The organism is Paenibacillus sp. Y568 (assembly GCF_059445545.1).
Window position 1 is genome coordinate 57672 of record NZ_JCAIUM010000007.1, and the last position, 115343, is coordinate 173014.

At 40.9% G+C, this 115343-nt stretch carries 106 protein-coding genes, 1 tRNA gene, 8 pseudogenes and 1 riboswitch (2 of these 116 cut by a window edge); of the genes and pseudogenes, 89 read left to right on the forward strand and 26 right to left on the reverse strand.

Features of this window, described 5'->3' with window-relative positions:
- The 15 genes from AC1D7X_RS11545 to AC1D7X_RS11615 form a co-directional block, all read left to right on the forward strand.
- Positions 1–182, forward strand: partial view of an FxsA family protein gene (locus AC1D7X_RS11545; RefSeq protein ID WP_495455397.1) — the final stretch only. The gene continues 211 nt to the left of window position 1, outside the view; only the last 182 of its 393 coding nucleotides appear in the window; its start codon lies beyond the left edge, outside the window; it ends in the stop codon at positions 180–182.
- Positions 183–447: 265 nt separating this feature from the next.
- A complete protein-coding gene (locus AC1D7X_RS11550; protein WP_495455398.1) occupies positions 448–1557 on the forward strand; it encodes a citrate/2-methylcitrate synthase in 1110 nt (369 codons plus the stop codon).
- A gap of 275 nt (positions 1558–1832) precedes the next feature.
- Positions 1833–3128, forward strand: coding sequence for an NADP-dependent isocitrate dehydrogenase (gene icd / locus AC1D7X_RS11555; RefSeq protein ID WP_495455399.1), 1296 nt, complete (start codon positions 1833–1835; stop codon positions 3126–3128).
- A gap of 23 nt (positions 3129–3151) precedes the next feature.
- Positions 3152–4093 (forward strand): malate dehydrogenase, encoded by a 942-nt coding sequence (gene mdh / locus AC1D7X_RS11560; RefSeq protein WP_495455400.1) that lies wholly within the window; start codon positions 3152–3154, stop codon positions 4091–4093.
- A gap of 171 nt (positions 4094–4264) precedes the next feature.
- Complete coding sequence (locus AC1D7X_RS11565) at positions 4265–4690, forward strand: hypothetical protein (protein ID WP_495455401.1); 426 nt, start codon at positions 4265–4267, stop codon at positions 4688–4690.
- Between the two features lie 274 nt (positions 4691–4964).
- On the forward strand, positions 4965–5831 hold the full coding sequence (locus tag AC1D7X_RS11570) for an SDR family oxidoreductase (RefSeq protein WP_495455402.1): 867 nt from the start codon (positions 4965–4967) through the stop codon (positions 5829–5831).
- A 165-nt stretch (positions 5832–5996) separates the two neighbouring features.
- The gene (gene pnpS, locus AC1D7X_RS11575; RefSeq protein WP_495455403.1) at positions 5997–7793 is read left to right on the forward strand and encodes a two-component system histidine kinase PnpS; all 1797 of its coding nucleotides are present in this window, start codon (positions 5997–5999) and stop codon (positions 7791–7793) included.
- Positions 7794–7920: 127 nt separating this feature from the next.
- A complete protein-coding gene (locus tag AC1D7X_RS11580) occupies positions 7921–8655 on the forward strand; it encodes a response regulator transcription factor (RefSeq protein ID WP_495455404.1) in 735 nt (244 codons plus the stop codon).
- A 200-nt stretch (positions 8656–8855) separates the two neighbouring features.
- Positions 8856–9611, forward strand: coding sequence for a phosphate ABC transporter ATP-binding protein PstB (pstB, locus tag AC1D7X_RS11585; RefSeq protein ID WP_495455405.1), 756 nt, complete (start codon positions 8856–8858; stop codon positions 9609–9611).
- 68 nt (positions 9612–9679) lie between these two features.
- On the forward strand, positions 9680–10339 hold the full coding sequence (gene phoU / locus AC1D7X_RS11590) for a phosphate signaling complex protein PhoU (protein WP_495455406.1): 660 nt from the start codon (positions 9680–9682) through the stop codon (positions 10337–10339).
- A 128-nt stretch (positions 10340–10467) separates the two neighbouring features.
- Positions 10468–13128 carry a DNA polymerase I gene (gene polA, locus AC1D7X_RS11595; RefSeq protein ID WP_495455407.1) on the forward strand — a complete coding sequence of 887 codons (2661 nt, stop codon included), beginning with the start codon at positions 10468–10470 and terminating at the stop codon, positions 13126–13128.
- A gap of 50 nt (positions 13129–13178) precedes the next feature.
- Entirely contained in the window at positions 13179–14021 is an 843-nt protein-coding gene (gene mutM, locus AC1D7X_RS11600; protein WP_495455408.1) for a DNA-formamidopyrimidine glycosylase, read from the forward strand.
- A gap of 115 nt (positions 14022–14136) precedes the next feature.
- Entirely contained in the window at positions 14137–14820 is a 684-nt protein-coding gene (gene ytaF, locus AC1D7X_RS11605) for a sporulation membrane protein YtaF (protein WP_495475260.1), read from the forward strand.
- Between the two features lie 9 nt (positions 14821–14829).
- The gene (coaE, locus tag AC1D7X_RS11610; protein WP_495475261.1) at positions 14830–15426 is read left to right on the forward strand and encodes a dephospho-CoA kinase; all 597 of its coding nucleotides are present in this window, start codon (positions 14830–14832) and stop codon (positions 15424–15426) included.
- Complete coding sequence (locus AC1D7X_RS11615) at positions 15423–15986, forward strand: lytic transglycosylase domain-containing protein (RefSeq protein WP_495455411.1); 564 nt, start codon at positions 15423–15425, stop codon at positions 15984–15986. Before coaE ends, AC1D7X_RS11615 begins: the two co-directional genes overlap by 4 nt.
- A 64-nt stretch (positions 15987–16050) precedes the next feature.
- Here the strand turns inward: AC1D7X_RS11615 and AC1D7X_RS11620 are convergent, their stop codons facing one another.
- Positions 16051–16269 carry an alpha/beta-type small acid-soluble spore protein gene (locus tag AC1D7X_RS11620; protein WP_495475262.1) on the reverse strand — a complete coding sequence of 73 codons (219 nt, stop codon included), beginning with the start codon at positions 16267–16269 and terminating at the stop codon, positions 16051–16053.
- 135 nt (positions 16270–16404) lie between these two features.
- On the opposite strand from AC1D7X_RS11620, the gene nrdR reads away from it, so the two are divergent.
- Both nrdR and AC1D7X_RS11630 read left to right on the forward strand, forming a co-directional pair.
- On the forward strand, positions 16405–16872 hold the full coding sequence (gene nrdR, locus AC1D7X_RS11625) for a transcriptional regulator NrdR (protein WP_495455413.1): 468 nt from the start codon (positions 16405–16407) through the stop codon (positions 16870–16872).
- A 133-nt stretch (positions 16873–17005) separates the two neighbouring features.
- Positions 17006–17081: transfer RNA gene (locus tag AC1D7X_RS11630), tRNA-Ala, on the forward strand.
- Between the two features lie 274 nt (positions 17082–17355).
- On the opposite strand, the pseudogene AC1D7X_RS11635 reads toward AC1D7X_RS11630, so the two are convergent.
- The 6 genes and pseudogenes from AC1D7X_RS11635 to AC1D7X_RS11660 all read right to left on the reverse strand — a co-directional run bounded on the left by AC1D7X_RS11635 (position 17356) and on the right by AC1D7X_RS11660 (position 22658).
- Positions 17356–17573, reverse strand: a pseudogene (locus AC1D7X_RS11635) (hypothetical protein).
- Between the two features lie 44 nt (positions 17574–17617).
- Entirely contained in the window at positions 17618–18163 is a 546-nt protein-coding gene (locus AC1D7X_RS11640; protein WP_495475263.1) for a dihydrofolate reductase family protein, read from the reverse strand.
- A gap of 793 nt (positions 18164–18956) precedes the next feature.
- Positions 18957–19373 carry a VOC family protein gene (locus AC1D7X_RS11645; protein ID WP_495475264.1) on the reverse strand — a complete coding sequence of 139 codons (417 nt, stop codon included), beginning with the start codon at positions 19371–19373 and terminating at the stop codon, positions 18957–18959.
- A gap of 173 nt (positions 19374–19546) precedes the next feature.
- Complete coding sequence (locus tag AC1D7X_RS11650; RefSeq protein ID WP_495475265.1) at positions 19547–20149, reverse strand: TetR/AcrR family transcriptional regulator; 603 nt, start codon at positions 20147–20149, stop codon at positions 19547–19549.
- A gap of 573 nt (positions 20150–20722) precedes the next feature.
- Complete coding sequence (locus tag AC1D7X_RS11655; protein ID WP_495475266.1) at positions 20723–21193, reverse strand: MarR family winged helix-turn-helix transcriptional regulator; 471 nt, start codon at positions 21191–21193, stop codon at positions 20723–20725.
- A gap of 577 nt (positions 21194–21770) precedes the next feature.
- Positions 21771–22658, reverse strand: coding sequence for an alpha/beta fold hydrolase (locus tag AC1D7X_RS11660; RefSeq protein ID WP_495475267.1), 888 nt, complete (start codon positions 22656–22658; stop codon positions 21771–21773).
- Positions 22659–22972: 314 nt separating this feature from the next.
- Here AC1D7X_RS11660 and AC1D7X_RS11665 point away from each other — a divergent pair, with 314 nt between their 5' ends.
- The 3 genes from AC1D7X_RS11665 (at position 22973) to AC1D7X_RS11675 (ending at position 24468) form a co-directional block, all read left to right on the forward strand.
- Positions 22973–23335, forward strand: coding sequence for an ArsR/SmtB family transcription factor (locus AC1D7X_RS11665; RefSeq protein WP_495475268.1), 363 nt, complete (start codon positions 22973–22975; stop codon positions 23333–23335).
- Positions 23301–23825 (forward strand): SRPBCC family protein, encoded by a 525-nt coding sequence (locus AC1D7X_RS11670; protein ID WP_495475269.1) that lies wholly within the window; start codon positions 23301–23303, stop codon positions 23823–23825. The genes AC1D7X_RS11665 and AC1D7X_RS11670 overlap by 35 nt, the downstream gene beginning before the upstream one ends.
- A 67-nt stretch (positions 23826–23892) precedes the next feature.
- Positions 23893–24468, forward strand: coding sequence for a dihydrofolate reductase family protein (locus AC1D7X_RS11675; protein ID WP_495475270.1), 576 nt, complete (start codon positions 23893–23895; stop codon positions 24466–24468).
- A 171-nt stretch (positions 24469–24639) separates the two neighbouring features.
- Here AC1D7X_RS11675 and AC1D7X_RS11680 read toward each other — a convergent pair.
- Positions 24640–25865, reverse strand: a pseudogene (locus AC1D7X_RS11680) (MFS transporter).
- A 168-nt stretch (positions 25866–26033) separates the two neighbouring features.
- Between AC1D7X_RS11680 and AC1D7X_RS11685 the strand changes: the two are divergent.
- The gene (locus AC1D7X_RS11685) at positions 26034–26612 is read left to right on the forward strand and encodes a TetR/AcrR family transcriptional regulator (protein ID WP_495475271.1); all 579 of its coding nucleotides are present in this window, start codon (positions 26034–26036) and stop codon (positions 26610–26612) included.
- A 323-nt stretch (positions 26613–26935) separates the two neighbouring features.
- Positions 26936–27145 (forward strand): hypothetical protein, encoded by a 210-nt coding sequence (locus AC1D7X_RS11690; RefSeq protein WP_495475272.1) that lies wholly within the window; start codon positions 26936–26938, stop codon positions 27143–27145.
- A gap of 49 nt (positions 27146–27194) precedes the next feature.
- On the opposite strand, the gene AC1D7X_RS11695 is transcribed toward AC1D7X_RS11690, so the two are convergent.
- On the reverse strand, positions 27195–27842 hold the full coding sequence (locus AC1D7X_RS11695) for a transcriptional regulator (RefSeq protein ID WP_495475273.1): 648 nt from the start codon (positions 27840–27842) through the stop codon (positions 27195–27197).
- Between the two features lie 542 nt (positions 27843–28384).
- On the opposite strand from AC1D7X_RS11695, the gene AC1D7X_RS11700 reads away from it, so the two are divergent.
- From AC1D7X_RS11700 to AC1D7X_RS11715, 4 genes are all read left to right on the forward strand, one after another.
- The gene (locus AC1D7X_RS11700; protein ID WP_495475274.1) at positions 28385–29008 is read left to right on the forward strand and encodes a hypothetical protein; all 624 of its coding nucleotides are present in this window, start codon (positions 28385–28387) and stop codon (positions 29006–29008) included.
- 156 nt (positions 29009–29164) lie between these two features.
- Positions 29165–31849, forward strand: a complete 2685-nt coding sequence (locus AC1D7X_RS11705; RefSeq protein WP_495475275.1) for a winged helix-turn-helix domain-containing protein — start codon at positions 29165–29167, stop codon at positions 31847–31849.
- 102 nt (positions 31850–31951) lie between these two features.
- Positions 31952–32881, forward strand: a complete 930-nt coding sequence (locus AC1D7X_RS11710; RefSeq protein WP_495475276.1) for an NAD(P)-dependent alcohol dehydrogenase — start codon at positions 31952–31954, stop codon at positions 32879–32881.
- 297 nt (positions 32882–33178) lie between these two features.
- Positions 33179–33880 carry a hypothetical protein gene (locus tag AC1D7X_RS11715; RefSeq protein WP_495455423.1) on the forward strand — a complete coding sequence of 234 codons (702 nt, stop codon included), beginning with the start codon at positions 33179–33181 and terminating at the stop codon, positions 33878–33880.
- A 303-nt stretch (positions 33881–34183) separates the two neighbouring features.
- On the opposite strand, the pseudogene AC1D7X_RS11720 reads toward AC1D7X_RS11715, so the two are convergent.
- Positions 34184–35093: pseudogene (locus tag AC1D7X_RS11720) on the reverse strand (AraC family transcriptional regulator).
- A 204-nt stretch (positions 35094–35297) separates the two neighbouring features.
- On the opposite strand from AC1D7X_RS11720, the gene AC1D7X_RS11725 reads away from it, so the two are divergent.
- Together AC1D7X_RS11725 and AC1D7X_RS11730 are read left to right on the forward strand one after the other, a co-directional pair.
- Positions 35298–35555 (forward strand): Atu4866 domain-containing protein, encoded by a 258-nt coding sequence (locus AC1D7X_RS11725; RefSeq protein ID WP_495455679.1) that lies wholly within the window; start codon positions 35298–35300, stop codon positions 35553–35555.
- 78 nt (positions 35556–35633) lie between these two features.
- Positions 35634–35897, forward strand: a pseudogene (locus AC1D7X_RS11730) (SDR family oxidoreductase); the annotation flags it as partial.
- A 96-nt stretch (positions 35898–35993) separates the two neighbouring features.
- Here the strand turns inward: AC1D7X_RS11730 and AC1D7X_RS11735 are convergent.
- From AC1D7X_RS11735 to AC1D7X_RS11750, 4 genes and pseudogenes are all read right to left on the reverse strand, one after another.
- The gene (locus AC1D7X_RS11735) at positions 35994–36710 is read right to left on the reverse strand and encodes a galactose-binding domain-containing protein (RefSeq protein WP_495455680.1); all 717 of its coding nucleotides are present in this window, start codon (positions 36708–36710) and stop codon (positions 35994–35996) included.
- Positions 36687–37964, reverse strand: a pseudogene (locus AC1D7X_RS11740) (family 8 glycosyl hydrolase); the annotation flags it as partial. The pseudogene AC1D7X_RS11740 and the gene AC1D7X_RS11735, both read right to left, overlap by 24 nt.
- Positions 37965–38386: 422 nt before the next feature.
- Entirely contained in the window at positions 38387–38605 is a 219-nt protein-coding gene (locus tag AC1D7X_RS11745) for a hypothetical protein (protein WP_495455426.1), read from the reverse strand.
- Entirely contained in the window at positions 38557–38898 is a 342-nt protein-coding gene (locus AC1D7X_RS11750) for a sigma-70 family RNA polymerase sigma factor (RefSeq protein ID WP_495455427.1), read from the reverse strand. The genes AC1D7X_RS11745 and AC1D7X_RS11750 overlap by 49 nt, the downstream gene beginning before the upstream one ends.
- 181 nt (positions 38899–39079) lie before the next feature.
- On the opposite strand from AC1D7X_RS11750, the gene AC1D7X_RS11755 reads away from it, so the two are divergent.
- Together AC1D7X_RS11755 and AC1D7X_RS11760 are read left to right on the forward strand one after the other, a co-directional pair.
- Positions 39080–39265: a hypothetical protein gene (locus tag AC1D7X_RS11755; RefSeq protein WP_495475277.1), complete on the forward strand. Its 186-nt coding sequence runs from the start codon at positions 39080–39082 to the stop codon at positions 39263–39265.
- Between the two features lie 135 nt (positions 39266–39400).
- Complete coding sequence (locus tag AC1D7X_RS11760; protein WP_495455429.1) at positions 39401–41104, forward strand: DUF4127 family protein; 1704 nt, start codon at positions 39401–39403, stop codon at positions 41102–41104.
- Positions 41105–41846: 742 nt separating this feature from the next.
- Here the strand turns inward: AC1D7X_RS11760 and AC1D7X_RS11765 are convergent.
- Entirely contained in the window at positions 41847–42770 is a 924-nt protein-coding gene (locus AC1D7X_RS11765) for a proline dehydrogenase family protein (protein ID WP_495475278.1), read from the reverse strand.
- Positions 42771–42984: 214 nt separating this feature from the next.
- Here AC1D7X_RS11765 and pruA point away from each other — a divergent pair, with 214 nt between their 5' ends.
- The 12 genes from pruA to AC1D7X_RS11825 all read left to right on the forward strand — a co-directional run bounded on the left by pruA (position 42985) and on the right by AC1D7X_RS11825 (position 59985).
- Entirely contained in the window at positions 42985–44532 is a 1548-nt protein-coding gene (pruA, locus tag AC1D7X_RS11770) for an L-glutamate gamma-semialdehyde dehydrogenase (RefSeq protein WP_495475279.1), read from the forward strand.
- Positions 44533–44832: 300 nt separating this feature from the next.
- Positions 44833–46536: a helix-turn-helix domain-containing protein gene (locus AC1D7X_RS11775; RefSeq protein WP_495475280.1), complete on the forward strand. Its 1704-nt coding sequence runs from the start codon at positions 44833–44835 to the stop codon at positions 46534–46536.
- A gap of 83 nt (positions 46537–46619) precedes the next feature.
- Positions 46620–47615, forward strand: a complete 996-nt coding sequence (locus AC1D7X_RS11780) for an ABC transporter substrate-binding protein (protein WP_495475281.1) — start codon at positions 46620–46622, stop codon at positions 47613–47615.
- Positions 47612–48628, forward strand: a complete 1017-nt coding sequence (locus AC1D7X_RS11785; RefSeq protein WP_495455434.1) for a FecCD family ABC transporter permease — start codon at positions 47612–47614, stop codon at positions 48626–48628. Before AC1D7X_RS11780 ends, AC1D7X_RS11785 begins: the two co-directional genes overlap by 4 nt.
- A complete protein-coding gene (locus AC1D7X_RS11790) occupies positions 48621–49649 on the forward strand; it encodes a FecCD family ABC transporter permease (protein ID WP_495455435.1) in 1029 nt (342 codons plus the stop codon). Before AC1D7X_RS11785 ends, AC1D7X_RS11790 begins: the two co-directional genes overlap by 8 nt.
- A gap of 54 nt (positions 49650–49703) precedes the next feature.
- Entirely contained in the window at positions 49704–50462 is a 759-nt protein-coding gene (locus tag AC1D7X_RS11795; RefSeq protein WP_495475282.1) for an alpha/beta hydrolase, read from the forward strand.
- Positions 50452–51270 (forward strand): alpha/beta hydrolase, encoded by an 819-nt coding sequence (locus tag AC1D7X_RS11800; protein ID WP_495455437.1) that lies wholly within the window; start codon positions 50452–50454, stop codon positions 51268–51270. The genes AC1D7X_RS11795 and AC1D7X_RS11800 overlap by 11 nt, the downstream gene beginning before the upstream one ends.
- A 117-nt stretch (positions 51271–51387) precedes the next feature.
- Positions 51388–51586: riboswitch (cobalamin riboswitch) on the forward strand.
- 157 nt (positions 51587–51743) lie between these two features.
- Positions 51744–55604 carry an S-layer homology domain-containing protein gene (locus AC1D7X_RS11805; RefSeq protein WP_495475283.1) on the forward strand — a complete coding sequence of 1287 codons (3861 nt, stop codon included), beginning with the start codon at positions 51744–51746 and terminating at the stop codon, positions 55602–55604.
- Positions 55605–55677: 73 nt separating this feature from the next.
- Complete coding sequence (locus AC1D7X_RS11810; protein WP_495475284.1) at positions 55678–56736, forward strand: DUF4430 domain-containing protein; 1059 nt, start codon at positions 55678–55680, stop codon at positions 56734–56736.
- A complete protein-coding gene (locus AC1D7X_RS11815) occupies positions 56736–57632 on the forward strand; it encodes an energy-coupling factor transporter transmembrane component T (RefSeq protein WP_495475285.1) in 897 nt (298 codons plus the stop codon). The genes AC1D7X_RS11810 and AC1D7X_RS11815 overlap by 1 nt, the downstream gene beginning before the upstream one ends.
- Positions 57605–59275 (forward strand): ABC transporter ATP-binding protein, encoded by a 1671-nt coding sequence (locus AC1D7X_RS11820; RefSeq protein ID WP_495475286.1) that lies wholly within the window; start codon positions 57605–57607, stop codon positions 59273–59275. Before AC1D7X_RS11815 ends, AC1D7X_RS11820 begins: the two co-directional genes overlap by 28 nt.
- A complete protein-coding gene (locus AC1D7X_RS11825) occupies positions 59257–59985 on the forward strand; it encodes an ECF transporter S component (protein ID WP_495475287.1) in 729 nt (242 codons plus the stop codon). Before AC1D7X_RS11820 ends, AC1D7X_RS11825 begins: the two co-directional genes overlap by 19 nt.
- Positions 59986–60096: 111 nt before the next feature.
- Here the strand turns inward: AC1D7X_RS11825 and AC1D7X_RS11830 are convergent, their stop codons facing one another.
- The 5 genes and pseudogenes from AC1D7X_RS11830 to AC1D7X_RS11850 all read right to left on the reverse strand — a co-directional run.
- Positions 60097–60939, reverse strand: a complete 843-nt coding sequence (locus AC1D7X_RS11830; RefSeq protein WP_495455443.1) for a sugar phosphate isomerase/epimerase family protein — start codon at positions 60937–60939, stop codon at positions 60097–60099.
- On the reverse strand, positions 60936–61622 hold the full coding sequence (locus tag AC1D7X_RS11835; protein WP_495475288.1) for a rhamnogalacturonan acetylesterase: 687 nt from the start codon (positions 61620–61622) through the stop codon (positions 60936–60938). The genes AC1D7X_RS11830 and AC1D7X_RS11835 overlap by 4 nt, the downstream gene beginning before the upstream one ends.
- Positions 61623–62101: 479 nt before the next feature.
- Positions 62102–62377: pseudogene (locus AC1D7X_RS11840) on the reverse strand (AraC family transcriptional regulator); the annotation flags it as partial.
- Positions 62358–62480 carry a hypothetical protein gene (locus AC1D7X_RS11845; protein ID WP_495455702.1) on the reverse strand — a complete coding sequence of 41 codons (123 nt, stop codon included), beginning with the start codon at positions 62478–62480 and terminating at the stop codon, positions 62358–62360. The gene AC1D7X_RS11845 and the pseudogene AC1D7X_RS11840, both read right to left, overlap by 20 nt.
- A 166-nt stretch (positions 62481–62646) precedes the next feature.
- Positions 62647–62733 (reverse strand): annotated as a pseudogene (locus AC1D7X_RS11850) (glycoside hydrolase family 88 protein); the annotation flags it as partial.
- Here AC1D7X_RS11850 and AC1D7X_RS11855 point away from each other — a divergent pair.
- The 25 genes and pseudogenes from AC1D7X_RS11855 (at position 62693) to AC1D7X_RS11975 (ending at position 91232) form a co-directional block, all read left to right on the forward strand.
- The gene (locus AC1D7X_RS11855; RefSeq protein WP_495455445.1) at positions 62693–63151 is read left to right on the forward strand and encodes a glycoside hydrolase family 88 protein; all 459 of its coding nucleotides are present in this window, start codon (positions 62693–62695) and stop codon (positions 63149–63151) included. The pseudogene AC1D7X_RS11850 and the gene AC1D7X_RS11855 overlap by 41 nt on opposite strands.
- Positions 63152–63177: 26 nt before the next feature.
- The gene (locus tag AC1D7X_RS11860) at positions 63178–64539 is read left to right on the forward strand and encodes a glycoside hydrolase family 28 protein (RefSeq protein ID WP_495475289.1); all 1362 of its coding nucleotides are present in this window, start codon (positions 63178–63180) and stop codon (positions 64537–64539) included.
- Between the two features lie 8 nt (positions 64540–64547).
- Positions 64548–65444 (forward strand): dienelactone hydrolase family protein, encoded by an 897-nt coding sequence (locus AC1D7X_RS11865; RefSeq protein ID WP_495455447.1) that lies wholly within the window; start codon positions 64548–64550, stop codon positions 65442–65444.
- Between the two features lie 181 nt (positions 65445–65625).
- Positions 65626–67185, forward strand: a pseudogene (locus AC1D7X_RS11870) (glycoside hydrolase family 43 protein).
- A 275-nt stretch (positions 67186–67460) separates the two neighbouring features.
- Complete coding sequence (locus AC1D7X_RS11875) at positions 67461–68990, forward strand: prenyltransferase (RefSeq protein WP_495455449.1); 1530 nt, start codon at positions 67461–67463, stop codon at positions 68988–68990.
- Between the two features lie 389 nt (positions 68991–69379).
- Positions 69380–71119 (forward strand): methyl-accepting chemotaxis protein, encoded by a 1740-nt coding sequence (locus AC1D7X_RS11880; RefSeq protein ID WP_495475290.1) that lies wholly within the window; start codon positions 69380–69382, stop codon positions 71117–71119.
- Between the two features lie 167 nt (positions 71120–71286).
- Positions 71287–72069, forward strand: coding sequence for a tyrosine-protein phosphatase (locus tag AC1D7X_RS11885; RefSeq protein ID WP_495455451.1), 783 nt, complete (start codon positions 71287–71289; stop codon positions 72067–72069).
- A gap of 722 nt (positions 72070–72791) precedes the next feature.
- Positions 72792–73088: a hypothetical protein gene (locus AC1D7X_RS11890; RefSeq protein WP_495455452.1), complete on the forward strand. Its 297-nt coding sequence runs from the start codon at positions 72792–72794 to the stop codon at positions 73086–73088.
- Between the two features lie 264 nt (positions 73089–73352).
- Positions 73353–74108: a YveK family protein gene (locus AC1D7X_RS11895; RefSeq protein ID WP_495455453.1), complete on the forward strand. Its 756-nt coding sequence runs from the start codon at positions 73353–73355 to the stop codon at positions 74106–74108.
- Positions 74089–74778: a CpsD/CapB family tyrosine-protein kinase gene (locus AC1D7X_RS11900; RefSeq protein WP_495455454.1), complete on the forward strand. Its 690-nt coding sequence runs from the start codon at positions 74089–74091 to the stop codon at positions 74776–74778. Before AC1D7X_RS11895 ends, AC1D7X_RS11900 begins: the two co-directional genes overlap by 20 nt.
- Before the next feature lie 284 nt (positions 74779–75062).
- Positions 75063–75965 (forward strand): UTP--glucose-1-phosphate uridylyltransferase GalU, encoded by a 903-nt coding sequence (galU, locus tag AC1D7X_RS11905; RefSeq protein ID WP_495455455.1) that lies wholly within the window; start codon positions 75063–75065, stop codon positions 75963–75965.
- Between the two features lie 40 nt (positions 75966–76005).
- On the forward strand, positions 76006–76656 hold the full coding sequence (locus tag AC1D7X_RS11910) for a sugar transferase (protein ID WP_495455681.1): 651 nt from the start codon (positions 76006–76008) through the stop codon (positions 76654–76656).
- 21 nt (positions 76657–76677) lie between these two features.
- Positions 76678–77793: a glycosyltransferase gene (locus AC1D7X_RS11915; protein ID WP_495455456.1), complete on the forward strand. Its 1116-nt coding sequence runs from the start codon at positions 76678–76680 to the stop codon at positions 77791–77793.
- Positions 77794–77811: 18 nt separating this feature from the next.
- Positions 77812–79206: an O-antigen ligase family protein gene (locus tag AC1D7X_RS11920; RefSeq protein ID WP_495455457.1), complete on the forward strand. Its 1395-nt coding sequence runs from the start codon at positions 77812–77814 to the stop codon at positions 79204–79206.
- Positions 79203–80372, forward strand: a complete 1170-nt coding sequence (locus tag AC1D7X_RS11925) for a glycosyltransferase family 4 protein (protein WP_495475291.1) — start codon at positions 79203–79205, stop codon at positions 80370–80372. The genes AC1D7X_RS11920 and AC1D7X_RS11925 overlap by 4 nt, the downstream gene beginning before the upstream one ends.
- On the forward strand, positions 80373–81494 hold the full coding sequence (locus AC1D7X_RS11930; RefSeq protein ID WP_495455459.1) for a glycosyltransferase family 4 protein: 1122 nt from the start codon (positions 80373–80375) through the stop codon (positions 81492–81494).
- 4 nt (positions 81495–81498) lie between these two features.
- The gene (locus AC1D7X_RS11935; RefSeq protein WP_495455460.1) at positions 81499–82071 is read left to right on the forward strand and encodes a DapH/DapD/GlmU-related protein; all 573 of its coding nucleotides are present in this window, start codon (positions 81499–81501) and stop codon (positions 82069–82071) included.
- Positions 82072–82120: 49 nt separating this feature from the next.
- Entirely contained in the window at positions 82121–82663 is a 543-nt protein-coding gene (locus tag AC1D7X_RS11940; RefSeq protein ID WP_495455461.1) for an acyltransferase, read from the forward strand.
- Positions 82664–82690: 27 nt separating this feature from the next.
- The gene (locus AC1D7X_RS11945; RefSeq protein WP_495475292.1) at positions 82691–83722 is read left to right on the forward strand and encodes a glycosyltransferase family 4 protein; all 1032 of its coding nucleotides are present in this window, start codon (positions 82691–82693) and stop codon (positions 83720–83722) included.
- 3 nt (positions 83723–83725) lie between these two features.
- The gene (locus tag AC1D7X_RS11950; protein WP_495455463.1) at positions 83726–84631 is read left to right on the forward strand and encodes a glycosyltransferase; all 906 of its coding nucleotides are present in this window, start codon (positions 83726–83728) and stop codon (positions 84629–84631) included.
- 9 nt (positions 84632–84640) lie between these two features.
- Positions 84641–85981 carry a lipopolysaccharide biosynthesis protein gene (locus AC1D7X_RS11955; RefSeq protein WP_495455464.1) on the forward strand — a complete coding sequence of 447 codons (1341 nt, stop codon included), beginning with the start codon at positions 84641–84643 and terminating at the stop codon, positions 85979–85981.
- Between the two features lie 14 nt (positions 85982–85995).
- Positions 85996–87003: a polysaccharide pyruvyl transferase family protein gene (locus AC1D7X_RS11960; RefSeq protein ID WP_495455465.1), complete on the forward strand. Its 1008-nt coding sequence runs from the start codon at positions 85996–85998 to the stop codon at positions 87001–87003.
- A 454-nt stretch (positions 87004–87457) separates the two neighbouring features.
- Positions 87458–88828, forward strand: a complete 1371-nt coding sequence (locus AC1D7X_RS11965; protein ID WP_495455466.1) for a sugar phosphate nucleotidyltransferase — start codon at positions 87458–87460, stop codon at positions 88826–88828.
- 31 nt (positions 88829–88859) lie between these two features.
- Complete coding sequence (locus AC1D7X_RS11970) at positions 88860–90200, forward strand: UDP-glucose dehydrogenase family protein (protein ID WP_495475293.1); 1341 nt, start codon at positions 88860–88862, stop codon at positions 90198–90200.
- 393 nt (positions 90201–90593) lie between these two features.
- Positions 90594–91232, forward strand: coding sequence for a hypothetical protein (locus AC1D7X_RS11975; protein ID WP_495475294.1), 639 nt, complete (start codon positions 90594–90596; stop codon positions 91230–91232).
- Between the two features lie 12 nt (positions 91233–91244).
- Here AC1D7X_RS11975 and AC1D7X_RS11980 read toward each other — a convergent pair whose 3' ends face one another.
- Complete coding sequence (locus AC1D7X_RS11980) at positions 91245–91601, reverse strand: helix-turn-helix domain-containing protein (RefSeq protein WP_495455469.1); 357 nt, start codon at positions 91599–91601, stop codon at positions 91245–91247.
- A gap of 277 nt (positions 91602–91878) precedes the next feature.
- On the opposite strand from AC1D7X_RS11980, the gene AC1D7X_RS11985 reads away from it, so the two are divergent.
- On the forward strand, positions 91879–92787 hold the full coding sequence (locus AC1D7X_RS11985) for a VanW family protein (RefSeq protein ID WP_495455470.1): 909 nt from the start codon (positions 91879–91881) through the stop codon (positions 92785–92787).
- A gap of 1 nt (position 92788) precedes the next feature.
- Here AC1D7X_RS11985 and AC1D7X_RS11990 read toward each other — a convergent pair whose 3' ends face one another.
- Together AC1D7X_RS11990 and AC1D7X_RS11995 are read right to left on the reverse strand one after the other, a co-directional pair.
- Positions 92789–93625, reverse strand: a complete 837-nt coding sequence (locus AC1D7X_RS11990) for a patatin-like phospholipase family protein (RefSeq protein WP_495455471.1) — start codon at positions 93623–93625, stop codon at positions 92789–92791.
- Between the two features lie 166 nt (positions 93626–93791).
- The gene (locus tag AC1D7X_RS11995) at positions 93792–94706 is read right to left on the reverse strand and encodes a LysR family transcriptional regulator (protein WP_495455472.1); all 915 of its coding nucleotides are present in this window, start codon (positions 94704–94706) and stop codon (positions 93792–93794) included.
- Between the two features lie 211 nt (positions 94707–94917).
- Here AC1D7X_RS11995 and AC1D7X_RS12000 point away from each other — a divergent pair, with 211 nt between their 5' ends.
- The 10 genes from AC1D7X_RS12000 (at position 94918) to AC1D7X_RS12045 (ending at position 104997) form a co-directional block, all read left to right on the forward strand.
- Entirely contained in the window at positions 94918–95844 is a 927-nt protein-coding gene (locus AC1D7X_RS12000) for a phosphate ABC transporter substrate-binding protein PstS family protein (protein WP_495475295.1), read from the forward strand.
- Positions 95845–95936: 92 nt separating this feature from the next.
- Positions 95937–96842 carry a phosphate ABC transporter permease subunit PstC gene (pstC, locus tag AC1D7X_RS12005; RefSeq protein WP_495455474.1) on the forward strand — a complete coding sequence of 302 codons (906 nt, stop codon included), beginning with the start codon at positions 95937–95939 and terminating at the stop codon, positions 96840–96842.
- On the forward strand, positions 96839–97726 hold the full coding sequence (gene pstA, locus AC1D7X_RS12010) for a phosphate ABC transporter permease PstA (protein WP_495455475.1): 888 nt from the start codon (positions 96839–96841) through the stop codon (positions 97724–97726). Before pstC ends, pstA begins: the two co-directional genes overlap by 4 nt.
- Positions 97727–97745: 19 nt before the next feature.
- Positions 97746–98501, forward strand: a complete 756-nt coding sequence (gene pstB, locus AC1D7X_RS12015; protein WP_495455476.1) for a phosphate ABC transporter ATP-binding protein PstB — start codon at positions 97746–97748, stop codon at positions 98499–98501.
- Between the two features lie 681 nt (positions 98502–99182).
- The gene (locus tag AC1D7X_RS12020) at positions 99183–100277 is read left to right on the forward strand and encodes a GntR family transcriptional regulator (protein ID WP_495455477.1); all 1095 of its coding nucleotides are present in this window, start codon (positions 99183–99185) and stop codon (positions 100275–100277) included.
- A 291-nt stretch (positions 100278–100568) separates the two neighbouring features.
- Positions 100569–101273, forward strand: coding sequence for an L-ribulose-5-phosphate 4-epimerase (gene araD / locus AC1D7X_RS12025; RefSeq protein WP_495455478.1), 705 nt, complete (start codon positions 100569–100571; stop codon positions 101271–101273).
- A 2-nt stretch (positions 101274–101275) separates the two neighbouring features.
- Entirely contained in the window at positions 101276–102949 is a 1674-nt protein-coding gene (locus AC1D7X_RS12030) for a ribulokinase (protein WP_495455479.1), read from the forward strand.
- Positions 102950–103282: 333 nt separating this feature from the next.
- Positions 103283–103915, forward strand: coding sequence for a 3-hexulose-6-phosphate synthase (gene hxlA / locus AC1D7X_RS12035; RefSeq protein ID WP_495455480.1), 633 nt, complete (start codon positions 103283–103285; stop codon positions 103913–103915).
- Between the two features lie 7 nt (positions 103916–103922).
- Entirely contained in the window at positions 103923–104477 is a 555-nt protein-coding gene (gene hxlB / locus AC1D7X_RS12040) for a 6-phospho-3-hexuloisomerase (protein WP_495455481.1), read from the forward strand.
- A 127-nt stretch (positions 104478–104604) separates the two neighbouring features.
- A complete protein-coding gene (locus AC1D7X_RS12045; protein WP_495455482.1) occupies positions 104605–104997 on the forward strand; it encodes a winged helix-turn-helix transcriptional regulator in 393 nt (130 codons plus the stop codon).
- Positions 104998–105122: 125 nt separating this feature from the next.
- Here the strand turns inward: AC1D7X_RS12045 and AC1D7X_RS12050 are convergent, their stop codons facing one another.
- Positions 105123–105725, reverse strand: a complete 603-nt coding sequence (locus AC1D7X_RS12050; RefSeq protein WP_495455483.1) for a helix-turn-helix domain-containing protein — start codon at positions 105723–105725, stop codon at positions 105123–105125.
- 192 nt (positions 105726–105917) lie between these two features.
- Between AC1D7X_RS12050 and AC1D7X_RS12055 the strand changes: the two genes are divergently transcribed.
- The 11 genes from AC1D7X_RS12055 to AC1D7X_RS12105 all read left to right on the forward strand — a co-directional run bounded on the left by AC1D7X_RS12055 (position 105918) and on the right by AC1D7X_RS12105 (position 112628).
- Positions 105918–106337: a phage holin family protein gene (locus AC1D7X_RS12055; protein WP_495455484.1), complete on the forward strand. Its 420-nt coding sequence runs from the start codon at positions 105918–105920 to the stop codon at positions 106335–106337.
- A gap of 86 nt (positions 106338–106423) precedes the next feature.
- Complete coding sequence (locus AC1D7X_RS12060; RefSeq protein ID WP_495455485.1) at positions 106424–106711, forward strand: Dabb family protein; 288 nt, start codon at positions 106424–106426, stop codon at positions 106709–106711.
- A 44-nt stretch (positions 106712–106755) separates the two neighbouring features.
- Positions 106756–107190: a DUF86 domain-containing protein gene (locus tag AC1D7X_RS12065; RefSeq protein WP_495455486.1), complete on the forward strand. Its 435-nt coding sequence runs from the start codon at positions 106756–106758 to the stop codon at positions 107188–107190.
- 17 nt (positions 107191–107207) lie between these two features.
- Positions 107208–108131 (forward strand): DUF4261 domain-containing protein, encoded by a 924-nt coding sequence (locus tag AC1D7X_RS12070; RefSeq protein WP_495455487.1) that lies wholly within the window; start codon positions 107208–107210, stop codon positions 108129–108131.
- Positions 108132–108300: 169 nt separating this feature from the next.
- Positions 108301–108663 carry a YtxH domain-containing protein gene (locus tag AC1D7X_RS12075; RefSeq protein WP_495455488.1) on the forward strand — a complete coding sequence of 121 codons (363 nt, stop codon included), beginning with the start codon at positions 108301–108303 and terminating at the stop codon, positions 108661–108663.
- A gap of 193 nt (positions 108664–108856) precedes the next feature.
- Positions 108857–109669 carry a glutamate racemase gene (racE, locus tag AC1D7X_RS12080; RefSeq protein WP_495455489.1) on the forward strand — a complete coding sequence of 271 codons (813 nt, stop codon included), beginning with the start codon at positions 108857–108859 and terminating at the stop codon, positions 109667–109669.
- A gap of 319 nt (positions 109670–109988) precedes the next feature.
- On the forward strand, positions 109989–111188 hold the full coding sequence (locus AC1D7X_RS12085) for a M14 family zinc carboxypeptidase (RefSeq protein ID WP_495475296.1): 1200 nt from the start codon (positions 109989–109991) through the stop codon (positions 111186–111188).
- Positions 111189–111316: 128 nt separating this feature from the next.
- Positions 111317–111559 (forward strand): hypothetical protein, encoded by a 243-nt coding sequence (locus AC1D7X_RS12090; protein WP_495455491.1) that lies wholly within the window; start codon positions 111317–111319, stop codon positions 111557–111559.
- A 128-nt stretch (positions 111560–111687) separates the two neighbouring features.
- On the forward strand, positions 111688–111990 hold the full coding sequence (locus AC1D7X_RS12095) for an iron-sulfur cluster assembly accessory protein (protein ID WP_495455492.1): 303 nt from the start codon (positions 111688–111690) through the stop codon (positions 111988–111990).
- 32 nt (positions 111991–112022) lie between these two features.
- Positions 112023–112244, forward strand: a complete 222-nt coding sequence (locus tag AC1D7X_RS12100) for a YuzB family protein (RefSeq protein ID WP_495455493.1) — start codon at positions 112023–112025, stop codon at positions 112242–112244.
- Positions 112245–112352: 108 nt separating this feature from the next.
- Entirely contained in the window at positions 112353–112628 is a 276-nt protein-coding gene (locus AC1D7X_RS12105; protein WP_495475297.1) for a hypothetical protein, read from the forward strand.
- Between the two features lie 72 nt (positions 112629–112700).
- Here the strand turns inward: AC1D7X_RS12105 and AC1D7X_RS12110 are convergent, their stop codons facing one another.
- Together AC1D7X_RS12110 and AC1D7X_RS12115 are read right to left on the reverse strand one after the other, a co-directional pair.
- Complete coding sequence (locus AC1D7X_RS12110) at positions 112701–114674, reverse strand: LTA synthase family protein (RefSeq protein WP_495475298.1); 1974 nt, start codon at positions 114672–114674, stop codon at positions 112701–112703.
- Positions 114675–114841: 167 nt separating this feature from the next.
- Positions 114842–115343 carry the end of a THUMP domain-containing class I SAM-dependent RNA methyltransferase gene (locus AC1D7X_RS12115; protein WP_495455496.1) on the reverse strand. It continues 656 nt past the right edge of the window, so 502 of the gene's 1158 nt are visible here — the last part of the coding sequence; its start codon lies off the right edge, out of view; the stop codon is at positions 114842–114844.

Sequence of the window (115343 nt, forward strand, 5' to 3'; positions counted from 1 at the left end):
CCCTAGTAGATGGTATCAGTATTTTTGTCGGGGGATTATTACTAGTCTTGCCAGGATTTTTTACAGATGCCATTGGATTCACGATGATCTTTCCATTGAGCCGACCTATTTATCGTCTGTTTATTCTGAAATGGTTGAAGAAAAAAATGAAAAACGGCAATATGACCGTGTATAGACGATGATTGACACCGATGAGGCGAATTCTGTGAGGTTCGCCTTTTATATTTGATGAATTGAAAAGGCTTCCAAAAATTTCTTTATGGAACCGATAAAACAATTTGATGCGTTAAATGGCGTTCAAATTGTTCACATATCAGACAAAATCCATTATGATATTAGAAGGTTTAATCTGGATGTTATATTTTGAATATTTAAAAATGTAAATGTTTTCATTCTTGCTGATAGCCCTCTTAAAAATACGTTATCAAAAAAAAGGAGAGATGTACGATGACAGCAACCAAAGGATTAGAAGGTGTCGTAGCTGCGACTTCATCCATTAGTTCAATCGTGGATGGTGTACTTACATATCGCGGATATGATATCAATGAATTGGCACAACATGCTAATTTTGAAGAAGTTGCCTATTTGTTGTGGTTCGGTAAGTTACCTACAGCTCAAGAATTACATGACCTGAAGCAAGATTTCGATACTTATGCACCGATCCCCAATGAATTGGTTGAACAGATGAAGTTGTATCCTAAAGATACGAATACGATGGCTGCGCTTCGTACTGCCATATCTGGCCTTGCTTTGTATGATGAAGCCGCGGATGATATGAGTCGCACCGCGAATGAGAAGAAAGCAGTTAAATTACAGGCACAATTACCTACGATCGTAGCTGCACTTTCGCGTATTCGTAATGGGCAAGAACCGATCCCTCCACAAAAAGGACTATCGATTGCAGAAAACTTTCTATTTATGCTAAGAGGCGAACAACCGGATGAGACTTCTATAAAAGCTCTAGATCAAGCTCTTGTACTTCATGCTGATCACGAGTTAAACGCATCCACGTTTGCAGGTCGAGTAACGGTAGCGACGCTTTCTGATATATATTCGGGAGTTACTTCTGCGATTGGAGCTCTAAAAGGACCTTTACATGGTGGAGCAAATGAAGCTGTAATGAAAATGTTAGAGGAAATTGGCTCGATAGATCAAGTTGAGGGTTATATCCAAGATAAGTTGAATAAACGTGAAATTATTATGGGATTCGGTCACCGGGTTTACAAGAATGGAGATCCACGGGCGAAATATCTACAGACGATGTCACGTGAACTTAGTGAAAACAGTAAGTCTGAGCTCTATGAAATGTCTGTTAAGATAGAAGAAATGGTTACTGGGCAAAAGGGTCTAAAACCTAACGTTGATTTCTATTCCGCTTCTGTATATACACAGCTTGGTATAGAACGTGAATTGTTTACACCGATCTTTGCTATTAGTCGTGTATCCGGATGGACAGCACATATTCTTGAACAATTGGTAGACAATCGAATCATTCGTCCACGTGCAGAATACGTCGGATTGCATGATCAGAAATATACATCTATTGCAATGCGCTAAACTTCATTTTTGGAAGTAGTCCATTGAGAAATTGAGAGTTCTACTTCCAAAGTGATTTTTTACGGTATACTCAAGAGTGTAACACTAAAAAAGGATTATGCTTACGAAGCGATGCTACAAAAAAAACTAAGTGTATGCTTTCGGAGTGATTTTTTTACGAAGTAAACTCAAGAATGTACCGCTAAAAAAAACATTATGCTTACGAAGCAAGTTTTTTTACGATGATTACTCTCAGATGCGATGCTACAAAAAAACTTTTAGGAGGACTAAAATACATGTTCAAATTAGAAAAGTACGAATTACCAACCGAAGGTGACAAGATCGAGATTCAAGATGGCGTACTAAACGTTCCCAATTTCCCAATCATTCCGTTCATTGAAGGGGATGGAACTGGACGAGATATCTGGAAGGCTTCCAAACGCGTACTTGATGCAGCGGTAGATAAAGCTTACGGTGGATCTAAGAAAATTGCTTGGTATGAAGTATTTGCAGGGGAAAAAGCTTTTAATGAATATGGTGAGTGGTTACCGAACGATACGCTAGAAGCGATCCGTGAATATATCGTAGCTATTAAAGGGCCTTTGACTACACCAATTGGTGGAGGAATTCGTTCTTTGAACGTGGCATTACGTCAAGAATTAGATCTATATGTATGTTTACGTCCCGTTCGTTATTTCAAAGGTGTACCTTCTCCAGTGAAACGTCCTGAATTAGTAGATATGGTCATTTTCCGTGAGAACACAGAAGATATCTACGCAGGAATTGAGTATCAAGAGGGTTCTGAGGCAGTTAAGAAATTGATCACATTCCTTAAAGAGGAAATGGGCGTTAACAAGATTCGCTTCCCAGAAACTTCAGGAATCGGTATCAAACCCGTATCCGAAGAAGGATCTAAGCGACTTGTTCGCGCTGCGGTGGAATATGCAATCGAGCATGGTCGTAAGAGTGTAACTTTAGTACACAAAGGTAACATCATGAAATTTACAGAAGGTGCATTTAAGAACTGGGGATATGAAGTCGCTGAACAAGAGTTCGGAGATAAAGTATTCACATGGGCTCAATACGATGTTATTAAAGAAAAAGAGGGAGAAGACGCAGCGAACGCAGCACAGAAGGAAGCCGAAGCAGCTGGCAAGATTATTATTAAAGATGCTATAGCGGATATCGCGTTGCAACAGGTTCTAACTCGTCCAACAGACTTCGACGTTATTGCTACACTTAACCTTAACGGAGACTATTTATCTGATGCTCTAGCAGCACAGATTGGTGGGATTGGTATAGCTCCAGGAGCTAATATTAACTATGTGACAGGACACGCTATTTTTGAAGCTACACATGGTACAGCTCCGAAATATGCAGATAAAGATCTTGTGAATCCAGGTTCTGTTATTCTATCTGGTGTTATGTTACTAGAGCATTTGGGATGGAAAGAAGCAGCGGACCTTATTTATAAAGGTATGGAAACATCGATTAACGAAAAAATTGTAACTTACGATTTCGCTCGTCAAATGGATGGAGCTACAGAAGTTAAATGTTCAGAGTTCGCAGATCAAGTCATTAAAAATATGTAATCAGTAAGGAGGATCATTCGATTATGGGCTTAAAGCGAAATAAAATATCGGTTGTTGGAGCCGGTTTTACTGGTGCCACAACTGCATTTATGTTAGCACAAAAGGAGCTTGGGGATGTCGTATTGATTGATATTCCTCAGTTAGAGAATCCAACTAAAGGTAAGGCACTTGATATGATGGAAGCTAGTCCTGTCCAAGGATTTGATAGCCAAATTATCGGTACGTCTAACTATGAAGATGCTGCTGACTCCGATGTTGTAATTATTACAGCAGGTATTGCCCGCAAGCCTGGAATGAGCCGTGATGACCTTGTGAATACAAATGCAGGGATTGTGAAGTCGGTATGTGAGAACGTTAAGAAGTATGCTCCAAACTCTATCGTCATTATTCTAAGTAATCCTGTGGATGCTATGACATATGTGGCGTATAACACGCTTGGATTTCCAAAGAACCGTGTCATTGGACAATCGGGCGTCCTGGATACAGCTCGCTACTGTACTTTTATTGCACAAGAGTTAAATGTATCCGTTGAAGATGTTCGTGGGTTTGTATTAGGTGGACATGGTGATGATATGGTTCCTCTAGTTCGTTATTCAAGCGTTGGGGGAATACCTATTGATACCTTGATCAGCGCTGAACGCATTCAAGAGATTGTCCAACGCACACGGGTTGGTGGCGGTGAAATTGTAAACCTACTGGGTAACGGTAGCGCTTATTACGCTCCAGCAGCATCTTTAGTACAAATGACCGAAGCAATTCTAAAAGATAAGAAGCGAATTATTCCAGTTATTGCTCTACTTGAAGGTGAGTATGGATACGATAACCTATTTTTGGGCGTTCCTACGATTCTTGGTGGCGATGGGATAGAGAAGATATTTGAACTAGAGTTGACTGCTGATGAGAAATCAGCGCTAGATAAGTCAGCTGTTTCCGTTCGAAATGTCACATCCGTGGTAAGTGTCTAGGATAGAATATTTCATACTGATGTATAAGGAATTGTAAAAGTGTCAAAATTATGAAGAGAGAAGCCTCTTTGTCTGTCAAAAGCAAAGGGGCTTCTTTCTTTTCATTTATAGCTGAGGTATAATTAGTGTGATATTTATCACAAAAAAATAGTTTTTAGGAGGATATTTTCAATGTGGATGATTATGAGTTTTGTACATATTTTAGGAGCATTATCCGTGGGGTTCTACCTGTTATTGCCGTTTATCGTTAGTAAAATGTCATCGTTATCCTTGCCTGCACAAGAAGGAAGCGCTGCATCTATTCGTAGTTTCAATGTGTTTGCTCAAATCGGTTTGTTAGTTCAGTTTCTAACAGGCGGATATCTTATGACTAAGGGAGACTATTCAGCAGTATGGATGACAGTAGTTGTTGTACTATTAGTCGCTTTATTCGCAATTAGTGGAATGATGAGCAAACCTTTGAAGCTTGCAATTGCCAACATCAAGGAAAAGAAAGATATTTCAGCACATCTTGGAAAGTTACGTACAATGAGTGCACTATTGGCGGTTTGTTTGCTAGTAATGGTATTCTTCATGGTATATACGGACATCATTTAGTGCTTTATAAGAGAGTAAGACTGAAGTAGATTCAATGGATGTACATTGGAGATTTACTTGGTCATAACGAAATGATTATAAAAGACAGCAGTTACGAGGATTCCTTGTGCTGCTGTCTTTTTCGTTCTTTATCTAGCATTGAATACGAAAATGAAGTTAATATATATTTACTGATTATTACGTTAGATATTGTGGTAATAAATTGGCAAAAAAGAATAGTTAATAACGATTTATGCCATCCTAATAAGATAGTTTAGAAGGGAGAATGAATCATATGTCAAACCAACAACCTAACAAAACCTTACCACCACAACATCAGGATCAACAGCCAGGTGTCGAAAGTAAGATGAATCCGCTACCTGTATTTGAGTCACCAACGTACAAGGCTGCAGGGAAATTACAAGACAAAGTTGCAATCATCACCGGCGGAGATAGTGGGATTGGAAGAGCGACAGCTGTTGCTTTTGCTAAAGAAGGAGCAGATTTGGCTATTTTCTATTTGAATGAACATGATGATGCAAAGGAAACCCAACGACAAATAGAACAAGAAGGGCGTAAATGCCTATTAGTTCCCGGAGATATTGGAGATGAAGAATTCTGCAAAACGTCGGTGAAGCAAACGATTGATCAGTTCGGGAAAGTGGACATTCTTGTGAATAACGCGGCTGAACAGCATCCCCAACAGAAAATTGAAGATATTACGAGTGAACAATTGGAGCGTACGTTCCGAACGAATATATTCAGTATGTTTTATATGACCAAAGCAGTTATGCCGCATCTGAAGAGTGGTAGTAAAATCATTAATACGGCTTCCATTACGGCATACAAAGGTAATGCTACCCTCATTGATTACTCTTCGACAAAAGGAGCCATTGTAAGTTTTACACGTTCACTGTCAATGAATGTCATCGAAAAGGGAATCCGAGTGAATGCAGTAGCGCCAGGGCCAATCTGGACGCCACTTATACCATCCACTTTTGATGCAAAGAAAGTAAGTGAGTTCGGGGGGACACAACCAATGAAGCGTCCCGGTCAGCCGGAAGAACTGTCCCCAGCCTATGTCTACCTTGCATCGGATGATTCATCATATGTTAGTGGACAAGTTATCCATGTTAATGGCGGAGAAATTGTGAACGGTTAATAACGAACAGTAAGACCCGTACCTGATATTTAAATTGAGGTATGGGTCTTTTATTCTTTTGTAATTCTACATAGATAGATTAGATGGATTACTTCTGTTATACTCGTGGTGGTTATTCGACTAGCTAAATACATAATATATTAAACTCATGGGAGAATTAGAAATATGAAGTCATATCGTACTAGATTAACCCTTATTTTAATGATCATGATTGGATTGACGATGGTCGGCGCTGGACTGACTATGGCTAAAGTATTTAAGAATTCTCACATTATTGTGCTTGAGGAGAATATGACCCGGGAAATAAAACTATTAAGTAAAACTCTTGATTTTCCCTTAACGGAGAATAAGGAAGTTAATCAGTATTATACAAAAGAAGCCCAAGAAATCGGAAAGTTAATTGACTCTCGTGTCACTTTTATTGAGCGCGACGGGACTGTCATTGGAGATTCAGAGAGAGATCCACTGCTGATGGATAACCACATCAATCGAGAAGAGATTGCAGCGGCGGCAAAAGAGGGCGTTGGACATGTTATAAGATACAGTAGTTCCCTTGGACGAAATATGCTATATGTTGCTACACCGGTCAAAGTGGGCAATACATTTGATGGATATATCCGGTTATCCGTTAGTCTTGAATCTATTGATAAAGGGCTTCAGCATGCTTGGACACTTATGGCAGTGTGGCTACTCATTCTATTTGTTGTTGCAGCACTGATCAGTATCCGAATGGCTACGAGTTTAACTTTACCCTTAGAGAAGATAATAAAGGTAGCTAGGAGAATTTCGCAAATTGATTATGACGCTCGAGTACAATTAGAGCGTCATGATGAAGTCGGGCAGTTGGGATATGCCATTAATGCAATGGCAGATAGTTTGCAGAATCAAGTGAAGAGAATTCGGGATAATGAGGATTTAATACAGAGTGTATTGGACAATATGACCAGTGGCATACTGATGATTGATGTGAATGATAATATAGCCGTCATTAATCCAGCTGCTGAAGAGATGCTAAAAATGAAGAGTGATCATGTCTTAGGTAGATCATTTACAGAAATGAAGCAACATTACGAATTGTCGAAGGTCTTTAAAGAAGGGATATCTCTCCGGATTCCAATCCACGAGGAACGCAGTTTATATTATCCTGAGGAAAGAATGATGCGGATTGATGGTGTTCCCATGTTAGATGAAGAGGGTTCCTACAAGGGAATATTGTTCTTACTTCAGGATATATCAGCGATTCGTAGGTTGGAGAATATGAGAAGTGAATTTGTTGCAAATGTATCTCATGAGTTAAAGACACCCATTGCTGCAGTTAAAGGATTTGCAGAAACACTACTTGGCGGGGGTGTGACTGATAAGAAGACTGTGCGGTCATTTCTACAAATCATATATGATGAGAGCGAACGCTTGAATAGACTCATTAGTGACATTCTGGATTTGTCTAAGATTGAATCTAAACGTATCCCAATGGATTATTCTCCTGTTCATTTATCCTCGTTCTTTGCGTCGGTAATAGAAACGATGAATACGATGGCAGATAAAAAGGGAATTAGCTTGGAAAGAGATATTCCTGACGAATTATTTATTGAAGCAGATGAAGATAAACTACGGCAGATTTTTATTAATCTTCTCTCCAATGCAATTAATTACACGCAGGAAGGAGGGCGAGTCAAGCTGACTGTTTGTCACATAGAGCAGGATAACGATGAAGATCGTGTTCAATTTACAGTAATGGACACTGGGTTAGGTATTCCCAAAAAAGATTTGCCACGAATATTTGAACGTTTCTATCGCGTGGACAAGGCTCGTTCACGGGGTTCAGGTGGAACAGGTCTGGGACTATCCATTGTTAAGCATTTAGTTGATATGCATAAGGGGCGTTTATCCGTGGAGAGTGAGCTTAATATTGGGAGTTCCTTTATCGTGGAATTACCTTTTTTACAAGATGATGATCGATAGCTCTCTTCTTACGAAATAAATGGATTAGATTGTTTCGAGTTTACACTCCCTTAACATTATGGTGGTATGATGAATCATGTTGAACTAGCATCTCTATTTCGAGATGATAAAAGAATGGAGGTTCCATATGTCGCAACGATTGTTGGTTATTGAAGATGAGCCGACATTGGCCAGACTATTATCTTATAATTTGTCGCAAGAAGGCTATGATGTAACGATGGAGGATCACGGGACTTCAGGTTATGAAAGAGCTGTTCGGGAATCCTTTGATTTAATTCTATTAGATCTGATGTTACCAGGTATGAATGGAATTGATATTTTGAATAAATTACGTACACAAGGTATTGTGACACCTATTATTATTTTGACAGCAAGAACAGGGGAAGAAGAAGTCGTTCAAGGGCTTAAATCAGGAGCGGATGACTATATTACGAAGCCTTTTGGTGTCTCAGAACTCCTTGCAAGAGTGAGTGCTGTCATGAGACGTGTGTCTGGCAAATCAGAAGAAGTGAGGATTACAACACAGACTTCAGCGTCTATGCTCTCATTAGGTCAATTGGAAATATTCCCTGATAAATATGAAGTCACATTAGGTGGCCAGAGCATTAACTTACGTCCTAAAGAATTCGAAGTCTTACTGTACCTAGCCCGTAAACCTGGGGTAGTTCTTACAAGGGATGACTTAATGAATGAGGTATGGGGATTTGACTATATCGGGGGACAGAGAACAGTGGACGTACATGTCAGCTCACTCCGCAAAAAGCTCGAGCTTGATCCCGATTCTGTACATATCGATTCTATTCGAGGTGTGGGATATAAATTAGTGGTTAATAAAAAAAGAAATGCTCATCAATCCATGTAATTAGATGAGTATTTCCTTTAGCTATTTGACGATTCGTCAAGCTAAGCGACAGGTCTTGGTTTGACAAATCGTCACATATTTACAGGAGTGATTCGTATATAGATTTTACATAGCGTTTACAATCTTAGGATACTGCATTTACATAACGATAGTAATATTAGTAAGAACACCACGTAAAGATAAGGAGACCTGATCATTAAATGGAAGATATTATCCATATTAAGAAACTGAATCTATTTTATGGAAATTACCATGCGCTCAAGGATGTAGACCTCACGATACCTGAAAAAACAATTACATCTTTTATAGGTCCGTCAGGCTGTGGTAAATCTACACTATTACGTACATTGAATCGAATGAATGATATGATCCCTGGAACAAAGATTGTTGGTTCAATCCAAATTAATGGCAAAGAAATATATGAAGAAGATGTGCATGTTGAAGTACTTCGTAAACAGGTTGGTATGGTGTTTCAGCAACCGAACCCTTTTCCCAAATCAATATATGATAACGTTGCTTATGGTCCTCGCTTACATGGAATAAATCATAAAGCAGAATTAGATAAACTTGTAGAACAGAGTCTGCGTCAGGCTTCGCTCTGGGAAGAAGTAAAGGATTACTTGAAACGGTCTGCACTTAGTCTATCAGGTGGACAACAACAACGTTTGTGTATTGCACGCGCACTAGCAGTACAACCTGATATTCTGTTAATGGATGAAGCAACTTCTGCACTGGATCCAATCTCTACGCTCAAAATTGAAGAGTTGGTACAGGAATTAAAAGATACCTACACGATTGTAATGGTTACACATAATATGCACCAAGCTGCACGTGTATCGGGAAGAACTGTATTCTTCCTTAATGGAGAAGTCGTTGAAGCTGATGAAACAGATCAATTATTTACCAACCCACAGGATTCACGTACAGAAGATTATATATCAGGCAGATTCGGATAAATCGGATAAACACCGATATATTGGATTGATACTAAAATAAGACCATTGATAGGAGGATGACAGAACATATGATTCGAAGAATCGGGTTAGATCAAGACTTGGATGAGTTGCGGTCACTATTGCTACGTATGGGAGAGCATGTTATCGAAGCATTAGAAGGTGCGATAACGGCACTGCATACGTTGGATACGGTTAAAGCTCAACAGATCGTGAAAGATGATATACTGCTCAATGCAATGGAAGATCAGATTATGGATATAGGATCACGGCTCATTGTGACACAACAGCCTGTTGCCAAGGATTTAAGACGGATCATTGTTGCATTCAAAATCTCTAGTGATTTGGAGAGAATGGGCGATCTCGCTCTTGATGTGGCCAAAGTCACCATGCGTCTTCAAGGACAACAGTTGATTAAGCCACTTGTTGACATTCCTAATATGGCAGCAATCGTTAAGGTCATGATCACGGAGGCTATCACAGCATATCTTGATGAGAATACGGATCTTGCCTACAAAATGGCACAGGATGACGATGAAGTCGATCATTTATACGGACAAATGATTACTGAGCTATATTCCTATCTATCATCAAATCCTGAGTCATCCTCGCAAGTCATGTTACTTACATTAGTTGGACGTTATATTGAGCGTATTGCAGACCATGCGACAAATATTGGAGAAAGTGTTGTCTACCTTGTTACAGGCAAACGTCCCGATCTGAATCAATAATTGGAATGGTTTATATTTAAGCACCGACCATGGTTGGTGCTTTTTTTGTATATTCGAGTACATTTTTCTCATTTGAAGGGGTCATATGTTATCATGAAAAGAGAATGCTGTAAAAAGGAAGGTGTTTTATGGATAAGTTAATTCTAATTGATGGCAATAGTATTATTTACCGAGCGTTTTTTGCAATGCCACCACTTACTAATACAAAAGGTCTTCACACAAATGCAGTTTATGGATTTACGACAATGCTTCTGAGATTGATTGAGGATCATAAACCAACGCATATGATGGTTGCTTTTGATGCGGGTAAGATCACATTCAGACATGAAGGTTATCAGGAATATAAGGGCGGGCGAGAAAAGACACCTCGTGAGCTATCTGAACAATTTCCTTTGCTAAAGGAGTTATTACAAGGATTGGGAATTGCCCAATATGAGCTAAGTGGATATGAAGCTGATGATATTATTGGAACGATTGCTAAAGAAGCAGATCAAGCAGGGCGTCAAGTGTTGGTCGTATCAGGAGATAAGGATATGTTCCAATTGGCTTCCGAGCATGTTCAGATTGGATTGACACGTAAAGGTGTAACCGAGATCGAAGTGTATGCACCTGAGCAGATTCAAGAAAGATACGGCTTAGAACCTCACCAGATTATTGATCTAAAAGGACTAATGGGCGATACTTCTGATAATATTCCTGGCATTCCAGGAGTAGGTGAGAAGACAGCTCTTAAACTTTTGCATCAATATGGCTCTGTAGAAGAGGTATTAGCGAATACGCATGAGTTAAAAGGCAAGATGAAAGAAAAGATTGAGACGCATGCAGACGATGCGATCATGAGTAAGAAATTAGCGACGATCTATCGTGAAGTTCAATTAGATAAATCATTGGATGAAATGATATTCCATGGTCTAGTTCAGGAAACAGCAGGACCCGCGCTAGCTAAACTCGAGTTCAAATCACTTCTTGAACGGTTATCTTTCTCAGGTGAAGGGGGATTAGTGGCTGGCCAAGAAGCTAAACCTGAGCTAAATGTCGATGTGACGGTGATTGATAAGGACAATATGGACGAGTTTATTGGACATTTGACGGATGTCAAAGTCTTACATGTAGAGACTTATGGCGAGAACCCACATCGAGCAGAGATTATTGGGGTAGTGTTCTCATCGGAAGAACGGCATGACTATATCCCTTTTGAACTGCTGAACACAGAACAAGCAGCACCCATTCGGAGTTGGTTACAAGATCCTACTATTCCGAAGCGTGGATACGACTTACACCGGATGGATCTCGCATTGCATTGGCATGGGGTTCCTTTTGCTGGAGTTTCTTTTGATGTGCAGCTTGCAGCATACCTGCTCGATCCAACAGAATCTAGTCAAACGGTAAGTGCCTTAGCTTCTAAATATGGTTTAGATTCAATCGTGATAGAAGAAGATGTCTTTGGCAAAGGTGCGAAATACAAGGTGCCTGAAGTAGATATACTCAGTAACCACTTGGCAAGGAAAGCAGCTACCGTTCTTAGCATTATTCCGATACAAGAAGCGGAATTAGAAGAGAAGAAAATGAAATCGCTGTTCCATGACCTTGAGATGCCTCTTTCCCGGATATTGGCGGATATGGAGAAGCAGGGGATTGAAGTGCACACGAGCGACTTACAAGAGCTTGGTAAGGAATTCGAAGAACAAATTCATCGTCTTGAAGAAGAAATTTACCGTATTGCAGATACGAAATTCAATCTGAATTCTCCTAAACAGTTAGGGGAAATTCTATTTGTGAAGCTAGGACTACCTGTAGTTAAAAAGACAAAAACAGGATTTTCTACAGATGCTGAAGTTCTTGAGAAATTGGCTCCATATCATGATATTGTCCAGCTTATTCTGCAATATCGTACAATTGCGAAAATTCAATCGACGTATGTTGAAGGTCTACTGAAGGAAATATCACCGAAGACGGGCAAGGTTCATACGTATTATCGTCAGACGATTGCTGCGACAGGTCGCTTGAGTAGTCAATTCCCGAATCTTCAGAATATCCCTATTCGACTTGAAGAGGGACGCAAGATCCGTAAAGTATTCGTTCCTTCAGAGCCGGGTTGGACGATCTTAGCAGCCGATTATTCTCAAGTCGAGTTACGTGTTCTGGCGCACATCTCCAAAGATCAGGGATTGATAGATGCGTTCACACACGATATGGATATTCATACGAAGACAGCCATGGATGTATTCGGTGTAAGTGCTGATGATGTTGATTCGAATATGCGTCGTGCAGCTAAAGCTGTAAACTTCGGTATTGTGTATGGAATCAGCGATTATGGACTATCTCAGAACCTCAACATTACACGGAAAGAAGCTGCGAAATTTATAGAGCAATACTTCGACGTGTTCAAAGGTGTACAACAATATATGGTGGATATCGTCAAAGAAGCGAAAGAGAACGGATATGTCACGACTCTTTTGGAGAGAAGACGATACCTTCCTGAGATTAACGCTAGTAACTTCAATCTTCGATCATTCGCTGAACGGACTGCTATGAATACTCCGATTCAAGGTACGGCTGCAGATATCATTAAGTTGGCGATGATCCATATGGATCAAGCACTTTCAGATAAGAAGTTGAAGAGTAGAATGTTGCTTCAGGTTCATGATGAATTGGTATTTGAGGTCCCAGAAGATGAACTTGAGATTATGAAGGTACTAGTACCGGAAATTATGGGAAAAGCGCTACCACTTATTGTCCCATTGAAAGCCGAAGTTAGTTATGGTAGCAATTGGTACGAAGCGAAATAGTACCCCAAGGTCATGGAATTCCGTTATAATGGGATAGAGGTGAGTACATCATGCCGGAACTACCGGAAGTAGAAACCATAAGAAGAACCTTAAACGTATTGGTAAAAGATAAAACCATTGATCATGTAAGTGTCCATTTGGCGCGAATTATACAGCGCCCTGATGATATAGAGGAATTTGCATTTTTGCTTAAAGGGCATACCATTCTAGGTGTAGAACGTAGAGGTAAATTTCTACGTATTCTATTAGATGGGCTTGTCATCGTATCTCATTTGCGTATGGAAGGCAGATATGGGCTTTATTCGAGTGAAGAACCGATGGAGAAACACACGCATGTCGTGTTTCATTTCACGGATGGTACGGAATTACGTTATAAGGATGTGCGTCAATTTGGTACGATGCATCTTTTTGCTACAGGTGAGGAAATGGTGTCACTACCGTTGTCCAAGCTAGGTTTAGAACCATTAGATGAGGCTTTTACGCTCGAACAATTCAAGAAGACTCTAATGGGTAAGAAAACAAAGATTAAGCCTGTCTTACTAAATCAGGCATATGTCGTGGGAATCGGGAATATTTATGTGGATGAATCATTATTTAAAGCAGGAATTCACCCCGAGACCCCAGTAGATTCATTGCAAGATGAACAACTTGAACGGTTACACAAGTCCATTGTGAGTATTTTGTTAGAATCCATTGAAGCAGGTGGGTCATCTATCAAGTCTTATGTAAATGGACAAGGTGAAATGGGAATGTTCCAACAACAGCTTCTTGTGTATGGCCGTCAGAACAAGCCTTGTTTAAACTGCGGTACGATGGTTGAGAAAACAGTTGTGGGCGGAAGAGGAACTCATTACTGTCCAAGATGCCAACCCATGAATAACGTAAACGAATAAAGAATGTGCACCCCTTGATTTTCCCTCCATATAATAAGGAGAACGTATCGACTGTAAGCGGATCGTTTCTGATTAGACTCTTGATCATTTCCGCTGTCAGATAGGAGGGAACAGGGTGCTCAGTCACATTCTTGCACTGACGTTGCTGGCTTTTGCTGTGAGTTTGGATAGTTTTGGAGTAGGGATTACATATGGGTTAAGGCAAGTGAAAATCCCTTTGCTATCCATTGCGATTATTTCAGCACTTTCGGGTGTTGTCATTGGGATTTCAATGCAGGTGGGGGTGCTGCTTGCGCATTTTGTATCTCCTGTTATTGCTTCAGTAGTTGGTGCTATTATTCTGATCGTTATGGGAATGTGGTCATTGATTCAAATGCTTGTTCAGAAAGAAAAGGATCAAGTACTGGAACCTGTTAAAGCAAAAAAAATAGAAAAGTCACCCCATCCTCTGATGGAACGACAAGTATTCTCTTTAGAGATTCGTAAGTTTGGTCTTGTTATTCAAATATTGCGTACCCCTTCGTCGGCGGATGTGGATAAATCGGGAAGCATCTCTGGGTATGAGGCTATGTGGTTAGGTATTGCATTATCTTTAGATGCATTTGGTGCTGGTCTAGGGGCCGCTCTGTTGGGGTTCTCACCATTATCAACTTCATTAGTAATCGCTTTATTTAGCGGAAGTTTTCTGGTTATGGGTATGAATGCAGGATTTCGTTTTGCTACAAAATCATGGACGCGACATATGACGGCACTACCCGCGTTAATGTTAATAATAATGGGAATAATGAAGCTGTTATGAGGTGAAATCATGAATATAGGATTAACCGGGGGTATCGCAACAGGTAAGAGTACAGTATCCTCCCTTCTAGTCAAGAAGGGAGCTTTGCTTGTTGATGCGGATGCTATTGCTCGGGATGTTATGCTCCCAGGCAACCCTGTTCTTGCTGCCGTTACTACGTCTTTTGGACAAGGTATATTGCATGAGGACGGTACGTTAGACCGTAAGAAGCTTGGCAGTATTGTTTTTGGCGATAAAAAAGCCCTTGAAACTTTAAATAGTATCAGTCACCCAGAAATTCGCAAAGAGATTAGAAAACAAATGTTGGAGCTTGAGACAACTTATCCTGAACGTCTTGTGGTGGCAGATATTCCACTATTGTATGAGTCAGGACTTGAATCCATATTCGAACAAGTATGGGTAGTCTATGCACCACGTCATATACAGAAGGAACGTCTGATGAGTAGAGATTTATTATCGAATGGACAAGCAGAGGCGAGGCTTCAGTCACAGATGGATATCGAGGTAAAGAGATCTTTAGCAGATCAAGTTATTGATAACAGTCAGACATTGGCTGTAACCGAACAACAGTTGGATAAATATTGGCTGCAGTTGAGGTCGTTATGACATTTTTTCGTAAGAAAAGAGTGCTCTTACTTCTGTTTTTAACATTCGTAGTGGTGTTATTTTTCAATAGTAATTGGATGTCATGGTTTTATCCTATTCATTACAAAGAAGAGATTCAATCACAAGCAGAGGAATACGATGTCGATCCTTTTCTTATTGCCTCAATTATCCGAGTAGAGACTAATTTCAAGCCGGGTAAGGAATCGAAAAAAGGTGCGCTGGGGATTATGCAATTAATGCCGGATACCGCTAAATGGGCAATGGAGAAGGCGAAAATACCTGAAGTGACGATGTATCATATCAAGCATGAGACAAATGAGAATATTGGTATTGGAACGTGGTATGTATCTTGGTTATTAGAACAGTTCGATGGGAATAACATCGCTGCGATAGCTGCTTATAATGCTGGACCTGGCAAAGTGAAGAGTTGGATCGACAAAGAGGTCTGGGACGGGCAATATGACACGGTAAAAAGTATTCCTTTCGGCGAAACTAGACATTATGTTCAGCGCGTTGTGTATTATTACAATCAGTACACAGATATTTACGATGAATTCTAAGGTCATGAATAAAAAGAGTGCTGGTCCAGCTCTCGCCGGTCCAACACTCCATTATTCAATCAATTTAGCTGAACTGACCAGCTAATTGCTGTTCTGCAAGAGTAACCAATCGTTTAGTGATATATCCCCCGATTGAACCGTTCTCGTAAGAAGTCATGTTACCTTGGTATCCATCTTGAGGAATGCTGATTCCAAGTTCCTGAGCGATTTCATATTTCATTTGTTCTAGGGCACCTGTTGCTTTAGTTACAACTAAGTTATTTGAACTGTTGTTGTTTGCCATTGTCGTTCACCTCCTGTCTGTTGGTAAAAGTATTATGTGTCATAATAGCAATCTTCATAACTAAATTTATATGGAAATTTTTATGGAGATAATTTTACTCAAGAAATCTCATGTGAAAAGGGAAGTGCTAACATAATGAAATGCCCATATTGTAGCTATGCGGGAACTAAGGTACTGGATTCACGCCCAGCTAATGAGAATAAATCGATACGCCGCAGGCGTGAATGTGAACAATGTAGCCGGAGATTCACAACGTTTGAAATGGTAGAGGAAGCACCTTTGATTGTGATTAAGAAGAATGGTAATCGTGAAGAATTCAGTCGTGATAAGGTCATGCGTGGATTGATTAGAGCATGCGAGAAACGTCCTGTGTCTGTGGAACAATTCGATATGATCGTCTCAGAGGTTGAAAAAGCTCTAAGGGATACGGCTATAACAGAAGTAGACAGTCAGCAGATTGGTGAGATAGTGATGGAAGAATTATATCGGGTTGACGAAGTAGCGTACGTAAGGTTTGCTTCGGTATATCGCCAGTTCAAGGACATTAATATGTTTATGAAGGAATTGAAGAATCTCCTCTCCAAGAGTACATCTAGGGAATAGGAAATAACCATTGACACGACATTCATTATTTGATAAATTAGTGAATGTTGTTAGTCATACGGGGCCTTAGCTCAGCTGGGAGTCCACGTATGGTTGGTTACACTACCATAGGAAATTGTAAATGTTATATCGTGGGGGCTTAGCTCAGCTGGGAGAGCGCTTGCATGGCATGCAAGAGGTCAGCGGTTCGATCCCGCTAGTCTCCACCAACACCTTAAACACAAACGGCAGAGATGTCATTTATTTCGTTATTTGTGTTTCCGTATTCAACACATATGGAGAGTCTAATATTGATGGTCCTGAAAGAATAGATGAGATGTGACAGTATGCCCCCCATATTTTTTTTGAGAGGGTTTTTGCTCTTGCTGTAACAAGAAAATAAAGTAATAGACTGACCCATAAAATAGAAACAGCGGCAGCCTTGGACTGAGAAAAAAAGTCCTAGACTGCCGCTGTTTTATTGAGCTGACGATCTGCATTAGTTCATTCGGTTAAATATAAAGCTACGCGAGCTGGAGCTTTTGCAAAATAGTCATCCAGACGGTCGAACGGCTCCTCCCAGATGAAGCGGTAGCTCTCCAGCCAATTGTCCAACTCCCGGAAAAGATTCGGCAGTAGCCTGTAAATCCACCTACGGTGAGTGGACGTTTTCGCAAAAGCTCAACAATCTGCTTGCGGTTAGGCTTAGCCAAGGCACCCATGACGTTAGCATTTATGGTTCATCATCCGCTCTTATAGCAATGGATTAGTTACTTTTCTCCGGTTGGTAGGAAAGGATGGATACACCTGTAGATGTTGTTTTAACTTCAACAAGCTTTAAAGCTTTTGTATAGCTCCCGTCTTTGAAAAGACGCTTTCCGCTCCCATGTACAACTGGTTGGATCATGAAATGATATTCATCGATGAGATCGTGCTCCATTAAGGTGTGGATAAGATCAGCACTGCCATAGATCAAGATATCCTGACCGGGCATTTGCTTTAACTTAGCTACTTCTTCCACAATATCACCTTTGATCATCGTTGCATTCCATGGACCTTCTTCTAATGTTGTACTTGCAACATACTTTGGATAACCGTTCATTCGGTCTGCAAAACCAACATCATCCGTCATCGTTGGCCAAGCTGCTGCCATCCCTTCGTAAGTCACTCGTCCCAACAATAAAGTGTCGCTAGAAAATAACAAATCGGTTTGAAAATTCCCCACCTCTTCGTTAAAATAAGGCGCTGTCCAAGCCGGATTATCCATGATGCCATCCAAAGTTACATACATCGATACTTTTACTTTTCTCATTTTCAAAACTCCTTTTTTTTAACTTATAATAACAATACACTTTAAAGAGAATATTCCAGTCAAGGAATATTTATTGTGCTCCATCAAGGAGCGAGTCTAGTGACCGCTGCCATAAATCAAATATTGGTTATCTGTTTCCTGCTTAAGCTTAGCCACTTCTTCTATCATGTTGTTCTTTATGAAACTCGCGTTCCATTGGGGTTCTCCCAATGTGGTGGTAGGTACATATTTAGGAAGGAATTGTTAGGTGCGGTTTCTGCGGTTGGTTTTCTGATGGGCCTCATTCTGGGAGGCTTGTTAACCTCGGTGCTTAACTGGTGTTGGGTATTTTTCATTAATGTCCCTATTGGGTTGACGGTGATCATCTTGTTATCAAAGCTCCTACCGGAAAGCAAACCGGTGCGAATCCCTGTGGATGTTCCCGGAGCTGTTCTCGTGACTTTGGGTTTAAGTTGTATGGTCTATACCTTCTCATTGACAGAACCTTACGGAATATTCTCGTTCCAACAATTACGCTTTTCCTTGTTGCAGTCGGCTTGCTTATTGCCTTCATTCAGGTTCAACGTATGGTTTCGCAACCATTGATTCCGTTAAGCATATTTCGTAATCCTGCTCTAATCGGAGCCGGATTGATCACGAGCCAGAGCGAGTCGGATCGCTCGTGGAGAGTTAAGGCGCGAACCACGGGTTCAGTCAGTGAACAGTGAGAAATTTTAAATCAAGGGGTGTCCCATAAGTCATGCATATGACTTATGGGACACCCCTTGATTTGCACATTTTAATAATAAATGAATTACGCTTGATGGTTTCCTGGATCTTCCATATGGAAGACTTCCCATATGTGACCATTAATATCCTGGAAGCTCCAACTGTACATATGACCAAAATCCTGAGGGTCATTCGACGGAGTTCCACCGGCAGCAAAGGCCTTATTCACGATTTCATCCACCTGTGCGCGGCTGTCAACCGCTAGGGCGACGAGCATTTCTGTGTATTTTGTTGCATCGACAAGTTCCTTCTTGGTGAACGATTGAAAAAATGGCTCCACGAGCATCATAGCATAGGTATTGTCGTTGATAACCATGCTAGTGGCATTTTCGTCTGTGAACTGCATGTTGAACTCGAATCCAATTTGTCTGAAGAAATCCATCGTTTTTTTCAAATCTTTAACGGGCAGATTAATAAATGTTTTGCTAGGTTGGAATGCCATTCTGAATCACCTCATCGATTATTATAACTTTACATGAATAAAGTAAAGTCATTAGATTTAGAATAAAATTTAATTTACCACTTGTCAAGTAGTATTTTATTATAGTACATTAAAGATCGAAAAAAGACCGAGTGTCGGGAATACTCGGTCTTTAGTCTAGATGGCTTTCATATTCAGTCGGCTGATTTATGAAATATTTTTTTACTGATCTGTGTAAGAAAAGCCATCCATTGTTCTTGAAATTGTTTGTCGGTAGGAGACATCCCGGTTATCATTTTTGTTGCATCAGCGAAGACCAGCGGATATGTGGTTAAACTGGTAATTGCTAAAGTCAGCAAGGCAGGGTCTAAGTCTTCGGGAACAAGTGCAACTTTTTGTTTTGCCTTTAAATCTTCGACGTAGGATTGCAGAACTTGCTTTCTAATCGTTTCTCTTTGAGGATTTTTGGGTTGGTCTTCAAGCGCTTCCCATGCCGTAAACTTTTGAAAATCCATTCGATACTCGATATTTACTCTTAAACGGTGTGCGGCTAGGAGAACAGGGTCTGTTGGAGTTTGTAAAGTAATTGGCTGCTGTTGTGTATATAAGTTATCCATTACTGCTTCAAAGATATCATCTTTTCCTTTAAAGTAATGATACAACAACTGCTTTTTGACATTTGCTCTTGTAGCGATTGATTCTATTCGAGTAGCTGAAAACCCTTTTGAGAAAAACTCTTCTCTTGCAGCATCAAGTATTTTTTTACGCGTACGTTCCGCGTTTCGAATCTCACCCAATTTTTCATCTCCATTATGTTGTTCTGTAATCAAACTATATAAGTTAATTTAATATGAGTCAAGTTAGAGACTTAGCACGCTACGAGAGTTTAGGTATGTATGATTTCTTCGAAGCGACTGAAGAGGATCTTGAATGTGAGCTATATCTTATTAATAATAATCGTCCTTTACTATGTCTCGGCTGAAATACTGCATATGAAGATTTCATGGATGGAGTGTCGCACTTGTTGACAATCCGTCTACAAGTTGTATCCTGCTAGACGCTAGTAAATATTTATATGGGGTGTGTAATACCCCAGCTGGGAGAGCGCATCGCTGGCAGCGATGAGGTCAGGGGTTCGATCCTCCTAGGCTCCATAAAATAAACAAAACGCAACCTCACAAGGGTTGCGTTTTTTTCGTGTTAATGACTATCTTCCGCCGATTCAGACAGCTGAAGGAGCTAAGGTCTTGATCAATGAGTTCCAGTATGCTCTTCATATAACCGATGTATTAAAATTAAACTTCTTCCTATAAACACTTTCTGAGTCTTTTTTAGTTCAAATGTGATGACAACGTTATCGCATCTTGAGTTCACTCGTATTCATCCGCGGTCCAGCCGGGGGCATCGATGCGAATAGCCCTGTCCCCGATAAGCGTCTTCAACTGTGCCTCCAAGGTTGCGAGTTCCGATAGGCCAATCTGCTGTTCCCATTTCTTGCGCAAATCATCGAAGATTGCTTCACCTTGTCGCAAGACTTCAAAGCCTAGCGGGGTGACTTGCAGCCGTTTGCGCCGAGCATCATGAGGGTCTGCTTCGCGCGATACATAATCGCGGTCGAGGAGAACTGCGATCGTCTTGGATGCAGCTTGCTTCGAGACAGACATGCGACGCCCCAAATCTGAGGCACTATCGGAGCCTGCGGAGATTGCGCGCATCGCGAAGTCGTGTATTGGACGGAAATCATCGTACCCGCGATCTGCCAAGGCGATCATGGCAGCGTCTACGAGCGTGCGGTAGCCGCCTAAGAGAAGGAGCGCGAGATCGGCACCAGATCGAGACATATTATTCCTTCCTTCGTTAGTCATTTTCTATATATTTTAATCCAAAGCGTAAGCATTTTCCAGCATTTATAATTGAGTAACGTAGTTGACCCAGTAGGAGAATGCAAACAATGATGAGCGGAACTAAGGTATCTTTGCGTAGGGACAGGAAATTATTGTTAATGATTATCGCCATACGAATGTGTTGTTGTTGGGGCAACTGAAAAGAGAGGAAGAGGAGGGCGACGAAGTTCTGAACCTCGTAGATGCTAATGAACAAAGAATCTAATAAACAAGAATGAATACTAACTATATATACATGAAACCGGTAGAAAGAAAAGGAGTGGAGGTTCGCCATAGAAAATATTGCCGATTATCTGTTTGCATACTAAGGCATTCATCTGATCCTTTATGATGATGTGCATATCCGGGAGCGGAATAAGTCATTGCGTACAATCAATACAGAGGCTGAATTGATTGTACGCTGGCTTACAAACCTGACAGTTCCTTAATTAATTGCTTTCATTAACTCCAACCGTCCCTAAGAGTACGATCAGAGGGAGATTGCGCAGCCCGTAGATTGCCAAATCATCTCACCTCAAACAGTGTCGATGCTCTTCAAGAAGTCGAGGATTACGGTCGATAGAACTTCAGGTGCCTCAAGAGCGACGTAGTGGCCGACGCCTTCGAGTTGTACAGATTTGATACTGCCGACTGCAATTTGGCTCACGGTCCTTGTGGTAAACGGACCGCCGCTAGCACCGATAGCCATAACTGGCATGTTCAAAGGGTTTGTTTCGGCGAGTGCACGGATACTGTCTCCTTCAGTGAGCATTGACTGGTATAGACCGATCGCTCCACGCCAACCGTTGGGGCGGGAGTAAGTGCGGACGAGCTCGTTAATATCAGTGTCAGTGATTGCGCCCTGAACGGCGGTCATAGTCGGAAATGCCCAATCTCGCAGGAACTGCCGTTCACGACCGTGGAGCAGCAACTCAGGGATTCCAGACGCTGCTAGGACACCAATATGCCAGGAGCCCCCGCGAGTGATATCACCAAGGCTTTCGAGCCCAAATCCGGGAAGGCCCATCTCGATCGCAGTGAAACTGCGAATATCATCGGGATGCGTGGACGCGAGTCTGAAGACCGTGGCTCCACTGATGTCTTGCCCCGTGAGGTGCACCGGCCCTACGCTGAGTTGCTCGATGAGAAGGTGCAGGTCTTCGGCAGATGTCGTGCTGTCATAGGTACCCTCGACGTTGCTTGAATCACCAAAACCACGCAAGTCGACGGCAAATACCTGATGATTCAGGGCAAGTAAAGGAATGAGTTTGTGGAATGCCCACCAGGTCTCGGGGAACCCATGGACCAATAGAATTGGGGAACCAACTGTACCTGCGGACACATAGTGAATTGTAGTCCCATTGACCTGTGTTGTGTGATGCACGATACCAGGAATCGACGCGCTCGACTTCGTAATGCTCATATTTTCTCCTCCTCCATTTAAATAACCAATTCGTTTTGAAATAGACAACTTGGTTGACTTTATAATAGACAACTAAGTTGTCTATGTCAAGAGGGATGTATGTCTTAAGCGGCGATCCGGATCTAGGGTAGCGTTTTTGTGTGTGGTGAACCCTCAAAATGACAACCAACATACGAAGTGGCAATAAAAAATACGCATCGATCAATTATTTACTAAATCATTTACTTTATAAACGAAATGATTTAACATAAAGTTAGATTCAAATAATCACGAGTCATAGACCCATACTGGGTCGAGAAATGAGGTTAGAAGTAATGCCGGTTGATATTTTTTCAGCGCTTGCTGACCCTACCCGAAGGAAAATCATTGAATTACTTGCCGAGAATGAAGAATGTCCCGCATCTTTTATTCACGAGCAGTTCTCGGTCAGTCCTCAAGCGATCTCTCAGCATCTGAAAATTCTTCTGGGAGCTAATCTAGTTAGCGTGGAGAAAAAAGCGCAGCAACGTATCTATCGGTTGAATCCCATGGTCATGTTTGAGCTTGATGAATGGTCCAATCGCGTTAAGCAAAAGTGGAACAGACGCTTGGATGCTTTGGATGCTGTTCTGAAAAATGAGATGGAGAACATGATCAATAACCATGATAAGGAGGTTGACGATGAACCGAAATCTTAATAAGCAAGCTGTCGTAATCACACGTGTTTTCGATTTTTCGGTGGAATTGGTGTGGAAGGCTTGGACGAATCCATCACTAGTAATGCAATGGTGGGGGCCTGCTGAGTACACGTCTCCACGTTGTGAAATCGATTTTCGAGAAGGGGGAAAGTTTCTCTTTTGCATGCAAGCACCTGAATCACATGGCGGTCAGGAGTCGTACTCTGCAGGTGTCTACAAGGTAATCAAGCCACTGGAACGGCTTGAGTTCAACCAGTACTTAAGTGACTCAAATGGCAATTACATCGATCCAGCAGAGGTAGGACTCCCTTCGGATTTTCCCGCCATTGTTGAATTTGTAATTGATTTCTCCTCAAAAGGCAAGCAGACGGAACTCAAGATAACGGAATATGGCTGGACGCCGGGCGAGATGTTGGAGAATGCAATCATGGGGACGAACCAGTCACTCGACAAGCTTGGCGAACGAATCGGACCGTTGAATAGGTCTTAACTGACAAGTCACGTATATGTGTTGTATATGAGATTGAGAATTCCATTAAAAGTGAGGGTGCGATAAAATGGGAAAGATAATAGCGTCAGTAAGTTGCTCATTGGATGGTATTTTTACAGGACCGCAGGGTGATGAAGATAATATGGTTAGCTGGGCAATGCCCGGTATCATCGATGCGATGTCGGATAATCTAGTTATGTTTCAGCAGGCAGAAGCACTCTTGATGGGCAGAATTACATATGAAGGATTTTCCACCTACTGGCCTTTCCAAGAGGGAGATTGGGCTGATGCCATGAATAAGACTAGTAAATATGTGGTAACTCGCAATCAGGACTGCGATATAAAGTGGGGTGATTACAAAGATACGATCACGCTTTTATCCGGCGATGTGGAGGCAAAATTGGAAGGGCTAAAAAAAGAGCTTAATGGCGATATAATTATTCCTGCGAGTGCCAGTCTGGTACAAAGCTTGCTGAATACAGCCTTAATTGATGAATTTAGTATGATCGTACACCCTGTTATTGTCGGAAGCGGCAATAGCTATCTAAAGAACATAACAAGCAGGAAAGATTTAAAGCTCCTGCGAACACAACACTACGAGACAAGCGGATCAATACGGTTATGTTACGAAGTGATGAAGTAAGCTATATTCATTCATAAGTGACAATCGTGGTTTCTCACAAACTAGGGACCTCGAAAAGATAAGCTTTGAGGTCAGGGGTGAGGGTCCCCCTAAGCTCCACCATAATAAAAAAATCAACCACGCCCATAGGACGTGGTTTTGTGTTGTTTAGCCTAATCTCATGGAATGAATTTATTGTCCTAGCGTTCTCGAATCCGTATCTGTCTTAATTGTTCTTTTCTCGGTGAAGAAATAAACCAAAGCTAAAAGCGGCAAGATGGTTCCAATGAGAGATGTTAGCTTCCAATCCCCCTGGGTATAAGACCAAGTGCCCAAGGCCGATCCGACGGCTCCACCTAAAAAGAATATAGCCATAAACAGTCCCTTTAGACGTCCTCTAGCTTCATTTCCCATCGAATAAATCGCACGTTGACTAATGACAAGATTACCCGAAACGGACATATCAAGTGTGAATGCAGATACAAAGAGAAGAATCAGAGCAAGGGTTGAATTGCTGTGGAACAGATGGATGAGCAAAAATGATAATGCGGCAACAATCATGGCTAGCCCCGTTAACACTTTGCTCCAGCCCTTATCTGCTAATCTTCCGGCAATCGGAGCGGCAATTGCGCCACCTACACCAACTAATGCAAACCAGGCAATACCTCTCTGGGACATTCCGAAATGATCAGCCAAATGTAAAGGAACAACAGTCCAAAATAGGCTGAAGGCTCCAAATAAACACGCTTGATATAGTGCGCGACGTCGTAATACAGGTGTGTGTCTTAATATAGTGCCTAAAGAAATAATTAGTTCTCGGTAGTTTACTATAGGAGAAGGCTTGCCTTCGGAAGAACATACGATAGCAGTACAGTTAATAGAGAGATAACAATGGCAGATAAAATAAATATGGCTCTCCAGCCCCAAAGACTAGTTATAAAGCTTGCCAATGGCCGCGCAAGCATGATTCCTAATAAGAGGCCGCTCATCACATTACCGACCACGCGACCACGCTGATCTTCAGACGCTAAATAGGAGACGAAAGGCACTAGAATTTGAGCTACTACAGATCCAACTCCAATAAATAAAGATGCAAGTAAAAATAACGACGTATTAGGCGCGAATGCGGCAGTTAGTAGTGCGCCAACTGCAACGATAAGCATGAAAATCGTGAGACGTCGATTCTCAATGATATCGCTTAGAGGCACAATGAACAACAGCCCGACAACATAACCGATTTGAGTAACTGTGACAATTAATCCTGCTGTTGTAGAAGTAAGGCCAATAGCATTGCGGATAGGTCCAACTATAGTCTGAGCGTAATAAAGATTAGCGACGATGAGTCCGCACGCGGCTGCTAACAGCACCATCATCCAACTTGAAATACGTTTTTCTTGATTTTCTTGTTCTTTTCTCATCTTAATCAATCCTTCTATAAATACTGAACGTCTAGTTTTGTAATTGACTCAATAATATACTGAACGTATCGTTTTGTAAATAGGCTTTTGTGAATATATTATTTTATGTATACTGAACGTATAGAATATAAATTGTCAGGCACAGAAATATAAGAAAGGGGGATTCATATGCAAGCGAAAAGAGGGCGTCCACGGAATATTGAAACGCAAAAAACGATCCTTTCTGCTTCCTATGATTTATTGTTGGAAATTGGGTTTGGAGCAGTTACGGTAGAAAAAATCGCTAATCTTGCCAAGGTCAGTAAAGCTACGATATATAAATGGTGGCCAAATAAGGCTGCAGTGGTGATGGATGGATTCCTATCTGCTGCATCTGCAAGAATTCCTGTGCCGGATACAGGTTCGGCATTCCAGAATGTTCTAGAACATGCCACGAATATGGCCCGGTTTATGAACACACGAGAGGGTTCCATTTTTCTTGAGATTATTGGGGAAGGGCAGGGTGATTCTGCATTAGCAGAGGCCTATCGGACCCGATATATACAGCCGAGGCGATTGGAGGTGCAGGGTATTATGGATCAGGGGGTTAGTCGTGGTGAGCTGAAGAAGAACCTGGATATCGGATTATGCACAGACCTCATATATGGGCCGATTTTCTACCGCTTGCTAGTTACGGGGGATATGGTTGACGATGACTATGTAAAGCAGTTGGTAACCCAGGTCTTCGAAGGTATCCGTTCGACTTGAAACCCTGTTACGAAGCATGTGCTTGACTGCCGCCATGTTATGCTACTTTCGCGCTCTGGGAGTTACATACAGTGACTATTGTAACCGGAAATGGAGGATGAGCGCATCACCCGCAGCGATGAGGATAGAGGATCTCATGGGTGAACTGGAACTGTAGGGGTATAACTTATCGAGGTTGAATCCCCTAATAGCACAGTTGCTAATTTAGTTCTTATAACACATACACTATTAGGTTTATTGGGTATCGAGAGGACTGACGTTCCGCTATTTGTTCGATTTTGTTCATTTGAGTGTTTATGCGGACAGGAGATCCGTTATTATTCATGAATCGAATGAATTCAGGGCTATTAATGATAAATAACGGATTCTCAGTCCACATTGATCACGAAACACAGTTGATTTCCACAAATAGTGGATTCTCTGTCCGCTATATTTTTCGTCCTGACTCAAGTACGAAGCTACTGACATTCTATCAACTGAAAAGATTACTACCACTCCGTCAACAAAATGGTCATTTCAAATTCTCTATCTAACTATGCATGGCTGAATACGTCACTATGCCGCCCAGGCTTAGATTGATGATTACAATTGTAGTTTGTAGGTTCGAGCTCGGTGTTGACCGCTTGCGATGTCTAGTATGTGCAAATCGACCAGTTTATGCAATATGCGCCTAGTCTGTCGGTCGCTTACTCTAAGGTGCCCAGCGAGTTCCAAAGGGGTTATTGGGCGTAAAATTCGGCGTGTAAACCGAACGGTTTCAGCTTCTAACCAAGATAAGTTTGAAGGAACGTCGAATGCGATGAACTTCCCAATAAATGAGAGAACCAGTTGTTGACACTGCTTTGGCTCATCTACAATAGAAGGATAGGCTATCGGAAGAAATATCCACCCATCTAGTGCTAACAAGCAATGTCTTCGGCATAAATCCTTGAATCGCCTTACGTCAAGATCTCTGGCATGAGGTCCATAACCCTGAATCTCAATACCTCCCTTTGCACCTGCTGGCATATAGGCTAGGTCAAGATATCGATAACCATTACTGAAGTCACGAACCTCCCATTCGGGAAGTAAATGGCTTAAATTACCGACAGCCGGAAACCATACAGATCTTAGAAACTCTACAGTTCCATGACCTAGTCCCTTATTAAGCAGTTCTCTTCTTCTAGGGTTTTCCTCATTATCTAGATTCTCTTGCAACCACTCCTCATATTGCTGCGTAAAACGTGTCACTGTGCTAGTCCTCCTTATAATAAATAATGTGAACCCAATTCTGTATTGCCCCCATAAATAAACAAAATCCGCTTCCATACAAAAGCCCCCCATTACTCATTAGGGTGTTCTTTGTATAGAAGCGGCGCGTTCTTCGCGACCTTTACGTTGTTATTATATCGTTTGCTTTTTAAATCAACAATAAGTCATTCATTTGCGTGAAAAGGAACTGGAAACGAGAGAAGGAGTGTTACTTTGGACTAGACAGGTCTACAAGATAACGCTTACGAATATCTATGTTTATTTCGGTTATACCTAAAGTTACATCGTGATATCACGTGCATTTGACAAGGGTAGCTCGTTCTACAGCCATTATCTTTAAGGGCGGATTGGTTAGTCTGTAGTCTAGCATAGTTACTGTCCGAAGTGGCAAGATTGAAGACAGTTTTAAGATTTTTGCTAAGATGTTAGTAGAAAAGAAGACTTGTTTATTCAATTGTCTATTTCTATCATTTCCGTTCAAGCTACTGAATGGTATGATAGAAAGTGAGGTGAATATGAATATGAGTAATGAGACAACAAATGAGGAAGTAAACAATAATCAAGAACCTGTATTGGATGAGAAAAGGATTGAGCTTCTAAAGGCTGTTCACACTGACGGCACCTTATCTTTGAAAAAGCATTTTCAGGAAGTCCAAGGGCAAGTGTTAAATCTAGATGCTTATGGTCCGGTGTTTGTGTATCATGTGCAAGATCAATCGAATGATGTGTATTCCTGTGGGTTCTTCCTACGTGAATTGGTTGCAAAGTTCCAGTCAGGTGATGATCCGGCTATTTGGATGGCTTCTTTCTTCTATGAATTGATGAAGACAAAGGGAGGTAAAACTCTTCCAACACCGGCATCAAGCGAAGAGGAAGCAAAATCTATCATAGACAATGTATTAGTTCCCAAATGTATAGAAGAAGTACGTGAGGAATTCGCTCCGGAGGAAGTACATGCAGGTCTTACCTGGAACGAGGAGATCGGTCCGGTCTTCGAAGTTGGATTCCCTTCAATAGTAGAAGGAAATAACGTGTGCGCTTTCCCATTACATCTATTGTTCACACATTTACAATTGAACCGGGACCCATCAGAGTTGCTTGTCCAAGGTTTATACAAAATTCGTAAAGAACATGGTATGGAATAAAAGATGTATCAATAGTTGAAAAAAGCTATGAAGTTACGCGCGTGCTGATAATCGATCAGCACGCGTTGTTTATTTTGATCCTAAAAAAGGGATCGGTCGTTATGATCTCGACTCTCTTTGTTGACGATAAAGGACTGTGATCATTATAATTCATATATGAATATTCCAATTATATCCACTAAGTTATATATCCCCCCGCCTCGGTCAAAGATTGTTATTCGCCGAAGACTATTCGATCGTCTAAACAATGGGCTACACCGCAGACTGACCATCATCTCTGCTTCCGCTGGTTTTGGTAAAACGACATTAGTGAGCGAATGGCTTGCCGGTTGTGATCGACCTGTCGCTTGGCTATCGATCGATGAAGGTGATAACGACCCAGCGTGTTTTCTAACATACCTCTACACATCTTTACAGAGAATTGCTACAGATATGGGTGAAGGTGTATTGGGTTTGCTCCAATCCCCTCAGCCACTACCCATCGAATCGATTCTTACAACCCTACTCAATGAGATCGACGCTATGCCATACCCATTTATACTTGTCCTTGATGATTACCACGTCATTAAGACTAGCCTAATTGACCAAGCTATTACCTTACTCATTGAGCGAATGCCGCCACAGATGCATCTGGTCATCATAACCCGTGAAGATCCAAACTTACCTATAGCCCGGTTACGAGTCCGGGACCAATTGACGGAGATACGCGCCACAGAGTTACGGTTTACAGCTTCTGAAGCAGCAGAATTTCTGGGCCAGGTCATGGGATTAAACCTTGCATCGGAAGAAATTGGCTTGCTTGAATCCCGTACAGAAGGCTGGATTGCTGGTCTGCAACTAGCGGCACTTTCCATGCAGGGACATGAAGACCCTGCAAGCTTCATCCAATCTTTCAGCGGAAGCCATCATTTTGTTCTAGACTATTTAGTTGAAGAAGTGCTACAACAGCAACCCGCATACATACAGACTTTTTTATTGCGTACATCTATTCTCGATCGGTTATGCGGTCCTTTATGTGATGCAGTTCTTAGCAATGGAGTCGGGGAACACTTCACCCCCTCATCTTCAGGGCAAGAAACCTTGGAATATCTTGAACACGTTAATTTGTTCATCGTTCCTATGGACAATGAGAGGAAATGGTACCGCTATCATCATCTCTTTACTGACTTGTTGCGGAAACGTCTGCCCCAGAGCATCACCTCGAATATAGGAGATGGTGAGAGGGAAATGGCTGAATTACATATTCTTGCGAGCAAATGGTATGAAGAGAATGGATTGGAGATTGAAGCCTTTCATCATGCTGCTATCGCTAATGATACTGAGCGTGCTGCACGGCTGATGGAGGGAGGGGAGATGCCCTTGTTATTTCGTGGAGTGATCTCGCCTGTCATGAATTGGTTGAATTTATTGCCAAATGGGGAACTAGACGCAATGCCGTCATTGTGGATCATGTATGCATCTGCCTTACTAATGGTGGGTCAAATGACAGGCGTTGAACACAAGTTACGATCCGCTGAAAAAGCCCTACAAAATACCAAGCAAGACGATAAGACGCAAGATCTAATCGGGCATATTGCTTCGATACGCGCTACACTCGCCGTCAGTAAACACGATACGGGAACGATTATGACAGAGTCGCGTCGTGCGCTGGAAAATTTACATCCAGACAACCTACCTGTCCGGACAGCTACAACATGGACGCTGGGATATGCCTATCAGCTCCAGGGGAATCGCACCTTGGCCAGTAAGGCATATACCGAAGCATTATCGATCAGTCAGATGATGGGGCATATGACAATCACCATGATGGCTACACTCGGCCTAGGAAACATACAGGAAGCTGATAACCAGCTTGATGTGGCGGCAGAATCTTATCGTCGTGTTCTACATCTGGCTGGTAATCCATCGCTGCCGATTGCTTGTGAAGCGCACCTAGGCTTAGCTCGTATATTGTATGAATGGAACGAGTTGGATGCAGCTATGCAGCACGGTCAACAGACCGTACAATTGGCGAAGCATTTTGAACATACAGATCGAGTCGTTGCGGGTGAGGTGATTCTCGCCAGACTACAGCTTGCGCGCGGAGAGATAAGCGGCGCAATCGCGATATTAGCTAAGGCTGATCAATCCGCTCGACAGGAGAGTTTCGTGAATCAGATGCCCCATATTGCTGCCGCACATGTACTTGCATTACTTCATTTGGGAAATCTAGAGGATGCCGCTCATCTAGTGCAGAAGTATGATCTGCAGATCAGCCAGGCACGGGTATATCTAGCACAGGATAACACGTCCTCAGCCCTGTCGGTCCTCGAGCCATTACGAAGACAGGCGGAAGCAAAGGAATTAAAGGATGAACGGCTTAAGATAATGGTTATACAGGCTATTGCTCTGCATGCACAGGGCGAGAAGCTAAAGGCTTCGCAAACAATAGTAGACGCTCTGACGATGGCCGAACCTGGCGGGTTTATTCGGATCTTTGTCGATGAAGGTATTTTGATGTATAGATTGTTATCCGAAGTCGTTAATCATGAAAAAATGCCAAAGATCTATCTAGGTAAGTTGCTGGCTGCATTTGAAGCTGAAGAACTGAAAATGAAAAGTGAACTCAATAAAGGTCATCAACTAGTTCAATCTAACAAGTCCCTAATCGAGCCACTAAGTGGGCGCGAGTTAGAAGTTTTGCATCTCATTGCCCAAGGACTATCGAATCGTGAGATTAGCGAGCAACTTTTCATTACATTGACAACAGTTAAAGGGCATAACCGAAATATTTATGACAAACTACAAGTCGCAAGGCGCACTGAAGCTGTTGCAATTGCAAGAACGTTGGGATTATTGTAAGCCTTCCCTTCATAAACACATCAAAAACCATACTTTAGTATCTATATGGACATACGGTAAGGAAGCTATACTATTTGCATATTGAGGTCTAGGAGGAAGCCCATGAAAGCAATGGTATGCACAAAATATGGATCACCCGATGTTCTTGAGCTTAAAGAAGTGGAAAAATGTGCGCCAAAGGGCAATGAGGTACTCGTAAAGGTTCATGCGACAACCGTGCAAGCAGGAGACATTAGAGTTCGAACGTTCAGAAGTCCGCTCTCGCTCTGGATTCCTATGCGATTAGTTCTTGGTCTTACAAGACCTAGGAAATCTATTCTTGGCGTGGAGCTAGCTGGAGAGATAGAAGCTATAGGCAATGATGTAACTCGTTATAAGAAAGGTGACAAAGTGTTTGCGTTAACCGGGATGAATTTCGGTGCACATGCTGAGTATACCTGCTTGCCTGAAGACGGTATGATGGCAATCATGCCGACAAATGTGACCTATGAGGATGCAGCTTCGGTTCTATACGGAGGGACTTCTGCTTTGTATTTTTTGAAAAAGGCGAATATCCAGAATGGCCATAAAATTCTTATCTACGGTGCTTCTGGAACTGTAGGCACTTCTGCGATACAGCTTGCCAAGTATTTTGGGGCGGAAGTAACCGCAGTATGTAGCTCCACAAACCTTGAGTTGGTAAAATCTCTGGGAGCAGATAAGGTCTTGGATTATACGAAAGAGGATTTCACCAATAGAAGTGAACGTTATGATATCATTTTTGATGCCGTGGGGAAAATCTCGAAAACAAATTATAAGAGAGCACTTACTCCGAACGGGTCGTACGTGACCGTTGACGGGCAGGGGATGGCTAAAATACGCATTGAAGATATCCAGTTCCTCAAAGAGATGATGGAGACGGGGAAGTTGAAATCGGTTATTGATAGATACTATCCGCTGGAACAAATCCCTGAGGCTAATCAATATGTAGAAAAAGGTAGGAAAAAGGGAAGCGTAGTGATCAGGGTGATCGAACATGCTAAACCAATCTAATATAGTACTGCATTGATTGGCTCCTCTTGATAAAGGGCGAACTTCGTGGATTCAGACTGCTTACTCATTATGAGTAAATGGTTTTTAATATGCCAATATATAGATAGAAACCGTAACTCCATGTGAAGAACATATTTTAAGTGTGGTAATCCTTAGAGAGAAAGCCATAGGGAATCGCAATGTATTATGTAATTTGATACAGACAATAGAAATAGAATAGTGCCATAATTATGAAATCAGACACCTGGGAATTATAGTCATATATGGATTGTAAAAAAGAAGGGGTGAAAGTGATCCATGCGTGAACAAGAGGACATATCTGCTTTACAATTTTTTTTGTTAGGTTTACTTGTATTTTTAGTATTGGGTATGGATATGTTAGTCATGGTTTTGGATCAGTGGTTGTGGGGAAATTTATTGAAGATAGACGACTTTTTTGCCAGCCCATGGTATGTAATTATTACACATTGGAGTATTGTTATCTTATTATGGGCTGTTGGAGCCGGACTTTTTTTTGCATGGTTAAGGAAGAAAGGGGAACTAAAAAGCGTGATATCTGTACGATGGAGCTCTAAAGGGGTCCCTTTACTGATCATGGCTGTTGTAATGAGCTTTTTATTCGCAGTGATTGAGTCAGTGTTGATGGATGGGAACTTACCACAGATATACAATGAATACCAAAGTTTCGCACGTAATTATGGCTCAATGGGATTATTCGTTGGTTTGACTCAAAATATATATTATATCGTAGAATCCGTTCTGGTTGTGCTCTTAGTTGCCTTGATGCAACGTGCCGGAGAAATGTGGTTTAAAAAGCCTAATCTTCCTTACGGAGGTGTGGGTTTGATGGTGACTTGGGGACTTAGTCACTTGATGCATGGTCTGGCAGATGGTTTATATATAACTGCTTTTGCTTTGGTGTTCGGTTGGTTGTTTGTGAAGGCGGGTAAGCATTGGTGGCCAAGTCTGCTGTTTGTTTGGCTCATGTTTATTTTTTGAAGCTATCGCTAGGATTGCTCTCCCGATCTTCATAACGTAACAAGCCGCGTAACACTAGGATTCTAATGTGTTCCGCGGCTTTTTTATGCTGTTAATACATCGGTAATGGATTATACCTCTTTATATGTTCGTTCTAATACCTTGAACATGGGGGTGCTGGTGTTTCATATAACTAATGCTAAACCAATCTAATCGCATAATCAGAGAAATTAACCGCTTGCCCATAGGTAAGCGGTTTTTTTATTGTGCAGAGATTTTGATTGAAACCGCCTAGGTGTAAGAATAGAATCTCGAACAAAATAATTAAACGGGAATTGTACTTAATGAGTCGCGAAGACGTTTGATATCACTTATAGGAGGAAGACCGAACATACGAGCATATTCACGATTAAATTGAGTGGGACTTTCATAACCAACCTGGAATCCAGCATCGGCGGCTTCCGATGTCTCAGCAAGTAGTAGACGGCGCGCTTCCTGTAATCTGATCTGTTTCTGATATTGCAAAGGGCTCATTGCGGTGATGTCTTTGAAATGTTGATGTAAGGAGGAAGGACTCATGTTGGCTGTCATTGCTAATTGATCAATACGCAGTGGTTTGGCAAAATCATTCTTGATAAGATCAATGACTTTTGCGATACGTTGAGCGTGGCTACCCATTATAGCGAACTGTTTAAGGGAATCGCCTTGTTCATCTTGTAATATCCGATAATATATTTCCCGAATCACTAGAGGTGCAAGGATGGGAATATCCTGCGGCGTATCTAAAAGGCGAACCAACCGCAAAACGGCATCCAGAAGAGAGGAGCTCGTTTTACTTACAAACAAGCCGCGACCAGAGTCACCTTGTTTACTCGGTATTTGATTGAAATCTTTAATGATGTCTAAAATTTGATTCGGATCAAAGTCCAACCTGAGGCACAAGTAAGGTGACTTGCCCAGAAAGGGGTAAGTGTACGGAGACAACTAAATAATGAGCTGGGTCATAATGATAGCACTCCTGTGCAAGCATAACCAGCTTGGTTCCTTTTACGACCATACACAATGCTGGTTGATGGATTAAATGTACGGTCTCTGATCTGGAAGATCGAATGAAATGTAGAGAAGGGATGGCTGTAGCATGAGTGCCATCTGTGTGAGTGAAATGTTCTATGTGCTGTGCTAATTCCTCTTGCTTCAGGACCATATGATCTTCGAGTATAACTTCACTAGTCATAAGAGCATCTCCATTTTCCACCTTTTAATAGCTACATATTATTTCTTTTTGGAGGATTAGGCAATAATCATCTGTTAACAGGCTACCTCCTAAAGTTCAAATTATTTCATAATGAATATGAGCTCAACCATAGGAGGCAAGAAGAAAAGAGATAGTAGCATCGGCGAAATAAGTAAAAAAATTAATGGCGAGGGAGATGAGCACGTGAAGAATAGTCACAATGTAGCAATACATGCTTATGTCGGCATGTGGGTTACGCAAGATGGATACATTCGTCATGAACTTCTGTCAAATGGGCGTTACGATGAAGCGCGTGGGAACAAGGAAAGTGCCTATCAAGGGAGTTATACGGTTGAAGGGGATCATATTGCGTATTTGGATGACACCGGATTCACGGCTGATGGTGACTTTCGTGAGGGAATTCTTTATCACGCAGGAATGATTCTATATCGTGAACAATAAAAGAGGCTGGCTATCGATAATGGAAGAAAATATGATATTCAAAGGAGCAAATGATAATGTCTAACGTTAAAGGGAAAGAAGTATGCGGTTCGAGCAATCACAGAAGGTCTGCGCCAAGAAGTTGGAGGTGACATTCGCGTAACGATGGTATCTCCAGGTGTTACGGAATCGGAACTTGCTGAAAGTATCTCGGATGACGAAGCAAGAGAGGTTATGAAGGAGTATCGACGAATTTCTATTCCAGTGACGGCTATCGCCCGCGCAATATTATATGCCATCGATCAGCCATCTGATGTGGATGTAAGTGAGATGATTGTACGTCCAACTGCAAGTTTAGCTTAATACAGGGTATGCCGAATATGAGTGAATCAAATGACTGGATTTCAATATAACAAGACCTGACGGATCAATTCCGTCAGGTTTTGTTAACTTTACTGATTAAGAACCATACACCTCGAAATCATAAAGTGAATATCCGTAAGTAGTGCCTCTTGTTATGCCAAGTACTCTTACATATCTTCCGGTCTTAGCTGTAAATGTGATGTCATCGATTGCACCATTGCCGGTTGTTGTTGTGTAGGCATCTGTCCATGTGGTGCTATCAGTGGATACTTGGATTTTGTAACCTTTAGCGTAAGCATCTTCCCAATTTAGTTTCACGCGGTTGACGCTTGTGGTTGTACCCAGATCCACATAAATCCACTCATTATTATTTCCTTCTATACTTGCCCATCTTGTCGATGGATTACCGTCCGTTGCTTTGGAAGCTTCAAATCCTGAGGCTTCTATTGAACTCGCTGTAGTCGTCTTGTTCAGTGCAAGGTTGGTTGATGAAGAATTTGCACTTGTTGTAGCTGTCACTGTGTTACTGTTTGCCGAGAGGTTACCCGCAGCATCAATGGCTTTAACCGTGTAACTATAAGCCGTAGAAGCAGTAAGACCAGTGTCATTAAAATTGGTAGCCGTCGATGTACCGACTTGAGTACCTCCTCGGAACACTTGGTATCCAACGACTCCAACATTATCTGTTGAAGCTGACCAGCTTAGGTTAATCTGATTGCTGGATACAACGGTGGTACTTAGGTTAGTAGGAGCTGTAGGTGATTGTGTGTCTGTCGCACCGCTGAACGATGGTTTCCACCAGTTACCTGAAATGTAAAGCATGTTAAGCATGTTGTAAGAATCGCTGAAGTAGGATTCTTTCTTGTTCTTCATCCAATCCCAACCTGAATTTACCCATGCTTGGTGGGCACTATTAGTCGTAGCTGCGGATATGAACGGTGATACGAATACGGCTGTAGCATAGGAGGCATTTCCACTTACTGTACCATTTAATTTATATCCATCTTTGATACTACTTGGATTTCCATTTGTTTTACCTTTAATCCATACCGCCATCTTGTCAGCAATATCACGACCTCTGGTATCACCGTAAAAGGCATAGTCCATTACCATTCTTAATGGAACGCGACTTGCATTGTAATTGTATTCATTAGTTTCTGGGAACTCATCCAAATAATTTGTTGGAGCCGGTTTAGGAGGATTGTTAACAACAAAGTCAGAGATGAGACCTGTAGTAGCTGAGTAAGTTGTTGAGAATTGACTATACACAGAATATAAATTATTGATGACATCCAACCATGTTTGATCTCCTGTAACTTCATGGAAAGCTCTCAAATGCGAGAGCATCCAATCAGAAGGGCGAGTGTTCAGTGCACTTTTCTCATCCCAATCTCCAAGATTCAATCTATTGTTGGTGGTCACGTTGCTAGCCTTGATCCCATTAGTGATCATTTTTTTGGCTTCTGCTAAATAATTAATAGTACCCGTTGATCCCCATTGACGGTCAGCAAGAATCAAAGAGTAAGCGATGTCCAAATCTCCGTCCGTCGCTGAGCCGAAATGCCCTTGGGCACTGCTACTATCTGCTACAACCCAGCCCATTAGATTAGCATTTCCCGAGCTTTTGAAGGCTCTAGCAGTTTTGAACAGACCATCATAAATGGTTCTTGCGTTGGAATCGTGACCTGCCATTAGAGCAGTAATAACCATTCCATAACCTTGGCCTTCTGAAGTGCCGAGTGGTGTGTAACCTTCAGCGTCACCGGTAATATCGCCTCTTACATAATAACCGCCAGGTAATGAAGATAAATTATTCTTCAAGTACTTTGACTTCCAATAGTCATAATAACTTGATACTGCGCTATTCATAGCTGCTTGGGTTACATGGTTAGGCTTAATGATGCCTGGATAGCTAACTTGCTGAGGGAACGGTTTCAATTCTCCGGCAGCATAGGCTTTGGTTTGTAATGGAGCAGGTGTACCGAGTATGGTCACAACCATAGTTAGACATAGTGAAGCGAGTCCAATACATCTCAATAGCCTTTTGTTTGATTTCAGTGTGTACATAAATTGCCTCCTTTAAATTTATATTGCTACAACTTGTTCTCGACTGTATAACGGCCTCCTTCCTGCGTAGTGACAATAAGTTAAAGCGCTTTAACTTTTGAGAATGAAGCAGCGAAGTATGAGCACTTTAATGTTAGGGTTATGTAAAAGGTAACCTAGAAGATACTAGAGGTTTATGAATTGTCACCAGTACATCTAAATTACATATAGCCCTTATTTCTTATTTCTTAGTGATGAAGATGAATATGAGTTCTCTTCGATAAAGAATTTAACACATAAAATTTGTAATTGTCTACAACATATTCAAATTTTATGTATCATGAAGATGGATAGTTTATTGGATTACATATATAGGGAGAAACGAAGATGTATCTTACAACCACATTGGGATAAAAAGTCTTCGTTTCTCCTACAGAAATAGATTAATGATCACTGTTCTTAATGAATTCAATAAACTCAACAATGATTTGAGATACCGCATCTTCTTGCGGCATATGAATGAATTTGCTTAGACGGAGAATATCCCCTTTAAACAGTTCAATGAGCTGCAGGATAGAATCGGGATCATTTTGTTTGGCCAACTGAAGTAAGTCTAGGAATTCACTGTCTGGGATAATTTCTGTATCATTTTTCGTTTCCATTTGTTCACCGCCTGTTGACTCATTTGTAGTTGACGAGCGACTTCCGATTCTGTCTGATCTTGTATGTACAGTTTATAGAGTATGATCTTTCCAAAGGGAGGCAAAGGTTCGATTAGTTGCTGAACTAACACTTTGTTATCAGAGGATGTTGTAAAGTTGTTGGGTGTAGCAGCTTCTATTCCATAGAAGGAACATTCTTGTTTTCTAATGATTTTGGCACGATATTGCAATCTCCATCCAATCCGATAGACTTCTGTCTTGTACCTTTCAAAAATGCTCTGTTGTGTATCCAAAATAACATCTCCCTTCTATTTGTGTTTTCTATTTATCTATAGGGAAAATAGAGACGTAGTTTCACAACCAAAATAAGAACGTGTGTTCTTGTTTATTATAGCACCTTTTTAAGAGATTTGGTTGTGATTTTAAAATTAAGATTGCCTATCAAGTATAAAGATAAGAAGGGAGTTGAGGATTATGGAGATCACGGACATGATTTCATTAGTAACGAATGTTGGATTTCCGGTGACATTATGTTTTATTCTGATTCGCTATATTTTGCAGACCATAGGTGAAAAATTGGATAAGTTAGACATTTCATTAAACCAACTTACGGAGACAATTCAATCTGTTGAACATAATGAGAGAGGGGATGATGAATAAGTCACTCTTAAATGAATAACCCATGTGGTTGTTTTATTGAATCATAAATTACCTTTATAATTGAGGACACAGATACGAAGAAAGTGATTTAACAAGTGAACCCTGTGTCTATCATGAATATATGGAGATGTTAATATGAAAAAGATTCTATATGTCCCACTAGATGATCGCCCGGTAAATCTGGATGATGTTATTGTACAGGGAAGATCAGCTGGCATTGAAGTCATTACACCCAATATTCACGATATTCAGAACCGCTTGGACACGCAAAAGACAATCTCGGAATCCACGCTTCTAGGCACAAGTTCTCCTAGATTTGGTCAAACATTGAACATTCGAAAATTTATTCTTAATAACGCATCGAATGTAGATGGATTTATTATCTCAACGGATATGCTTGCTTACGGGGGGCTCATTGGAAGCAGAAGGCTTCGGGCAAGTGGTGGAAGGGCTTTTCCACATTATGATGATGTTACGACAAAGTTATTAGACGTGATTCGTGAAATCAAACAATGTTATCCTAGTAAGCCTATTTATGTGATGGATACCATTATGCGATTAGCAACGTCAGCTTATGTTGAGGGGCAAAATTATGATGCTTATACAGAGTCACGTGCTTTCAACCAACAAGCGCGAAAAAGTTATTCCGATTTTAACGATATCTTGAACGGTTACAATGTAAAACCAGATGACACCAATGTTGAAGATGCGGTCTATTTCGATAAGGAGCAATATTATAACGCACGAAGACACAAATTTAAAACGAACTATTATATTCTGGATCAACTTGCCCGGTTAGGTTATATTGACTTCCTTGCAATTGGTGTCGATGATTCCTCTACCCAAGGTGTACAGGCCAACGAGATTAGCTTTATTGAAGGACGTATTAATGAATGGCTTGGCGGTACGGAGGGTCAGAACCCTGATCGTGCTATAATTCTTCCTGATGCAGATGGGTTGGGTCATTCGCTTATAGCTCGTATGGCGAAGCATTTCTATCCTAGTGAAGTCAAACCAAAGTATATGGTGCAATATTATGGTCCCCATGGATCAACGATCATTAACTCATACGAGTACATGACGGTACATGAGAATATTCAGCGTCACATTGATATTATTGGGGGGCAATTTGTCACAAGTGGTCCCTATGACTTAGAAATCATTGCGATTACGGATGCTAATCAAGTCTCAAGTGCCGTATCACGTATTCAGTCAAATAGTAACGATCGTATCCCTACAGTTGTTATAGATTTTGTAGCAAATGGTGCTGCGAATGGAACGGTAACTGAGGCTTTACTAGAGAGTCCTTATACTGGAGGCATTCTAGGGTACAGTGCTTGGAATACGGCGGGGAATAAAATTGGGATTGCGCTCGGAATGGGGCAAGCACGACACACATATTTAGTTACGGAAAAACATGCTAAATCCCTTCAGAATGCAGTGAACGCACACGGATCACTATTGTTCAAACGTTTCTTGAAAGACTACTATTATAAAGCTATTGCGATTGCCGAAATTCGGACGTATGCGAGAGCACACACATTATATACGAATGTTCTGTATCCCGATCAGAACATGATTCTCTTCAACTCGGCGAGTGACTACAACGTTATGACGACTCTCTTGCGAGATCGAATGCAGACACACACCAACACGCTTGCTGGGAAGAATGCCTTCCGAATTGGCTCTTCAACGGCAGCAACCAATGTACGTCAAATTAGCGGCTCAACATGGATATATGCGATGTATCATAACGTATCACTTCCGAACATAAATCCTAATTACCTTTGGGGACGCGTATTTGAAATTACCTTAAGTCCCAGCGTTACGATGAAATGAGGCTCATGGTTCGGCACTAGAACATAAACCAGCTGTAACTACTGAATGTTCGTAACGATAGAACATTGTGTGAACGGAAATTGTAGATTGAGGTTAATCGCGAAGGAGTAGTTAGGGGGGCGGTGAGCAATGAGTGATAAGCGATGGAAGGTGAGCGATGATAGGTAGTTGCCGACGATAGGTGATCGGTGCTCGATGGGGGATCGATACTTGGGCTTTTGTAACTCCATGGAGGGAATCGGTGATAGAGAACTGATGATCCATGGCGGGAATCGTTACTTGGGGCCGGTAACTCTGTCGAGAGAATTGATGATAAGAGATCAGTAACTATTGATGGCAGGTGAATAGTAACCAGTGTCTAATGGTTATATAGCGATACAAGGTGCTCTACCAACTATTTAACGGGAGGTTCTCCCGTTAAATGAACTCAACTGCCATAAGTTACTCTCCCGATAATCGCAGGAAATTTTCCTGTTAAATCAACTAACTATCGGAAAGAATCATATAAAGAAGTGGCAATGAGCGGTCATAACCGCCTCATTGTCCCTTTTTGCATAGTATAAGTTTCATTTGAATCCATTTCATAATCGTCGATGCATCTAAATCGATTCTTGATGCCCAATCCCCTTATATTTCCACATAAAAAGGCTCCACCTAAAAGGGACGCCATTGCCGTTGCTCTTAATCATTTGATCCTGTCCGGTTACTCTTTGATCATCTGCTCCTAAACAGCCGCTCTCCTTCAGCTGTTCATGTTCTTCAAAACCATCATCAAGTTCGCAGGTTTCTCAGCCAAACGGCGTGTATAGTAGGGGTACCACATCGTGCCATAAGGTACATAACAACGAACGCGGTAGCCTTCACTCGCCAATTGTTCTTGGTATTGTGTGCGTAAGCCATATAACATTTGGAACTCGAAGTTGTCTTTTGAAATAGTATGTTTCTTCACATATTCCTTTACCCAATCTATGACTGTATCGTCGTGAGAAGCTATCGCTGTATAAATACCCTGGTCGAGGTGCATGCGGATCATTTTCTTGAGATTGTCAATGACCTCATTTTTGTTTTGGATAGCGATCGTACTAGGTTCCTTGTAAGCACCTTTAACTACGCGCAGGCGAACATTCTGAGTGATTAAATCCTTGACGTCCTGCTCAGTTCGGAATAAATATGCTTGTATGACAGTACCTACATTCGTCAAACCTTCCTTATGAAGACGCAACACGATATCAATCGTCGCTTGTGTAAAAGAGGAGTCTTCCATATCGATCCGAACAAAGTTGTTATTCTCATGTGCTTTACTAACGACTGCACGTATATTCTCATAGCATGTTTCAGGGTTAAGAGAGAGTCCCATTTGCGTAGGTTTTAGTGAAATATTAGAATTCACACCCGCGTGATTAATTCCTTCAATAAGTCTTAGGTACTCATCTCTATATCCCTCAGCTTCGCTCAGATGTTTGATTCCTTCGCCGAGCGCATCCAATGTAGCCATAATTCCTTTATCATTCAACGCTTGGATCTCTTTTAAAGCTCCTTGCAAGTGATCACTTGCAATAAATTTCATCGCTAATTTTTTACCATACTTAATAGATAGTTTCTCAAAGACTGAATTGCCGGCAATGGTTAGTACAACTTTTCGATAAAGCTCTGAGCCGATATCCATGACTAGTGCCCCTTCCAAGTTCTTATGGTTGTTCTATTATTTGAGCATGAATAATACCCATTGATGGTGAGCGCTTTATTCATCTTTATGATAGGGGAATAGTGGATAGGACTGTTTCGTACAATTGACCTTTAGGGGGCGAATGGTGCTTAGCTATCATTTGGTCCAGGCATGAACTCGTGGATATTCGAATAATAAGAGGGAGGCATAACAGATGAGAGTAGAATTCAAGAATGAGATATTTACAAACTTCAAGGATGAGCAGAACAATAAAGAATACGATGCAGCACTTAAAAAGGTGGAGAAGGAACTCGGGAAATCCTATCCTCTAGTCATCGGTGGACAAAAGATCAAGACGGAGCGTGAAGTTGCTTCAGTGAATCCAGCATTACACTCGCAGGTCATCGGTACCGTCTCACAAGGTGATCGTGATTTGGCTGAACAAGCGATTCAAACAGCGGCAAGCACATTCGAAACATGGAAACAGGTCGATCCGAATGAAAGAGCCCGTTATTTGTATAGAGCGGCTGCGATGTTGCGACGTCGCAAGCATGAATTCTCTGCATGGATGACGTTTGAAGCGGGCAAAACGCGTGCAGAAGCAGATGCAGACACAGCAGAGGCGATCGACTTCATGGAATTCTACGCCCGTGAGATGCAGCGCCTTAACCAACCGCAACCGTTAACAATCATGGAAGAAGAAGAAAATGAGCTGTATTATGTTCCGCTTGGCGTAGGTATCGTCATTCCGCCATGGAACTTTCCGCTTGCGATTATGGTTGGTATGACAACAGCCTCGATTGTGGCTGGTAATACAGTTGTGTTGAAACCAGCTAGTACGACCCCTGTTATCGCAGCGAAATTCATTGCATTGCTAGAAGAAGCAGGATTGCCAGCTGGTGTCGTGAACTTCCTCCCAAGTCCTGGTGAAGAAGTGGGTGACTATCTAGTGGATCACCATTTGACGCGTTTCATAAGTTTCACCGGATCACGAGACGTAGGCTTACGTATTAACGAACGTGCTGCTCGAACTAATCCAGGTCAAAAGTGGATTAAACGCGTCATCGCGGAAATGGGAGGAAAGGATACCATCGTTGTAGATGATGATGCCGATTTAGAATTAGCAGCGGACGCTATTACGGCGTCGGCATTTGGCTTCTCGGGACAGAAATGCTCCGCGTGTTCCCGAGCCATTATTCATGAGGATGTTTATGATGCGGTATTAAATAAAGTCATTGAGCGTACAGAGAAGCTAATCATGGGCAACCCAGCAGATCTTGCGACTAACATTGGTCCGGTTGTTGACGAGAAGGCATATCGCAAAATTCAGGCATATATCGAAATCGGTAAACAAGAAGGCCGCCTAGTTATAGGCGGCAACACAGGAGACTCCAAAGGCTACTTTATTGAGCCCACCATTTTTGCTGACGTCGATTCGACGGCTCGTGTGTCACAGGAAGAGATCTTTGGACCCGTTGTAGCATTTACTAAGGCTACATCATTTGAAGAAGCTTTAGCCTTCGCGAACAATACCGAATATGGTTTAACAGGTGCTGTAATAACGAATAATCGTGCTAATTTAGAGAAGGCACGTCGTGAATTTTTCGTAGGTAATCTTTATTTTAACCGCAAGTGCACAGGGGCATTGGTGGGAACACATCCATTTGGCGGGTTCAATATGTCGGGAACCGATTCAAAAGCCGGGGGACGAGACTACCTGTTATTGTTCACACAAGCCAAAATGGTGTCTGAGCGATATTAAATAAGAACGTTCATGAGGTGAGGTTCACTTGATACTCTATTCCTTGTGCTTCCACTGAAACGTGTGCCGTCTTTAAAAAAGGACAGCATTGCCGTTTCTACTTGATTAGCATAGCGTAATCCATACGAAGCATTCCATGGCCTGAAGCCATGAATGCTTTTTTCTTTGCCTTCTTGCTGGAATCAAAGAACATTAAAGCTGAAAGATTACTAGACTTGGCTTCTATTGCGAATAATTATCATTATCAATATAATGAAGGAATCTATGTTTTATTATATTGATAATTGGTGGTGAATCCGATTGGATGATGTCATAACTAACAAATACTTGGATTCTTGCACGCTGGATGGCTATATGTACAGATTACGTTCGGTTGATTATTCGCAAGGTTTCAGTAGCGAACAACTGAAGCAACAACTGGTATTATCTTATTCACTTATCGTTGTTACGAGTGGCGTATTGCAACTGATTCTGGATCACCAGCATGCGGAGTTGGATCGGCATTCTATATATATCAGTATGCCTGATAGTACTTATGGGGCTGTCGTCTCTAGTGAGGGGGTAGAGATGTATATATTTTATTTTGACGTGTTCGAGCATTGCGATGACGATGATGAAGGGGATATCCGCTCTTTAAATCCGATTAAGAACGCACAGTTGATTGGACCTAAGGGCAAGATTATGGTGAATCCGCTGAATGGGCTTGCGAATATGTGTGAGGAACTCTATCGGAAATGGAGCCGTAAAGAGAAGCGGGAGCTATTTCGCTGTCAAATTGATTTTCAAGAAATCTTATTCTATATCCATACATATCGGTTACGAGAGGCAACAACTTCGTCTTCAGCATTAGAAGCGGCAAAGGAGTACATTGAGGTTCATTATACGGAATCGTTATTGATTGAGCAATTGGCGCAGGTGAGTAAGCTAAGTCCTAAGTATTTTGTGGATTTGTTCAAAAAGAAGTATGGCAAAAGTGCGAAGGAATATGTATCAGAGCTACGATTACAGGAAGCGAAGCGGTTAATGGCGCAACCTAACGCCAAGTTACGTGAAATTGCGCACAGGGTTGGCTATGCAGATGAATTCTACTTCAGCCGTAAATTTAAGAAGGATATTGGTGTATCACCAACCATCTATATGAATGCTCGTCGTCGTAGGTTAGTCGCCTACCAATCGGGTGTTATTGGCTACATGGTTGCACTTAATATCATGCCTTATGCAGCACCCCTTCATCCGAAATGGACGGAACACTATTATCGAGACTATCGTGGTGAGATCCCGATTCATCTGAGCGCCTATCGTTATAATCAGGACTGGAATTGGAATATAGATCAGCTACAATCGCTCTCGGCAGATATCATTATTGCGATGGATGATCTTGAGGAGTTAGAACGTAATGCACTTCAGAATATAGCTACGAAAATTTGTCTTATTCCAACGACGATGAATTGGCGTGAACAATTGCGCGTACTTGCTGAAGAGTTTGGTGAATCTTGGCAAGCGGAGAAGTGGATTAAAAAGTATGAGCATCAAATTCAGGAAGCGAAGATACGGTTGCAACAGTCTACTCATCAAGATACATTCTTATGTCTTCGTATGATCAATCATCAGCTCTGTGTGTATTGTAATCAAGGAATGGCTAGTCTCCTATACCAGGACTTGGGATTAACTCCGGCTTTCCATTGCGATACGTTGACCTACGACAAGCCGATCACGCTTGAAGAGATTGAGCGCTTGAATCCGGACCATATTTTAATGCTGGTTCGACAAGATCGAAAGACTTTGGAGCATTGGATACAGTTGCAGAATGATCCACACTGGCAAGTGATTACGGCTGTACATCGCAAGCGAGTTCATCTTATTTCATCTGATCCATGGCGTGAATATTCTGCACATGCGCAACTAAGGATGCTGGAGCAGATTGTTCAACTTTTAGAAGTAGATAATCCATCACATTTCAGGATTTTGTCCATGGATGAGTCCAAGTCCTCCATCTATACTTAGACAGTGATAATCATTATCAATTACTGGTGAATGTCTAGTAGTTCATTGTAACCTAATTTAATGAGAAGGGATTTAATAGAGAGATGAAAAAGTTACTTAACGTTATAAGTTTGTTGGCAGTATGTATGGTTATGCTTACGGCATGCGGAGGAAATAACACAACGAACGAGTCGTCAGCGGTAGCGACTGAGGGTGCAGTTAGTAGTGAGCAGGCAACTTCGACCAACGGGGAATCAAGCGAACGAACAATTGAATATTTAGGAGAAACCTATACACTTCCAACTAATGTTGAGCGGATCGTCATTACGGGTTCGTTGGAAGCACATGAAGATGCACTTGTCCTCGATGTGCATCCTGTCGGAGCCGTAACATATTCGGGCAAGTTTCCTGAACGGTTTGCGGCAATTACCGATCAAGCAGAATCAATCGGTGAGAAGATGGAGCCTAATTTTGAGACCATTCTGAAGCTTAAACCGGATGTCATTCTAGGAACGACGAAATTCCCGGATGACATTGTTGAACAATTGAAGAAAATTGCACCTACGATTCGGGTATCGAACATTGCAACAGACTGGGAGGATAATCTACTCCTAATGGGAGACTTGTCAGGGAAGCGTAAGCAGGCTGAACAAGAAATCGCTAAATATAAAAAGGATGTTGAGTCGGCTAAATCGACGTTGTCGAACAAGTTGAGTGATAAGCAAGTCGTAGCACTTCGTGTTCGTGCGGGTCAAATATTCATGTATTCACCGACTATATTTGTAAATCCGATCTTGTATGGAGATCTTGGTCTGAGTGTGCCAGAAATGGTAGCAGCTTCTAAGTCTCAGGAGGCGGTATCTGTTGAACAACTGGCCATGATGAATCCAGACTACGTATTGATTCAATTCTCTACAGATGAGAATCCGGATGCATTGAATACGCTAGACGATGTTCTTGATAACCCTATTATCCAAAAGATAACTGCGGTTAAAGAAGAACATGTATACGTAAACTTGATTGATCCACTTTCTGAGGGTGGTCCTGCCTGGAGCCGGAAGCAATTCTTAAATGCAATGTTGGATAAGCTTGTTGAATGATACGTCCGGACACAAGAATCAGATCTGCTACGTTTATAGGATTAGGGATTGTTCTCATTATCTTTACGATGATTGCATCGATACTTTATGGAACGAAATCTATTGATACTGAGACGGTAACCAATGCGATCTTCCATTATGATGCTGAAAATATCGATCATCTGATTATCCGTACTTCCAGAATTCCACGTGTAGTTGGAGCATTGCTCATAGGTGCATTTTTAGCTGTATCCGGTGCATTGATGCAAGGGATGACAAGGAATTACCTTGCATCCCCTGAAATTATGGGGGTATCAGATGGTTCTGCATTCGTGATTACGCTATGCATGATCTTCGTGCCAGGTAGTTCCTCTATATCTATGATTCTGTATTCCTTGATAGGCTCAGCATTTGGAGCCTTTCTTGTGTTTGGTATGGCCCGACTGTTACCGGGTGGCATGTCTCCCATTACACTGGCGGTGTTGGGTACAATTATTGGTACTTTTTTAAGCGCAGTCTCACAAGCGTTGTCTACCTATTTTCAAGTGTCTCAGAATATTAGTTTCTGGTACAATGCACGTCTACATCAGATGGATCCAACAATCATCAAGCTGGCTATTCCATTTGCAATTGTGGGTCTTGCGATCGCATTTGTAGTGGCTCGTTGGATCACAGCGTTGTCTTTTGGTGATGAGATGGCGACCGGACTAGGTGTAAATATTTTTATGATCAAAGCATTAACGATGGTGAGTGTTATCCTATTGACGGGTATCTCTGTAGCGATCGCAGGAAAGATAGCTTTTATCGGGTTAATTATTCCGCATATTACACGTTTTATCATCGGACAAAATTATCGGCGGATTATCCCATATAGTGCTTTAATCGGTGCGCTATTTCTTGCATGGTGTGATCTCATCAGTCGTTTCGTGAATTATCCGTTCGAAACGCCAGTGGGTGTTGTAACAGCACTATTCGGTGTGCCCTATTTCCTCTACTTAATTAAGACAAAAGGAGGAGGGAAGCAACGTGAATAAAACCTCACAGGTAAGACGTTTCTGGAGCGTTATTCTTGTAACTTGTATTTTGATCGTCTGTGGCATATATGTGAGTCTCACGAATGGAGCCTTCGATCTATCTGCTACAGATGTTATTCGTACTCTGCTACGAATCGATTCAACGCGGGAACATGATCTTGTCATTTTTGATTTTCGACTTCCACGTATACTTATTGGTGCGTTGGTAGGCTTCGGCTTGGGGATATCGGGTGCCGTGCTTCAGGGAATAACCAAAAATCCGCTCGCTGATCCAGGTATTCTAGGCATTCATGCAGCGGCTGGAACTTCGGTTGTACTGGGCATGTTCTTGTTCCATGGTACGATTAAGGGTCCTAGCTGGTTGACGGTAATGACCATGCCGATGTTCGGTTGGATCGGGGGAATCGCGGCTGTTATCCTGTTGTATATGTTTGCTAAGCATAACGGTGAATTAGATCCACAGCGATTAATTTTGGTCGGCATTGCACTTGGTTCGGGTTTTGGTTCACTTACAATGTATATTTCATTAAAAATGAGTCCACAGGATTTCGAAATGGCTACCGTATGGCTATCGGGTAGTATTTATAGTGCGAATTGGAAGCATGTTGTTACGACACTACCCTGGATTCTGATTTTGGTACCGGTAATATGGAAAAAAGCGCATATTCTTGATCTCATGCAATTAGGTGAAATGAGTGTGAAGGGATTAGGCGTTCACGCGCAAAGGGAAAGACAAATTCTGTTGTTGTGCTGTGTTGGATTAATTAGTGCGTGTGTTGCTGTCTCTGGAAGTATTAGTTTTGTTGGTTTAATTGCCCCACATATTGCTAGGCGCTTGGTTGGAATTCATTACAAATATATCGTACCCGCATGTGGTGTAATTGGAATGTTGATGGTCATCGTCGGAGATTTCATTGGAAAGACCATATTTGCACCTGCACAACTTCCGGTAGGTATTGTTGTTTCTATTATTGGCGTTCCTTATTTTCTATTTCAGCTCTATCGGGGAAGAAGAAAATAACCTTTCGATCACGTCAAATCTCACACAGATCTTTAGATAGGGAGGGTGTCAATCATGAATGGAAGACACAGAACGGAGCTTTCAGCAGGATATGAGCTTATCATTTATCTACCTCTATCCTATGGTAAAGGTAAGAAGCATTATCCCGTTGTCTATGTACAGGATGAGGGGGAAGTTGTACTCAGAGGATTCAATTATATTGACCATTTAGTAATGACCAAGCAACTACCCGAAATAATCTTTGTAGGGATAAAGCCGCATAATCGCAGTATGGATTATACACCATGGGAAGCGCCATCACTTGTACCGGGCTTGCAAGATTTCGGTGGGGGAGCACAGGAATATTTAAAGGTTCTTGTCCATGAAATTATACCGTATATAGATGCTAATTATCGAACGATGTCAGGACCTGAGCATACAGGGATTGCAGGTTGTTCCTTGGGCGGTCTTGTCTCCATGTATGCTTACTACCAATACCCTCAAGTGTTTGGAAAAATTGCACTCATCTCGGCTTCCTTCTGGTATGAAAATGTTCTGTCATTTATGGATAAGGAGACCATTTCAGCGACAAATCATCGCATATATATGTATGTCGGGGAGCTGGAAGGGATCTACAAGACGAATATACAACGCGGCATGGTCATGCATACGAAGGAAGCACATGCCCTATTGCTCGATAAGGGTTTTCCACCAGATCAACTGACATTTGAAACCGATCCGAGAGGTACTCATGACGATTTCTTCTTCACACCTTATTTTATTAGAGGAATGATGAGGTTATTTAGTGAAGGAGAGATCATAGATGAACGATAATCCTATACGCTCAACCTTCACGATCCCAGGAGCAGAGCAATGGAATCTGACCAGTGATGCAGGTGAACATTACCGAGTGATGATCTGGGTACCACCAACGATAGCTCCGGAGAATGGATTTCCCGTTATTTATATGTTAGATGGTAATGCAGCCTTTGGTACGATGACCGAGACAGTTCGCCTGCTCAGTATGGGACCTTATCGGATAGAGCCATCTATAGTGGTTGGCATCGGTTATGATACGGATCAACCACTCGATACACCACGAAGATTTAATGATTATACCATCTATGCGAGTGATGATGAATTACCTCCGCGTAAGGACGATTCACCTTGGCCAGTAACGGGAGGTGCAGAACGTTTCTTATTGTTCATAGAACAAGAACTTAAACCTTTCATTGAACAAATATATGCAATTAATCGAGATCAACAAACGTTGTTTGGACATTCGCTCGGTGGATTTTTTGTCTTGTATACATTGTTTATGAAGGGCGAAGCTTTTCAAAATTATGTTGCGGGTAGTCCGTCGATCTGGTGGAAGAATGGATATATCGTCCCTTATGTGGATAATCTGAGCGAGAGTGCACAGCTTACTCCTTTGAAATCGTCACTCTATATCGGTGTAGGGAGCCAAGAGAAACCTCATATGATTCAGGATGCAAGGCTCATGTATGAACGCTTGAGTCAGGCAGACATTCCTGGCTTCCACGTTGAGCATCGCTGCTTCGAAGATGAAGGGCACCTTTCAATTATGGCTCCTCTGATTGGTAGGGCGATACGTTTTGCAGAAAATAGGAATCATCGATAATATATAGCATCTAAGAAGAGAGCTGATTCCTGTACTTACCAGAAGTCAGCTCTGTTTTAATTTAAGAATGAAAATATTAACATGACAAAAGAGCCTATATTAGATATGATGTTCAAGAATTGAATATTAGAAACAGGTGCCAATTATGCAGTTCGTCGAACTGAACATGAATTGGTTAAAAGGGAAGTGGGTGTAAATCCCACGCGGTCCCGCCGCTGTAATAGAGGAGTCCTTACAAGAAACCACTGGGAAACTGGGAAGGGTGTAAGGGTGTTGATACTTAAGCCAGAATACCTGCCTGTTTTTGTTACACCATTAACTCTACGATGGATAGAAGGTGTTTATTAGTGCATGCTAATTTTAGCTGTTTACTATATATAAACCTCTTAACTTTTCTAGTTGAGAGGTTTTTTTGTTGTGTTAGTTCTACAGAAGGTTGCTAATTTGAGTGAAATGAAAGGGAGATGATACAAATGAGAAATAATAAATTCATAGCTTGGTTACTAATCGTATGTATATTTATATCTACGGTTGCAACCAGTATGACCGTGTCTTATGCGGATACGGGGGGTGCAGAATCTAGTAATTCATTAACAAATGGAGATTATTTCAGCGATCAAACAGCTGTAACAAGTGATGTATACACAGATTTCATACCCAAGATGAATAGGTTAAGTGTACAAAGCACTTTAAACGCTACTCTATCAGCAAAAGAACAGTTAGATAACAATCTAGCTTATATTCTTAAAACTGTAACTAACCCTACCCTTGGAACAGGCGGCGGAGAATGGTCTATCCTTTCTTTAGCAAGAGCTAATTATACCGTTCCTGATGACTATTACGAGAACTACTACAACAATGTTGTTAAAGTATTGCAGAATGCGAATGGCGTACTACATAAAGTGAAATATACAGAGCATTCAAGGGTAATATTGGGATTAACCTCTATTGGTAAAGGTGTTATCGATGTGGGTGGTTACAATCAACTTGAAAAGCTAGCTGATTACAGCACAGTTATTAAACAAGGTATTAATGGACCCATTTTTGCTCTTATAGCACTAGACAGTAATCATTATGATATACCGATCGTTGCAGGTGTAAAAACACAGACTACGCGAGATATGCTGATCGATTATATTTTGGCAAAAGAGATTAGTGGTGGAGGATGGGCATTAAGCGGTAAAGTTCCAGATCCTGATGTCACCGGAATGGCAATACAAGGACTTACGCCATATTATGAGACGCGTCAAGATGTAAAAGAGGCAGTGGATCGAGCGATTGTATGGTTATCCCAAGCGCAAAAAGATGAGGGTGGCTATGCAAGTTGGGGAAGTATTAATAGCGAAAGTATTGCACAGGTTGTTGTAGCTTTAACGGGTCTAGGTATCGATCCACATACGGATTCAAGGTTTATTAAAAATGGCTATTCTACTATAGATGCCTTGCTATCATTTGCTGTTCCTGAAGGCGGGTTTATGCACGTTAAACCGGGAGCATCAGGTAATGGTGGGGCTGTAGCGGGTAAAGTAGACGGTATGGCTACGGACCAAGGTACTTTTGCTCTAGTGGCCTATGATCGATTTGTGAATGGTCAACAAGGTCTCTATGATATGACAGATGTACAAGGGAAACAACCGGAATTGCCACCGGCAACACCAGAGGTGCCACCGGCAACACCAGAAGTGCCACCAGTGACACCAGAAGTGCCGCCAGTGACACCAGAAGTGCCGCCTGTAACACCAGAGGTACCGCCAGTAACACCAACTCCTGAACTGAAATCTTATGTAACTCTATCTGTAGATAAGCTTACGATAAACAAGGGCGATGTTGTTGCAGCTATAAGAGTTGAATTACAACCGGGTGACACGGCTTGGACCGTATTAAAAAGAGTGCTTGATAAACGTAATATAGGTTACAATTTTTCTTGGACTGAAAAATATGGAAGTATCTATATGGAATCCATTGCGGGTGATGGAGAATTTGACCATGGTAGCGGCAGTGGCTGGATGTATAATGTCAACGGCTGGTATCCCAACTATGGAGCGAGTCAATATATTTTGAATGATGGGGATTATGTACAGTGGCGTTATACGACTGATCTAGGTACAGATTTAGGTGAAGACCTTAGCCAATGGGATCAGACTTCCGAAGGTCAACTATCGGTAGGTCAAGGAATCGTTATTCAATCTGATGACAAAACACCAGTTATCAATGTGCCTAAGGATATCTCCATGGACTATACGCTGAACATATTAAAGGAACTTAAAAATACCACGAATATCACGATTAACATTCCAAATGTTCAATCGAAAGTGTTGCTTAATGTAGCAGATGTCAAAGACGATATTCCAATGATTACGGTAGTAAAAGGGGATACATCGGTTGTTATCGAGAAAGGAACTCAACTGAAAACGGGAGATCCTAAGATTGAACTTATGACATCAGCTGACACGAACACTACAACCATACCAAATCTTATTAAAGGAACACTGAAAGAAAATGAAAAGTTAGAAAAATTGAATCAAGTCTTCGTGATGGGAAATGGTTCTAATCAAGCGCTATTTGATAAACCTGTTACCTTTATCTTCAAAGGTGGCAAAGAGCAACTTCCAGGGTTCATAGAAGGCAATACATTTACACCAATTACGATGTATAACACGGAAGAGAACGGGATCCAAGCGACAAAAGGGAATGTGAAGCAAACTTATTCCTTTATTAAGGGCAACGATCTCTATTTAAAAACAAATGTGATGACAACCTTTGTGTCGTATACCGTTAGCAAATTTAATGTGGTGAATCCTGTTGATGTGGTAAACCCAATAGATTTGAAAAAAATATATACAGATGCCAATGTCATCTCCTTATGGGCGTATGAAGCTATTGGTGTGGCAACGCAGAACGGGTTTATTCAAGGGAATAATGGGAAGTTTAATCCGAAATCTAACATTACAAGAGCAGAGTTTACCAAAATAATAGCGACAGTTCTCGGACTTGATCTAACAGTAGACAAAAGTATTAGCTTCAAGGATGTTGCTACAGATGATTGGTTCTATCCTTATGTTAATGCGGCTTATAAAGCAGGATTCATTACAGGCTTTAATCATGAATTTAATCCCACCGATAAGATTACCCGGGAGCAAATGGCAGCAACAATTGTAAGAGCGCTGGGAATTAACCCTACGAAGTTAACAACGCAACTCAAAGATTTCAATAGTGTATCCGCTTGGGCTAGAACAGATGTGGAGACTATTAATGCACTAGAATTAATGGTGGGTAGTGATAGTCAATTCAGACCCAAAGATTTCGTAACAAGAGAGATGGCAGCGGTAGTTGCTACTAGGGCTTATGACTATAAGAATGGAAATAAGGGATCGGATGTAGTCGTAGGTAAGGTAGAACATCAAAAAGTTAAGGAAACGATTCAAGACACAGCAGCTTTTTTGCAAAAGGCAGTTACTGATCCTGTTATAGCTAGTGTTGGTGGGGATTGGACGGTATTCGGATTAGCACGTTCGGGTGTGTCAGTTCCGGATGCCTATTACGCGAAATACTATGCCAATGTGGTAAAAATACTAAATGAAAAATCAGGAAAACTGCACAATGTAAAATATACGGAGTATGACAGAGTAATTCTAGCGTTAACTTCTGTCGGTAGAGATATTGACGATGTAGCGGGATATAACTTAAGAAAACCTCTCGCAGATTTCGACACCTTAATTAAACAGGGGATTAATGGACCTATCTTTGCGCTTATTGCCCTGGATAGTAATCATTATGAAATACCAACGGTTACAGGTGTTAAGATGCAGACAACAAGAGACATGCTCATTGATTTTATATTGAAAAGAGAGATTAATGGAGGTGGATGGGCATTAGGTGATAGCCCTGATGTATCCGATGCGGATATCACTGCCATGGCCATTCAAGGGCTTACGCCGTATTATGCAACACGTTCAGATGTAAAAGCTGCTGTGGATCGCGGCGTTGCCTGGTTGTCCAAAGCTCAGACGACGGATGGGGGTTACACCAGCTGGGGCTCTGTGAACTCTGAGAGTATTGCTCAGGTCATTGTAGCTTTAACTAGTCTTGGTATAGATCCTGACAGTGACTCCAGATTTATAAAGAATGGAAAGTCTCCAATTGACGCGTTACTAAGCTTTGCTGCACCAAGTGGTGGGTTCTACCATATTCATTCAGGTGACAAAGGTAATGGAGGTGCGAATCCAGGTGAAGTCGATCTTATGGCTACAGATCAGGCATTGTATGCCCTTGTAGCTTATGAACGGTTTATGAATGGACAGACACGTCTGTATGACATGACGGACGTTAAATAGTAAATAATCTGAATAACGAAGCAAGGGTAGAAGCGTGTGCCCTTGCTTCGTTATTTTAAGGTGGGACATAGATATGTTAAAAAACAAGAAAAGATGGTTAGCGGCAATATTAATCATAGGTATACTAACTATTGCATTCTTTTGGGGTGGAGACTATCAGAAGAGTACGAATAAGCTCGCTGACGATTACTCAGAGATTGGGGTTATAAGTGACATAGATTCCTCTCACAATATAGCGTCTCAGCAAGACGAAGATACTGATAGCGTTGCGGAGGGAACCTCAGAATTGGATAAGAAGGCAACCGAGCTGAAATCTGAAGATGCGAATAAGTCAGAAGATCATGCAGCGGAAAAAGAACAAGAAACGGATAAAAAAGAAAAAGATACGGAAGTTGAAAAAGCAGTAGAAATAGGAACGGGGACGAAATCAGACACCGTGGTAGAGACAGATAGACCAGTAATAGTGATTGATAAACCCGTAGTTAAAGTGGGAGAAGAAGCAGGGAAAGCAGGATCTAAGCAGCTTGTAACGGCTCCAGCTACAAAATCAGATGATAAGGAACCAACGAAATCATCAACAAGCAAATCCCCAACTAGTAAATCAGAAACTAATAAAGAGAGTAAAAAGGATAAATATCTGACAGATCCTGTGCCGGAAGGCAAACCAGAACCTGTGGAGTGGCAGGATGTAACGATAAACAAGAAGGAAGAACTAACGGTTACGCTGTCAGTTTCAGCAACAACGATTTTAAATAATATGGATAAATTAAATAAGGATAAGCTTGAAGTGTTGCCAGCTGGTGGCGTCATATATAAGCAGCAAAAGGTAACCTTTTATGAAGGAGAATCCGTATTTGATGTATTACTAAGAGAGATGAAGAAGAATAAAATTCATATGGAATTTACCATGACCCCGATCTACAACAGTAACTATATCGAGGGCATTAACAATCTATATGAATTTGATTGTGGAGAACTTAGTGGATGGATGTACAAGGTTAATGGGTGGTTTCCGAACTATGGTGCAAGTCGATATGTACTTCATGATGGGGACGTCATTGACTGGGTATATACGTGTGATTTAGGCCGAGATGTAGGTGGATATATGGCCGTAACGGGGGAAGGCAAGTAATGAAAATGAAGGATTCCTTCGCTACCTTCCATCCGATTGTTAATTTTGTTTATTTTGTCGTGATATTGCTATTTAGTATGTTCTTCATGCATCCTATCTTTCAAATAATCGCCCTTATGAGTGCCATTGTGTATTCCATTATGTTAAAAGGGAAAAGTGCTATTACATTTAATGTACTCTATATGCTTCCTTTATTATTGATCATGGCTGTGATGAATCCTATGTTTAATCATGCGGGTGTTACGATTCTATTTTATCTAGACAATGGAAATCCCATTACGCTAGAATCGATTCTGTTTGGTGTGGCAGCAGCTTGTATGTTTGTGATCGTGATCGTTTGGTTCTCCTGCTATAACGTAGTGATGACTTCAGATAAGTTTATTTATATTTTCGGAAAAATGTTGCCATCGCTATCGTTGATCTTCTCTATGGTGCTTCGTTTCGTTCCTAGGTATATGACACAAATTAAGGTGATATCGAATGCTCAGAAGTGTATAGGAAGAGATGTTACACAGGGAAATATGCTGACAAGGGCTCGAAATGGAATTACCATATTATCGATCATGACGACTTGGGCATTAGAAAATGCGATAGAAACGGCTGATTCGATGAAGTCTAGAGGATACGGATTGCCACACCGCACGAGCTTTTCGATCTTTCGGTTCGATCGGCGGGATCAACTTGCGATGACGAGTATGTTGGGATTAACTGTTGTGATTCTAATAGGGGCAGTAATGGGTGAGAACACGATCCGATTCTTTCCATCAGTTAAAGCACAAGCCATTTCGTCGTTCAGTGTGGTTGTGTATATCGCTTATTGGGTTCTATGCATGATACCTATAATCATCAATGTGCTGGAGGGAATGAAATGGAAATCTATACAATCCAAGATATAAGTTTTACTTTTCCAGAACAAGAGAAGGAGGCTCTTTCTCATATTAATCTGTCTATAGAAAGTGGAGCGTTTATTACGATATGTGGGAAGTCAGGTTGCGGAAAGAGCACATTATTAAGGCAATTGAAAACGATACTTACACCACATGGCAAACGTGACGGATCTATTTTCTTCAAAGGACAACCGATAGAAGAAATGGATCATCGAACACAGGCATCTGAGATCGGGTTTGTACTTCAGAACCCTGACAATCAGATTGTGACGGATAAAGTATGGCATGAGCTTGCCTTTGGGCTAGAAAGCTTAGGATATGACAGCAGTACGATTCGTTTACGTGTAGCTGAAATGGCAAGTTTCTTTGGCATCCAGACTTGGTTTCATAAGAATGTGGCAGAGCTTTCTGGAGGTCAGAAACAGCTCTTAAACTTGGCTTCCATTATGGCGATGCACCCTTCGGTATTAATTCTCGATGAGCCTACCTCACAATTAGATCCGATTGCGGCGGCTGACTTTTTGGAAACGATAAAGAAAATAAATCGAGATCTTGGGACTACGGTTATTATGACAGAACATCGTCTGGAAGATATTCTTCCGATCTCAGATCGTCTCATTGTTATGGACGCAGGAGTGATCATTGCTGATGATTCACCTCATAAGGTTGGCGAAATGTTAAGTGGGTTGAATCACCCGATGTTCCGTTCGATGCCTTCGCCGATGCAGATTTATGCAGGAGTGGACAATGACTTGGCCTGTCCGATTACGGTGAAGGATGGACGCCAATGGGTAAATGCTTTACTTCGTGATAAAACAGCGGTGACAATCGATGATACGAAAGGTATTTCGGAGATATCTAATAGAAGCGCCATTACATTCAAAGATGTGTGGTTTAAATACGAGAAGAACGGATCGGATATTATCAAGGATTTATCTTTTGAAGTACAAGAGGGTCAATTTTATTGTATCGTTGGTGGTAATGGGACCGGTAAAACATCAACACTATCGCTCATTAGTGGAATCCTTCAGCCACATCGTGGGAAAGTTCTCTTAGGGGGAAAGAATCCTGCCAAGATGAATGCGAAAGAGCTATTCTCTCAGAATCTTGGTATATTGCCTCAAAGTCCACAGACGTTATTTGTGAAGAAAACCGTTGAACTGGACTTATATGAAATGTTATCCGATAAGGCTCTAACGAAGGAAGAAAAGGTATCTAAAGTAGATACCATAATTAAGTTTGCAGAGCTTGAACCTTTACTAGCCATGCATCCTTATGACTTGAGTGGAGGAGAGCAGCAGCGAGTGGGATTGGCTAAGGTGCTCTTATTAGAGCCGAGGGTCTTATTGCTCGATGAACCAACGAAAGGACTGGATGGTTTTTTTAAAGAAAAGCTTGCTGTATTTCTGAAGAACTTACAAGCCAAGGGTGTTACGATTGTGATGGTGTCGCACGATATTGAATTTTGTGCCAAGTATGCAGATGTGTGTGCAATGTTCTTTGATGGCCAGATTATTACATCGAAACCAACCCATGAATTCTTCTCAGGAAATAGCTTTTATACAACAGCCGCTAATCGTATGGTTCGCCATATATGGCCTGAGGCCGTAACTATAGAGGATGTGATTGAACGATGTCAGACAAGCCATTAAAGATCAATCGGTTGAGTCGTAGAACCCTATTAGCAGTGTTGCTTATTCTCATGGTCATTCCAGCTACGATTGTGCTTGGCGTTTTTGCCTTGGATGATCGTAAGTATTATTTTATAAGTTTATTGATTGTATTATATACGATGATTCCCTTTGCCATGGGTTTTGAGAATCGAAAGCCGCAGGCACGAGAATTAATCGTAATCGCCGTATTAACAGCTATTGCTGTGGCAGGACGAGGGGCCTTTTTCATGTTGCCACAGTTCAAGCCTGTGGTGGCTATTGTGATTATAGCAGGGGTGTGTTTGGGTGCAGAGGCTGGGTTTCTCGTAGGTGCCATGACCGGGTTTGTATCTAACTTTTTCTTCGGTCAAGGACCATGGACACCGTGGCAAATGTTCTGTTTTGGCATTATAGGTTTTGGCGCAGGGATCTTATTTAAAAAAGGGATGCTGAAAAAGACAAGACTTTCCCTATGTGTGTTTGGAGGATTTGCCACTTTTTTAATTTATGGGGGTATCATTAATATAGGGTCACTTTTGATGTTTACGTCACAGTTCTCATGGAAGGCTCTACTTGCCACGTATATCTCAGGATTCTGGTTCGATATGGTGCATGCGATTGCTACGGTTGTGTTCCTCTTCTTCATTTCCCAGCCGATGATAGAGAAATTGGATCGGATAAAGATCAAGTATGGGTTGATTGAACCGTAGATTGTTGATCCTCAAATTGGGGTGCACAAAGCCATGAAAATGACTTGGGCACCCATTTGTTTTTTTGTAGGATAAATTTGTCAAAAATGAGTTATAGTGATTAGCCACAATCTACACTTCCTGATAAATCCTCTCTAAAAAAAATATACTTTCCTCCAGATGTTCTTCCGTTGTGCTCTCCAATATCCCATGGATATGAGGGCGTTGGTATTTCATATAGCGAAGAATAGGTTCAAACTGAAGCCATCCCTGTCCAACAGGGACGATATGGATAGCTCCATCCTTAACTACAAAGTCTTTTAAATGAATGACCGCAATCCGATTTCCTAAGAGTTCCAACGCCTCAGCAATGATAGTTTCCTGTTGCAAGTAATTGGTAGGCGACATCAGATTGGCGCAATCCAAAATAATTTGAAGATTGTTAGATGGAACAGCATCTAATAGTCGCCGTGTTAATGGAGCAGTGTAAAGTGGGTGATGTAGTCCTGCCTCAATCCCAACGGTTACACCGAAACGTTCAGCTTCTTCCACCATTTCGCTTACCGAAGTGATTACTTGTTGAAAAGCTTCTTCTGTAAAATTGTCCGTTGTATATCCTTGTCCAACGCTACCTGTCTCCGTACCTACTAGACTGGCACCGAAATCTCTAGCCAAACGAAGGTGGGTACTAAACGCAGCTAAGGCTTGTGTTCGTTTCTGTGGATCTCTGTCCACTATATTGACGTAACAACCTAGAACTGCCATATGGATCCCTGCTTGCCTAAATGCATTACCAAAGTAACTGGCCGTACCAGGACTTATAGCAGATAGACTCGGAACACTTTCAGGAAAAGATTTCTTCACTGCAAATTGAATATGTGAGAGATTATAATGTTGTATCTTTTTAATTAAGTCGTTCAATGGGATTTGTCCAAAGTCATGCGCTCGGATTCCTAGATGAAGGGGAATTGTCATAGGAGTGCTCCTTTTAGTATAGGTAATGAAGTAGCATGTGTAATGGCTTGTGCCACAAGATTGGCTATTTGCCGTGCTCCTTCTTCTGAGAAATGTGTGTCGTCCACGAGACCATTTGGATAATTAGGATGTTCTTGTTTAGGCAAATGCATAAACAATGTCTTGGATTTCTCTGCTCCTAATGACAGGTAGAGTTGTTGAGATGCTGCGAAAATATCAAGTAACGCTGTCTGCGTTTCTTCAGCTACTTGTCTCATGATGGAAGGATAAGGACCTACAGCAAGTGGATCGGGTTGTCCATCTGGGTTGAAGCGGCGGCGATTTACAGAGGTCAACAGAACCGGAGTTCCACCGAGCTGTCGAGCGGATTCAATAAATTGAATTAGATTTAAGCGATAGTCTGTTTCGGGATCCGTATACCGAGAAGAGTCTTCTTTTTTTTCATCGTTGTGTCCAAATTGAATAAATAGGAAGTCACCGGATTGAAAGTCTCTTTTAATAGCATCCAATCGCCCATCAGCTATATACGACTTGGTACTTCGCCCATTGATCGCACGATTATCTACACGAATAGCTGTTCCAAAATAACCTTGCAGGTACTCACCCCAGCCTGTCATTGGCTTCTCGCTTGCCCCTTTGAGTGCGGCAGTGGAATCTCCCGCGATAAATAGAGTATGTGTCATGTGATCTCCTCCTTGTTAATAAATCAATCTGCACACGTTAACAATTCTGAATATATCGAATACTAAAACTGTCCACAATTCGGGTATAATATATTCATATATTTCTTTAATTGGAAATGTTAACGATTTCATTGTAGGTACTACTTTTTTTAAAGTCAATGATTAAATAGTATGCGTATATGTTATGAAAGCGCTATAATAATGTTGATGACAAGAATTAAAGGAGATCCTTTAACAGCGCCTAACAACGCGCCTTTTGTAAAGTGTTTTTGTACAAATGGATAGGCAATGAGCTGATAGGTCTTCAATGCACTTAATGTATCATTCAGAATACGCACCAGTTACCGTGATGTCAATTCGCAACTTAACTATATTGCCACTATGGGAATGGATGAAACAGGGTACTCACTCATCAGTCTGGAGCAGAATTGGCGAATTATGAATGGAACCTTATCTTATTTGACCGAAATGGAACGGGAAGACTTATATAACTCAAAGTCCTTTAAGGTGATTTTCTTCTTCACTACCTCGCTAAAAGAACTGGTGGTGCTGTAAGTGTTGAAGGCATATTCAATACTTTGGATTTTATGTTCCACATTATTTTTGGTTTGTGCAATGAAACTTTGTTTTGTACTAGCAACCCTCTCGATGACTGAACTCGTCGTACTATAGTAGATATAACTACCAAAACTAATTACAAGACCTACTCCCAAGATTAAAATCGGAATGAAAATTTTATAAAACATAATTCCCATTACTGTCACTAGCGCTACCTTGTTCTGCTCCATTTCCACATGCCGTTATTAATAGTGCGGTACAAATCATCAAAGCTGCTAATTTTCGAGTCTTATGTCTCATATTGACTACCCCATTTCTATAATTGGTAAGCTACAGCTATATCTTCCACTTTTACCTAGATAAGATGCTGCCTAGTAAAAGTAAGAATTCCTTAGTAAACACCGTCTTCTCCTAATTTCTTAGCTAGTTTATTAGAACCCATAACTAAGATTAGGCCGTCACAATAATCGCCATGGTCGCTTGGTAGAATTTCTAATACATCCACTAAAGCCATGACATACCACCCTAGAGAACGCCCCCAGAAATTTGGGGATGGTTGCAACGACGATAACCGCCATCTTAACCGTCTGAGCAGGTGGAATGATGCGGACTCAGGAGTCTGGTATCAAGTGGTTAATCTGGGTGAACGCAAAGGAAATTATTTGGAAGCATCTGCTTCAAGTATGATCACTTATGCTACAGCCAAAGGAATTCGATTAGGTGTATTGGACATGAGCTGGAATGAGACGTTGGACGTAGCATTTAATGGACTGATCACAGAGTTTATACTCGAGACCAAAGAAGGATGGGTTAATCTAAATAAAAACTGTGAAGTTGCTGGCTTAGGTGTAGGTGAAAAGCGCGATGGCTCCTTTGCATATTATATAAGTGAATCTATTATTACGAACGATCAAAAAGGAATAGGGGCATTCTTACAAGCTTGTGGTGAATACGAACAATCAATACGATAAAGTTGATACATTCTGTTGAGAGGTGGATGAACGTGTATAACATCGTGGATTATGGTGCGAATAAGGACAGTGGAGAGTTAGCAACTGAAGCAATTTCGCGTGCAATTGAAGCGGCAAGTGAAGCCGGTGGAGGAACGGTGTATGTTCCGGCCGGTACATTCCTGAGCGGTGCTATTCATTTGAAAAGCAACATTGAATTGCATTTAAGCCCAGGCGCTACCCTTTCATTTAGCACGAACCCGGAAGATTATCCTGTGGTGGAATCTAGATGGGAAGGGGAAAAGCAACTGGTTCATTCTCCTTGTGTTTTTGGTAAGGATTTAGTCAACGTATCGATTACCGGAAGCGGGTCCTTAGATGGAAATGGTGCACCTTGGTGGGATAAGCATCGGAATCATCGGGAGGAGTTAGAGTATCCAAGACCAACTTTAATCGGTTTTAACAGCTGCCAGCGAGTCATTCTGAAAGATCTGACACTCTTGAATTCTCCTAGTTGGACCGTTAATCCTATCTGTTGTTACAATGTCACGATTGACAATATTTCCATTCTAAACCCCGCAGATTCTCCCAATACAGATGGTATTAATCCCGAGTCTTGCTCTAATGTCCGAATTAGCAATTGTAATATCGATGTAGGTGATGATTGCATTGCTATAAAAGCAGGAACGGAAGACACGAAAGAACGGATTCCTTGCGAGAATATTACGATTACGAATTGTACGATGGTTCATGGACATGGCGGGGTCGTTCTCGGGAGTGAGATGAGTGGAGATATTCGTAATGTCACGATTAGCAATTGTATCTTTAAACAAACGGATCGGGGCATTCGAATGAAATCGAGACGTGGACGTGGAGGCATCATAGAAGACATTCGGATTAGTAATATTGTCATGGAAGATGTGATTTGTCCATTTACCCTTAACCTATATTATTTCTGTGGACCTCGTGGGAAAGAGAAATATGTATGGGACAAGAATCCTTACCCGATTACAGAAGAAACACCTCATTTTAGACGTATTCATTTCGCCAATATTACGGCACGTCACGTTCATGCTGCTGCGGGGTTCATTTATGGACTTGCAGAGCAATACGCTTCGGAGATTACCTTTACTAACGTTGACATATCTATGGCTAAGAATGCCGTACCGGGTCATCCAGACATGATGACAGGGATTGAGAACATGAACAATCGCGGCTTTTATCTAGGTAATGTGAGGGATGTTCACTTTCATCAGGTGACCATTGAGAATCATGAGGGTCCTGCGTTCTATATTGAGAATGGTGAAGCGGTTGAGATCATCCATTGTCAATCGAGGAACACGAACAAGCCAGAGAAATTGGTAGAACAAGTAACAGTAGCACCTTCAGAACAGAATATGGTGAAGTGAGGGAGATCATGATGGAATCCGATAAACTGCAACAGTTATTAGGTGATCTTCCAACATGGAATCCGATATCGGTAACAGTGATGAAACTAGAGGAACGAGATGGCTATCGTCTTGAGTCACTTTTGCTAGATTTAAATGGTATCGAACAGGTACCCGCTTATGTTGCGACACCTTTACAAGGGGATGGTCCATTTCCTTTGGTCATCTTTAACCATTCCCATGGCGGGAATTATGCGAATGGGCGTAATGAATTTGTCCATAGCAGTCCTTATCTACAACAGCCATCCTTCGCTAAGACCCTGACAGATATGGGGTATGCTGCTTGTTGCATCGACATGTGGGGATTCAATGAGCGTAGTGGGAAAACTGAGAGTGAACTTGTGAAAGAAATGTTGTGGCAAGGTCAAGTGATGTGGGGCATGATGCTGTACGATAATCAACGAATGATCGATTACATGTGTCAACGTGAAGATATTGATGCATCTCGCATAGCTACGATTGGCATGTCCATGGGTGGACTGATGGCATGGTGGCTGGGTGCATTAGATGAACGGGTTGGAGTGATTGTAGATATCTGTGGGCAGGTAGACGCTCATACCTTAATTGCCAAAAGAGGATTAGATCATCATGGCTTCTACTCCTATGTTCCTGGGTTATTGAAGCATTACACAACACTTGATATTCAGAAACGGATTGTCCCTCGTCCGCGAATGAGTCTAGTGGGTAGAAATGACCGAATGTGTCCCATAGAAGGTGTAGAGTATTTAGCTCAGGGCTTATCCGAAGCTTATCATGCTGCAGAACAGCCAGAGCATTGGCAATCAGTCATTAGCAGTGGGGGTCATATGGAGACATTAGATATGCGAATCAGGTGGCAACAATTTCTAGCTCAACACTTGGAATAGCGCTGCGAATGAGAAGACCGTTCAATATCGAGAATTCGGTGTGAAGGATGCTGATATAGTAAGTGCGCAACGTGTTCCATGGGCAGGATATTATGCAACGGAGGCAATGGATCTGAACCAAGAGGATGTGTTTGCCGGGTGCAATTTCTGGAAGATGGAAAGGAAGTAGAATGTAATGACTATGATACAGAATCCAATATTAAGAGGCTTTAATCCCGATCCGTGTATGCTACGGTTTGAGGACACTTATTATATAGCGGTATCTTCGTTTGAATGGCTGCCAGGAGTACGGGTGTATCAATCACAGGACTTGGCGCATTGGGAGTATTGTACAGATATATTAACGAATCAAGTAGATTTGAGAGGTAATCCGAAAAACTGTAGCATTTGGGCGCCCCAATTGAGTTACCACGATAATCTTTTTTATCTTTTATATACGGATGTGAAAAGTACGAAACGTCCGTTTAAGGACGATCATAATTTTCTTATTACTGCGCCAACCATGGAAGGCCCATGGTCGGACCCTGTCTATCTTAACAGTAGTGGATTCGATCCCTCTTTATTTCACGACGACGATGGACGCAAATGGTTACTAAATGCATTATGGGATTACCGCATTGTGGAAGGTAACAAATCTAGTGGTATTGTGATGCAAGAATACGATAGTAAGCAACAGTGTTTGGTTGGAGAACCTATTAAACTATTCGATTGTACACCATTGAAGAAGACAGAAGCGCCTCATATATATAAGCGTAATGGTTATTACTATCTGATTACAGCAGAAGGCGGGACAGGAACAGGACATGCAGTAACTGTCGCACGGTCTAAAGCGTTGTTAGGGCCCTATGAAGTGGATCCGATGAACCCGATGCTTTCTTCGAGAAATAATCCAGAGTTACCGTTACAATGTGCAGGACATGGTAGTCTTGTAGAGACGGCTGCCGGTGAATGGTATATGGCGCATCTTTGTACACGTCCGATCGACGGTGAATATGCCATTTTAGGAAGAGAAACGGCCTTGCAACAAGTGTTCTGGGATGAGGAAGGCTGGTTGCGATTAACATCGGGTGGTAATACACCTCAATTAGAAGTTCCAGCTCCCAAAGGAATTGTCATGAAAGAGCATGAATATAACCCTGTCTTTGAAGATTCATTCGAGGGCACGGAGATTAAGGAAACATGGAATTCATTACGAATAATGGTGGAAGATCGTTGGTGTTCACTAACGAAACGTCCCGGATATCTTCGATTGGTAGCTGGGGAATCGATACAGAGTCTGTTCCAGCACCATATTCTAGCTATTAGACAAAGGGATAAGTGTTTTCGAGCAGAAACAGCCCTTGAGTATTATCCAGATTCTTATTTACAAATGGCAGGATTGTTGTTGTATCTCAACGAGGATAATTACCTGTATGCATATGTAAGTCACGAAGAGGGTCAAGGAAAGGTATTACGTCTGATGAGATGTGTGGCAGACACGTTTACTTTGGTACCTGTTTTCATTGGGATTCCAGAGGATCGTCCCATTCATTTAGCCGTTGAGGTAAAGGAAACACAAGCACAATTCTATTATCAAAGTGGACATGAATCAGGATAGAAATCCCTCTTTGGTTCGGAGAATATCAGTTTCTTATCCGGTGGATTCACGGGTATTTTTGTAGGGATTGCAGCCCATGATATGCAACAGTTCCAAGGGAGTTATGCTGACTTCAGTCATTTCCGATATATAGGAAAAGATTGAACAAGTGTCGGGGTAATCAATAAATAAGATACTGAGTGTCATTCCTAGAAGGGGATGACACTCATTTTTTTGTAACGTAGATCCTATTAATGTTGCATGTCCACTCATTTATTCATAATAGGGGTATACTACCAGAAGAGGGGTTTGAAGATTTAGGTATATATGCTCTCTTTTTTATAGTAAAATAGAAAAACGTGAAAAAAATACGTGCACGGTAAATTTAATGAATAGTGCGTTTTAATCTTCATAAATAAGATTCGGAGGAGATATATTGTATGGCACAGCGAAGTAAACAAGAAGTGTTTGAGTATTTAGAACGGGCTGAGGTCGGAGCTGTGGGTACTTCTAATATGGGGTCGCCTAGGCAAAGAATGATGCATTTTGCAGTAGATGAAGAGTTTAACTTCTACTTAACGAGTACGAAGGGTGATCCCAAGGTGATTCAATGGATCAATATTCCCGAGACAGCTTTGTTAATTCATCAAGGCCCTACCTTTATGGAAATGGAAGAATGCGAGGTTATCGGAAGGGCAGAGGTCATCAAGGATGAGAAGGAGCGACAAAAGGCGATTGATCTGTTGGTAAATCGGTCTCCCATTGTCGGACAATTTCATAGTATTGGTGCTCTTGATCGGTTGGAGTTCATTCGCGTGAAGCCATTTACAGTTAAGTATCGTTATGTGCCGGAGATCCTTCAAGGGGAACCTCCAACGGTGTTCGATTTCGAACACAATCGCGAGAGCGTCAACGTCTGGGATGATATTAAAGCAAAGGCACGGGCATGGAAAGAAGCAGTTCGTGCGTTATCGTTGACAGCTTCATTAGTTCCCATTCTGTTGGGAGCAGCTCTAGCACTATCGCAGAGTGGTGAGCTCAACGTGCTTACCTTTTTATTAACGTTACTTGGTGGACTTATGATTCAAGTAGGGACGAATATGATCAATGATTGGAAGGACGCTGAACGTGACAGTGAGAACCAAACGGGAATACGTCCATTCACCGGTGGATCGCGGGTGATTCAGCTCGGTTTAATCTCTAGAGCAGACATGGGGTTTTTCGGTATTGCATTATCGGTCTGTGCCGTGCTAATTGGGATATTCCTGTTGTTCGCTAGTGGACTTGGTCTAATTCCACTGATCTTGTATGGACTTATAGCGGGTGTTTTTTATACAGGTGGAAAAGGAAAACTCTCCTTCATTAATATGGCAACGGGTGTAGCTGAATTCTTAGTTGCTACGACGTATGGTGTATTTATGACGATGGGTGCTTACTATGTACAGACTGGACATTATTCGTTGCAAGCATTCCTGATATCATTACCTGTGGCTTTGTTTATCAATAACGTCTTGATCATTAATCAGTTCCCTGATGTAGAATCAGATACTACTTCTGACAAGAAAACATTGGTTGTTCGACTAGGTAAGAAGAAGGTTAAAAATATGCTAATCTTCTGTTTTATCCTAGGTTATGTCATCATTGCGTTGCTTCCGGTTCTGGGGTACGGGCCGTATACGTTATATTTTTCATTCTTGTCCGTTCCATTTGCAGTACAAGCGATTCGTTACGCACATCAGTATTATAATGAAAATGCGGTGGATCTCATCCCGAGTAACGCTCACACAGCGATGAATCACTTATTTAGTGGATTACTTCTCGTGTTCGCCTACCTGTTAAACAGTGTCATCACTTTAGCCATACCTATTCTGTATTTAATAGCATCTCTAATGTTGGTTTTCTGGGTGTGGAATTATATCGAAGGACATAGAAAAGCGATGAATGAATTTAGATTCGCATTTAGGAAGTAAGCTTAGATGCATAGTTTTCTCAATAAGAAAATCCAAAGCCCTTGTTTATCAAGGCTTTGGATTTTTTTAAAATATAAGAATTTATAAGTATTTCTGCTTATAAATAGAATTATATTTCAACGCTAAACGTTTCATCGCCGCTAAAGGACGGCGAAGCCGTTTATGCTTGATTGCAAATGGGTTTGAAGCCGGTTACCGTAGAATGGGTCTTTTTTTGAATTACCCATACAATTTTGGGGAGATAATGCCGATATATGAACGTAATCACTTATTGTTTAAATATTATGATGTGCTCGATGTAAAGCTAGAAAGTAAATATGAAAATATAAGTTCTGTTTTCTTTTTAGGAGATGCAATCCAATACATCATGGAATTAGGGGAGGCATGTAATGAATACAAAAGGTATCCTTTTTAAATCAACGACTGTGTTATCATTGCTATTTTTGTTACTTGGAGGGACATTAGCTTATATCTCATATGAACGGTTACAAGTGGAACAATCTAATGAACTGGTTGCGATGGAACAAACAATCCATAGTATCATTGTACAAGCCATTCCGACAATCGAGAATGCAAAAACATTAATTGGCTCGGATAAGCTCATGGTAGATTCGGGGATTCAACAATTACAGTTGCAGTTGAATAGCTTGAAGAGTAACAAATTGATATCAAATAGTTATATATATATGCCAGAAGTTAAGACGAATGGAGATACTAAAGAAATCAAGCTATTACTTGCAGATCAAAATCTGTATGATACGGGTATGCCACCAGGTGCTATCTATGAAACAAAGGGTACTTTCGCAGACACCTTAACTAAGTTGGAAACAGATGATTATGCAATATCGGATGTGTACAGTGATGAGTATGGTAAATGGATAAGTGTTGTAAGCTCAATCAATGACGATCACGGGAATAGGATTGCTATATTTGGAGTTGACTACGATTACAATATATTACAAACTAAGCAGAATTCTCAGATCAATGTAACGATTATTATCGGTGGAGTTCTAATTATTATTTTTGTAGCGCTAGCTGTTATACTCGTTCGATTTACGTTGCTTCCTATCATCAGGTTGTCTGAATTAAGTAAGAAGGCAGCTGAAGGAGATCTTTCTGTAAAGATACCTATTAAGAATCATGACGAAGTAGGGATACTATCGGCCAACTTTAATGCCATGATCACTAATATTCGTCAGTTAGTTCACAATGTACAGAAAACTTCTGTAGATGTAACAACTTCCTCCAATGCATTGATGATGAGCGCAAATCAGACTTCAAAAGCATCTGAAGAAATCGCAAGTTCAATCCAAGAGGTGGCATCCGGATCGGACACACAAATGCAATCGGCTATGGAAAGCCAAATGGCTATGGAAGAAATAGCTATTGGAATACAACGAATTGCGGAGTCTTCTTCGAGATTGTCTGAACATGCAAGTGAGGTCACAGGAACCGCGGAGCACGGTAATCAAATCATTCATCAATCGGTGCATGATATGGAAGCCATTTATTCATCGGTTTCAGATACTGTAGTCATATTAAATGAATTACAAGAGCATTCTCAAGAAATCGAGAAGGTGCTCGCTATTATAACGAACATTGCAAAACAGACGAATCTGCTGGCGCTTAATGCTTCAATAGAAGCTGCTAGAGTGGGAGAACACGGAAGAGGATTTGCTGTCGTGGCGAATGAAGTTCGGAATTTAGCAGAATCGTCTAAAGAATCCTCGGAGCAAATTTCAATTCTATTAAATAATATTTCGTCGAATGTAGATCGTGCTTCAGTAGCTATGAATACAAGTATGACTCAAGTTATCCATGGTATCCAGGCGGTATTTATAGCGGGAGAGACATTCCAAGGAATTGTTGGATCATTGAAGACCGTTAATGAACAAATACATGAAGTATCGGTAGCTTCGGAAGAGATGTCTGCTGGGAGTGAAGAGATAACTACTTCACTTGTTGAACTTGCTGAAATCGGTAGATATGCATCCCAGAATTCACAGAACGTCGCTGCTTCTTCAGAGGAACAACTGGCTATGATGCAAGAGATCTCAAGTTCTGCTACAACCCTTCGGGAGATGGCTCATGATCTTGAGAAAGAGATAGGAAACTTTAAATTAGAATAATGAGAATCTTTTATTAAAGGTTCCTTGTTAGAATAACAACAGTAGGCTAAGGAAATATTCATGGTCTACTGTTTTTCTTTTGTGACTATCCATGTACCATATGTTAGAATAAGCGCAAGCTTGCCTCGCGGTGAGTTGAATCTATCGTTTTAGGAAGTGAAGCCGAGATGATTGATATTCATACACATATATTACCCGGAATAGATGATGGTGCTGCGAATTGGAGTGCTACCTTAAATATGGCTAAGGCGGCTGTTGCAGAGGGCATTACAACGATTATTGCTACGCCACATCATGCGAACGGGAGATATACGAATACTGCAGGTGAAGTATTAGAGCTTACTCGTCATATTAATGAGCAGTTAACAGAAGAGGGTATACCTATTTCTATCCGCTCAGGACAAGAGATACGGTGGCATAAAGATTGGTTAGATGCTTGGTTTAGAGAAGAATTGCTTTCATTAGCGGATTCAAGTTATGTGCTAATAGAGTTACCTTCTACCCGTATACCAGAGGAAATATATGAATTGATACATGAATTAAACATTTTGAAGATTAAGTCTATTATTGCGCATCCTGAACGTAATGCTGAAGTGATGAAGTATCCAGAGCGACTTGCTGAGTTGATCGATCTAGGAGCATTCGCACAGGTTACAACTCATTCATTACTTGGTGGGTTTGGCAGACGAGTTGAGAAATTGGCATGGACGTTATGCAAAAGCGGACTTATTCATATTGTATCATCGGATGCACATCACGTAGAGCATAGAGGATTTCGGATGCGTGAAGCCTATAGTGAGATTCGTAAACGTATGGGCGAGGAATGGGAAAACTATTATCTGAGTAATGCACAAAATATATTAGAGAATAGACCTTTTGAGAGTATACCTGACAAAGAACCTTTGTCGGAAGGGGTACTACATCGGTTACGTTCCTATTTTCAGAAATAACGGTTGGATTCATAGGACCTTGTTCACCTATGTATACCAATAAAGTGGGAATAGAGTAACGAGTTCTGTTCATAAATATGAAAATAGATCAAAATAATGCCTACAATTGTTAGTTTATGACCCAAGTATATCCGTGATTGAGCGGAAAACTGTGGGTTTTTTCTTTTAAAAAGTGGTTAAAGCGTTTACATAAACGTTTATTTAATAAATAAACGCACGCAAATAATGTCGAAAGTTATTTTAGTCCTGTTTTTATAGGACGGTGGCCAATAGTCCCTAATTTGTTGGGGAAATTGAAGGGTTTATTAGAGCAGATTGGTTCATTACCATAACGCATTCGGAGACAAAAACCGTATAACAGAAGGGCAGTCAGCAGTTTTTCGTCATATATGAAGGAAACCAAGAAAGGAAACGGAGAAGACAAATATAAAGCGCTTTAATTTTACATAAAAAGCATTTTTTAAAGAAGAAAAGTAGCAAACGATGTTAGATTTCATCTTAAATTAGGAGCGGATAACCATGTCTTTATTCCCTCAAGAAAAATTAATATTTGTGGCATAATATTAATCAAGAGTTATACAAATTGGCGTCATCCTAATAAAAGTTATTACAAAGTTGTAATACATAGGAGATCGAAATCGACAAGGAAGACGTAACAGAATAGTGAATCTCCATTATTCAACGTAAAGAAACATATAACTTGATGAATGGAGGAAGTCAAAATGACTGTTTCGGGTCAAGAGCAGAAGCAAGTAAGGCTAAAGCAATTTTTGAAAATACTATCCGAAGATGCTTCTCTATTAAATCAAGATGAACTAAACGAATGGAGATCCTTATCTGAGATGCTTGTTATGTTAGGCTATCGGCCATGGAAGGAACCCGTGGATATGGCTATATTGTTATCGCAGCTATTGAGAAAGATGGGATATGAGTCTAGTTCAGAAGATATGATGGATTATGTGATGGATGGTGGAACGATAGACGAGTTCATGAAGACAGACGCATTACATAAACGGTAAATAACGACACGTTGTCCTAATTAAAATGGGTTGCATTCGGAAATATGAAGGGTTAAACCATGCCAATAAGTTCGCAATTTGAATAACTTAAGGGAACTTTAATTCATAAGGAATGATTATCTGTAGAGCTTAATGCTACTATGGGTTAATTATCTTTCCAAGGTCGCGATTTGAATAACATAATATACTTCGTGATTCAGTTTGAATCATAATTCTATCAAAGATGAAATGGTACAAGACTTAAATTGTAATGGAGGTAACAATTTGGAACTTAAACAATATTGGTTAATTGTAAAAGGAAGGATGTTATTGATTGGATTAATTATTTCAATAAGTTGTCTATCCATCGGAATCTACTCTTACTATTTCATTACACCACAATATGAAGCTTCAGCGAAGTTGATTGTTAATCAGTACAAGGATAGTAGTTCAATGTTACCGAGTATTGATCTTGGTTCTATCAATTCAACGATTGGTCTGATCAAAACATATAAGGAAATTATCAAAACACCACGGATGATGAAGCTGGTCGTTAAGGAATACCCTGATTTGAATATGACTTATGGGGAACTCATAGGGAAGGTTAGCGTGAGTTCAGTAAATGAGACGCAAGTCATGTCCATTTCCGTTCGAGATAATTCATATAAGAAAGCTGCCAATATTGCAAATGCAGTAGCTGTTGTTTTTCAAAAAACCATTCCGGATCTCATGAAGGTGGATAATGTCTCTGTCTTGGATAAAGCAGATCCATTGGAGATACGAGGTCCGATAGCGCCGAATCCGAAATTAAACATCGCTGTTTCTTTCATGCTAGCGTTGATGTTTGGTGTAGGTCTTGCCTTTCTACTAGATTACTTAGATGACACGCTTAAGACGGAAGAAGATATTGAGATGATATTAGGTGTTCCAGTATTGTCTGCAATTCCTAGATATAAGGAAAGTGATATCACGGACCGAGGCAACAAAGTTCCGCTAACAACAACAGCTGGGAGGGATACCAATGTCTCGCTTGATGCCTAATAAATTAATTACCGAAAGTAATCCGAAGTCCCCAATCTCTGAAAAGTATCGGATGTTGCGGACAAATATTGAATTTTCGTTCATAGATCATAAATTACAAGTCATCATGGTCACGTCTTCTAAGCCTAATGAAGGAAAAAGTACAACTACTGCTAATGTGTCTGTCGCCTTCGCACAGTCGAATAAACGTGTTCTGCTGATCGATGCGGATCTAAGGAAACCCTCGCAACACCATATTTTTGGTAAATCCAATCGTGTCGGGTTAACTAACGTCCTGTTCAAGCAAAAGTTACTGGAAGAAGTGATCCAAAGTACGGACACGGACAATTTATCCATTATTCATGCAGGTCCTACTCCACCGAATCCGTCGGAGTTGCTGTCATCTATGCAAATGGCATCGCTGCTCTCCAAAGCAAGAGGACTGTACGATGTGATCATTATCGATACACCACCGATATTGTCCGTTACAGATGCACAAATTGTAGCCACTTTAAGTGATGGAGTTGTACTCGTCGTGGATTCGGGAAAAGTGAAAAAAGAAGTAGCACTCAAAGCCAAAGCTTATCTTGAACATGTGAATGCCAAGCTTATCGGTGTGGTTCTTAATAACATCAATCGAAATGATTCAGATTCCTACACCTATTATTACGGAGAAAAAACAGACGATTAGTCTTCACTCTCTCTATAAGAAGTGATGAATAGGAAGGTAATGCCTCCTGCATCTCTATCACCGGAGGCACTCGGTCATGCTGTGGGTCGGTCAATCGACCTTAGACGTTCGTCGTCAAGGGTGTGTCGTGAGGTTGGGTTAAATGCCCTTGTATTGCAGTAAGAATACCTCGGATTTGTAAGCTGAAAATCCGAGCTATGCTTTCTCTAACAAGGATGGCATAGCTCGCATTTTTAGCATCTCGGTATAATGCGAACTATAAAATTAGGATAGGGTGAATTCAAATGAAAAAGGTGACAAAAGCCATTATCCCCGCAGCAGGGTTAGGCACTCGTTTTCTACCAGCAACGAAAGCAATGCCTAAAGAGATGCTTCCCATCGTCGATAAGCCAACTATCCAATATATCGTGGAAGAAGCTATTGAATCTGGAGTGGAAGACATCATCGTAGTGACCGGTAAAGGTAAACGTGCAATTGAAGACCATTTTGATATCGCGTTTGAACTAGAACACATTCTAGAGGAAAAAGGCAAACTCGATATTTTGGAAAAAGTAAGGAAATCTTCAAATGTGAACCTTCATTATATTAGGCAAAAAGAGGCGAAAGGGCTTGGACACGCTGTATGGTGTGCACGAAATTTCATCGGGAATGAGCCATTCGCTGTGTTGCTTGGTGATGATATCGTCGAAGCTGAGGTTCCATGTACAAGGCAACTCATTGAACAATATGAACGTACGGGACGTTCGGTTATTGGTGTTCAGACCGTAGCTGAGGATCAGACGCATCGTTACGGAATCGTAGATCCGGGCGATAGAATAGATAATCTATACCAAGTTAATCGTTTCGTAGAGAAGCCACCCATCGGACAAGCACCTTCTAACCTCGCTATTATGGGGAGATATGTTCTGACACCAGATATATTTGAATATTTGAACAGACACGAGCTTGGTGCAGGTGGAGAGATTCAACTTACCGATGCGATTCAAATGTTAAATGTGGATCAAGGTGTATATGCCTATGATTTCCAAGGTACTCGTTATGATGTGGGAGAGAAACTAGGGTTTATTATGACAACTCTCGATTTCGCACTACGCAATAACGAACTTAGACACGATCTTTTGGTAGGACTTGAAGAAATTATGAAGCGAGAGAAGGGTAAAGAATTAATTGGAGGAAGGATGGTTTAACATGAGATATTCACAATATAGGGAAGAAGCTGTTGTAGGTATGACGGATTATTACTCACATACCCGCACGAAAGAAGAAGGGTTCACCCTATATTTAGTGTCTAAGCGTACGTTAGATATCTTCGGTTCTATAGTTGGTTTAATTCTATTAAGTCCTTTGCTAGCTTTAGTAGCTCTCCTTATCAAATTAGAGGATCCATCAGGTTCTGTTATTTTCAATCAAACTAGGGTAGGGAAGAACGAAAGGCTGTTTCGGATGTACAAGCTTCGTTCGATGTACACGAATGCAGAAGACAAACTGAAGGAATTACTCGATCAAAACGAAGTAAGCGGTGCAATGTTTAAGATGAAAGACGATCCACGTGTGACGAAGGTTGGAAAGTTTATTCGAAAAACAAGTATTGACGAACTTCCACAATTATTCAATGTGCTTAAAGGCGAAATGTCCTTGGTAGGTCCTAGACCACCTCTTACTAGAGAAGTGGCGGAATATACGAATTATGATAAGAGACGCTTGTCAGTCACACCAGGATGCACAGGGTTATGGCAGGTAAGCGGTAGAAGTAATCTAGATTTCAAACAAATGGTTGAACTCGATTTAACGTATATTGAGCAGAAACGCATCATGTTCGATATCAGAATTATTCTGCGAACGGTGAAGGCGATGGTCGGATCCAAGGATGCGTTTTAACTAAGAGATGGAGGGAAGATCATGGCAAGAGTCCTTCATATTTCGGAGTTTACTAAGGGTGGAATTGAAACCCATTTGAATGAAGTATTGAAGTACCAAATGGATAACCATGATATTTATCTCATGGCATCCGAACAGAATTCAAACAGCAGCACGTTACAGATTAGTCCTGATCGATTGCATCTGTATCCTTATAAGAGGAGTCCAATCTATTTCCTTAAAGCGATGCAATCGATACAGACAAAGATGAGTGAGATCAATCCGGATATCGTGCATGTCCATGGAACGTTCGCAGGGTTTTTCTTGCGAACATTACTTTTTTTCAAGAAGAAACGCCCTGTAGTCATTTATTGTGCACATGGCTGGGCCTTTCTTATGGACACACAGTCTTGGAAGAAAAGAATATTTGCGGTTGTGGAGAAACTATTAGCGCTACGAACTGATTTCATTATAAATATTTCGAAGCATGAACATCAGATGTCAATGAACTATGGTTTACCAGCTAAGAAATCGGTAGTCGTATATAACGGTGTATCGGATGCTCCCCCTTCGAATGCATTACCTTTCGAGGTAGAGAAGAACAAGATAAATATTCTTTATGTAGGTCGTTTCGACCGCCAAAAGGGTTTTGACTTGTTGCTCGAAGTGTTTAACGAGAATCCTTTCGCAAACGTGAATCTCTATCTCGTCGGCGATACAGTATTGAAGGATTGTGATTACACATATCCCAACAATGCAGTGAAAATAGGATGGGTAGACAACACGGAGATCGACCGTTATATGAAAGCATGCGACACTGTGATCGTTCCTTCACGTTGGGAAGGATTCGGAATCGTGGCGATTGAGGCGTTACGGAATAAGAAGCCTGTTATCGCAAGTAATCGTGGAGCACTTCCGGAGATTATACAACATGGAGTCAACGGATATATCTTTGACTTTGATAAGAAGGAAGAGTTGGTTCACATCATTCAGGCGCTAACGAAGGATAAGCTCGAATGGATGGGCGAGACAGGTGAACAAATCTTTTATGAAAAATTCCATTCAGATAAGATGAACAAACAGATCGAGCGACTATACGAGGATGCCTTGAAGAAACAAGGTGGACGATATTCCGTAACTGTCAAAAAATATGTCTAGATTTACGGGGTTGAATAGATGATGAACGTAAGCTTACAAAGCCATTTTACGAAAAGTGGAAAAATAGCCGAGAAGCAGCTAGGCAAGAGACAGTTCTTTTTGGCCATTTATCTCAGTTTCTTGCTGGTAGTGACCGTCTATCAGGACTTCCCTCTTGTGAACATGATCGGTGAAATTGGAAGATCGCCTATTATTATGTTGCTTCCACTGTTTGTTTTTTGCGAGATTGCGATGCTTTCAAAATATAAGAGATTAATGGTTGTGTCAAAGTTACAGAAATACCTATTCGCATTCATTGTGTATTTAAGTTTTGTCACCTTGGGATATATTCTCATTCAATTCATGCAGGGTAGTTATAGTTTCTGGTCGGAGAGCCTGCTCGGTAAGGGGATAAAGGTATTAATATATTTCGTATTGATCTTACTGTATCTCAGGCATATCCAATTGATTTTCTCAAAAATCAGAAGCTTTAAGCTATTGTATGGTTGTTTCTTTTTTGTTCTAACTTTCTTACTTGTCATTATGATTGTGGAATTAGTTACGATGCCTAATGCGCTCACTTTCATGCATTCAGGAAGTCATTCTTATTGGAGGGTGCGGCTTCTTACGTCAGAAAGTAGTACTACGGGAACAATTGTTGTTGCGTTTTCGGCAATTCTCGTCTATTTGAGTCAATATTTAGAACGTTTTGCAAAAATTCTTTCTAATCTATATGTCGCTGCTTTTTTTCTATTCTATTTATCAGTTACGGGATCCAAAGGATTTCTGATTGTATGTCTACTGACGTTAATTGTAGCGATGATTAAGTTTCTTGATTTCAGAAAAAAGAGGAACTTCATTGTGCTCATCGGCGTGGTCTTAGCCATGTATATGTTTATTGCTTATTTCTCAGCAGGGTTGATCAGCTCATTTAGTAACGATATCGAGAACTATACATCATCATATACGCGAATGGGGACGATTCTTATCGCCATTATTACGATCTTCCATCATCCTCTTGGGGTTGGTACAGGAGCCTACTTGATGTATTTCGATGACTACTTAAATGACTCGATTAAGTTTATGACCCATTTTTATTACAATGTTTTCGGGGTAAGCCAGATTAATACAGGAGAGTTACTACAATATTCTGAATCAGATAAGAATCTAGGTGTTAAATCTGGATTTTTTCAATGGTTTATGTTTGGTGGAATATTCTCACTAGTATTCTTTTATAAGATGGCCAAGGACTTGATCGTTAAAGTGAAATCTAGTCTTATCTTGTTTCTAGCGCTTGTCTGCATGTTATTCTCTTTACTCTTTGTGGCGCTTGAGATCAAATATGAGATTTGGATGTTATTCGCATTTATAAGTATATTCTTAGGGGAAAATAATGAATTAAACCAATCCAATATGTCGGGGGTATCCAAATGAAAATACTGGTTGTGTGTAGTGATTTTCCTTATCCCGCCGATCATGGCGGCAGGGTCGATACGTGGGGACGAATTAAGGTGTTAGCCGATCTGGGGTGGACAATCCATCTTCTTGTTTGCGGTAAACAAATGCCTTCAGCGTCGGATATGAAAGTGGTATTCCGTTACGTTGAGGATATAAAGATATGTGATCGGAGAAGTAAACTCACAGATTTGTTACATAGGGTCCCCATGCAAGTACACTCACGGAATGAGCTAAGAAAAGTGAATATCGACGAGGATTATGACTATGTGTTGCTTGAAGGCGACTATGTCTATCCGATCCTGAATAATCCGCTGGTCAAACACGCGAATGTTATTTTACGAGTTCATAACGATGAGGCAGTATACTTCAATGCACTTGCAAAGAGTACCTCTAACGTTATTCATAAGATCTATTATCGGATGGAGAGTACGAAGTTCACATTCTTGCAGAAGAAGATGTTGAAAAAAGTAGATAAGTACTTATTTATTTCAAATAAGGAATTTGAAACATTCCATAAACTTCATCCTTCAGCCAAAAGTTTGTTCTTACCACCTCCGGTAACCAAGGAGAGGTTCCTTGCAAGCACATTTGACAGCAAACATGTCGTATTTATCGGATCGTTATTTATGCCGAATAATCGTGAAGCTATCGAATGGTATCTGAAGCATATTCATCCATTAATGTTGAAAGAGCCAGATTACAAGTTCATCGTGGCAGGAAACAGCAGAAAGCAGAGTCTATCCTGGCTAGATTCATATGATATGACGAACGTTATCGTACATGATACACCAGAGAGTCTGGAAGACATATATAAAGATGGGTATCTATTTGTTAATCCAATGCAGAACGGTGCAGGTGTTAAGCTAAAAACAATTGAAGCGATCCAGAATGGATTGCCGGTCATCTCAACTTCTATTGGATATGAGGGCACGGGTCTAGTAGATAACGAGCACATTATGGTCGCAGATAGTCCTGAAGAGTTCTACCATAGGATCAAGTTATTGTTCGACAATCCGACAAGAGCGAGAACACTACTAGAATCGTCACAGAAATTCATACGCACTCATTACGATCATAAAGAAGTATTGAAGGGTTACATAGAGTCGTTGAACACAAGTTATCGAATGAAGCAGGTGCTGTGAATGGATAAGAGAAGAATAAATGTCATGTTTGTAACCCATGCGGATAAAAAGGGAGGTGCCGAACAAAGTTTAATTCATTTAATCAATTATTTGGACACTTCTCAATACCGGATTTTCTTATTAAGCCCGGGGGATGCCGAGTATTTGAATGAAATCAAAACGGAGTACGAGCACTTTCCACTTCGACTGAATAGCATCAAGAAGAAACTAGGCTTCGGCTATTTGGAGACCGTATTTCAAATCAAGAAGTTCGTGAAGAAAAACAAGATTGATATTGTTCATGCGAATGGATGGCGAGCGCCATGGTATACTGCGCCCCTTAAATTCCTATCTAAATGCAAATTGGTGTGGCACCATCGGGATTATACTCATTTACGTATGTTTAATCGTGTATTACCAAGGTTCTTCGATCAAGTTATTTGTATTTCACAATTTGTAGCGAACTCAATCGAGGGTCAGAATAAGACGATCATCTATAATGGCGTTGATACAGAGCTAGGTCTTACGATAAAGAATCGAGACTTTATGGAAGATGATACGCTCGTCATTGGAACATTTGGACGGATCGTTGAGTGGAAGAGATACCATCTTATGATTGAGGCCGTCAAGAAATTGGCTGATAACAAGAAATACAACTGGAAGCTGATCATCGTTGGAGACACTTCCGTCGATGGATCGGATGAATATTTCAACAGTATGATTCAAAAGGTCATTACGTATGGTTTGGAAGATAACATCATCTTCTATGGCTATAGTAAAAAGCCACTTGAACTGATGAAAGAATGCGATCTGACCATTAACTTCTCGTTAAATGAGCCTTTTGGTAGAGTCATTATTGAATCTATGTTGGTACAGACACCCGTTATTGTGTCCGATTCTGGTGGAGCTCCTGAAATCATCCAGATGACTCAGGGCGGCTTCATCGTGAAGGATGGAGACGTGGAAGAACTCTATCAGACGATTCAGAAGGTATACGATAAACGAGTAAACTATCAGGAGCTTGCAAGCCAAGGTCATGCAAGCGTAATGAATGATTTCAACATGGATTCAATTGCTCGGAAGGTAGAGGACACCTACCATACATTATTGACTAATCACTTGAAGCCAGAAGTGGTGGGTTGAGTGTATGAGTAGCATAACGAGACAACTCAGTGTAGGTAAGTTGGTAGCTGTTCTGAAGGGTGCGATAATTCTTCCGTTCAAGACCAAATCTGTGGGCAGGTTGAGCAGAATTTCAGGTCGACTGACGGTAAAGAATAAAGGTGAATTCGTCGTTGGACGAAATGTATCCTTTCATGCGAAACCCTTTCAGTCCTCGATTTCCGTTGATAAACTAGCCACATTGTGGGTGGGAGACAACGTATTTTTTAACTATGGATTAGATATAGGCTGTTCGAAATCGATTCGAATTGGTAGTAATTCAATTATAGGCCCAATGGTTAATATGATTGATACGAACTTTCATCCTGTGGATAAAGATGATCAATCTATTAGTAGAGATATCGTCATTTCAGATAATGTCTGGATCGGTAGAGGAGCACTTATCTTGCCTGGTGTAACGATCGGATATAATAGTGTGATCGCAGCAGGCAGCGTCGTTACACGCGACATTCCAGCCAATGTCATGGCTGGTGGTACACCTGCTAAAGTCATTCGTGAAATTAACGTACCGAATGATTGGATCCGGAGATATAACTAAAGGATCGTGACAGGAGTATAGAAGCGAGTAATGCCAGGGAGGGCTTCACTTGAATGCAAGTAAGGTAAGGCATGTCATCAAGAAGGTTAATCGTATACTTAGAGGTTATTTATTTGCATTAAGAGTAACTAAAAGTGGTTCAATGCTCCAAGTTGCAGGTTCTCACGTAATTTCAAAATGTGTCCATTCACAATTAATACTAGGAAATAGAGTGATGCTCTATAACCAAGTTAATTTCTATTTAGATGCTCCCGGCGCAAAGATCATGATCGGTGATAACACGTACATTAATCGTCGGACAGAGATTATGGCGAAGGAGTCAGTAACGATTGGTAGAGGTTGCGCGATCTCATGGGATGTTGTCATAACAGACACGGATTACCATCAGCTAGAAGGAACGATATCGACGAAACCTGTTGTGATCGGTGATGAGGTATGGATCGGCTGCAAATCTATTGTTTTAAAAGGTGTGACCATTGGTAATGGTGCTGTTGTTGCTGCCGGCTCAGTTGTAACGAAGGATGTGGAGCCCTATACACTTGTGGCAGGGATACCGGCCAAGGTAGTCAAAAAGGATGTCCGGTGGAATTGATTCTAGCAAGTTAGGGAGAGTAATGCGATGAAAGTATGGATGTGGCCGAAGTCGAGCGAGTTAAACTTTTATAATGATTTATTAACAGATTCGTTGTGCGGTGCAGGAATGGATATTAGGGATCTAAAGCATGGCAAGTTCATGCTGAAGGTAGGTCAAGCGAAATCAGGTGATATCGTCCATATTCATTGGATGCACCATGCTTATCAGAACCGGAATCCGCTGATTTTTATAGTGAAATCGTTCATATTTATTCTAACCATGATGTATTTGAAGCTAAGAAATATACAGTTAGTCTGGACCATTCATAATCTGTACCCACATCATGTGAAGTACCCCACAATGGAACGTTTCATGCGTCGATTAATTTGTAGTTTCTGTAGTAAATTGATTGTTGCCTCTGAGTCTATCAAACAAAAGGTTATCGCTGAATTCGGTGTTCCTGATGAGAAGTTATTCGTTGTGAAACATGGTCATTATGTAGGCGTGTATAAACGGAACGGCATGAACTACAGGGAAGTATACGGCATAAGTGAAGATGCCGACGTCTACTTATTTCTTGGTGCGATCAAAGCATATAAGGGCGTTGAAGATTTAATTGAAGCGTTTAATGCCGTGAAGACGAAACAATCCTATTTAATCATTGCCGGCAAAGCTGATCAAGAGATGCAGGAATATCTGAAAGGTGTTCAGGATCTGGATAACATTATTTTGGAATTACGTTTTATTCCGAACGAATCGATCGCCGATCTAATTAGCTCTGTTGATGTGATGGTGATGCCTTACAAAGAGATAACGACTTCGGGATCCGCTATATTGGGGCTATCGTTCAAGAAACTGATTGTCATGCCCAATAATGATTTCATTGATGAATATTGTAAGGAAGACATGGTTGTTCGTTATGATCCAGAAGATAGTCGGGGGCTGACGAACGCGATGAAAGTGGCTTTAAACGTAAAGAATGAAGAGAAGTTACCAGATTATGATGAAGTATTGAAAGAATTAGAGTGGAGTACAATCGCTCAAAAGACCAAAAACGTTTATCAAGGATGGGGATGAACGATGAGTATTATAGTAACGGTAGCTATATGTACGCATAACAGAGCACAGGATACAGGAGAAGCCATTGAGAGCATCTTAACTCAAAGTTATGCAAAAGAGGAAATTGAAATTATCGTGATCGATAATCGATCGACAGATCATACGGCTGAGGTCGTGAATCAGCTAAGAGATCAGCATGGTCCAAGAATACGTTATATATTGGAAAATAAACTGGGTCTGTCGGTTGCACGTAATCGTGCAATTCAAGAGGCGAGAGGTCAGTACATTCTCTTCTTGGATGATGATGCGCTTGCCTCCGTGGAGTGGGTTCAGAATATTGTAGAAGTATTTGAAAGGGATCCAATGATTGGATGTGTTGGTGGCAAAATTGATCCAATCTGGGAAGTCGCGGAGCCTGACTGGATTCCGGAGGAACATCGATCGGTATTTACTATCCTCGATTATTCGAGTGAAGTGAAAGAAATGCCATCTCCATCGATCCCGTATGGCGCGAATGTTGCTTTTCGAATGAGTGTATTTCAAGAGATGAAGCCATTCCGTGAGGACTTGGGACGGGTTGGTAAGAACCTGTTGTCAAGCGAGGAAAGTGAACTCATTGCTAGAGTACGTGAAAAGTACAAGGTATTCTATACACCGTTTGCACCGGTGAAGCACAAGATTGCGAAGGAACGAACGACGAAGAAATGGTTCTTGAAACGGATTTTCTGGCAAGGCGTGAGCGATGCGGTGAAAAGGAAAGATAAAGGTTCTATAGCCATATTAAAGAATATCATTCGCATGGCTCAGGCTATTCTATCCTCGATATTCTCCATTTTTCATTTCAAGACCTTTATCAGACAAGTCGTTAAAATATGTTACCGCAACGGATCACTTGTTGGTATCTTGCGATATAACAGTAGGGGTTGAGGATAGGTTATGGCAGAGCTTACCATTCGTAAAGAAATGAAGGGTGGCGGACTCTTTCAAACGATTCTTCGCACTAGTGCAACTAATCTCTTAGTTATGGTCATCAGCACGTTAACCTCGATTGTGACGGCTCGCATGTTTGGTGTCGTGGGGAAAGGGGAGTTCTCAGCAATTCTATTCTGGCCAACATTGCTAGCAGGACTTGTAGGATTTGGTCTTCCAACCTCGCTGATCTATAACCTTAAGCAGAACAAGGGTAGAGGTGCTGATTTCGTAAGAGCAGGATTTCTGTTTCAGATTCCCGTTAGTATCATTGTCGGAATAGTCGCTTGGATCTGGTTGCCTGCATGGCTCGGGAATTACCCCGAAGCCGTCATTCAGACAGCTAGGTGGTATACAGTACTGATGCTCCCGATATTGCTTGCAGTTAATCTAATATCTGCACTTGCACAGAGCACAGGTAAATTTAATGTATATAACGGTGTTCGATTATATTTTCCATTGATTAATCTGATCGGGCTGTTGGTTCTCTGGTCAATGGGTAATTTAAGTCTTCATTCAGCTGCACGGGTGTTTCTCGTGACCAGCGTTGTTGTCATATTATGGGCCTTGTACAGTGTAAGAGAAGAGCTTCGGATTCAATGGTTCAAAGGACTAGGAAATACACAAGCTGCGAAGGCGTTGTTTGGTTATGGGAGTAAAGTGTTCGGAGTAGAGCTACTGGGAACGCTGTATTCTCAATTCGATAAGATCGTCATTCTATCGATGCTAACCGCAAGAGATCTGGGATTATACACGGTGGTATATGCATTATCCCGTGTATTTAATGTTGTGCAGACAGCCATTACGAGCGTTATCTTTCCGAAAGTAACGGGGATGGATGAGAAGACGATTATGACAACGGTTGGTCGGGCGTTCCGACTATCTATGCTTTTAATGACGATTGTCGTTATTCCATGCATGTTCATTGGAAGGTATCTAATGGGGGTACTGTTTGGTGCACCTTTTCTAGAGGCTAGCGTAGCCTTCTATCTCTTATCTATTGAATGTATTCTGGGTGGTGGATCATGGATTCTAGCATCCTCTTTTAATGCGATGGGAAGACCGGGTCTTGTATTGGTTCGCCAACTTATTGCACTTGTAGTAACGATTGGATTGTTCTTCATATTTACACCATTGTATGGGCTGAACGGAATCGCATTTTCTCTATTAATTGGAGCTATCATCCGATTAGCGGTGACGATGGCATCGATGCGGATTGTGTTTCAAGTGAAGTTTAGGGGAATGTTCTTCGATAAGGATGATTTTCGTTTTCTAATAGAGCGTTTGAAAGAAAAAACCAAAAAGTAAAGGAGTACGTTGCTATGCAAGTGAAACCAGATGTTCACCCGATGGACGTATTGAAAGAGGAGCTACGTAAAATTCTGAAAGTAATCCCTTCAGGATCAAGTATTTATTATATTGATTACCCTGTGTACAACAACGGTGGTGACTTACTGATTATGAAAGGTACTGAAGCGTTCTTCAGAGATCATAATATTCACGTTCAAGCACGCTACAGTGTCCTTGATTTCCCAGATCAGTTAAACATACCGAAAGATCAGATCATTGTCCTTCAGGGTGGAGGCAACTTTGGGGATTTGTACCCGGTACATCAAAGATTGCGTGAGAGAATCGTTACGGAGTATGTTCACAATCGGATCGTGTTACTTCCACAGACGATATTCTTCAAGGAAGAATCTGAATATGATCGTACGGCACTACTTTTTAATAATCATCCAGATGCTCATCTCTTTGTAAGAGATACATTAACATACGATATGGCTAGACATAAATTCCACAAATGTCACATCTACTTATCGCCTGACATGGCGCATCAACTATGGCCTATTATGCCGAAAGGTAAACCGGATAAAGACCTACTCTGTTTCTTCCGTACTGATATTGAGAAAACCAAGGAACAAATTCAGTTCGAGTCCGATGGAGAAGGTGATTTCTTAGACTGGGCGTCCTTATATAATCGAGTGGAGAAAAAGTTGATCAACGTGACTGCTAAAGTCATGAGAAAAGGTAGCGGCATACCGCTGTATCCCATCTGGAATAAATATAGCGATTACCTGGTAAACAAAGCCGTTAGACGCTTCAGTGGTTATCGCAATGTACAGACTTCAAGGTTACATGGGCATATTCTAGCTTGCTTAATGGATAAGCCTAATACCTTACTAGATAATTCATACGGCAAAAACTCCAATTACTATAATACATGGACTAGCGGCATTCAATCCTCACAACTCGTTGTGAAGAGCCCTAAGCTTACTAGATTATATGAAGAGGCTTTGTTGAAAAAAGCTAAGGTGATGTTGTCGAAGTAGGGATATAGTGCGGAGATGTCCGCTACGGTGGCGGATTGTCCTTACGATCGCTGTTACCATCAGATTTCTTGATTATATACCGCTTATAGCGGTAGAAATCCGATGGCAAGCATATGCTTCCGAAGTGAATTTTTATTGCGAAGATCATCAGGAAGCTAACGCTTCATAAAAATTTAAGCATATGCTTACGACGTAAGTTCTTGTTACGAAGTTAAGCAATGAAGAAATGCTAAACAAAACTAAGTATATGCTTTCGAAGTGAATTTTTATTGCGAAGACTATCAGGAGGCTAACGCTTCATAAAAATTTTAGCATATGCTTACGACGTAAGTTTTTGTTGCGGAGATAAGCAATGAAGTGCTAAACAAAACTAAGTATATGCTTTCGAAGTGAATTTTTATTGCGAAGACTATCAGGAGGCTAACGCTTCATAAAAATTTTAGGAGGAGTCATTATGAAAATTGTTCTTCTATCCGGGGGATCAGGTAAACGCCTGTGGCCGTTATCGAATGAATCACGTTCCAAACAGTTTTTGAAGGTGTTGGGGAGTGCTGATGGTAAACGGGAGTCAATGGTACAGCGAGTATGGGGACAAATTTCTAAAGCTGGACTCCATGATCATGCTTATATCGCAACGAGTAAATCACAAGTTGAAATGATTCATAGCCAGCTCGGTAGTAAGATTGAGGTGATTGTCGAGCCAGAGAGAAGAGACACTTTCCCAGCTATCGCGTTAGCAGCTACATATTTATATTCGGTACAAGGTGTAAGCCTAGATGAGACCGTCGTTGTCATGCCTGTTGATCCGTACGTGGAAGAGTCATTCTTTCATAAGACGAAGGAGCTTGAACATGTTCTGAATGAATCCGGTGCGGACTTGGCGCTCATGGGTGTGAAGCCAACGTATCCTTCCGAGAAATACGGATATATCGTTCCAGAAATCGGTACACAGGTAGATGAGCCTTTCGTAACCGTTCAGAGTTTCAGAGAGAAACCCCGTGAGGAAGAAGCGGTAGCCATGATTGAACAGGCTGCACTTTGGAACTGCGGTGTTTTTGCTTTTAAGCTTAATTTTCTAATTAATATTCTTATTGAAAAAGGTTATCCGATCCAGTACGACGAGATGTCGAAGCAGTATGGACGGATTAACAAAAATAGCTTTGACTACGAAGTTGTGGAGAAAGCTACTCACATCGTTGCGCTTCCTTATGAAGGGGATTGGAAGGACTTAGGTACATGGAATACATTAACGGAGCAGATCGAATCCTCACTCATTGGTAAAGGGATTATTAGTGGTGAATCGACGAATACACACGTTATCAATGAACTGGATATTCCCATTACGTTACTTAACTTATCTAACGTTGTTGTTGCGGCAAGTCCGGATGGGATTCTGGTATCGGATAAGGCATCAAGTCCGATGATTAAAGAAGTCATGAAGCATTCAGATCAGCGACCTATGTATGAAGAGCGACGTTGGGGACGGTACCGCGTTCTCGATTATTTAAAATATCCTGATGGACAAGAAGTATTAACCAAGCGAATCTGTGTTACGGCAGGTCAGAATCTAAGCTATCAATACCATTTACTACGAAATGAAGTATGGACGGTCGTTGCTGGTGAAGGAGAAATGGTACTGAATGATAAGCACATTCTAGTCAAGGCTGGGGACGTCTTAGTGATTAAAAAAGACACGAAACATAGCCTGCGAGCAACTACGGAAATGGAACTCATTGAGGTGCAGACAGGCACCGAGCTTATTGAAGAGGATATCGTTAGACTTGCTTTTGACTGGAACGAGATCATGCAATTGTGCACGGTATAAATGAAATGAAAACAACGAGGGAGTGTTAATAATGAATATTACAGTTATTGGAACCGGATATGTAGGTCTTGTATCGGGCGTTTGTTATGCGGAACTAGGCAATCAAGTTATATGTGTAGATAAGGATCCACAGAAGATAGATATGTTGAATGCGGGTGGCATCCCTATTTATGAGCCGGGGTTACAAGAATTAGCTGCATCCAATCGTGCTGCGGGGAAACTATCATTCACAGGCGATCTATCTAGTGCTGTGAGACAATCGGACATTATCATCATAGCTGTCGGGACTCCGCCATTGCCTAACGGAGAAGCGAATCTAGCATTTATTGATCAAGTTGCGGTTGAAATTGCAGAGGCGATGAATGGGCACAAAATTATTGCTGTGAAAAGTACGGTGCCAGTTGGAACGAATGAACGACTTGCTAAATTAATTCAGTCCAAATCGGATAAGACTTTTGACAGCATTTCATTACCAGAGTTTCTAAGAGAGGGTTCGGCTATCGAGGATACGTTACATCCTGACCGAATTGTCATTGGTGCGGAGTGTCAGAGTGCTGCTGACACGATGACAGAACTTCATGTGCCACTAACAGAGCATATCGTTGTGACAGATATTCGGAGCGCGGAGATGATTAAATATGCGTCTAACGCTTTTCTAGCGACGAAAATATCATTCATTAACGAGATTGCTAACATTTGCGAAAAGGTAGGTGCAGATGTAACCAAAGTGGCAAAAGGGATGGGATACGACAAACGAATCGGTCCATCATTCCTGAGGGCTGGTATCGGTTATGGAGGTTCCTGTTTTCCTAAAGACACAAGTGCATTAATCCAGATTGCGGGTCATGTTGATTATGAATTTAAACTGCTACGCTCCGTTGTGGAAGTGAATCAAGATCAACGATTCAATGTTATCCGTAAGCTAGAGACTATATTTGAAGGACAATTGCAAGGGAAAACGGTTGCTGTATGGGGGTTGGCATTCAAACCAAATACCGACGATGTACGCGATTCACCTGCATTGGAGATTATTCAGCATTTAGTTGAGAATGGCGTGAATGTGAAGGCTTATGATCCTATCGCAATGGAAAGTTTTCAAGCATTATATGGGAAGGATGGTGTCGAATGGTGTAATGGAGCGCTAGAAACGGCTATAGATGCAGACGCATTGTGTCTATTAACGGAGTGGGATGAGTTCGCAACAGTAGATCTCTTGGAACTTCAAAAGGTGTTGAAACAGCCAATTCTTATTGATGGACGAAACGTGTTCAAAGAAGAGAACTTGCTGGGTACAGACTTCATTTATTATTCGGTGGGTCGTCCAAGTTTAAATCAAGGTGTTAAACAAGAAATGCCAGTTTTGCAATTCTAAACGACTTTTCATATCGATATTAGGGGGTGAAGAAAGTGTATTCGCCATCGTGCTATCGATGCTCACTGTATCAATGGGAGAATTACCGACTAGGCTATTTCAAATGTGAAAAAGCAAGTTACTCAAATGACAGATCTTATGATCAAAAGTTTAATGAAATTTTAATATCAGCCAGCTCTCCTTCTTTGAAGGAGGGCTGGCCTCTTTTCTTTCTTTTCTAACCACTATCACCTGAAGATTATAACGTATTATCGGCATTGGCCAAGAAATATGGTGTCCGTAGAGGGAAAACATTTGATGAATCCAAGAAAGAATTGAATTTATAACTAGGCACGAAATATTCGTATCGCATAAAGATTGTAAATTTGATAAGAAAGTGGTGTTATGGTAACGATGAGTACTGAACGTATACGCAAAAGAAGAAGTCATCAATTTCGGAAACCGAAACCTCTTATAGTTATTTTATCAAGTATTACTATTTTGCTGCTTTTTGTGTGGGGAGGACTATATTGGAAGGAATCCTCAGTAACAGAGGCTCCATTAGATATGGATATAGATATAGAAATAGATTCGGAAAATAATCCTTCAATAATGGATGATGATGCATTAACTGTTAGAGCACCGGATCCATCGCAATCAACATCTTCATCCCAACAACTAACTACAACACAACCACAGCTTTCATCTCAACCGACGTCTGATTACACTAGTCAAGTGGAATCGGAATCATCCAGTAGCAAAGAAACGACGGATGGTGTGACCATCGTTCAGAAATATGAACAAGAAATGATCCAATTGGAGACAAGTTGTAGAAATGATATGAATAATGCATTAAATAAAGCAAATACGAGCTTCCAGAAACTGAATAAGGGTAATATCGCGGATGTTCAAGCATGGAAAGAAGAAAACTTGAATATAGAAATAACAACTGCGGAATCTACATGTGAAGCTGCATATCAAGATTTAATTCGTGCTGCAGAGAAAGATGAAGTTCCTATCAATGTCATTGAGGAGTGGTCGCTCAGCAATTAATGTGAGGGTGAGTTAGTTATCCTTTGGTAAGTTCCGGTCGCGAATAATCCGTTCGAGGAGTATTCGAATGAGGTCCAAATCGTCTTTTTCCAAAGGTACGCCATCCCAGTGTAGCTGTTCATAATTTAAATATTCTTTCGCATTATGATTCAGTTCCGCTGGAGGTTCGGAATAATCTGTGAGCCCTAGAAGGTAATCTGCAGAAGTATGTAACTTTCGAGAAATGGTATGAATAGATTCTAACGTGGGCTGACGGTATCCAGATTCATATCCTGCATATGTACTTTTTGCAACTCCAACATAATCGGCCACTTCTTGCATGGTCAACTTTCTTTGTTTACGCAACTGTTTCAGTCGCTTCGCGAACATTCCCTAACCCCCTCTATAACTCTGTTATAAGTGTTTTACTGAGTAACTTACATGTACTCACTAAATCAAATGCAACCATAATTATATCATGTTCACTAGTTGTATGCACAATCAGACTAGTGAACTTTTTCAATTATTCCATTTTTTTTGGAATTAAATAGAGCTATTTGAATTTTTCCCAATTCATAATGTATCAGCACATCCCATTTGATTCATACTATAGCCGATCATGACTGACTTAAAAGGGGGAGTGGTGACCTTGGGGTTGCATTTAATTATGGCTATATTATTAATGGTTCAACAATGGGCTCCTCTAGAGCCATTGGTAATTGAAAAACAGGGTGAACCTATTGTAGAAGTGGATCATTCTACCTATACGATACCTGTTCCCGGAGTACCAATTGTTGATGATATGAAGTTGAATGCCCTAATGAATGATCTAGACAAGCGAGTATCCTTGCCACCCAAGAATGCTGTTATTAATGGAGAGGGCAGAATATTAGCTGAGCAAGCAGGTACAACACTTAACAGAGAACGGTTTAAGGCTCAGTTCTACAGTTATATATATGAGGGGAACTTATCGAGATTGGAAGTGCCCTTGCGCAGTGTATATGCCAAAGTAGATAGTGAGTTATTACAATCCATTATGGAGAAAAAGATTGGAAACTATTTTACATATTACAATCCGAATAATAAAAACCGTTCTCATAATATTGGATTGGCTGCCAAAGCTATCAATAATACGGTGATTTTTCCCGAAGAAACGTTCTCATTTAATGAAGTTGTGGGTAAACGAACGAAAGAGAAGGGATATTTACGTGCACCTATTATTGTAAGAGGTGAGGCATCTGAAGATGTTGGAGGAGGAATTTGTCAGATTTCATCAACCCTATTTAATGCTGCAGATCGTGCGGGACTACAAATTATCCAGCGCTATTCTCATAGCAAGATTGTCACCTATGTACCACCCGGCCGCGATGCTACGGTAAGCTGGTATGGACCTGATTTCACTTTTAAAAATAAATATAGTCAACCGGTCCTTATTCGAGCTTACGCGCACGGAGGTCAGGTAAGTATCATGATTAGTTCATCGGATATGATTGATAATAAACCGCGAGAAGTGCCTAGTGCTTCCAAAAAAATGCCAGAGGAGGTTGTGACAGATTTAAATGTCAACCATATGTGACTTAAGAGAATAATTTTTGAATGTCATTGATATGGTTCATTGCTTCGTCGTAGCCATGTTGATTGGTATCTCTGAGTTTGTTAACATCTTTCTCTAAGCTGTTTAGGGAATGATTCGGACGGAGAATTACAGCTTGCCCATCTTTCTCTAACTGCTCACAAAACGCAACCGTTTCATTATATTTTTCATGTCTTGTTAGCAAGACTTCTTCGAGATGAGGAAATTTACGCTTCAGTACCTTACCAATCATCGCATTTTTTTTACTGAAACTTTTAACATACCCTTTAGGTTGGGTAAGAACGATGAGATGCTTGTCATTACCGTCTGCAATCGCTTTACGAATCGGGATGGGGTCGCTTAAACCTCCGTCATAATATTTGCTTCCGTTTATTTCAATAGCAGGAAAGAAGAGGGGGAGAGCACAGGTGGCTCGGAGCATCGTCCAGTGTTCATCATTATCCAATCCATTCATATATTCTGGTGTTCCTGATTGAGCGTTAGTAACGCCGACTACAAGTTTACCACTATAACTATTAAAGGTTTGTTTATTAAATGGTATTAATGTGTTTGGAATTTCATCAAATACAAAATCCAATCCAAAGAGGCTACGATGGCGTAAAAAATTTCTTACCCCGATATAACGTTGATCATTCCGATACTTTTCCAACACCTCTAAATTTCTCCGCTTTTGCTTGGAAATATAAGACAACCCGTTGCTGATTCCCGCAGATACACCGATACAATAAGGAAACATTACGTCTTGATCTAACAGGGCATCCATCACACCTGCACTGAAAATAGGACGAAAAGTCCCTCCCTCCAGTATTAAACTTGGCATTTGTTATCACCTCTCAGATTTTGCTTATTCACATTCTATACATTGCTTGAACCGTATGCTACGGAAACTATAATACAATTTCAGATATGTTAATATTAACATATAATATCACATATTTTATATATTTAATTATTGTAAATCGAACTAATTTACAATAATTGTATTTTTATTGGTTGTGCAGATCGTGCTTTTGACTTTTAATAAACGCCACAAACTGATTACGTAAAGAAGAGTGCGATGAATCAGGTGGATAAATCATATATGAGGATAGAATTGATTCTGTTTGTGCAGGTATTGGCAAACATAGGAGATGTCCATGTGCAAGCTCTTGTTGAACCCCGTTCCGTGGAAAAAAGGTAATATGATCACTGTGTTGCACCGCTATTTTTACTGATTCAGGTGAATCCATTTGAATTCGTTCCCACAGATGAATGTCATTTAGACTGGACCATTCTAATGATAATTCTTTTATATAAGTTCCCTCTGCATGTTGGATGAAGAATTGTTTAGCAATAAGTTGAGGGGTGAGCGCTTGAAGTTTCGCAAAAGGATGCGTGGGGCTAAAGATGATAACCAGTTCATCTTCCTCAAGAGTGTCGTGTTGGAATCCATTATATATACCGAGTCGGCTCGGGTTAGATTGACAGAAGGCAATATCTATATCCTGATTCACCAGCATTTGATGAATGGTATCAGTTGGTTTGATTGATAATTGAAGGAGAGTTCCAGGATATTTATTTGAGAATATACTCATGAACTCTGGTAAAAGATAAGTACCAGTGATGCAGTCAGCTCCAATATGTAATGTCCCTTTATCCAGCAAGGCGTAATCGCGAACGACTTTTTTTGCTTCTGCAGCAAGTCCAGTTATCTTCAAAGCATAAGGATAGAGTGCCTTCCCTGCTTCAGTAAGAATCATCCGTCCACGTTTCGATTCAAATAGTACGATGCCCATCTCCTCTTCAAGACTCTTCATATGGAAGGATACGGAGGGTTGCTTCATATTCATTTCTTTTGCGACATCTGTGACCTTTTTATATTTCTCGATATAAACCAGAATCATCAATTTAATAATATTCATTAGAATCCCACCTCGTATACATAATCGTGTTTCATTCATTATAAATAAAATCTATAGGCATATAAAGTTTATATTGCGAAATTTATTTTTGATTTTACAAACTAACGATTTTGCAAAAATGTTTGAGAATTAAAATAGGTTTTGTAAGTTAGAAAAAGAGGCTTACGGGGAAACATTTAGTTGAGAGATATGAGGAGGAGAAAATTAAATTATGAAATTAAAGAAACCAGCACTTATGATGGGGGCTCTTGCCATCGTTCTTACATTAGCGGCTTGTGGTAATAACGGTAATAATCAAGGGGCAAGTAATTCGACAGATACAGAGAAAAAGTTAAGTGGTTCTATTCTTGCAGTTGGATCAACGGCTTTACAGCCTTTGGTGGAGCAAGTGGGACAGAAATTTATGGCTGATGCTAAATATTCAGGTATTCAAGTGCAAGTTCAAGGCGGCGGGAGTGGAACTGGACTGACACAGGTTGCTGGAGGACAGGCTGATATTGGTAACTCGGATGTTTTTGCAGAAGAAAAGCTTAAAGACGGAGATGCTGACAAAGCGAAAGAACTTGTAGATCATCAAGTCGCAGTGGTTGCTATTTCTGTCGTATCTAATAAAGATACTGGTGTAGATACGTTAACCAAACAACAAATGGTAGATATTTTCTCTGGTAAAGTAACAAACTGGAATGAAGTGGGTGGAACCGACGAGAAGATTGTTATCGTAAACCGTCCAAGTAGCTCTGGAACTCGTAGTACTTTTGAGAAATATGCATTGGGTACGAAGGTTGAAGATATGGCAGGAGCCATTCTAGAAGAATCGTCAGGAACGGTTAGAAAAATCGTTAGTGAAACACCAGGTGCTATTGGGTATCTTGCATTCTCTTACTTAGACGATTCCATTAAGTCCGTGAAATATGATGGTGTTGATGCAACGATTGATAACGTAATCTCAGGTAGTTATCCAGTATGGGCTTATGAGCATATGTACACCAAAGGTGAGCCAAACGAAGTTGCTAAAGCGTTCTTGGATTACATGGTTTCAGATGAAGTTCAAAATGGAGATGTCGCTGAACTAGGGTATATTCCAACCTCCAAAATGCAAGTTAGTCGTGATGTAGATGGAAATGTTACAAAGAAATAATGACACAAGCTGGTTTAGAACTCTATTGCTAAATATGCTCAAAGAGGCGGATTCATCTGCCTCTATTTTCACTTTAAGAAAGTAGGACAATTATGAAATTAAACAATCGATCACCTGTCCTTATCAAAAAGCACCATTTAGAAGATTGGATTGGACGAATTTATACTACCTTTTGTGTATCTCTCTTAGTGATTATCATCGTTTCAATGATATATTTCGTTGCCTCCAAAGGGCTTACAACTTTTATTAAAGATGGTGTTAATATAGGGGATTTCTTGTTTGGTACGAAGTGGGATCCCAATGGAGAAAATCCGGTATTTGGTGCACTTCCCTTTATAGCGGGTTCCTTTGCGACTTCATTGTTAGCTGCTCTAATTGCGAGTCCTTTAAGTATCTGCGCATCGCTATTTATGACGGAAATTGTTCCAACATGGGGTAAAAAACTTCTACAACCTGTAATTGAACTATTGGCGGGGATCCCTTCAGTAGTCTATGGTTTCGTAGGATTAACCGTTATCGTTCCACTATTTCGTAATTGGTTTCCTGGGCAAGGAATAGGTGTCGCGGCAGGTGCGATAGTACTCTCGGTTATGATTCTACCCACGATCACTAGTATTGCAAGTGATGCGCTGAGTTCACTTCCTAAGGGATTGAAGGAGTCATCCTATGCGTTAGGAGCTACAAGATGGCAGACGATTTCAAGTGTGATTATTCCAACGGTTATGCCTTCTATATTGACTGGTATAGTTCTTGGGATGGCACGTGCATTTGGTGAGGCATTAGCTGTTCAGATGGTGATTGGGAATGCTCCACATATCCCTCGTTCTTTGTTCGAATCAGCATCCACACTTACGAGTGTCATTACCTTGAATATGGGTAATACGGTCGCAGGCTCAGTACAAAACAATGCTCTATGGAGTATGGCCCTAGCACTCATGGTTATGACATTCATATTCATCATTGTTGTTAGGCTCTTGGAAAGGAGACATCGGGGATGAAACCAAGAACAGCTGATAAAATAGCCACTGGCGTTATTGTCGTATTTTCCTCGCTTATTGTTGCGGTATTATTGGGATTGTTAGGATTTATTCTATTCCGTGGCCTTAGTCATATTAGTTGGTCATTTCTAACCTCTGTTCCACAGACGATTCGAGCAGGTGGAGGGATTGGACCGCAATTATTTAACTCACTCTTCTTACTTGTTCTAACACTCGTTATTACGATTCCGTTAGGACTTGGAGCGGGAATTTATATGTCGGAGTATGCTAAGCCGGGTAAGATTACTGGGGGCATTCGCCTGGTAGTTGAAGTTCTTTCTTCATTCCCTTCCATTGTGGTAGGGTTGTTCGGTTTATTACTTATCGTAAATACATTTGGATTTGGATTCTCATTATTCTCAGGTGCGCTTGTATTAACGATATTTAATCTTCCGCTAATGGTTCGTATAACCGAGCAAGCTTTCCGTGGAGTTCCTAAGGAACAGAAAGAAGCAGGACTTGCTCTAGGGCTATCAAAGTGGAAAATCATTACATCCATTCTCCTACCGGTTGCTATACCAAATCTTGTGACAGGTACCGTCCTTGCCGCAGGTAGAGTATTCGGAGAAGCTGCAGCACTGTTGTTCACAGCGGGAATGTCCACACCGAGATTGGACTTCACGGATTGGAATCCACTTAGTCCTACGTCACCCATTAATCCATTCCGTCCAGCGGAAACATTGGCTGTTCATATATGGAAAATTAATAGTGAAGGTCTTGCTCCAGATGCCATGGCGATTGCTGCGGGGGCTTCAGCTGTGTTGGTTATCCTCGTATTAGTATTTAATTTATCTGCGAGATGGCTAGGAAGAGTATTGTATCGCACTTTCACAGCATCAAAGTAACGGAATAGGGGTAATGATTATGCAAACAACCTTTCGAACCGAGAAACTAAGCGTTTTTTATGGAAAATATGAAGCAGTAAAAAGTATAGACATGAACTTCCCAGAACAAAGCGTAACGGCTTTGATCGGTCCTTCTGGTTGCGGGAAGTCCACTTTTCTTCGTTCGTTAAATCGTATGAATGATGATATTGCTGGCTCTAGAATTACAGGTGAAATCTGGATTGATGGACAAGATATTAATGCACCAGGAACGGATGTCATCGAATTAAGACAAAAGATAGGAATGGTATGGCAGCGTCCTAATCCTTTTTATAAATCTATATATGAGAATATTGCCTTTGGACCGAAATATCATGGGTTGAAGGACAAGAAAAAGTTAGATGAAATCGTTGAGAGTAGTCTAAGGAAAGCAGCTTTGTGGGATGAAGTAAAGGATCGTCTAAAACAATCTGCTTTGTCTCTATCTGGTGGGCAGCAACAAAGGCTTTGTATTGCACGGGCGCTCTCTGTTAGTCCGCGTATTCTCTTGTTGGATGAGCCGGCGTCTGCGCTTGATCCCGTATCCACTGCAAAGGTAGAAGAATTAATTGTAGAACTAAAGAAGGAATTAAGTATTGTGATTGTTACTCATAACATGCAACAGGCCGCAAGAATATCTGACTACACCGCCTATTTCTATTTAGGAACTCTGATGGAGTACGATGATACAAACACCATCTTCACGAACCCGTCCAATACGACAACACAAGAATACATTTCAGGCAGATTTGGGTAAGAGTAGATGAGTAGTTTAGACAAATGGAGTAGATGAATGAATAGAGTAGATGAATGGAGAAGATGAATAGAGTAGATGAATAGTTAAACCGCTGATGCTAAAGAGCAGTAGCGGTCTTTTTGGCAATACTGAATAAATATAAGTTTCATTTGAATGCAATTTAAGGTGAATATTGAATATGGTGCTGCCAAAAAGTAAAAGTGGTGCAATATAAGATAAAGATGATGTTATATTAATGGATGCTGAAGAGGAAGACGACTAACGGTAAATTTTCCTGTTAATATGTCTAGTTTCCGCCTTGGGAGATAATCTAGATGGAATTTCTCCATCTAAAGGGGGCTTATCATCGGATTTATGGTTAACACGGATACAAGGCGCTCTACCAACCATTTAACGGGAGATTTTCCCGTTAAATGAAGAAAATCCAGCCGCGACGAAGTCCTCTCCGGTAACCGAAATCACAATTGCTGAATAAGACTGCAAAGAGCGGTTCAATTTGTGTGTTAGAAGAAGACAATTCGATCAATAGACTAACGAAGTCGAATATGGATATTATTGTAGTGGTCACTAATAGAATGGAGTACCTAACAAATCGGGTTGTACGTACAAATGTTAATTGTGTTATAATGTTGTATGATTTAGGCAATATAATTAGAAACCAATGATTTAACGGAGGAATACATGACCGCGAAATATAGGCAAGTGAAGCATGAAATTCTATCCTGGATTCATTCATCTAAACTGCTACCAGGAAGTCAGCTCCCTTCAGAGAATGAGATTTCTGAACAGTACAAGGTTAGCCGTCAAACCGTGAGACAAGCCATTGGTGAGTTAGTGCAGGAAGGATGGCTGTTTCGTATTCAAGGAAAAGGGACGTTCGTAACGGATGAACCCGGTGTAAAGGTTATTAGCAACAATATTCAGACGATTGGAGTCATTACGACCTATATATCGGATTACATATTTCCTTTAATTGTACAAGGCATTGAGAGTGAACTTCGTAGCAGAGGGTACCGCCTTGTCTTATCGAGTACGGATAACGATCGCATGAAGGAAAGAGAGTGTCTTGAGATGATGCTTGATCAATCTCTGAGTGGAATTATCATAGAGCCTACCAAAAGTGGGGAACGTAATCCTAATCTAAGTTATTTCTTAACGCTGGAGAATAGACAAATACCCTATGTCATGCTAAATGCTGCATATGAAGAAATGAATTCACCTTGTTTGAGAGTAGATGATGAGCTGGGCGGATTTCTTGCCGCGGAACACCTGATTTCGCTAGGACATCGAAGAATAGCAGGTTTCTTCAAAACGGATGATATGCAGGGAATACGTCGCATGAGGGGCTTTATAAGCGCACACCATAAATACAATGTATCGTTATCCCCTTCTTCTGTTTTTACATATACGACAGAGGAAAAGAATGATACACCGATTCAGCAAGCGAAGAAACTATTGAGTCAATCAGTTGAGGATAGAGCCACCGGATGGGTCACCTATAACGATCAATTAGCTGTGAATTTGCTCAATATCGTTCGCTCTATAGGATTGTCTGTGCCTCAGGATCTGTCGATTGTAGGTTTTGACGATTCATTCTTAGCGACAGCCACGGAAGTAAAGCTCACGACGGTTAGTCATCCGAAGCAAGAAATGGGCATTAGAGCTGCTGAATGGATGATCGCGATGGTTGAAGGAAAGCCAGAGTTACCTGAAGATAGTCAAATGATCTACAAACCAGAGTTAATTGTTCGAGAATCTTCTGCTATACCTAAATAATGTGTGTTGGCTGGCTATACCGATCTATTCTATAAGAGTCTTTTCTCATTTAGAGATAAGGCTCTTATTTCATTTGTTTATTTTTGGAATAAAAACACAAGGGTGTTGACGGTACTTCTTCTGTTTTAAAAAAGGTTGGAATACTTGTACGTACAAGTGTATAATAAAAGACGTAGCAAGATGTATAATCGTTCTTATTGAACTATATATGAAATAATTAGGGTCATTATGTAATGCGCTTACATTCCTATTTTCTTTTTATTCATTCATTGGAGGGAGATGTTTCAATACATGTTAGAACAACTGAAGCAAGAAGTATTAGAGGCGAATTTAGCACTACCCAAGCATGGTTTAGTCACATTTACATGGGGAAATGTCAGTGGAATCGACCGTGAGCAGGGCCTCGTTGTAATAAAACCAAGTGGTGTACCTTATGAAAAATTGAAGGCAGAGCAATTGGTTGTCGTTAATTTGCAAGGAGATATCATCGAAGGGGATTTGCGTCCATCCTCGGATACACCCACACATCTGGCTTTGTATCGAAGTTTTGAAGGAATCGGAGGTGTTGTACATACCCATTCTTCATGGGCTACTAGTTGGGCGCAAGCCGGACGTGGCATACCTGCACTAGGAACAACTCATGGTGATTATTTCTTTGGAACAATTCCATGCACTAGAAAGATGACGGAGGAAGAAATTGCTGGAGAATATGAGCTGGAGACAGGTCATGTCATTATAGAGACTTTTAAAGATATCAATCCAATGGATGTACCTGCCGTATTAGTGAACTTGCATGCACCTTTCTGTTGGGGTAAGAACGCTAATGATGCCGTTCATAACGCGGTTGTTACGGAAGAAGTAGCTAAAATAGCCTATCGTTCTTTCGTTCTGAATTCACAATTACAATCGATGGACCAAGTGTTACTAGATAAGCACTTCTACCGCAAGCATGGAGCCAATGCTTATTATGGACAGATCAAGAAGGAGGAGAAATAAGAATGAATCCTAAGTATGCTGTAGGTGTGGATTATGGGACAGAATCAGGACGTGCCGTTCTTGTGAATCTAACGAATGGTGACGAGATTGCAACACATGTAACCCCTTATCGTCATGGTGTAATCGATGAAATCCTTCCTGGGAACGGTTTGAAGTTGGGGATGGATTGGGCGCTCGAACATCCCGCAGATTATATCGAAGTACTGACAAATTCAGTGCCTGCTGTTATGAAAGAATCGGGGATTTCACCAGAAGACGTCATTGGTATCGGAATTGATTTCACCGCTTGTACGATGCTACCAATTGATGAACAAGGAACACCATTATGTCTAAGAGATGATTATAAAGCTAATCCACATAGTTGGGTGAAATTGTGGAAGCATCATGCGGCACAGGATGAAGCTAATCGATTAAATGATATTGCAGCTGCAAGAGGCGAGAACTTTCTCCCTCGTTATGGTGGCAAAATTTCTTCCGAATGGATGATCGCGAAGACATGGCAAATTCTGAATGAGGCCCCCGAAATTTATGAGGCAGCAGATCAATTTGTGGAAGCGACAGACTGGGTCATTATGCAAATGTGTGGAAACCTGATGCGTAATCAATGTACTGCGGGTTACAAATCGATTCATCATAAGCGTGAGGGATATCCAAGCAAAGAATTCTTCAAAGCACTTGATCCTAGATTAGAGCAAATAGCAGATACGAAGCTTCGGGGAGAAGTATATCCTCTTGGAACCAAAGCTGGGGGCTTAACTCCTGACATGGCTGAGCAGATGGGGTTGATTGCGGGCACAGCAGTCGCTGTAGGAAACGTGGATGCACATGCTGCTGTTCCAGCAGTAGGTGTAGTAACACCAGGTAAACTAGTGATGTCCATGGGAACCTCTATTTGTCATCTTCTCCTTGGTGATGAAGAACGTGAAGTAGAAGGAATGTGTGGTGCTGTTGAAGATGGCATCATTCCTGGATATTTTGGTTATGAAGCGGGGCAGTCTGCTGTTGGAGATATTTTTGCATGGTTTGTTGATGAGTCCGTACCGGCTTACGTTAAAGAACAAGCGAAAGAAGAACGTATTTCTGTCCATGAATGGCTAGAAAAGAAAGCTTCAGCATATGTACCAGGTCAGACGGGCTTGCTCGCCCTTGATTGGTGGAACGGAAATCGTTCCGTGTTGGTTGATACAGATCTAACAGGATTAATTGTAGGATATACTTTGCTTACTAAACCAGAAGAAGTATATCGTGCGTTGCTTGAAGCTACGGCCTTTGGAACACGTAAAATTGTTGATGCATTCCATAACAACGGTGTGCCTGTAGAGGTATTATATGCCTGTGGTGGATTACCACAGAAGAATAGACTTCTCATGCAAATCTATGCTGACGTAACTGGACGTGAGATCAAGGTAGCGGCTTCAACACAGACACCAGCTCTGGGTGCTGCGATGTTTGCTGCGGTAGCAGCGGGTAAAGAAGCTGGCGGATACGATAACATTGTGGATGCAGCGAAGTATATGGCACGTATTCGTGAGGAGAGCTTTAAGCCTATTCCTGAGAATGCAGCAGTGTATGACGTGTTATATCAAGAATATAGTCTTCTTCATGATTATTTCGGTCGTGGTGAGAATCATGTGATGAAGAAGCTGAAATCTTTAAAAGAACAAGCTGAAGGTTAAGGTTTATTCATAATAAAATAAATGGGGATGTTCCAAGAGTCATAAAAATGGCTAGGGGAGCATCCCTATTTTTTTATAGCTTGTGTATTTTATGGAATAGCGAAAAAATGTTAATAAGGTTACTTATGTGGCATGCTAAAACATCACTAAAAGAAGCTGCTCATGGGGTTAATAGCGAAAGTCATCATATTAAGATTGTGATAAATCCTATAACTACGCATTAGTATCCTTCAGGTAACTTCCTCACTTTAAAGTGCCTACTTCCTCAAAAGAATGTTAGGTCCTACAATGATTACAACACCTATAATATATGGATGAGGAGATATAACAACTATGAAATTACAATTAGCATTAGATCTGGTAGATATTGACGGAGCAATAGAGGTTGTATCGGAAGTAGCTGAATATATAGATATCGTTGAGATTGGAACACCGATTGTTATTAACGAAGGATTACATGCGGTAAAAGCGATCAAAGAAGCTTTTCCATCACTAACTGTATTAGCTGATCTTAAAATTATGGATGCTGGTGGCTATGAAGTCATGAAGGCAGTAGAAGCTGGTGCAGATATTGTTACAGTGCTAGGTGTATCCGATGATTCGACTATTAAAGGTGCGGTTGAGGAAGCGAAGAAACATAATAAAGAGATCTTAGTGGATCTAATCAATGTAAAAGACATAAAGACAAGAGCAGCAGAAATTGATGCACTTGGTGTTGATTACATTTGTGTGCATTCTGGTTATGACCATCAAGCCGCTGGTAAGAATTCATTTGATGATTTAAACGCTATTAAGAGCGTCGTGAAGAATGCGAAAACAGCTATAGCTGGTGGGATCAAGCTAAGTACTCTGCCAGAGGTTATTACTGCAAATCCTGATCTTGTTATCGTGGGTGGCGGTATCACTGGCGAACAGGATAAAAAGGCAACTGCAGCAGAAATGAAACGCCTTGTAAGCCAAGTCTAAGATTCTAATGAATACAGTGGATTATACACAGGAAATTGTAAATGAGCTACAGCATTCCGTGTCACAGATCGGAGAAGGAGAAGATAGTCAACTGGCTGAGATTCTCTTGCGTTCTAGCAAAGTATTTGTAGCAGGAGCTGGAAGATCAGGATTAATGGGGCGGGCATTCGCCATGCGGCTCATGCATGTAGGTACTGATGCATATGTCGTTGGAGATACCATTACTCCTGGAATCGATAAGGAAGATGTGTTAGTCCTTGGATCTGGTTCTGGTGAAACAAAGTCCCTTGTTTCGATGGCAGAAAGGGCCAAAATGATAGGTGCCACCGTTGTAGCAGTTACCATTACACCGGAATCGACGATTGGTCGATTAGCAGATTACACCGTGAAGTTACCAGGGTCACCGAAGGATCAGAGTGGAAGTTATACGACCATTCAGCCGATGGCTTCACTATTTGAGCAGACGATGCTGATATTCTACGATGCTATCATTCTACAAATGATGGAGCAGACAGGTCAGACTACGAAGCAAATGTTCGGTAAACATGCTAATCTGGAATAATAACATATAGAAAGCCATTCAACACAAAAACGAATGCTACCCATGTGGATAGGTATTCGTTTTTGTGCGTAAATGAGTCCCTAGGGCATGATGTAGTATGATAAGTGTGAGGGGGGGGGTTAATAATATGGCAACACAGATTAAAGATCGTATTAACTTGAAAGAAATCAACTGTGAGAAGGAGCTTACGCTTGCCGTTATCGGTGGTAAATGGAAGCTGATTATTTTGTGGCATCTCGGCCTCGAAGGAACCAAGAGATTTAGTGAACTCAAGAAGCTTATTCCACACATTACCCAAAAAATGCTAACCAATCAATTGCGAGAATTGGAAGAAGATAAGCTTGTTCTGAGAAAAGTATATGCGGAGGTTCCACCCAAAGTAGAATATTCTTTAACTGAATACGGTCAAAGTCTAATGCCAGTTCTACGCATGATGTATGACTGGGGGAAGAACTACGGAGAAAATGTGATTTGGAAAGACACAACATCTTCTAACGATAAGTGCATTACTAGCGGTTAAAAATTGACTATTAATTGAAATAGCCTCTGCACCCAATTGGGATGAAGAGGCTATTTTTGTTTTGATATTTCCGTTGGAATGGTTGCCGTCTTTGAAAAAGGACAGTATTACCGTTTCTACTTGACTCATATGGATTGGATGGAGTTGTCCTTCAATACGCAATCCGCAAATAATATCGTTTTTGGAATGCGGAAGAATCCTTCCGTTTTTTCTTGAAAGGTCATAGAAGGTAATGCTCCTTGATGTAACCACTTGCGGAATGTACCTGGATGAACGTTAATCCAGTCACTCACATCACTTACGGATAAGTCATGGACCATGCAAAGCCCTGTCAGAATCTTATTGCTTACAGGAGAACGAGTTAGTGTTCTGCGCATAAATCTGGAATGAGCGGGCTGGCATATGATGGGACTCTTCGAGAGAAGGTCTTCATTAAATAGAATATGTCGAGGATATCCTAAGTATTGACACACTTTCTCCATGTTCTTCTTACCAGGAACCCGGCCTTCGTACACCCAAGCACTTACACTTCTTGATGAAACAGAGAGTTGCTCAGCCAAATAGGATAGTTTGATGTCATTTGCCATTAAAATAGCGAGTAGAACGCGATTACGAATTTGGCAACGTGTCGGTTTACGGAATCGTTTCACACGCACGCCTTTTCCTAAATACTTGCGATTGATCAGAGACCACGCCTGAATTGAATGTTTTTCTGGTTGTGTAGGCATATTTCCTCCGATATTTTTTTTAATATAAATTTTACCCTATTTATAGTAGTAGTTTCAATAGCAAAACGAACCTGTCGTATATTTCCACTTAAATGTACTCTATAAATCTATTAAATAGATGACAAATGGCTTCGCACTCTATCAGAACTATTCATATGATGTTGTATGTAATGTTTACAAGGAGTGGTCGCAATGAATTCAATGGTTGTACAAGGAGCAAGTGGGGCAGTGGGAGCAGTTCTAGCCTTTGCTTTTGGAGGGTGGGACGATCTGTTAAGTGTTTTTCTCGTTATTATTATTATTGACTATGTTACAGGGGTACTGGCAGCAATTAAGGATCGTACAGGACTCAACAGCAAAATTGGGTTCTGGGGATTAACTAGAAAAGCCTTAATGTTTCTTGTCATCCTCTTAGCTCATCAGATGGATGGTCTACTTGGTCAGGATATAGGTATGGTGAAAAGTGGGGCTGTCTATTTCTACATGGCGAATGAGTTGATATCGATTACAGAGAATTATGGACGGTTGGGGTTACCGCTACCTAACAAAGTAATAAGAATTATTACGATATTAAAAAATAAGGATAAGCAAAAGGATGACAAAGATAAGTGATAGCTGACAAGTTCCTTTCCCAAAGGCATGGGTTATGTTATATTTTTTGGTGTACCTTATACTATTTAGAGGACAAGGAGCCATTCATGATAAAACATATTGTATTCTTTAAATTAAAGGATAGTTCTCCTGAAAGTGTGAATAGAACAGCAACCATATTAAGAAATATGCAAGGTAGAATACCTCAGCTTGTGTCATTAGAAATTGGTGTAGATGTGATTCGTTCGGAACGTTCATATGATATTTCTCTCATAGCGGAAGTACAGTCTTTAGAGGATCTTCAATCCTATCAAATTCATCCTGTTCACCAAGAAGTTATCCAACATATGAATGAGTTTAAAGAAAGCTCGGTCGCAGTCGATTACGAACTATAACATAGAAGAAAATATCCGTTATCAGATGTCATGGGGGTAGAACTATGTACTATGTCAATAGAGAACAGATCGAAAGACGGTTGCATACGATTCCTGAAATTGTTCTAGGTTTACAAACAGCAACAGCAAAATGGGATGGAGGTCTTATCTTGGGATTTGTCCAAGAGAGATCTCTTCATTTAGCTATTGAAGTGGTTACGGATGTATGTAGTTACCTTATTGATGGATTCATCATGCGTGATGCTAGTAGTTATCAGGATATCCTTGATATTACTTATGAGGAAAAGGTATTTAACAGTGAAATACATGCTGTCTTAATACAACTGGTACAACTTCGCAAACCATTGGTACAGAATTATTATGAATGGGATCGGACTTCTCTTCATCACCTCACTAGTGTACTTCCTACAGTTCTGAATGATTTCTCCTCATCTGTGGGGAATTACTTAGATCAGGAATTAGGATATGTACAAACATAAAAGGAGCACGTTATTGTATGGAAGATACAAACACTAATCATCAAGAGCAATTAAATGAAAGTGATGTTTCTGGATTCGAACCTATCTACATGATTGAATTCTTATTCGACAAGATGCCTAATGTATCAAGTGAAAAACTCCGTGCTAATATTGAAAAATATACAGGATCCATAAAAATATCAGATGGACAGAATAATATTCCTTCTCCATTTGCGCTGGAAGCAGTTACGTCTGGCGAAGAACAGATACAACCTAAGGTCTTTTTCCATATGGATCACAAAGTATCTTTTGAAGATGCTGAAGTACCAGCACAGAGCTGTATATACGAACCAGCAATTCTTCAAGATATTCGTCGTTTTGATAGTGCTCTCCAGCAATCATTTCACTGGCAGAACGCACGCGAAACGATAGATAACTGTACATACAGTATTCGTTTCCATGATTTATTTACGGCAGGATTACCCTATAAGGATCGTTTCGATCTTATATTGGGAGTCGTTAGAGCCATACTTGAAACAGTCCCTTGTAAAGCGATGTTCTGGCATACTAGTGACAAACTCGTTGAACCTACAACATATCTAGAAGCTGTTGAACTAGGTGAGAAGTTGTATGGTGCAGTAAATCTTCGTCTGTATAGTACGGGTCAAGAAAAGGAAATGATCATGGATACTCTAGGATTATCTGCATTGGGAATTCCAGATGCTCAGTGTCATTTCCGCGATATGGATCCTAGCGAGGTAGCGAGAGACTTGCTCGTGATATCTAAGTATTTATATGATCAGGGTGATATCATCAAGGACGGTGAGTCCATTGGAACTTCGGCAGACAAGGCTTATTTGTGTGAACATCAACATGCAATAGTTGTTCCACCACGATATGTCCTTGATCTGAATCCAGGAGCTGCGCATGCAGCTCAAATCCAACGTAACAACCCATCTTAAATAATAATTTATATTTTCGGTTGTCCTTGAGTGTCAAGACAAGTATCTTCTGACTATAATGCATTAACAAATAGGCATTCGCCCGTTCTTGGAAGTAGGGAGAGTAAAGATTATTACTCTATCCAAAGTCAGGGGGAGTCTAAAGCTAAGGATGAAGGAGAGATGGACAATGAAAGATAGTAACAAGAGCTTTTTGTGGGGAGCTTTGATTGGAAGTGTTGTGGGGTCTGTAACTGCCCTGTTATTAGCACCGAAGCAAGGTACAGAGCTACGCAAGGATATTGTAGAAAAAACACGTCAGGTAAGTGATAAGACACAAGAACTAGTGAGCGTAGCTGGTGAACAGGGTGCCGTTATCTATGGAATTGTGAAGAATAAGGCAACGGATATCGTTCAAGACGTTCAATCATGGCGGCATTGTAAAGATGAAACTCTAGAAAAGAAGGTTGAGATATCATCAATACAAGAGAAAGATCAAGAGAAACCAGAATTAGATGCATTTGATCTTTTTGTGGATGAAGAGTTGATCTAATAACTTGAATTTCAGGCCTTACCCTATGATTCTAAGGGGAGTAAGGTCTGTTTTTCTGTGAATTCAAGACACTATGTACGATTCTATAAGAGTTAAAAGAATTGGGCTAAGTTTCAAGGTACGTTATAATAATCATTGACATATGGTAGCAGAGTAGATAACAGAATTCGATACAGAAAGAAGCGGTGTGTTCGTGCAACATGCAATTGCAATTTTAGACTCGGGTGTGGGGGGACTAACGGTAGCTAAAGAAGTGATGAGACAGCTCCCTCGAGAAAAAATTATATATTATGGAGATACTGCACGTACGCCTTACGGGCCAAGGTCATCTGAGCAAGTTAGAGTATTTACTGAGCAAATTGTTGATTTTCTCATCCAATTTGAACCGAAAATGATTGTTATTGCTTGTAATACAGCAACAGCAGCAGCACTCACATATATTCAAGATAAAGTATCCATACCTGTGATTGGTGTTATTCATCCAGGAGCTCGTGCAGCGATAACAGCTACAAAGACGGGGGATGTAGGTGTTATCGGAACCGTAGGTACGATAGGTAGTGGAGCTTATACTCATGCATTAAAAGAACTATCACCTTATGTAAATGTGACTAGTGAGGCCTGTCCATTGCTTGTACCTCTTGTTGAGCAAGGATTATTTCGATCAAGTGAGACGCAACATATTGTGGAACGATCTTTGGAGAATATCCGGAACACCTCTATTGATTGCCTGATTCTTGGATGTACTCACTACCCTTTTCTTACGGAATCGATTCAAGAGGTTATGGGAGATCGGGTCAAACTAATCAGTTCGGCAGAGGAGACAGCCCGAGAAATTAGCACCATATTATATCAAAAGGGTCAACTCGCTAAGAGTGATGAGAGCCCGATACATCAATTTTTCTGTAGTGGGGATGGCGAGATATTCAAGAAGATTGCGAATGAATGGTTAGGTGAACAGATCCGACGCACACCTGTCGTGTGGCAAGTATCTAAGTTTGAAGAATGATGAACCGAATTCCTTAAAAAAAACGGATGCACAAAAATAGCAGGTCAAGGTCACTTCAGTGCCCCCTATCTATGTGATAGTGTAAAGAACGATTCCTCAGCTCGTTTACATAGAGCTGAGGTTTTTTATGCCATTCGTTGGTGTATGGCAGCGTTCTCTCAGGACACCTAACTTTCTTCTACATAGAGACAACCCCTTAATGATGTCTTAGAAAGAGCAATTATTTATGCATGATGGACAACAATGCGGGCATACAATCTAACCACTCTAACTTTACTATTGGAGGCTTCACGTTCATATCCCAGAAAGGAAGGTATGTATGCTTCAATATATTGTACGTAAAGGAGATACCCTACAACGCATTGCTTCGGCAAGAGGACTTAAGCCGGAAAATATCGTGAACGCCAACCCTTGGGCAACTGAACAACCATACCTTATTCCTGGTCAAATATTATTTATTCCATCGACACCTCGACGGAGATATTCGATACAGATGGGGGACACGCTTGAGAGCGTATTGGATCAGTTCTCTATTACAGAACAAGCTTTGGAAGGTTTTAATCCTGGGATTTCCCATGATCGATTTCCAGTAGGTCGTGTCCTAGTATTACCTACATCTGAAATGAAGTCTATTGTTGCGCCACAAGGCGAATATGGATATATGGATATGATGAGACATATTAACGAATTAATGGGTAAGTATAAGTTTATAGAGGCACGATCGATAGGTGAAAGTGTCATGGGTAAGTCGCTTGAGATATTAAAAATAGGTACAGGCGAGAGACGAATACATGTGAATGCCTCTATCCATGCTAATGAATGGATTACAACGTTATGCTTAATGCGATTCGTGGAGGAGTATGCGGAAGCATATCAGAATAAGACAATGTGGAATGGATATAATCCACAAGAGTGGTTCACTAACTGTACATTATGGTTGCTTCCTATGGCTAATCCAGACGGTGTAGAGTTAGTTCAAGAAGGTGTCACGCAGGAACATCCTTACTATACGGAACTTATGGAATATAATAGCCAGCGAAGAGATTTCAAACATTGGAAAGCAAATATTCGTGGAGTAGACCTAGGTGATCAGTTCCCAGCCCATTGGGAAGAAGAAGTGAGTCGTAGAGGGAAGCAATCTCCATTACCGCGTGATTATGCTGGGATAAGCCCTCTAAGCGAACCAGAAGCCAACGCACTTGCTGCTTTTACAATAGATATTTCTCCCGATGCGGCCATTTCACTACACAGTCAAGGCCAAGAAATATATTGGAATTATCGAGATTATGAGCCCGAAGTGAGCGAGGAATGGAGTCGGAGATTAGCTCAAGTGAGTGGATACCGATCCGTGAAATTACAGGGCAGTGACGCTGGATATAAAGATTGGTTTATTCAACATTTCAGACGACCAGGTTTTACAGTAGAGATCGGTCAAGGTGTAAACCCTCTTCCCATTCAGGATTTTCGGAATATGAGTCTTGAGGTGGGTTTAATTGTGGGAGAATTGATGAGTTTTTGAAAACTTCATGAAACATTTTCATACACAAGTCGTATGATATACAAGAGGGGGTGGCCGCTTAAGCATGATTCTATTTTCTTCAAGCGGTTGCTCTCTTTTTTAAAGGTATAAGAATGGAGGTAGGAATCATGAAGATCAGAAGATTACTATCGTTTAGGTTTTGGTCCATGATGATTGGTAATATACGGAGGTATATTACGTCATCTCAGGTTTCTTTGGGAGACAAGTTGTTATTTCTCATACCTGTTATTGTATATTGGCTATTCCCTTTTGACTTATTGCCAGGTCTGCCTATAGATGATATTGGTGTCACGATGTTCTTGATGGGATGGTTTACCACCCGCATACAACGTAAATATCCAAAGTTATAGACGTATAATAAGGATCATGGATTACTGTTTTCGATAAATATGGACAAGTCCGGTCTTGCGAATTAGGATCTGTTTCTTTACAATAAATAAAAGAGTAAGACATCATACGTAATTAGGAGATGCAGCAGATGAAGTGTAAAATTACCCGTAACGCGGCAAAAGTATTATCTAAAGAGCTGAACAAAGAAGAGAATAAAGATTTGAAAATTCGTGTACTTGTCACTCATGCACATGGTGATCATGCGCATTATGGTTTAGACTTAGATAAGGCAACAGAGAACGATGAAGTGGTATCAACAGATAAAGATATTGATGTCATCTTGAATACGAGTGAACCTTTGCTGGATGGTGTGAAGATTGATTATCTATATTTACCTGAAGAAGGTTTTGTAATCACGAATCCATCTAAAGGGAATCACGGAGACCACTAAAGTCGTAAATAGTAAAGAAGGTTGGTATAAAAATGGCAAATGATATACGTGTATGTGAGAAATGCAAGCATACACGTCTCAAAAGTATAGTACCAAAGCTCCAAAAGATGGCGCCAGACACAGAGATTAAGATTGGATGTAAATCTTACTGTGGTCCTTGCGGTAAAAGAGCATTTGTCTATATTAACGGACGTTATGTGAGTGCACCAACAGAAGAAGAAGTGCTTGCAAAAGTAGCACCTTTTATAAAATAATCTACTGGTAAATGATGAAGTTTCTCTATATGCATAGTTTCTTCTCATCGAAACCAAGCTAAACATGGTGTATATGATTAGGAATATGTAGTGAGGGGGAACAACCAAATGTCTAAACGGGATTTTTCTAGTATGCAGAAGAATACACCAATTTCACAAGCGAATAACGCCGTAGATAGGCTCCATCAGTCGATATCCAAGGCTCTAAGCCATCCTACAGAGCAACTGCTGGATCAAGTGGAGAATTCATTAGCCCATACAGAGCAGGCCGTTCAGGTCATCCAGGGCAGTGAGTATGGACTAGCTGCTGAACGAACGGAAGAATTGCTGGCAGAGGAGAAAAGCCGATTAGCCGCAATGAACCTTTCTGAGTTTAATGATTAATCTTACAAATGAAGAAGGAGTGTTCCCAGCCGCCATTGAGAATGGCAGTGGGAACACTCCTTTTTTTGTAACCTATTTATTGTCCATTTTACTTAGTACATCATATTGGATGACTTGATCCGAGATATGGAGTTGTAATTTGGCTTGATCATAACCGACTCGGCATTCACCGACTTCGATCGTGTCTCGTGTACTGAGATCATAGCAAGTACCATTCTCAAATATGCCGCTAGGCGATGGAATATAGAATATTCTATTATCTGTGAAGGCTCCAGTACGAAGAACAACAAATGGGTTATCATTGGAGAACAGATTGTTTCCCAGCATATAGTAGGAATCTGTTGGAATTCCTAGCAGGTGAAGGAGAGAGGGTGACATATCTAATTGACCAGATGCCTTAGAATATTCTCCTGCTTGTTTATGATCGGGTAGATGAATCAGTAAAGGCACTTGATTCATGATTTGTTCCATATCGAGATCATTTAAGCTTTTATCTAGAAACTGTTCATAATAGGACTTATCTTTGATCGAATTATCATGATCACCGTATACTACAAGAATAGTGTCCTCCCATAGCCCCATATCTTTCATTTGTTCTGTAAATTCCCCTAGAGCCTCATCAACATAATGGATTGCATGCAGGTAATCACCGAATATCGTACCACTGAACTCACCCACATCTAACACATGTTTATCTTTGGGGATCGAATAAGGATGATGGCTGGAGAGTGTGATTAGGAAAGAATAAAAAGGTTCCTTGATCGATGCCATTTCATCTAACGATTGTTTAAAGAATGATTTGTCGCCAAGTGACCATCCCAGCCGCTCGTCGATGGTATAATTTTTTTTGCTGAAAAAGCGGTCGTACCCCATATGGTTATACATAATGGTTCGATTCCAAAAGCTACTATCGTAAGCATGAAATACGTTCGTTGAATATCCCTGCTCTTCTAAGATGGCTGGTAGCATATTGTACTCATGGTCAGGATAACGGATGAATACAGAACCTGAAGGTAACGGGTGAAGCGAACTGTGCGAGCTAAAGTCTGCATCAGATGTTCTTCCTTGTCCAGTCTGATGATAATAATTGCTGAAATACATACTATCTTTCATAAGTTTATTGAAGTTCGGTGTAATTTCCTGACCATTGACGCTTTTGCCAATCATGAAATTCATAAAGGCTTCCACTTGAAGGACGATCACATTACTATTTTTGTAAGTTCCGAACGTATCGTTCTTTATGGATCGTTGAGCACTCTTTTGCTGAAATAAATCCTTTATAGCATCCATTTCATCTTGTGGTAGGGAATGTTCAGGACCAAGATGATCTTGTGCATATCGATAAATGTCGTATCCATGAAAAGCGAGTAACCCGGTAACATTATAGATCGTCATGTTCCACCAGTTACTTGCGAACAAGCCTTTAGCCCAAGTGTCACTATAGTGTTTAATAGGAGCAAAAGTAAGTACAGACCCAATGATGAATACCAGCAAACCCGTGATGAGTCTTTGGATAACTCTTGCGCCTCTGCGAGCGGGTGTCTGTTCTCGCGATATATATAGTTGAGTATTGCGTCTTGAGCGTCGGACGATCTTAAAGATGAGATAAGCGATGATGATGAACCAATCGATAAATAAATATAGATCATTCCAACGTAAAAGTGACTGAATACTATCACCTAATGAACTAATCTGACCGGTCTGAAGAAGAACGGGTATCGTAATGAAGTCCTCGAAATAGCGATAATAGACGAGATCGGAATACATCACGGCTGTCAAGAACACATTCAATAGAATGAGGGATACGAGATAGCCATGGCGAGGCAACCACAATGTCCAGAACGATACGATCATAACGGATCCGATGGCGATGATGTAATCTAGAAAACTAAGCTCAACATACGGAATATTCAGTCGTTTATCGATCAACGTTAACTTGCACAACATAAGAATAATGAATAATGGATAGCTAAAATAGTGAAATGTACGTAGCTTGTTAGGTGAGCTCCAGCCCAGAGAGCGTATGCCTTTGTTATGAGAATACATGAATAGTCTCTCCTTTTTATATACGAAATGCCAAATGCTAGACCTTGAAGGTGAAACAGGGATGTAAGGTAACATGTGAATACATAATAGGAGCGAACCAAGACGTATGATTTCATACGCTTTAATGTTCGCTCCTGTAGATTATGCCCGGAAATTATACAGAAATGTTATTCACTTTGAGATTCTTGACGACCACGAGGTGGAAGAGGCCCAAGGTATTGATAATACTGACATTCAATGGTTCCGTTGTATAACTTGCGACGTTTGTCAGCTTTCTTGTTGAAGATGGTTTCGAAACGTTTGGTTGAACTAATCGCAAAGAATGACCAAGTTGGTATACTTACGGTCAACCTTTTTAAGTCACGAATAATCTGCTCTACTTCAGCTATTTCACTCAAACGTTCCCCATAAGGAGGATTTGTAATGATTACACCATAATCACCTTGAGGTCTTGCTTTGGCGATCGGTAGTACCTCTAATTTAATATCTTTGGCAAATCCCGCACTGTTTACTGCAGCTTGAGCAACTTCAATGGCCGCTGGGTCGATATCACTTCCGGAAATCTGCAATGGAATGTCATCGCGAACGGAATCAAAGGCTTCTTCTCTTGCTTGATTCCATAATGCTTCTGGAATGATTGGCCAATCTTCCGAATTAAAAGTGCGACGT

Bases quoted from the DNA above. Each gene is read 5' to 3' on its own strand.
- AC1D7X_RS11975 (WP_495475294.1), top strand. From the start codon at position 90,594: ATGAGTACTGAACGTATACGCAAAAGAAGAAGTCATCAATTTCGGAAA.
- AC1D7X_RS12000 (WP_495475295.1), top strand. From the start codon at position 94,918: ATGAAATTAAAGAAACCAGCACTTATGATGGGGGCTCTTGCCATCGTT.
- AC1D7X_RS12090 (WP_495455491.1), top strand. From the start codon at position 111,317: ATGAAGATCAGAAGATTACTATCGTTTAGGTTTTGGTCCATGATGATT.
- AC1D7X_RS11990 (WP_495455471.1), bottom strand. From the start codon at position 93,625: ATGCCAAGTTTAATACTGGAGGGAGGGACTTTTCGTCCTATTTTCAGT.
- AC1D7X_RS11765 (WP_495475278.1), bottom strand. From the start codon at position 42,770: ATGGATATCGGCTCAGAGCTTTATCGAAAAGTTGTACTAACCATTGCC.
- AC1D7X_RS11995 (WP_495455472.1), bottom strand. From the start codon at position 94,706: ATGAATATTATTAAATTGATGATTCTGGTTTATATCGAGAAATATAAA.
- AC1D7X_RS11640 (WP_495475263.1), bottom strand. From the start codon at position 18,163: ATGAGAAAAGTAAAAGTATCGATGTATGTAACTTTGGATGGCATCATG.
- mutM (WP_495455408.1), top strand. From the start codon at position 13,179: ATGCCGGAACTACCGGAAGTAGAAACCATAAGAAGAACCTTAAACGTA.
- AC1D7X_RS11835 (WP_495475288.1), bottom strand. From the start codon at position 61,622: ATGACACATACTCTATTTATCGCGGGAGATTCCACTGCCGCACTCAAA.
- hxlA (WP_495455480.1), top strand. From the start codon at position 103,283: ATGAAATTACAATTAGCATTAGATCTGGTAGATATTGACGGAGCAATA.
- AC1D7X_RS11795 (WP_495475282.1), top strand. From the start codon at position 49,704: ATGAATGGAAGACACAGAACGGAGCTTTCAGCAGGATATGAGCTTATC.
- AC1D7X_RS11985 (WP_495455470.1), top strand. From the start codon at position 91,879: ATGGCTATATTATTAATGGTTCAACAATGGGCTCCTCTAGAGCCATTG.
- AC1D7X_RS11755 (WP_495475277.1), top strand. From the start codon at position 39,080: ATGGAGATCACGGACATGATTTCATTAGTAACGAATGTTGGATTTCCG.
- AC1D7X_RS11710 (WP_495475276.1), top strand. From the start codon at position 31,952: ATGAAAGCAATGGTATGCACAAAATATGGATCACCCGATGTTCTTGAG.
- AC1D7X_RS11920 (WP_495455457.1), top strand. From the start codon at position 77,812: ATGATGAACGTAAGCTTACAAAGCCATTTTACGAAAAGTGGAAAAATA.
- AC1D7X_RS11645 (WP_495475264.1), bottom strand. From the start codon at position 19,373: ATGGCATTCCAACCTAGCAAAACATTTATTAATCTGCCCGTTAAAGAT.
- AC1D7X_RS11945 (WP_495475292.1), top strand. From the start codon at position 82,691: ATGAAAGTATGGATGTGGCCGAAGTCGAGCGAGTTAAACTTTTATAAT.
- AC1D7X_RS11810 (WP_495475284.1), top strand. From the start codon at position 55,678: ATGTTAAAAAACAAGAAAAGATGGTTAGCGGCAATATTAATCATAGGT.
- hxlB (WP_495455481.1), top strand. From the start codon at position 103,923: ATGAATACAGTGGATTATACACAGGAAATTGTAAATGAGCTACAGCAT.
- AC1D7X_RS11970 (WP_495475293.1), top strand. From the start codon at position 88,860: ATGAATATTACAGTTATTGGAACCGGATATGTAGGTCTTGTATCGGGC.
- nrdR (WP_495455413.1), top strand. From the start codon at position 16,405: ATGAAATGCCCATATTGTAGCTATGCGGGAACTAAGGTACTGGATTCA.
- AC1D7X_RS11865 (WP_495455447.1), top strand. From the start codon at position 64,548: ATGATGGAATCCGATAAACTGCAACAGTTATTAGGTGATCTTCCAACA.
- mdh (WP_495455400.1), top strand. From the start codon at position 3,152: ATGGGCTTAAAGCGAAATAAAATATCGGTTGTTGGAGCCGGTTTTACT.
- pnpS (WP_495455403.1), top strand. From the start codon at position 5,997: ATGAAGTCATATCGTACTAGATTAACCCTTATTTTAATGATCATGATT.
- AC1D7X_RS12030 (WP_495455479.1), top strand. From the start codon at position 101,276: ATGAATCCTAAGTATGCTGTAGGTGTGGATTATGGGACAGAATCAGGA.
- AC1D7X_RS11855 (WP_495455445.1), top strand. From the start codon at position 62,693: ATGACATACCACCCTAGAGAACGCCCCCAGAAATTTGGGGATGGTTGC.
- AC1D7X_RS11880 (WP_495475290.1), top strand. From the start codon at position 69,380: ATGAATACAAAAGGTATCCTTTTTAAATCAACGACTGTGTTATCATTG.
- pstA (WP_495455475.1), top strand. From the start codon at position 96,839: ATGAAACCAAGAACAGCTGATAAAATAGCCACTGGCGTTATTGTCGTA.
- AC1D7X_RS12060 (WP_495455485.1), top strand. From the start codon at position 106,424: ATGATAAAACATATTGTATTCTTTAAATTAAAGGATAGTTCTCCTGAA.
- AC1D7X_RS11910 (WP_495455681.1), top strand. From the start codon at position 76,006: ATGACGGATTATTACTCACATACCCGCACGAAAGAAGAAGGGTTCACC.
- AC1D7X_RS11825 (WP_495475287.1), top strand. From the start codon at position 59,257: ATGTCAGACAAGCCATTAAAGATCAATCGGTTGAGTCGTAGAACCCTA.
- AC1D7X_RS11845 (WP_495455702.1), bottom strand. From the start codon at position 62,480: ATGAGACATAAGACTCGAAAATTAGCAGCTTTGATGATTTGTACCGCA.
- AC1D7X_RS12050 (WP_495455483.1), bottom strand. From the start codon at position 105,725: ATGCCTACACAACCAGAAAAACATTCAATTCAGGCGTGGTCTCTGATC.
- AC1D7X_RS11890 (WP_495455452.1), top strand. From the start codon at position 72,792: ATGACTGTTTCGGGTCAAGAGCAGAAGCAAGTAAGGCTAAAGCAATTT.
- AC1D7X_RS12020 (WP_495455477.1), top strand. From the start codon at position 99,183: ATGACCGCGAAATATAGGCAAGTGAAGCATGAAATTCTATCCTGGATT.
- AC1D7X_RS12070 (WP_495455487.1), top strand. From the start codon at position 107,208: ATGGAAGATACAAACACTAATCATCAAGAGCAATTAAATGAAAGTGAT.
- galU (WP_495455455.1), top strand. From the start codon at position 75,063: ATGAAAAAGGTGACAAAAGCCATTATCCCCGCAGCAGGGTTAGGCACT.
- AC1D7X_RS11570 (WP_495455402.1), top strand. From the start codon at position 4,965: ATGTCAAACCAACAACCTAACAAAACCTTACCACCACAACATCAGGAT.
- pruA (WP_495475279.1), top strand. From the start codon at position 42,985: ATGAGAGTAGAATTCAAGAATGAGATATTTACAAACTTCAAGGATGAG.
- AC1D7X_RS11705 (WP_495475275.1), top strand. From the start codon at position 29,165: ATGAATATTCCAATTATATCCACTAAGTTATATATCCCCCCGCCTCGG.
- AC1D7X_RS11900 (WP_495455454.1), top strand. From the start codon at position 74,089: ATGTCTCGCTTGATGCCTAATAAATTAATTACCGAAAGTAATCCGAAG.
- AC1D7X_RS11655 (WP_495475266.1), bottom strand. From the start codon at position 21,193: ATGTCTCGATCTGGTGCCGATCTCGCGCTCCTTCTCTTAGGCGGCTAC.
- AC1D7X_RS11800 (WP_495455437.1), top strand. From the start codon at position 50,452: ATGAACGATAATCCTATACGCTCAACCTTCACGATCCCAGGAGCAGAG.
- AC1D7X_RS11700 (WP_495475274.1), top strand. From the start codon at position 28,385: ATGAGTAATGAGACAACAAATGAGGAAGTAAACAATAATCAAGAACCT.
- phoU (WP_495455406.1), top strand. From the start codon at position 9,680: ATGATTCGAAGAATCGGGTTAGATCAAGACTTGGATGAGTTGCGGTCA.
- AC1D7X_RS12055 (WP_495455484.1), top strand. From the start codon at position 105,918: ATGAATTCAATGGTTGTACAAGGAGCAAGTGGGGCAGTGGGAGCAGTT.
- AC1D7X_RS11820 (WP_495475286.1), top strand. From the start codon at position 57,605: ATGGAAATCTATACAATCCAAGATATAAGTTTTACTTTTCCAGAACAA.
- AC1D7X_RS11980 (WP_495455469.1), bottom strand. From the start codon at position 91,601: ATGTTCGCGAAGCGACTGAAACAGTTGCGTAAACAAAGAAAGTTGACC.
- AC1D7X_RS11620 (WP_495475262.1), bottom strand. From the start codon at position 16,269: ATGGCAAACAACAACAGTTCAAATAACTTAGTTGTAACTAAAGCAACA.
- AC1D7X_RS11565 (WP_495455401.1), top strand. From the start codon at position 4,265: ATGTGGATGATTATGAGTTTTGTACATATTTTAGGAGCATTATCCGTG.
- AC1D7X_RS11785 (WP_495455434.1), top strand. From the start codon at position 47,612: ATGATACGTCCGGACACAAGAATCAGATCTGCTACGTTTATAGGATTA.
- AC1D7X_RS12065 (WP_495455486.1), top strand. From the start codon at position 106,756: ATGTACTATGTCAATAGAGAACAGATCGAAAGACGGTTGCATACGATT.
- AC1D7X_RS11960 (WP_495455465.1), top strand. From the start codon at position 85,996: ATGCAAGTGAAACCAGATGTTCACCCGATGGACGTATTGAAAGAGGAG.
- AC1D7X_RS11690 (WP_495475272.1), top strand. From the start codon at position 26,936: ATGAATCGAATGAATTCAGGGCTATTAATGATAAATAACGGATTCTCA.
- AC1D7X_RS12100 (WP_495455493.1), top strand. From the start codon at position 112,023: ATGGCAAATGATATACGTGTATGTGAGAAATGCAAGCATACACGTCTC.
- AC1D7X_RS11860 (WP_495475289.1), top strand. From the start codon at position 63,178: ATGAACGTGTATAACATCGTGGATTATGGTGCGAATAAGGACAGTGGA.
- AC1D7X_RS12105 (WP_495475297.1), top strand. From the start codon at position 112,353: ATGTCTAAACGGGATTTTTCTAGTATGCAGAAGAATACACCAATTTCA.
- AC1D7X_RS11670 (WP_495475269.1), top strand. From the start codon at position 23,301: ATGATAAGGAGGTTGACGATGAACCGAAATCTTAATAAGCAAGCTGTC.
- AC1D7X_RS11915 (WP_495455456.1), top strand. From the start codon at position 76,678: ATGGCAAGAGTCCTTCATATTTCGGAGTTTACTAAGGGTGGAATTGAA.
- araD (WP_495455478.1), top strand. From the start codon at position 100,569: ATGTTAGAACAACTGAAGCAAGAAGTATTAGAGGCGAATTTAGCACTA.
- pstB (WP_495455405.1), top strand. From the start codon at position 8,856: ATGGAAGATATTATCCATATTAAGAAACTGAATCTATTTTATGGAAAT.
- AC1D7X_RS12045 (WP_495455482.1), top strand. From the start codon at position 104,605: ATGGCAACACAGATTAAAGATCGTATTAACTTGAAAGAAATCAACTGT.
- pstC (WP_495455474.1), top strand. From the start codon at position 95,937: ATGAAATTAAACAATCGATCACCTGTCCTTATCAAAAAGCACCATTTA.
- AC1D7X_RS11955 (WP_495455464.1), top strand. From the start codon at position 84,641: ATGGCAGAGCTTACCATTCGTAAAGAAATGAAGGGTGGCGGACTCTTT.
- AC1D7X_RS11580 (WP_495455404.1), top strand. From the start codon at position 7,921: ATGTCGCAACGATTGTTGGTTATTGAAGATGAGCCGACATTGGCCAGA.
- AC1D7X_RS11935 (WP_495455460.1), top strand. From the start codon at position 81,499: ATGAGTAGCATAACGAGACAACTCAGTGTAGGTAAGTTGGTAGCTGTT.
- icd (WP_495455399.1), top strand. From the start codon at position 1,833: ATGTTCAAATTAGAAAAGTACGAATTACCAACCGAAGGTGACAAGATC.
- AC1D7X_RS11675 (WP_495475270.1), top strand. From the start codon at position 23,893: ATGGGAAAGATAATAGCGTCAGTAAGTTGCTCATTGGATGGTATTTTT.
- polA (WP_495455407.1), top strand. From the start codon at position 10,468: ATGGATAAGTTAATTCTAATTGATGGCAATAGTATTATTTACCGAGCG.
- AC1D7X_RS11745 (WP_495455426.1), bottom strand. From the start codon at position 38,605: ATGGAAACGAAAAATGATACAGAAATTATCCCAGACAGTGAATTCCTA.
- AC1D7X_RS11885 (WP_495455451.1), top strand. From the start codon at position 71,287: ATGATTGATATTCATACACATATATTACCCGGAATAGATGATGGTGCT.
- AC1D7X_RS11615 (WP_495455411.1), top strand. From the start codon at position 15,423: ATGACATTTTTTCGTAAGAAAAGAGTGCTCTTACTTCTGTTTTTAACA.
- AC1D7X_RS11805 (WP_495475283.1), top strand. From the start codon at position 51,744: ATGAGAAATAATAAATTCATAGCTTGGTTACTAATCGTATGTATATTT.
- AC1D7X_RS11965 (WP_495455466.1), top strand. From the start codon at position 87,458: ATGAAAATTGTTCTTCTATCCGGGGGATCAGGTAAACGCCTGTGGCCG.
- AC1D7X_RS11830 (WP_495455443.1), bottom strand. From the start codon at position 60,939: ATGACAATTCCCCTTCATCTAGGAATCCGAGCGCATGACTTTGGACAA.
- AC1D7X_RS12085 (WP_495475296.1), top strand. From the start codon at position 109,989: ATGCTTCAATATATTGTACGTAAAGGAGATACCCTACAACGCATTGCT.
- AC1D7X_RS11950 (WP_495455463.1), top strand. From the start codon at position 83,726: ATGAGTATTATAGTAACGGTAGCTATATGTACGCATAACAGAGCACAG.
- AC1D7X_RS11875 (WP_495455449.1), top strand. From the start codon at position 67,461: ATGGCACAGCGAAGTAAACAAGAAGTGTTTGAGTATTTAGAACGGGCT.
- AC1D7X_RS11715 (WP_495455423.1), top strand. From the start codon at position 33,179: ATGCGTGAACAAGAGGACATATCTGCTTTACAATTTTTTTTGTTAGGT.
- AC1D7X_RS11550 (WP_495455398.1), top strand. From the start codon at position 448: ATGACAGCAACCAAAGGATTAGAAGGTGTCGTAGCTGCGACTTCATCC.
- coaE (WP_495475261.1), top strand. From the start codon at position 14,830: ATGAATATAGGATTAACCGGGGGTATCGCAACAGGTAAGAGTACAGTA.
- AC1D7X_RS11815 (WP_495475285.1), top strand. From the start codon at position 56,736: ATGAAAATGAAGGATTCCTTCGCTACCTTCCATCCGATTGTTAATTTT.
- AC1D7X_RS11760 (WP_495455429.1), top strand. From the start codon at position 39,401: ATGAAAAAGATTCTATATGTCCCACTAGATGATCGCCCGGTAAATCTG.
- AC1D7X_RS11930 (WP_495455459.1), top strand. From the start codon at position 80,373: ATGGATAAGAGAAGAATAAATGTCATGTTTGTAACCCATGCGGATAAA.
- AC1D7X_RS12110 (WP_495475298.1), bottom strand. From the start codon at position 114,674: ATGTATTCTCATAACAAAGGCATACGCTCTCTGGGCTGGAGCTCACCT.
- AC1D7X_RS11925 (WP_495475291.1), top strand. From the start codon at position 79,203: ATGAAAATACTGGTTGTGTGTAGTGATTTTCCTTATCCCGCCGATCAT.
- AC1D7X_RS11685 (WP_495475271.1), top strand. From the start codon at position 26,034: ATGCAAGCGAAAAGAGGGCGTCCACGGAATATTGAAACGCAAAAAACG.
- AC1D7X_RS11665 (WP_495475268.1), top strand. From the start codon at position 22,973: ATGCCGGTTGATATTTTTTCAGCGCTTGCTGACCCTACCCGAAGGAAA.
- pstB (WP_495455476.1), top strand. From the start codon at position 97,746: ATGCAAACAACCTTTCGAACCGAGAAACTAAGCGTTTTTTATGGAAAA.
- AC1D7X_RS12095 (WP_495455492.1), top strand. From the start codon at position 111,688: ATGAAGTGTAAAATTACCCGTAACGCGGCAAAAGTATTATCTAAAGAG.
- AC1D7X_RS11780 (WP_495475281.1), top strand. From the start codon at position 46,620: ATGAAAAAGTTACTTAACGTTATAAGTTTGTTGGCAGTATGTATGGTT.
- AC1D7X_RS12075 (WP_495455488.1), top strand. From the start codon at position 108,301: ATGAAAGATAGTAACAAGAGCTTTTTGTGGGGAGCTTTGATTGGAAGT.
- AC1D7X_RS11660 (WP_495475267.1), bottom strand. From the start codon at position 22,658: ATGAGCATTACGAAGTCGAGCGCGTCGATTCCTGGTATCGTGCATCAC.